This is a genomic window from Bacillus sp. FJAT-22090 (assembly GCF_007676755.1).
Lineage (GTDB): Bacteria > Bacillota > Bacilli > Bacillales_A > Planococcaceae > Psychrobacillus.
The window spans coordinates 57,672-173,014 of the sequence record NZ_VEBK01000001.1; the positions used below are offsets into that span (position 1 = coordinate 57,672).

Annotated in this window: 113 protein-coding genes, 1 pseudogene and 1 other annotated feature (2 of these 115 cut by a window edge); of the genes and pseudogenes, 10 read left to right on the top strand and 104 right to left on the bottom strand. The window is 37.0% G+C overall.

The features are described 5' to 3' along the window. From fliH to FS486_RS00485, 40 genes are all read right to left on the bottom strand, one after another. On the bottom strand, positions 1-328 hold the beginning of the coding sequence (fliH, locus tag FS486_RS00290; RefSeq protein WP_186321276.1) for a flagellar assembly protein FliH. It extends 452 nt beyond the left edge of the window; the window shows 328 of its 780 coding nt (coding positions 1-328); its start codon is at positions 326-328; its stop codon lies beyond the left edge, outside the window. Then, a complete protein-coding gene (gene fliG, locus FS486_RS00295; RefSeq protein WP_144509259.1) occupies positions 312-1,325 on the bottom strand; it encodes a flagellar motor switch protein FliG in 1,014 nt (337 codons plus the stop codon). The genes fliH and fliG overlap by 17 nt, the downstream gene beginning before the upstream one ends. A gap of 128 nt (positions 1,326-1,453) precedes the next feature. Continuing rightward, positions 1,454-3,043, bottom strand: a complete 1,590-nt coding sequence (gene fliF / locus FS486_RS00300) for a flagellar basal-body MS-ring/collar protein FliF (protein ID WP_144509260.1) — start codon at positions 3,041-3,043, stop codon at positions 1,454-1,456. A 57-nt stretch (positions 3,044-3,100) separates the two neighbouring features. Continuing rightward, entirely contained in the window at positions 3,101-3,406 is a 306-nt protein-coding gene (fliE, locus tag FS486_RS00305; protein ID WP_144509261.1) for a flagellar hook-basal body complex protein FliE, read from the bottom strand. Between the two features lie 23 nt (positions 3,407-3,429). Further along, a complete protein-coding gene (flgC, locus tag FS486_RS00310) occupies positions 3,430-3,891 on the bottom strand; it encodes a flagellar basal body rod protein FlgC (RefSeq protein WP_144509262.1) in 462 nt (153 codons plus the stop codon). A gap of 2 nt (positions 3,892-3,893) precedes the next feature. Continuing rightward, positions 3,894-4,286 carry a flagellar basal body rod protein FlgB gene (gene flgB / locus FS486_RS00315; RefSeq protein WP_144509263.1) on the bottom strand — a complete coding sequence of 131 codons (393 nt, stop codon included), beginning with the start codon at positions 4,284-4,286 and terminating at the stop codon, positions 3,894-3,896. Positions 4,287-4,902: 616 nt separating this feature from the next. Further along, positions 4,903-5,682: a GTP-sensing pleiotropic transcriptional regulator CodY gene (gene codY, locus FS486_RS00320; RefSeq protein WP_144509264.1), complete on the bottom strand. Its 780-nt coding sequence runs from the start codon at positions 5,680-5,682 to the stop codon at positions 4,903-4,905. 83 nt (positions 5,683-5,765) lie between these two features. Then, on the bottom strand, positions 5,766-7,163 hold the full coding sequence (gene hslU, locus FS486_RS00325) for an ATP-dependent protease ATPase subunit HslU (RefSeq protein WP_144509265.1): 1,398 nt from the start codon (positions 7,161-7,163) through the stop codon (positions 5,766-5,768). Then, complete coding sequence (hslV, locus tag FS486_RS00330) at positions 7,160-7,708, bottom strand: ATP-dependent protease subunit HslV (protein ID WP_144509266.1); 549 nt, start codon at positions 7,706-7,708, stop codon at positions 7,160-7,162. The genes hslU and hslV overlap by 4 nt, the downstream gene beginning before the upstream one ends. A 50-nt stretch (positions 7,709-7,758) precedes the next feature. After that, the gene (gene xerC, locus FS486_RS00335; RefSeq protein ID WP_144509267.1) at positions 7,759-8,652 is read right to left on the bottom strand and encodes a tyrosine recombinase XerC; all 894 of its coding nucleotides are present in this window, start codon (positions 8,650-8,652) and stop codon (positions 7,759-7,761) included. A 72-nt stretch (positions 8,653-8,724) separates the two neighbouring features. Continuing rightward, complete coding sequence (trmFO, locus tag FS486_RS00340) at positions 8,725-10,035, bottom strand: FADH(2)-oxidizing methylenetetrahydrofolate--tRNA-(uracil(54)-C(5))-methyltransferase TrmFO (RefSeq protein ID WP_144509268.1); 1,311 nt, start codon at positions 10,033-10,035, stop codon at positions 8,725-8,727. Positions 10,036-10,053: 18 nt separating this feature from the next. Continuing rightward, the gene (gene topA / locus FS486_RS00345; RefSeq protein ID WP_144509269.1) at positions 10,054-12,129 is read right to left on the bottom strand and encodes a type I DNA topoisomerase; all 2,076 of its coding nucleotides are present in this window, start codon (positions 12,127-12,129) and stop codon (positions 10,054-10,056) included. A 120-nt stretch (positions 12,130-12,249) separates the two neighbouring features. Next, on the bottom strand, positions 12,250-13,131 hold the full coding sequence (dprA, locus tag FS486_RS00350; RefSeq protein ID WP_144509270.1) for a DNA-processing protein DprA: 882 nt from the start codon (positions 13,129-13,131) through the stop codon (positions 12,250-12,252). Between the two features lie 57 nt (positions 13,132-13,188). After that, complete coding sequence (gene sucD / locus FS486_RS00355; protein WP_142641439.1) at positions 13,189-14,091, bottom strand: succinate--CoA ligase subunit alpha; 903 nt, start codon at positions 14,089-14,091, stop codon at positions 13,189-13,191. 18 nt (positions 14,092-14,109) lie between these two features. Then, entirely contained in the window at positions 14,110-15,270 is a 1,161-nt protein-coding gene (gene sucC, locus FS486_RS00360) for an ADP-forming succinate--CoA ligase subunit beta (RefSeq protein WP_144509271.1), read from the bottom strand. A gap of 138 nt (positions 15,271-15,408) precedes the next feature. Further along, positions 15,409-15,696: an EscU/YscU/HrcU family type III secretion system export apparatus switch protein gene (locus FS486_RS00365; RefSeq protein ID WP_144509272.1), complete on the bottom strand. Its 288-nt coding sequence runs from the start codon at positions 15,694-15,696 to the stop codon at positions 15,409-15,411. Continuing rightward, positions 15,693-17,537 carry a hypothetical protein gene (locus FS486_RS00370; protein ID WP_144509273.1) on the bottom strand — a complete coding sequence of 615 codons (1,845 nt, stop codon included), beginning with the start codon at positions 17,535-17,537 and terminating at the stop codon, positions 15,693-15,695. The genes FS486_RS00365 and FS486_RS00370 overlap by 4 nt, the downstream gene beginning before the upstream one ends. 9 nt (positions 17,538-17,546) lie before the next feature. Next, the gene (locus FS486_RS00375; RefSeq protein ID WP_144509274.1) at positions 17,547-18,314 is read right to left on the bottom strand and encodes a ribonuclease HII; all 768 of its coding nucleotides are present in this window, start codon (positions 18,312-18,314) and stop codon (positions 17,547-17,549) included. A gap of 792 nt (positions 18,315-19,106) precedes the next feature. Further along, positions 19,107-19,958, bottom strand: coding sequence for a ribosome biogenesis GTPase YlqF (ylqF, locus tag FS486_RS00380; RefSeq protein ID WP_144509275.1), 852 nt, complete (start codon positions 19,956-19,958; stop codon positions 19,107-19,109). 15 nt (positions 19,959-19,973) lie between these two features. Beyond that, positions 19,974-20,537, bottom strand: coding sequence for a signal peptidase I (lepB, locus tag FS486_RS00385; RefSeq protein ID WP_144509276.1), 564 nt, complete (start codon positions 20,535-20,537; stop codon positions 19,974-19,976). Between the two features lie 188 nt (positions 20,538-20,725). Then, positions 20,726-21,070 (bottom strand): 50S ribosomal protein L19, encoded by a 345-nt coding sequence (gene rplS, locus FS486_RS00390; RefSeq protein ID WP_144509679.1) that lies wholly within the window; start codon positions 21,068-21,070, stop codon positions 20,726-20,728. A gap of 131 nt (positions 21,071-21,201) precedes the next feature. After that, on the bottom strand, positions 21,202-21,930 hold the full coding sequence (gene trmD, locus FS486_RS00395; RefSeq protein ID WP_144509680.1) for a tRNA (guanosine(37)-N1)-methyltransferase TrmD: 729 nt from the start codon (positions 21,928-21,930) through the stop codon (positions 21,202-21,204). Then, positions 21,930-22,445: a ribosome maturation factor RimM gene (gene rimM, locus FS486_RS00400; RefSeq protein ID WP_144509277.1), complete on the bottom strand. Its 516-nt coding sequence runs from the start codon at positions 22,443-22,445 to the stop codon at positions 21,930-21,932. Before rimM ends, trmD begins: the two co-directional genes overlap by 1 nt. A gap of 44 nt (positions 22,446-22,489) precedes the next feature. After that, the gene (locus tag FS486_RS00405; protein ID WP_144509278.1) at positions 22,490-22,723 is read right to left on the bottom strand and encodes a KH domain-containing protein; all 234 of its coding nucleotides are present in this window, start codon (positions 22,721-22,723) and stop codon (positions 22,490-22,492) included. Between the two features lie 14 nt (positions 22,724-22,737). Next, complete coding sequence (gene rpsP / locus FS486_RS00410) at positions 22,738-23,010, bottom strand: 30S ribosomal protein S16 (RefSeq protein ID WP_093263327.1); 273 nt, start codon at positions 23,008-23,010, stop codon at positions 22,738-22,740. 103 nt (positions 23,011-23,113) lie between these two features. After that, on the bottom strand, positions 23,114-24,469 hold the full coding sequence (gene ffh, locus FS486_RS00415; RefSeq protein ID WP_144509279.1) for a signal recognition particle protein: 1,356 nt from the start codon (positions 24,467-24,469) through the stop codon (positions 23,114-23,116). A 12-nt stretch (positions 24,470-24,481) separates the two neighbouring features. Beyond that, positions 24,482-24,811, bottom strand: coding sequence for a putative DNA-binding protein (locus FS486_RS00420; protein WP_144509280.1), 330 nt, complete (start codon positions 24,809-24,811; stop codon positions 24,482-24,484). Positions 24,812-24,882: 71 nt separating this feature from the next. Then, on the bottom strand, positions 24,883-25,905 hold the full coding sequence (gene ftsY, locus FS486_RS00425; RefSeq protein ID WP_144509281.1) for a signal recognition particle-docking protein FtsY: 1,023 nt from the start codon (positions 25,903-25,905) through the stop codon (positions 24,883-24,885). Between the two features lie 13 nt (positions 25,906-25,918). Beyond that, positions 25,919-29,473, bottom strand: a complete 3,555-nt coding sequence (gene smc / locus FS486_RS00430) for a chromosome segregation protein SMC (RefSeq protein ID WP_144509282.1) — start codon at positions 29,471-29,473, stop codon at positions 25,919-25,921. A 3-nt stretch (positions 29,474-29,476) separates the two neighbouring features. After that, complete coding sequence (gene rnc / locus FS486_RS00435) at positions 29,477-30,235, bottom strand: ribonuclease III (protein WP_144509283.1); 759 nt, start codon at positions 30,233-30,235, stop codon at positions 29,477-29,479. A gap of 181 nt (positions 30,236-30,416) precedes the next feature. Then, positions 30,417-30,653: an acyl carrier protein gene (acpP, locus tag FS486_RS00440; protein ID WP_144509284.1), complete on the bottom strand. Its 237-nt coding sequence runs from the start codon at positions 30,651-30,653 to the stop codon at positions 30,417-30,419. Positions 30,654-30,840: 187 nt separating this feature from the next. Continuing rightward, positions 30,841-31,587, bottom strand: a complete 747-nt coding sequence (gene fabG, locus FS486_RS00445; protein WP_144509285.1) for a 3-oxoacyl-[acyl-carrier-protein] reductase — start codon at positions 31,585-31,587, stop codon at positions 30,841-30,843. Beyond that, positions 31,580-32,530, bottom strand: coding sequence for an ACP S-malonyltransferase (gene fabD, locus FS486_RS00450; protein ID WP_144509286.1), 951 nt, complete (start codon positions 32,528-32,530; stop codon positions 31,580-31,582). The genes fabG and fabD overlap by 8 nt, the downstream gene beginning before the upstream one ends. Further along, positions 32,523-33,518, bottom strand: a complete 996-nt coding sequence (plsX, locus tag FS486_RS00455) for a phosphate acyltransferase PlsX (protein WP_144509287.1) — start codon at positions 33,516-33,518, stop codon at positions 32,523-32,525. The genes fabD and plsX overlap by 8 nt, the downstream gene beginning before the upstream one ends. A 16-nt stretch (positions 33,519-33,534) precedes the next feature. Then, a complete protein-coding gene (gene fapR / locus FS486_RS00460; protein ID WP_144509288.1) occupies positions 33,535-34,101 on the bottom strand; it encodes a transcription factor FapR in 567 nt (188 codons plus the stop codon). Positions 34,102-34,224: 123 nt separating this feature from the next. Next, the gene (gene recG, locus FS486_RS00465) at positions 34,225-36,273 is read right to left on the bottom strand and encodes an ATP-dependent DNA helicase RecG (protein WP_144509289.1); all 2,049 of its coding nucleotides are present in this window, start codon (positions 36,271-36,273) and stop codon (positions 34,225-34,227) included. Continuing rightward, complete coding sequence (sdaAA, locus tag FS486_RS00470; RefSeq protein WP_144509290.1) at positions 36,263-37,162, bottom strand: L-serine ammonia-lyase, iron-sulfur-dependent, subunit alpha; 900 nt, start codon at positions 37,160-37,162, stop codon at positions 36,263-36,265. Before sdaAA ends, recG begins: the two co-directional genes overlap by 11 nt. A gap of 12 nt (positions 37,163-37,174) precedes the next feature. Beyond that, a complete protein-coding gene (gene sdaAB, locus FS486_RS00475; RefSeq protein ID WP_144509291.1) occupies positions 37,175-37,837 on the bottom strand; it encodes an L-serine ammonia-lyase, iron-sulfur-dependent subunit beta in 663 nt (220 codons plus the stop codon). Positions 37,838-37,968: 131 nt separating this feature from the next. Beyond that, the gene (locus tag FS486_RS00480) at positions 37,969-39,624 is read right to left on the bottom strand and encodes a DAK2 domain-containing protein (protein WP_144509681.1); all 1,656 of its coding nucleotides are present in this window, start codon (positions 39,622-39,624) and stop codon (positions 37,969-37,971) included. Positions 39,625-39,640: 16 nt separating this feature from the next. Beyond that, positions 39,641-40,003, bottom strand: a complete 363-nt coding sequence (locus FS486_RS00485) for an Asp23/Gls24 family envelope stress response protein (RefSeq protein ID WP_144509292.1) — start codon at positions 40,001-40,003, stop codon at positions 39,641-39,643. Between the two features lie 1,054 nt (positions 40,004-41,057). On the opposite strand from FS486_RS00485, the gene rpmB reads away from it, so the two are divergent. Then, positions 41,058-41,246: a 50S ribosomal protein L28 gene (gene rpmB, locus FS486_RS00490; RefSeq protein WP_093263405.1), complete on the top strand. Its 189-nt coding sequence runs from the start codon at positions 41,058-41,060 to the stop codon at positions 41,244-41,246. Positions 41,247-41,493: 247 nt separating this feature from the next. Here rpmB and FS486_RS00500 read toward each other — a convergent pair whose 3' ends face one another. From FS486_RS00500 to gmk, 12 genes are all read right to left on the bottom strand, one after another. Next, positions 41,494-42,150 carry a thiamine diphosphokinase gene (locus FS486_RS00500; RefSeq protein WP_144509293.1) on the bottom strand — a complete coding sequence of 219 codons (657 nt, stop codon included), beginning with the start codon at positions 42,148-42,150 and terminating at the stop codon, positions 41,494-41,496. Beyond that, entirely contained in the window at positions 42,147-42,815 is a 669-nt protein-coding gene (rpe, locus tag FS486_RS00505) for a ribulose-phosphate 3-epimerase (protein WP_144509294.1), read from the bottom strand. The genes FS486_RS00500 and rpe overlap by 4 nt, the downstream gene beginning before the upstream one ends. 2 nt (positions 42,816-42,817) lie before the next feature. Then, positions 42,818-43,699: a ribosome small subunit-dependent GTPase A gene (gene rsgA / locus FS486_RS00510; protein WP_144509295.1), complete on the bottom strand. Its 882-nt coding sequence runs from the start codon at positions 43,697-43,699 to the stop codon at positions 42,818-42,820. Between the two features lie 105 nt (positions 43,700-43,804). After that, entirely contained in the window at positions 43,805-45,793 is a 1,989-nt protein-coding gene (gene pknB, locus FS486_RS00515; RefSeq protein WP_144509296.1) for a Stk1 family PASTA domain-containing Ser/Thr kinase, read from the bottom strand. 2 nt (positions 45,794-45,795) lie between these two features. Then, positions 45,796-46,533, bottom strand: a complete 738-nt coding sequence (locus FS486_RS00520; protein WP_144509297.1) for a Stp1/IreP family PP2C-type Ser/Thr phosphatase — start codon at positions 46,531-46,533, stop codon at positions 45,796-45,798. Positions 46,534-46,590: 57 nt separating this feature from the next. After that, positions 46,591-47,940 (bottom strand): 16S rRNA (cytosine(967)-C(5))-methyltransferase RsmB, encoded by a 1,350-nt coding sequence (gene rsmB, locus FS486_RS00525; protein ID WP_144509298.1) that lies wholly within the window; start codon positions 47,938-47,940, stop codon positions 46,591-46,593. After that, positions 47,937-48,878, bottom strand: a complete 942-nt coding sequence (gene fmt, locus FS486_RS00530) for a methionyl-tRNA formyltransferase (RefSeq protein WP_144509299.1) — start codon at positions 48,876-48,878, stop codon at positions 47,937-47,939. The genes rsmB and fmt overlap by 4 nt, the downstream gene beginning before the upstream one ends. Next, positions 48,875-49,366: a peptide deformylase gene (gene def, locus FS486_RS00535; protein WP_144509300.1), complete on the bottom strand. Its 492-nt coding sequence runs from the start codon at positions 49,364-49,366 to the stop codon at positions 48,875-48,877. Before def ends, fmt begins: the two co-directional genes overlap by 4 nt. A 115-nt stretch (positions 49,367-49,481) precedes the next feature. Further along, the gene (gene priA / locus FS486_RS00540) at positions 49,482-51,893 is read right to left on the bottom strand and encodes a primosomal protein N' (RefSeq protein WP_144509301.1); all 2,412 of its coding nucleotides are present in this window, start codon (positions 51,891-51,893) and stop codon (positions 49,482-49,484) included. Then, positions 51,890-53,098, bottom strand: coding sequence for a bifunctional phosphopantothenoylcysteine decarboxylase/phosphopantothenate--cysteine ligase CoaBC (coaBC, locus tag FS486_RS00545; RefSeq protein ID WP_144509302.1), 1,209 nt, complete (start codon positions 53,096-53,098; stop codon positions 51,890-51,892). The genes priA and coaBC overlap by 4 nt, the downstream gene beginning before the upstream one ends. A gap of 107 nt (positions 53,099-53,205) precedes the next feature. Then, the gene (rpoZ, locus tag FS486_RS00550) at positions 53,206-53,430 is read right to left on the bottom strand and encodes a DNA-directed RNA polymerase subunit omega (RefSeq protein WP_144509303.1); all 225 of its coding nucleotides are present in this window, start codon (positions 53,428-53,430) and stop codon (positions 53,206-53,208) included. Beyond that, positions 53,431-54,051 (bottom strand): guanylate kinase, encoded by a 621-nt coding sequence (gene gmk / locus FS486_RS00555; RefSeq protein WP_144509304.1) that lies wholly within the window; start codon positions 54,049-54,051, stop codon positions 53,431-53,433. A gap of 144 nt (positions 54,052-54,195) precedes the next feature. On the opposite strand from gmk, the gene FS486_RS00560 reads away from it, so the two are divergent. Beyond that, complete coding sequence (locus FS486_RS00560) at positions 54,196-55,881, top strand: Rqc2 family fibronectin-binding protein (RefSeq protein ID WP_144509305.1); 1,686 nt, start codon at positions 54,196-54,198, stop codon at positions 55,879-55,881. Between the two features lie 670 nt (positions 55,882-56,551). On the opposite strand, the gene aspA is transcribed toward FS486_RS00560, so the two are convergent. The 4 genes from aspA to FS486_RS00580 all read right to left on the bottom strand — a co-directional run bounded on the left by aspA (position 56,552) and on the right by FS486_RS00580 (position 60,374). Continuing rightward, positions 56,552-57,976 carry an aspartate ammonia-lyase gene (gene aspA, locus FS486_RS00565; RefSeq protein WP_144509306.1) on the bottom strand — a complete coding sequence of 475 codons (1,425 nt, stop codon included), beginning with the start codon at positions 57,974-57,976 and terminating at the stop codon, positions 56,552-56,554. A gap of 160 nt (positions 57,977-58,136) precedes the next feature. Further along, positions 58,137-58,865 (bottom strand): amino acid ABC transporter ATP-binding protein, encoded by a 729-nt coding sequence (locus FS486_RS00570; RefSeq protein WP_186321303.1) that lies wholly within the window; start codon positions 58,863-58,865, stop codon positions 58,137-58,139. A 27-nt stretch (positions 58,866-58,892) separates the two neighbouring features. Then, positions 58,893-59,558, bottom strand: coding sequence for an amino acid ABC transporter permease (locus tag FS486_RS00575; RefSeq protein WP_144509308.1), 666 nt, complete (start codon positions 59,556-59,558; stop codon positions 58,893-58,895). A 33-nt stretch (positions 59,559-59,591) separates the two neighbouring features. Further along, positions 59,592-60,374, bottom strand: coding sequence for a transporter substrate-binding domain-containing protein (locus tag FS486_RS00580; RefSeq protein WP_144509309.1), 783 nt, complete (start codon positions 60,372-60,374; stop codon positions 59,592-59,594). Positions 60,375-60,667: 293 nt separating this feature from the next. Between FS486_RS00580 and FS486_RS00585 the strand changes: the two genes are divergently transcribed. Both FS486_RS00585 and FS486_RS00590 read left to right on the top strand, forming a co-directional pair. After that, a complete protein-coding gene (locus FS486_RS00585; protein ID WP_186321277.1) occupies positions 60,668-61,630 on the top strand; it encodes an aromatic acid exporter family protein in 963 nt (320 codons plus the stop codon). Positions 61,631-62,156: 526 nt separating this feature from the next. Beyond that, positions 62,157-63,071, top strand: a complete 915-nt coding sequence (locus tag FS486_RS00590; RefSeq protein WP_144509311.1) for an iron-hydroxamate ABC transporter substrate-binding protein — start codon at positions 62,157-62,159, stop codon at positions 63,069-63,071. A 123-nt stretch (positions 63,072-63,194) separates the two neighbouring features. On the opposite strand, the gene FS486_RS19900 is transcribed toward FS486_RS00590, so the two are convergent. The 5 genes from FS486_RS19900 to FS486_RS00610 all read right to left on the bottom strand — a co-directional run bounded on the left by FS486_RS19900 (position 63,195) and on the right by FS486_RS00610 (position 66,956). Further along, positions 63,195-63,365, bottom strand: coding sequence for a hypothetical protein (locus tag FS486_RS19900; protein WP_186321278.1), 171 nt, complete (start codon positions 63,363-63,365; stop codon positions 63,195-63,197). A gap of 292 nt (positions 63,366-63,657) precedes the next feature. Further along, positions 63,658-64,068 (bottom strand): hypothetical protein, encoded by a 411-nt coding sequence (locus FS486_RS00595; protein WP_144509312.1) that lies wholly within the window; start codon positions 64,066-64,068, stop codon positions 63,658-63,660. Between the two features lie 399 nt (positions 64,069-64,467). Continuing rightward, positions 64,468-65,304, bottom strand: a complete 837-nt coding sequence (locus FS486_RS00600; protein ID WP_144509313.1) for a YitT family protein — start codon at positions 65,302-65,304, stop codon at positions 64,468-64,470. 102 nt (positions 65,305-65,406) lie between these two features. Then, positions 65,407-66,318, bottom strand: a complete 912-nt coding sequence (locus FS486_RS00605; protein WP_144509314.1) for a LysR family transcriptional regulator — start codon at positions 66,316-66,318, stop codon at positions 65,407-65,409. Between the two features lie 212 nt (positions 66,319-66,530). Continuing rightward, positions 66,531-66,956, bottom strand: coding sequence for a nucleoside 2-deoxyribosyltransferase (locus FS486_RS00610; protein ID WP_144509315.1), 426 nt, complete (start codon positions 66,954-66,956; stop codon positions 66,531-66,533). Positions 66,957-67,098: 142 nt separating this feature from the next. Here FS486_RS00610 and FS486_RS00615 point away from each other — a divergent pair, with 142 nt between their 5' ends. The 3 genes from FS486_RS00615 to FS486_RS00625 all read left to right on the top strand — a co-directional run bounded on the left by FS486_RS00615 (position 67,099) and on the right by FS486_RS00625 (position 69,270). After that, entirely contained in the window at positions 67,099-67,764 is a 666-nt protein-coding gene (locus FS486_RS00615; protein ID WP_144509316.1) for a VTT domain-containing protein, read from the top strand. 164 nt (positions 67,765-67,928) lie between these two features. Beyond that, positions 67,929-68,201: an alpha/beta-type small acid-soluble spore protein gene (locus FS486_RS00620; protein ID WP_144509317.1), complete on the top strand. Its 273-nt coding sequence runs from the start codon at positions 67,929-67,931 to the stop codon at positions 68,199-68,201. A 190-nt stretch (positions 68,202-68,391) separates the two neighbouring features. Then, the gene (locus FS486_RS00625) at positions 68,392-69,270 is read left to right on the top strand and encodes a YgaP family membrane protein (protein ID WP_260857983.1); all 879 of its coding nucleotides are present in this window, start codon (positions 68,392-68,394) and stop codon (positions 69,268-69,270) included. A 60-nt stretch (positions 69,271-69,330) separates the two neighbouring features. On the opposite strand, the gene FS486_RS00630 is transcribed toward FS486_RS00625, so the two are convergent. The 4 genes from FS486_RS00630 to FS486_RS00645 are packed head-to-tail and all read right to left on the bottom strand — an operon-like array spanning position 69,331 to position 72,070. After that, complete coding sequence (locus tag FS486_RS00630) at positions 69,331-70,077, bottom strand: CPBP family intramembrane glutamic endopeptidase (RefSeq protein ID WP_144509318.1); 747 nt, start codon at positions 70,075-70,077, stop codon at positions 69,331-69,333. Between the two features lie 55 nt (positions 70,078-70,132). Continuing rightward, positions 70,133-70,831 carry a hypothetical protein gene (locus FS486_RS00635; protein WP_144509319.1) on the bottom strand — a complete coding sequence of 233 codons (699 nt, stop codon included), beginning with the start codon at positions 70,829-70,831 and terminating at the stop codon, positions 70,133-70,135. Continuing rightward, on the bottom strand, positions 70,828-71,703 hold the full coding sequence (locus FS486_RS00640; protein WP_144509320.1) for an ABC transporter ATP-binding protein: 876 nt from the start codon (positions 71,701-71,703) through the stop codon (positions 70,828-70,830). The genes FS486_RS00635 and FS486_RS00640 overlap by 4 nt, the downstream gene beginning before the upstream one ends. Next, a complete protein-coding gene (locus tag FS486_RS00645; protein WP_144509321.1) occupies positions 71,693-72,070 on the bottom strand; it encodes a GntR family transcriptional regulator in 378 nt (125 codons plus the stop codon). The genes FS486_RS00640 and FS486_RS00645 overlap by 11 nt, the downstream gene beginning before the upstream one ends. A 185-nt stretch (positions 72,071-72,255) precedes the next feature. Here FS486_RS00645 and FS486_RS00650 point away from each other — a divergent pair, with 185 nt between their 5' ends. Continuing rightward, positions 72,256-73,104 (top strand): PD-(D/E)XK nuclease family transposase, encoded by an 849-nt coding sequence (locus FS486_RS00650; RefSeq protein ID WP_144509322.1) that lies wholly within the window; start codon positions 72,256-72,258, stop codon positions 73,102-73,104. 68 nt (positions 73,105-73,172) lie between these two features. On the opposite strand, the gene psiE is transcribed toward FS486_RS00650, so the two are convergent. Continuing rightward, positions 73,173-73,625 carry a phosphate-starvation-inducible protein PsiE gene (gene psiE / locus FS486_RS00655; RefSeq protein WP_144509323.1) on the bottom strand — a complete coding sequence of 151 codons (453 nt, stop codon included), beginning with the start codon at positions 73,623-73,625 and terminating at the stop codon, positions 73,173-73,175. A 193-nt stretch (positions 73,626-73,818) separates the two neighbouring features. Then, entirely contained in the window at positions 73,819-74,733 is a 915-nt protein-coding gene (hprK, locus tag FS486_RS00660; RefSeq protein WP_144509324.1) for an HPr(Ser) kinase/phosphatase, read from the bottom strand. A 248-nt stretch (positions 74,734-74,981) separates the two neighbouring features. Between hprK and FS486_RS00665 the strand changes: the two genes are divergently transcribed. Beyond that, entirely contained in the window at positions 74,982-75,653 is a 672-nt protein-coding gene (locus tag FS486_RS00665) for a DUF421 domain-containing protein (protein ID WP_144509325.1), read from the top strand. Between the two features lie 84 nt (positions 75,654-75,737). On the opposite strand, the gene FS486_RS00670 is transcribed toward FS486_RS00665, so the two are convergent. Then, positions 75,738-76,625 (bottom strand): LysR family transcriptional regulator, encoded by an 888-nt coding sequence (locus FS486_RS00670; RefSeq protein ID WP_144509326.1) that lies wholly within the window; start codon positions 76,623-76,625, stop codon positions 75,738-75,740. A 116-nt stretch (positions 76,626-76,741) separates the two neighbouring features. On the opposite strand from FS486_RS00670, the gene FS486_RS00675 reads away from it, so the two are divergent. Beyond that, positions 76,742-77,932, top strand: coding sequence for a coenzyme F420-0:L-glutamate ligase (locus FS486_RS00675; RefSeq protein ID WP_144509327.1), 1,191 nt, complete (start codon positions 76,742-76,744; stop codon positions 77,930-77,932). A gap of 18 nt (positions 77,933-77,950) precedes the next feature. Here the strand turns inward: FS486_RS00675 and FS486_RS00680 are convergent, their stop codons facing one another. From FS486_RS00680 to FS486_RS00855, 36 genes and pseudogenes are all read right to left on the bottom strand, one after another. Beyond that, entirely contained in the window at positions 77,951-79,039 is a 1,089-nt protein-coding gene (locus FS486_RS00680; protein ID WP_144509328.1) for a sensor histidine kinase, read from the bottom strand. After that, positions 79,036-79,713: a response regulator transcription factor gene (locus FS486_RS00685; protein WP_144509329.1), complete on the bottom strand. Its 678-nt coding sequence runs from the start codon at positions 79,711-79,713 to the stop codon at positions 79,036-79,038. The genes FS486_RS00680 and FS486_RS00685 overlap by 4 nt, the downstream gene beginning before the upstream one ends. 20 nt (positions 79,714-79,733) lie before the next feature. Next, a complete protein-coding gene (locus tag FS486_RS00690) occupies positions 79,734-81,482 on the bottom strand; it encodes an ABC transporter ATP-binding protein (RefSeq protein WP_144509330.1) in 1,749 nt (582 codons plus the stop codon). 129 nt (positions 81,483-81,611) lie between these two features. Then, positions 81,612-81,920, bottom strand: a complete 309-nt coding sequence (locus tag FS486_RS00695; RefSeq protein WP_144509331.1) for a hypothetical protein — start codon at positions 81,918-81,920, stop codon at positions 81,612-81,614. 302 nt (positions 81,921-82,222) lie between these two features. Next, positions 82,223-82,855, bottom strand: a complete 633-nt coding sequence (gene pyrE / locus FS486_RS00700; RefSeq protein WP_144509332.1) for an orotate phosphoribosyltransferase — start codon at positions 82,853-82,855, stop codon at positions 82,223-82,225. Further along, positions 82,852-83,562 carry an orotidine-5'-phosphate decarboxylase gene (pyrF, locus tag FS486_RS00705; RefSeq protein WP_144509333.1) on the bottom strand — a complete coding sequence of 237 codons (711 nt, stop codon included), beginning with the start codon at positions 83,560-83,562 and terminating at the stop codon, positions 82,852-82,854. Before pyrF ends, pyrE begins: the two co-directional genes overlap by 4 nt. Beyond that, complete coding sequence (locus FS486_RS00710) at positions 83,559-84,473, bottom strand: dihydroorotate dehydrogenase (protein ID WP_144509334.1); 915 nt, start codon at positions 84,471-84,473, stop codon at positions 83,559-83,561. Before FS486_RS00710 ends, pyrF begins: the two co-directional genes overlap by 4 nt. After that, on the bottom strand, positions 84,470-85,246 hold the full coding sequence (locus tag FS486_RS00715) for a dihydroorotate dehydrogenase electron transfer subunit (RefSeq protein ID WP_144509335.1): 777 nt from the start codon (positions 85,244-85,246) through the stop codon (positions 84,470-84,472). Before FS486_RS00715 ends, FS486_RS00710 begins: the two co-directional genes overlap by 4 nt. After that, positions 85,243-88,440, bottom strand: coding sequence for a carbamoyl-phosphate synthase large subunit (gene carB, locus FS486_RS00720; RefSeq protein WP_144509336.1), 3,198 nt, complete (start codon positions 88,438-88,440; stop codon positions 85,243-85,245). Before carB ends, FS486_RS00715 begins: the two co-directional genes overlap by 4 nt. Beyond that, positions 88,433-89,533 carry a carbamoyl phosphate synthase small subunit gene (locus FS486_RS00725; RefSeq protein ID WP_144509337.1) on the bottom strand — a complete coding sequence of 367 codons (1,101 nt, stop codon included), beginning with the start codon at positions 89,531-89,533 and terminating at the stop codon, positions 88,433-88,435. The genes carB and FS486_RS00725 overlap by 8 nt, the downstream gene beginning before the upstream one ends. Continuing rightward, positions 89,530-90,810, bottom strand: coding sequence for a dihydroorotase (locus FS486_RS00730; RefSeq protein WP_144509338.1), 1,281 nt, complete (start codon positions 90,808-90,810; stop codon positions 89,530-89,532). Before FS486_RS00730 ends, FS486_RS00725 begins: the two co-directional genes overlap by 4 nt. Position 90,811: 1 nt before the next feature. After that, on the bottom strand, positions 90,812-91,690 hold the full coding sequence (locus tag FS486_RS00735) for an aspartate carbamoyltransferase catalytic subunit (RefSeq protein ID WP_144509339.1): 879 nt from the start codon (positions 91,688-91,690) through the stop codon (positions 90,812-90,814). A gap of 156 nt (positions 91,691-91,846) precedes the next feature. Beyond that, positions 91,847-93,121, bottom strand: coding sequence for a uracil-xanthine permease family protein (locus tag FS486_RS00740; RefSeq protein ID WP_144509340.1), 1,275 nt, complete (start codon positions 93,119-93,121; stop codon positions 91,847-91,849). 28 nt (positions 93,122-93,149) lie between these two features. Next, positions 93,150-93,689: a bifunctional pyr operon transcriptional regulator/uracil phosphoribosyltransferase PyrR gene (gene pyrR / locus FS486_RS00745; protein WP_144509341.1), complete on the bottom strand. Its 540-nt coding sequence runs from the start codon at positions 93,687-93,689 to the stop codon at positions 93,150-93,152. A 202-nt stretch (positions 93,690-93,891) separates the two neighbouring features. After that, on the bottom strand, positions 93,892-94,821 hold the full coding sequence (locus FS486_RS00750) for an RluA family pseudouridine synthase (RefSeq protein WP_144509342.1): 930 nt from the start codon (positions 94,819-94,821) through the stop codon (positions 93,892-93,894). Further along, the gene (gene lspA / locus FS486_RS00755) at positions 94,821-95,297 is read right to left on the bottom strand and encodes a signal peptidase II (protein ID WP_144509343.1); all 477 of its coding nucleotides are present in this window, start codon (positions 95,295-95,297) and stop codon (positions 94,821-94,823) included. Before lspA ends, FS486_RS00750 begins: the two co-directional genes overlap by 1 nt. 1,145 nt (positions 95,298-96,442) lie before the next feature. Then, positions 96,443-99,205 carry an isoleucine--tRNA ligase gene (gene ileS / locus FS486_RS00760; RefSeq protein ID WP_144509344.1) on the bottom strand — a complete coding sequence of 921 codons (2,763 nt, stop codon included), beginning with the start codon at positions 99,203-99,205 and terminating at the stop codon, positions 96,443-96,445. A gap of 43 nt (positions 99,206-99,248) precedes the next feature. Continuing rightward, positions 99,249-99,472, bottom strand: a binding site (T-box leader). A gap of 52 nt (positions 99,473-99,524) precedes the next feature. Next, positions 99,525-100,034, bottom strand: a complete 510-nt coding sequence (locus FS486_RS00765) for a DivIVA domain-containing protein (protein WP_144509345.1) — start codon at positions 100,032-100,034, stop codon at positions 99,525-99,527. Positions 100,035-100,129: 95 nt separating this feature from the next. Beyond that, positions 100,130-100,918 (bottom strand): YlmH family RNA-binding protein, encoded by a 789-nt coding sequence (locus FS486_RS00770; protein ID WP_144509346.1) that lies wholly within the window; start codon positions 100,916-100,918, stop codon positions 100,130-100,132. 47 nt (positions 100,919-100,965) lie between these two features. Further along, on the bottom strand, positions 100,966-101,226 hold the full coding sequence (locus tag FS486_RS00775; RefSeq protein WP_144509347.1) for a YggT family protein: 261 nt from the start codon (positions 101,224-101,226) through the stop codon (positions 100,966-100,968). 16 nt (positions 101,227-101,242) lie between these two features. After that, a complete protein-coding gene (locus tag FS486_RS00780) occupies positions 101,243-101,725 on the bottom strand; it encodes a cell division protein SepF (protein WP_144509348.1) in 483 nt (160 codons plus the stop codon). Then, the gene (locus tag FS486_RS00785) at positions 101,722-102,414 is read right to left on the bottom strand and encodes a YggS family pyridoxal phosphate-dependent enzyme (RefSeq protein WP_144509349.1); all 693 of its coding nucleotides are present in this window, start codon (positions 102,412-102,414) and stop codon (positions 101,722-101,724) included. Before FS486_RS00785 ends, FS486_RS00780 begins: the two co-directional genes overlap by 4 nt. 76 nt (positions 102,415-102,490) lie before the next feature. Then, positions 102,491-102,730 (bottom strand): PRC-barrel domain-containing protein, encoded by a 240-nt coding sequence (locus tag FS486_RS00790; protein ID WP_186321279.1) that lies wholly within the window; start codon positions 102,728-102,730, stop codon positions 102,491-102,493. A 96-nt stretch (positions 102,731-102,826) separates the two neighbouring features. Continuing rightward, positions 102,827-103,612 carry an RNA polymerase sporulation sigma factor SigG gene (sigG, locus tag FS486_RS00795; RefSeq protein WP_144509351.1) on the bottom strand — a complete coding sequence of 262 codons (786 nt, stop codon included), beginning with the start codon at positions 103,610-103,612 and terminating at the stop codon, positions 102,827-102,829. Between the two features lie 91 nt (positions 103,613-103,703). Continuing rightward, positions 103,704-104,411, bottom strand: a complete 708-nt coding sequence (gene sigE, locus FS486_RS00800) for an RNA polymerase sporulation sigma factor SigE (RefSeq protein ID WP_144509352.1) — start codon at positions 104,409-104,411, stop codon at positions 103,704-103,706. Further along, on the bottom strand, positions 104,411-105,253 hold the full coding sequence (locus FS486_RS00805) for a sigma-E processing peptidase SpoIIGA (protein WP_144509353.1): 843 nt from the start codon (positions 105,251-105,253) through the stop codon (positions 104,411-104,413). Before FS486_RS00805 ends, sigE begins: the two co-directional genes overlap by 1 nt. A 978-nt stretch (positions 105,254-106,231) precedes the next feature. After that, on the bottom strand, positions 106,232-107,389 hold the full coding sequence (gene ftsZ, locus FS486_RS00810; RefSeq protein ID WP_144509354.1) for a cell division protein FtsZ: 1,158 nt from the start codon (positions 107,387-107,389) through the stop codon (positions 106,232-106,234). Positions 107,390-107,430: 41 nt separating this feature from the next. Next, complete coding sequence (ftsA, locus tag FS486_RS00815) at positions 107,431-108,723, bottom strand: cell division protein FtsA (protein ID WP_144509355.1); 1,293 nt, start codon at positions 108,721-108,723, stop codon at positions 107,431-107,433. Positions 108,724-108,834: 111 nt separating this feature from the next. Then, entirely contained in the window at positions 108,835-109,185 is a 351-nt protein-coding gene (locus FS486_RS00820; RefSeq protein WP_144509356.1) for a small basic family protein, read from the bottom strand. Between the two features lie 3 nt (positions 109,186-109,188). Beyond that, positions 109,189-109,908 carry a DUF881 domain-containing protein gene (locus FS486_RS00825; RefSeq protein WP_144509357.1) on the bottom strand — a complete coding sequence of 240 codons (720 nt, stop codon included), beginning with the start codon at positions 109,906-109,908 and terminating at the stop codon, positions 109,189-109,191. 22 nt (positions 109,909-109,930) lie between these two features. Next, the gene (locus FS486_RS00830; protein WP_260857984.1) at positions 109,931-110,656 is read right to left on the bottom strand and encodes a DUF881 domain-containing protein; all 726 of its coding nucleotides are present in this window, start codon (positions 110,654-110,656) and stop codon (positions 109,931-109,933) included. Next, positions 110,631-111,431, bottom strand: a complete 801-nt coding sequence (locus tag FS486_RS00835; RefSeq protein WP_144509359.1) for a cell division protein FtsQ/DivIB — start codon at positions 111,429-111,431, stop codon at positions 110,631-110,633. Before FS486_RS00835 ends, FS486_RS00830 begins: the two co-directional genes overlap by 26 nt. A gap of 1 nt (position 111,432) precedes the next feature. After that, positions 111,433-112,488: pseudogene (locus tag FS486_RS00840) on the bottom strand (FtsW/RodA/SpoVE family cell cycle protein); the annotation flags it as partial. A gap of 82 nt (positions 112,489-112,570) precedes the next feature. Further along, positions 112,571-113,923 (bottom strand): UDP-N-acetylmuramoyl-L-alanine--D-glutamate ligase, encoded by a 1,353-nt coding sequence (gene murD, locus FS486_RS00845; protein WP_144509361.1) that lies wholly within the window; start codon positions 113,921-113,923, stop codon positions 112,571-112,573. Between the two features lies 1 nt (position 113,924). After that, entirely contained in the window at positions 113,925-114,896 is a 972-nt protein-coding gene (gene mraY / locus FS486_RS00850; protein ID WP_144509362.1) for a phospho-N-acetylmuramoyl-pentapeptide-transferase, read from the bottom strand. A 67-nt stretch (positions 114,897-114,963) separates the two neighbouring features. Next, positions 114,964-115,343, bottom strand: the end of a protein-coding gene (locus FS486_RS00855; RefSeq protein ID WP_260857985.1) for a penicillin-binding transpeptidase domain-containing protein. Its footprint extends 1,486 nt past the window's final position; the window shows 380 of its 1,866 coding nt (coding positions 1,487-1,866); the start codon falls outside the window, past its right edge; the stop codon is at positions 114,964-114,966.

A 115,343-nucleotide genomic window follows, 5' to 3' on the forward strand; every position in this document is an offset into this window, starting at 1 on the left:
GACGTCCTTCCTCCAGACCTTGCGTAAACCCCTCATCGTAAGCTTGCTTTTGGAATTCCAGCTTTTGTTCGTCCCAAACTTTTCGTTCATGCTCAATATATTGAGTGGTTTCTTCTATTTCATTTGATAAAGTAGCTTTTTTCTGAGAAATCTCTTGTTCTACTTCTTGGAGCATCTTTTCTCTTTCTTTTAAAATTATTTCCAAAGAAAGAGGTTGTTCCGTGTCCAATTCTTCTTGAACATACAGATTTTTTATTTGAATAGGTTTTATCTTTTCACTGTTTTCACTTACTTGAACGCTTCGGAAAATCTTAGACAATAATGTCATCTCCTCCACCACGTGCAATAATTATTTCACCAGCATCTTCTAGCCTTCTAATGACGGTAACAATACGAGATTGTGCTTCTTCCACGTCTCGCAATCTAACAGGACCCATAAATTCCATCTCTTCTTTAAATGTGTCTGCCATACGAGTAGACATATTCCGGAAAATAACGTCTTTTACTTCTTCGCTGGATACTTTCATCGAAAGTAGCAGGTCCTCATTTTCACAATCACGAATAACGCGTTGAATCGAACGATTATCCAATGTAACAATATCTTCAAACACAAACATTCTTTTCTTAATTTCTTCTGCAAGTTCAGGGTCTTGGATTTCTAAAGCATCCAAAATAGTTTTTTCTGTTGTACGGTCAACACCATTTAAAACTTCCACCACTGCATCAACTCCACCGGTTTCTGTGTAATCTTGCGTGACGGTCGAAGAAAGCTTTCTTTCTAATACTGATTCGATTTCACTTATAACTTCAGGTGAAGTAGAATCCATTGTTGCTATACGCTTGGCGATGTCCGCTTGCACTTCCTGAGGCAAAGAAGAAAGAATTATTCCCGCCTGCTGTGCTTCTAGATAAGATAGAATAAGCGCAATTGTTTGTGGGTGTTCATTTTGTATAAAGTTAAATAATTGTGTCGGCTCTGCACGTCTAGCAAAATCAAAAGGTCTTACTTGCAGGGAAGACGTTAAGCGATTAATAATGGACTGGGCATGTTCTGTACCAAGTGCTTTTTCAAGAATGGTTTTGGCATAACCAATACCACCTTGTGAAATATAATCTTGTGCAAGTGCGATATTATGGAACTCTTCAATAATATCTTCTTTAATTTCGGGCTCGACTTTTTTCACACTAGAAATTTCTAATGTCAAACGCTCGATTTCTTCTTCATTTAGATGTTTATAAATGGAAGCTGACACTTCAGGCCCAAGTGAAATCAATAAGAGTGCAGCTTTTTGTCTCCCACTAAGTTCTTTTTCTTTCTTATTCATGGCCGTCCCCCTTATCCATTATGACTTAGCAATAATTGCATCCAGATTGTTAGCCCGGCATACTGTTTAAAGCCTGTTAAAATCTGTGATATTCGGCGAAGACTTTAACTTTATTTCCTTGAATAAAGTTAATCCTCTGCTATCCAAGTACGTAACAATTTAGCAAAGTCATCTGGTTTATCTTTAGCCATTTTTTCTAGTTGTTTTCGTCTTAAAGTAGCTTCTGTTTCTTTTTCATCATTGATATCGTCAATTTTTAACTCTTCTCTTTGTTCTTCGAGAATAACTAATTCTTCCTCGTCTTTTCTTCTAGATCGAATAATAAAGATTATTAGAAGAATAATTGCAGCTAATAAAATTCCTCCAACTACATATGCCCACCAAGGAATTACAGATGTTTTTTCTGCAGTAGCCACAGCTTTGCCGTTAAATGGTTGAACAGACACAACAATTTTTTCTTGTAATTGTTGTTCCGACAACTCGCCTACTTCCTCTTTATCAATAGAAGTTCGAATAATAGTCGCAAGAATTTGTTCTATGTCGCCTTGTACCCCATTTGGCATAGAAGATATATCTTCAGCATCAGGTGGCTCAACCATTACTTGAATACCGATATCTCTAATTTTATATGGACTTTCAACAATTTCTTTACGAATACGATTCACTTCGCTGTTTATCATATCTTCTGTTCTTTCATAGTCACCGTTTGCATTAGAACCTTCGACATAGTTTGTAAAATTATCTGTTGCATCCTCTGCTTGTGGTGTTCCACCTGCAACTGGATTATTTCCAGTAAACGTCTCTGAAATTCGTTGTGCACTAATTTCAATACCTGCCATATTTTCTTCATCCACAGGCTCAACTAAATTTTCTTCTCTATTTTCTTGTTTGAAATCAATATCTGTTGTTACAGAAACAACTACTTTATCTTGCCCCATTAAGGTACTTAACATTGTTTGTACTTGTCTTTGCAAATCTCGTTCAATAGTTTTCTTAATGGCCATTTGATCTGTAGCGCTTGCTCCACCTGTACCTGAGTTTGCCGATTTCAAATCAAAGTACTCGAAAAATTGATTAGTGATAACAATATTTTCTTTTGCTAAATTAGGAACTGATTTAGAAACCAAATTGTATAAGGACAAGATTTGAGATTCAGTAAATTGATATCCTGGTTTCGTATTTAGCACAATTGAAGCACTTGCAGATTCGTTACTTTGAGATAAAAAGACACCTTCTTCTGGTAATGTAATCATTACTTTCGCATCTTTTACTCCTTCTACACTTTTAATCAAGTTTGCTAATTCAGTTTGCATAGAAGCTAGCTTCAATACATTAAACTCGTTATCCGTCATACCAAAACCAGCATTTTGAGAGAAGAAACTATAATCAATCATTCCTGACTCTGGAAACCCTTCTGCTGCTAGTTGAACTAATAATGAGTCCACTTGTTCTTTGGGAACTAAAATGGATGTACCACCCGCAGCAATCTCATTTGGAACTCCTTGAGCATCCAGTGTTTCTTTTATACGTCCTATTTCTGAAGGTGCGGCATCTGAGTATAGTGGAACAAATTCTGTTTTGGTTAAAAAGTAAGTAAGTACAACTGCAAATAATATAACAGCTGCCACACTTCCTATTAGTGTTCCTTTTTGCGTTTTCGTTCTACTTTTCCAAAATGCAGTTATGTCATTTGTAATTTTTTTTATACGCTCATTCATTAGTATCCTCCGGCTATGGTGAATATTTTAAATCGATATTTAGCGATAACCGAGAGTTTAGACTGGCATACGCATGATTTCTTGATACGCTTCGACTACTTTGTTTCTGATTTCCAATGTTGCATTCAGTGTAATACTTGCTTTTTGTGAAGCTATCATCACATCATGCAATTCTATATCTTCACCACGAATTAATTTCTCTGTAGCAACATCGGATGCTTGTTGATTTGCATTTACAGATTCAATTGCGCTTTTCAAAAAATCGCCAAATTTTCCTTGTGCTTCTGCGGAACTCAATTTTGAAGTGGTAGATGCAGGATTTATTTGGGAAGGATTAAATAGTGAAATAGATTCAATCGCCATATTTAGTCAGCCCTTCTTTCTTCTTATTTTCCGATTTCAAGTGCTTTCGAAAGCATTGCTTTATTCGCATTGAAAACCGTGACATTCGCTTCATAAGAACGGGTCGCTGATATTAAGTCAACCATTTCTTTTAGGGGATCTACATTGGGCATTTCTACATACCCTTCTTCATTTGCATCAATATGCGTTGGGTCATATACCATTTTAAATGGTGTTTCTGTATCTTCGTTTATTTTTGATACTTTTACACCATGTCCTAAGCTGTCTTTTTTCGCAGTTCCCATTGCGACATTTAAGAAATTTGAAAACTTCCCTTCTAATGGCTGTAATGTAACTGTCTTTCTTCTATATGCTTGCCACTCTCCGTCGACAAGTTTAGAGCGAGTAGTGTCAACATTCGCCATATTAGAGGAGATTACGTCCATACGAAGACGTTGTGCTGTCAATGCGGACGCGGTTGTGTTCATCCCGTGAAAAATCGACATAATTAGCCTCCTCCTTTAATAACAGTTTGTAATGTATTTAACTTTCCACTTACCCGGTCGACTAAAGCATTATAATATAGCTGGTTCGTCGCAAGATTCGCTTGTTCTTTATCCATATCGACACCATTTCCATTACTGCTGTACCGAAAATTTGAATAGTCGAATACTCCTGAGTTGCTAGTACTCATTTTAAAATCAATATGTTTTTCTTCCGTTCTATAAGCAGAGACAGTACTTTTCTTTGCAGCTGATAGAAATTCGTTAAAACTAACACTTCTTGCTTTATAATTCGGAGTGTCAACATTTGCTATATTTTGCGCAATTGTCTTTTGTTTCGCCGCCGAAAAATCCAAACCTTTTTCCAAATTTGATATTGTTCCGCCAAAAATACTCAACTTTTTCACCTCATTCTACCTTTTTCGCCATTTCTTTTAATAATTATCTATGAAAATCATAATAATCTCATTGTAATGAAAATGTAACAAAGTGTCTATTCTATTTTTTATGAATTAATAGGTCCTTTATACTTTTATTCGCTAATAATCGACTTATTTTATGTCGAATCTACTCAATTGTTAATTTTTACATACATGACCAATATAAATCAACTGAAATCTATTACATTTCACAAAAAATTAATATTTCATATATTCAAACAAATGTTAATGAGATTTCCTATTTTTAATAGAGAAATAATACCCCATCAGTTGATTATCCATCTTTTGATATTAAGGAGAAAGAAGTGGCATGTTAGTTTATGTTTGAGTTCGTTTATAGGTAATTATGCGCGGGCAAATGAGCCACACCAACGACGCTTAAGCAGTAGAGATAACTCATCCAGCTCACCTGGCAGAAAACGTCCTCTAGTATCGAAAATCATAGCGGTCGCTTGGACAGCCGTGAAATAATATATTAGTAAGCAACTTTTGCTTTATCCCTTATTATTTAATTCATAGCATTCAAAAAGCCTCTTCCACACACAAGTGGAAGAGGCTAAATTAATTTAGTTTCTTATTTCATTTTTAGTTGCGCCAACTCAGCAAGGAATTTATCGTTTAGAACTTTAATATAAGTTCCTTTCATCCCTAATGATCTAGATTCAATTACACCAGCACTTTCAAGTTTACGTAATGCATTAACGATAACAGAACGAGTAATACCTACACGGTCAGCAATCTTAGAAGCAACAAGTAGTCCTTCGTTGCCATCTAGTTCTTCAAAAATATGTTCAATCGCTTCTAATTCGCTGTATGATAAAGAATTGATCGCCATTTGTACAACTGCTTTGCTACGTGCTTCTTCTTCAATTTCTTCTGATTTTTCACGTAGAATTTCCATCCCAACTACAGTAGCGCCATATTCCCCTAAGAGTAAATCATCATCATGGAATTCTTGTTGTAAGCGTCCTAGGATTAAAGTACCTAAACGTTCACCGCCACCAATAATTGGTACAATGGTTGTTAAACCATCTTTAAATAATTCACGATTTTCCTCAGGAAAAACAGAATGTTGACTAAACACATCTAAATTCGATGATGTTTCGTTTACATAGAATAAGTTTCTTGTATATTCTTCTGGGAATTGGCGCTCTTCCATCATTTTAATCATACGATCATTTTCAATTTGTTGATGAACTTCAAAACCAAGTAATTTACCTTTTCTACTAACGATAAACGCATTACATTCAATTACATTGCTTAATGTTGCTGCCATTTCTTTAAAGTTAACTGGTTTACCAGCAGATGCTTGTAGCATCGAGTTAATCTTTCTTGTTTTGTCTAATAAATTCATTTTAGTATCCTCCAATTAATGTTCATATTTATTTTAATATTCTAAAGGTTTTCAATTGTTTTTGGAACAGCCAATATTCTATTTTACAGTATAAATTGCGATAAATCTTTGTTTTTCACAATATTGTCAAGTTTTTGATCGATATATGCCGGAGTAATTTGAATATGGGCGGGAGAAATGTCGGAAGCTTCATAGGAAAGCTCCTCTAAAATCTTCTCCAAAATAGTATGAAGTCTTCTTGCTCCGATATTATCGGTTTCTTGATTTACTTCATAAGCGATTTCCCCGATTCTTTCAATCGCATCATCTGTAAATGTAATAGTTACCCCTTCAGTTTGTAGTAGTGCTACGTATTGTTTAACTAACGAATGTTGGGGTTCTTTCAAAATTTTCACGAAATCTTCTTTTGTTAACTTCTCCAGCTCTACACGAATCGGAAAACGACCTTGCAATTCTGGGATAAGATCTGATGGCTTTGACATATGAAAAGCTCCCGCCGCAATAAATAAAATATAATCTGTTTTAACTGCACCATATTTAGTAGTAACGGTAGAACCTTCTACAATCGGTAAGATATCTCGTTGAACACCTTCTCTTGAAACATCGGCAGAAGAATTACTTCCATTCTTACTTGCAATTTTATCCATCTCATCGATAAATATAATACCGGCTTGTTCAGTTTTTTCTATTGCGATTTGTGCTATTTCATCATTATCTATTAACTTACCCGCTTCTTCATGCACTAAAACTTTACGTGCATCTTTGACTTTCATTTTTCTTCTTTTCTTTTTCTTTGGCATTAAACTAGAAAATGCATCTTGCATATTCATTCCCATGCTTTCCATGCCACCGCCCTGCAAGGCGTCAAATAAAGATGGTGTTGCTTCTGTTACCTCAACTGTTACTATTTCATCTTCGAGTTTGCCATCTCTTAAATCTTCGGCAATTTGCGAGCGTTTTAAACGTACGTCTGTATCTTCGGTATCAGAAGTTTCATCATCGGTTTTTCCTCCACCAAATAGAGCTTCAAATGGATTTTGATTGGAGTTCTTTTTCTTTAAAGAAGGAACTAATAATTTAACGATTGCATCATTTGCTAAACGAATGGCTTGATCTTTTACTTCTTCCATTTTCTCTTCTTTTACGATGCGAATTGCAGCTTCAACTAAATCCCTAACCATCGACTCCACGTCTCTTCCGACGTATCCGACTTCTGTAAATTTAGTAGCTTCAACTTTGATGAAAGGTGCTTTTGTAAGTTTTGCAATCCTTCTAGCAATTTCTGTTTTCCCAACACCTGTTGGCCCAATCATTAAAATATTTTTTGGAATTACTTCATTTTTCATATCTTCTTCTAGTAATTGTCTTCTATAACGATTTCGAAGTGCAATCGCAACTGCTTTTTTTGCAGTTTCCTGTCCTACTATATAGTTATTTAGATGTTCTGTAATTTGTTTCGGGGTTAAGTTTGCTTCTCTCATTCACCTAAAACCTCCACAATAATTTGATGATTCGTAAAAACACAAATATCAGCAGCAGTAGTTAAAGACGCAACAGCAATTTCTTTTGCAGTCAGTTTGTCTCCAGCGTACTGTTTTAATGCTCTACCGGCAGCAAGTGCGTAATTACCACCTGAACCTATCGCAAGTATTCCGTCGTCTGGTTCAATTACTTCACCGGTCCCCGATACTAACAATAAGTTTTTACTATCCATTACTAAAAGCATTGCTTCTAGTTGCCTCAGCATTTTATCCCCTCTCCATTGCTTCGCAAGTTCAACAGAAGCACGTTGAAGGTTTCCATTAAACTCTAATAGTTTGCCTTCGAACATCTCAAACAACGTGAATGCATCGGCTACAGACCCTGCAAATCCAGCTACAACCTGACCATTAAATAATCTTCTTACTTTCTTGGCTGTATGTTTCATCACTACTTGATTTCCTAGAGTAACTTGCCCATCACCTGCCATAGCATGGGAACCATTATGACTAACTGCAAAAATCGTTGTTGCATGAATATTAGACATTTTACCTTTACCTCCAATATATCAAATTCGATGTCGTATCCTATTGCGCACTAAGCCCTAGGATGCGCATTCATATACGTTTTTCGTAAATGCTCTTTCGTTACATGGGTATATACTTGAGTAGAAGATAGATGAGCATGGCCTAATAACTCTTGAACACTTCTTAAGTCTGCTCCATTGTTTAATAAATGAGTGGCAAATGTATGTCGCAGCATATGTGGATAAATTGTCGAATGCATCGATGCTTTTTTCATCATTCCATTTAAAATATACCTTACTCCATCGGTCGTCAAATGTTCGCCCCTACTATTTACAAATAAATAGGGATGGGATGTTTTTTTCATCAGTTTCGGTCTACTATTTAACATATAGTCTTCTACTGCAGCAAGAGCATAATCACCGACTGGCACATATCTCTCTTTCCTACCTTTTCCCATAACACGAACGACCCCATAGTTGCTATCTATATGACGTAATTCAATAGAAGTAAGTTCGCTAACGCGAATTCCTGTTGCATACAATAGTTCAAGTATTGCCATATTACGAAGAGATAAAGGATCAGTTCCTTTATTCCCTTCAAACAATTTTTCCATCTCTTCCTCGTAAAAGAAATGAGGTAGTTTTTCTTCTTTTTTCGGATGATATAACGATTGAAAAGCATCATCCCGTATATTATATTCTTTATGTAAAAATTTATAAAAGGACCGTATAGAGGATATCTTCCTAGAGATAGAAGTTCTCGCTAATTGTTCGTCGTATAAATTTGTCACATACAATCTTGCATGGATATACTCTACATCACCTAAACTATTTACTCCTTCTGCTTCTAGAAAATTGATAAACTGTTTTATATCTTTTTCATATTCTTGGACGGTTAAATTCGAGTAATTTTTTTCTAATTGAATATACGCTATAAAAGAATGCAATTTATCTAATTCAATCATGCAAAACAACTCCGATACATTTCCATAGTAAAAGCCTCTAAAAGTATACATCTTTTTAGAGGCCTAAAGCAATTATATCGCAGTATTTTTCATAAAATTTTGAATCGTCGTCAAAGCTCTATTCGCTAACTGTTCTGTTCTTGCTTTTTTATCTCTAACTTTGGGTTGTAATTCTGGAAATAATCCAAAATTGATATTCATAGGTTGAAAGTTTTTCGGGTCTGCCTCTGTAATATATCGCGCCATGCTGCCTAATGCAGTTTCGCTCGGAAATACTACCAGCTCCTCGCCTTTTGCTAATTTAGCTGCATTAATACCTGCTAAAAGTCCACTTCCAGCTGATTCTACATAACCTTCTACCCCTGTCATTTGGCCAGCAAAGAAAATTTGTTGATTCGCTTTTAATTGATAAGTCGGTTGTAAAACATATGGCGAATTGATGAACGTATTTCGATGCATAACACCATATCTAACAATTTCGACATTCTCAAGACCTGGGATTAATTTTAACACTTCTTTTTGAGGACCCCATTTTAAATGCGTTTGGAAGCCTACGATATTATATAACGTTCCAGCAGCATCATCTTGTCTAAGCTGTACTACCGCATATGGACGTTTCCCTGTTTTAGGATCTTCTAGTCCAACTGGCTTCATTGGGCCAAATAATAATGTTTTTCGGCCACGTTCTGCCATTACCTCTACTGGCATACAGCCTTCAAAGTATATTTCTTTCTCGAATTCTTTTAAAGGTACTACTTCCGCGGCTACCAATGCATCGTAAAAACGGTTAAATTCGTCTTCTGTCATTGGACAGTTAAGATAAGCAGCCTCACCTTTATCATAACGTGATTTTAAGTATACTTTGTCCATATCAATGCTATCTTTTTCTACAATTGGTGCAGCAGCATCATAAAAATATAAGTATTCTTGTCCAGTTACTTCCTTCACTTTTTCTGCAAGTGCCGGAGAAGTTAAAGGTCCTGTAGCAATGACTGTAATACCTTCAGGGATTTCTGTTACTTCCCCATTGACAACTTCAATTAATGGATGATTGCGAATCGCATCTGTTACTCTTCCAGCAAAATCATGTCTGTCTACTGCAAGTGCCCCACCAGCTGGAACACTGCTATTGTCAGCACTCTGAATAATAAGAGAGTCGAGCATGCGCATTTCTTCTTTAATAACACCTACAGCATTCGTTAAATTATTTGCTCTTAGGGAGTTGGAGCAAACCAGCTCCGCAAATTTATCTGTATGATGTGCAGGCGTTTGCTTTACGGGACGCATCTCAAAAAGTCTTACTTTTACGCCTCGCTTCGCAATTTGCCATGCAGCTTCGCTTCCAGCAAGCCCTCCACCAATAACGTTTACAATTTCAGTCATGTTGTATCCTTCTTTCTATTAACTTTGTGGATCTTCTTTGTAATCACAAGAAACACATTGTATTTGTATACCTTTTTTCAATTTCTTCTCTACTAGCATAGCATTACATTTAGGGCATGGTCGATTGATCGGCTTGTCCCACGAAACAAATTCACATGTTGGATATTGGTCACAGCCATAAAATAAACGTTTTGTTTTACTTTTACGTTCAACAATTTGACCCTCACCACAAGAAGGACATGGCACACCAATTTCCTTTACAATTGCCTTTGTATTTCTACAATCTGGAAAATTACTGCATGCCATAAATTTACCGTAACGTCCTAATTTATATACCATTGGAGAACCGCATTGTTCACAATCTTCTCCAGTCGGCTCATCTTTAATTACGATTTTTTCCATTTCAGCATCCGCATAACTGACACGTTTCTCAAAATCTTGATAGAAGCCATCTATTACTTCCACCCATTTTACCTGTCCCTCTTCTACACTATCTAAATCCTTTTCCATTTGTGCAGTAAACTCTATATCTAATATTTCAGGGAAGAACTCTAAAACAAGTTGATGAACAATTGTTCCAAGCTCCGTAGGTACAAATCGTTTAGTTTCTAATGCGACATATCCTCTTTTTTGGATTGTATCTAAAGTTGGCGCATACGTGGATGGTCTACCTATTCCCAGCTCTTCCAGTGTCTTTACTAGTCTTGCCTCTGAATATCTTGGAGGCGGCTGTGTAAAGTGCTGCTTCGGATCAATGGATAAGGCATTTACTTTGTCTCCTACTTCTAAAACAGGCAATAATTTGTCTTTGTCCTCAGTCTGGTCGTCTGAGCCTTCCACATATACTTTCATAAAGCCAGGAAATTTTACTTGGGAGCCATTTGCACGGAAAACAGCTTCACCATTTTTCAAGTCCACCGCGACAGTATCTAATATTGCAGGAGCCATTTGACTAGCTATAAATCGTTCCCAAATTAGCTTGTATAAGCGAAATAAGTCACGAGATAAAATTGCCTTCAATTCATTCGGTGTTCTTAAAACGCTTGTAGGACGTACAGCTTCATGCGCATCTTGTGCTTTCTTTGATTGTTTCTCTGCTTTTTTTGTTGTGATAAATTCTGAACCGTATTCTTGTTTGATAAATTCCTGAGCATCTGCTTTTGCAGTATCAGAAATTCGAGTAGAATCTGTTCGCATATACGTTATTAATCCGACTGTACCTTCTTTTTTGCCAAGGTCAATTCCTTCGTATAATTGCTGAGCGAGCATCATTGTTTTTCTAGCTCTGAAGTTTAACTTGCGTGCAGCTTCCTGTTGAAGCGAAGAAGTAGTAAAAGAAGGTGCAGGATTTCTTTTCCGTTCTTTCTTTACTACATTAGTTACTTCGAATTTCTTGCCTTTCATTACTTTTAATACCGCTTTTACTTCACCCTCATTAGATAATTTTACTTTATCTTTTTCTGTGCCGAAATAAATAGCTTCAAATGCTTTTTTATCTTTTTCAAATTGTCCTTCGATGGACCAATACTCTTCCGGAACAAAATTATTAATTTCGTTTTCACGATCGATAATTAATCGAAGTGCTACAGATTGGACACGACCTGCCGAAAGTCCTTTTTTTACTTTCTTCCATAGTATAGGACTTATATTGTAACCGACAAGACGATCTAAAATTCTTCTTGCTTGCTGTGCATCGACTAAATCCATATTTATCGGTCTAGGATGCTTAAAAGAGTCCAAAATCGCGTCTTTTGTAATTTCATTGAATACTACTCGGCAATCAGATTCAATATCAACATTCAATGAGTTTGCCAAATGCCATGCAATGGCTTCTCCCTCTCTGTCGGGGTCAGCTGCGAGATAAACTTTCTTTGCTTTTTTCGCTGCATTTTTTAATTCTTGCAATACGGGACCTTTTCCTCGTATAGTAATATATTTTGGTTCGTAGTTATTTTCCACATCGACACCCATTTGACTTCTAGGTAAATCGCGTACATGACCAACCGATGCTTTTACTTTATATTTTTTACCAAGGTATCGCTCAATCGTTTTCGCTTTTGCTGGTGATTCTACTATCACTAAATAATCCGACATAAATGTGCCTCCTTATAGAAGGTAACTCGCTTTTTCTTTAAAACAAATACCTGTTGCAAAATGTATAACAGTTTTTAAATAATTGCAAGGCTTTTCATTTTTAAATTATTTATTTGTAGTTTATTTTACTAATTCCTCTAGTATTTGATGACCACTCCAAACGGGCTTCGCGCCTTCTAATATAAGGAGATGAGGACCTACTGATAGGGGCGAATCAATAGAACCAGGAATTGCGAATATTTCTTTTCCATTTTCAAGCGCATGCTCCATTGTCGAAACTGTACCACTTTTTTCTTCTGCTTCTGTAATAACTACTCCATTAGATAACCCACTAATAATTCGATTTCGCATGGGGAAGTTCCACTTTTTAGGTGTCATATATGGGGGATACTCTGTTATTAAAAGATGATTTTTCGCTATTTCTTCCGCTAGATCGACATTTTGTTTTGGATATAGATGAAAAAAGCCAGAACCTAATACAGCAATTGTTTTTCCTCCATATTTCATCGTTATTTCATGTGCTAACGTATCTGCCCCTTTTGCTAAACCACTAACGATGACGATGCCTTGCTCAATTAGTGGAGGTAGGATTTTCGAGATACATCTTTTGGAGTAGTCAGTTGCTTTTCTGGACCCGATAATTGCAATTTTTTTATCATTTTGAAGTAAATTTATATCACCTTTTGTATAGAGCACTGCCGGTGGATCATACAAGTTCAATAGATTAGACGGATAATTAGGATTAGTATAAAGAATAGGGGTAATTGTATGCTTTTCATATATACATAGAAGTGGGATTTCTAAATATTTTTTATACATTTGCTGTAAATTTATAGCACGTTCTAGCGAAATTCGACATAACTTTGCAAGTGTAGAAGGTGAAATCTTTTCGAGTTGGGATAATTGGGGGTCATACTCAAGTAGAGATTTCAATTTGTTCAGAGGAACAGGGAATACATAGTGTAAAGCTAAAAACCGGTGGATGAATTGCTTTTCTTTCATTACTTCCCTCCTATAAAAAAAATACGGCAACACCAAATGATGTGCCGTACCTTTATATTAATGTGTTTTACAAGCGTCGTAAAGCCCTGCTTCTTTAATTGCTTCAATTAAAGTTTCACCAATCACAGATGGAGTGGCAGCAACTTTCATTCCTGCATCCTTCATTGCTTGGATTTTTCCTTCGGCAGTACCTTGACCACCAGAGATAATTGCTCCAGCATGGCCCATACGTTTACCTTCAGGTGCAGTTTGTCCACCAATAAATCCTACCACTGGCTTTTTCATATTAGCTTTAATCCATGCTGCTGCTTCTTCCTCAGCAGTACCACCGATTTCACCAATCATTACAACTGCATATGTTTCTTCATCTTCATTGAATGCAGTTAATGCATCGATAAAGTTAGTACCATTTACAGGGTCTCCACCAATACCAACAGCTGTCGTTTGACCGATACCAGCTTGTGTTAACTGATGTACTGCCTCATAAGTAAGTGTACCAGAGCGAGATACAACACCAACGTGACCTTTTGTATGAATGTATCCTGGCATAATACCAATTTTACATTCATCTGCCGTGATAACACCTGGGCAGTTTGGTCCTACTAAGCGAGTTTTCTTGCCTTCCATGTAACGTTTTACGTTAACCATGTCGAGTACTGGGATATGCTCTGTAATACAGATTGTCATATCTAGTTCAGCATCAACTGCTTCCATAATCGCATCAGCAGCAAATGGAGCTGGTACATAGATTACTGAAACGTTAGCACCAGTAGCTTTTACAGCATCTTCTACTGTATTGAAAACTGGAACGCCTTCTACTTCAGTACCACCTTTACCAGGAGTTACCCCAGCAACGATTTTAGTACCGTATTCAAGCATTTGTTTTGTATGGAAAAGAGCAGTTGAGCCCGTAATTCCTTGAACGATTACTTTCGTATCTTTATTAATATATACGCCCACTTTATGTCCCTGCCTTTCTTATCCTACAAGATTAACGATTTTTTGAGCACCGTCTGCCATTGAGTCAGCAGCGATAATATTTAAGCCGGATTCATTTAATAATTTTTCACCTAAATCTACATTGGTACCTTCTAAACGAACTACTAATGGTACTTCTAGACCAACTTCCTTCGCAGCGATAATAACACCTTCTGCGATAACGTCACACTTCATGATACCGCCAAAGATATTAACGAAAATACCTTTTACGTTTTGATCAGAAAGAATGATTTTGAAAGCTTCTGTTACTTTTTCAGCAGTAGCACCGCCCCCAACGTCCAGGAAGTTTGCGGGTGAGCCGCCATAATAGCTAATTGTGTCCATTGTAGCCATTGCTAGTCCTGCTCCATTAACCATACAACCGATATTTCCATCTAATGAAATATAGCTTAGGTCATATTTAGAAGCTTCGATTTCTTTTGCATCTTCTTCGTCAAAATCGCGCATTTCAAGAATGTCAGCGTGACGATATAAAGCATTTGCATCAAAGTTAAATTTTGCATCAAGCGCTAATACATTATCATCCGCAGTAACTACTAACGGGTTAATCTCAACGATTGAAGCATCTTTTTCTTTGTATACTTGATATAAACCAAGCATAAACTTCGCTGCTTTATTGACAAGTTTTGCAGGAATATTCATATTGAAAGCCATGCGACGAGCTTGGAAGCCTGTTAGGCCAACAACCGGATCGATTTCTTCATAGAAAAGTTTCTCAGGAGTATTTGCTGCCACTTCCTCGATGTCCATACCGCCCTCTTCAGAGCCCATTAATGTAACGCGAGAAGTTGCGCGGTCTAATACTAAACCAACATAATACTCTTTTTTAATGTCGCTACCTTCTTCGATCAGTAAACGCTTAATTTCTTTACCTTCAGGACCTGTTTGGTGTGTTACTAGCACTTTACCTAAAAGTTCCTTCGCGTATTCACGTACCTCATCTAAATTTTTCGCGATTTTTACTCCACCAGCTTTACCACGACCACCTGCGTGAATTTGTGCTTTAACAACAATAACGCTTGAGCCTAACTCTTTTGCTGCTTTAACAGCCTCTTCAGGTGAAAAAGCAACAATTCCGTTTGAAACTGCTACGCCATATTGTCTGAGGAGTTGTTTCCCTTGATATTCATGGATATTCATCTTGCATCCTCCATTCAAACTTGTGTCAAGTAATTTACTACCTTATTCATTGTATAAAAACCGTCATAAATTGTCCACAAAAGTCTAGTAATAATATTAATAAACGAAAATTCGGATTTTAAGTCGAATGAATTAGAGTTATAGATTACTTTTCTCTTTTTTTTGATCAATCTTATAGATAAAAGCAAAAACTTCTGCCACTGCTTGATATAATTCTTCTGGTATAGACTGATTAATATCCAACTGTCCTAGAAGTTCTACTAAACTTGCATCTTCTTGAATAGGCACTTCATGTTCTTTTGCCTTAGCTAAAATGTTTTCGGCAATTTTACCTTTTCCTTTTGCTACCACTGTTGGAGCGTCAATAATACCCGGTTTATACGTTAATGCAATTGCTTCTTTTCGGACTTTTTTTTCATCCTTCATATTCTAATATCTACTCCTTGCGCTTCCTTCACAGATACTTTTGACTTTTTGGGAGAAGAAAGTTTTTGTTCTTCAAATGTTTTCACGAATACACCAGATAGCTTATATCCAACAGCTAAAAGGCCCTCTTTTAAAGACGCTTTAAACACATCCGCAAGCGGCTGAAGATTTTTGTCATTATTGTACAAGGAAATTGTTACAACCCTATTTTGCACCTGCATATCTACGACTGTTTCTTTTAAAGAATGTAATTGTAAATAAAACATGATTCTTGCAAAATCAGAGTCTATCTTCCCATTTTCTTTCATTCTGCCATTCCACTCTAAAGTGGCATCCATTTTCTTTCCTAAAAATTCTAATGGCACTTGCATAAGAAGCTGATGCTGTGGTCCATTTTCTCCGGATAAAATTTGTAACCCGTTCATTCGACTTACTAGCATTTCTGCACTATCTCTCACAGTTGCAGAAATAGTAGGATGATGTATTAATTCGACTAATTGAGGTTTTAATTGTTGAGCAAGTTGTCTTATTTCTTCGCTATTGCTGCCAAGTTTTGCTTCATACCCAAACCCAAGAGATTTTAACACTTCCTTCATCGCATGTTCGAATGCTTTGCCGTCTAACTGATTTAATACAGCCTGCTCTGCTTGTATAACGAGCTGATGATTTGGACTATTTTTAGTAATACTGTTTACTTGTTGCAATACCTCTTCAATACTCTTCAACGTTTGTCCTTTTCCTAACAATGACATTAAATGTTCTTTGGAGGATAAACCATTTGTATCTGTTAAAAAAATTGCCTGTTGACTTTGTTCTGCAAACACTTTGACAAGTGTATTATTTATTTTCTGTAGCTGCTCACTCTCATTAAGTGAGGCTAATACTTGTTCCTTTGCGTTAGGTGTTAATAGTGGCTGGGTATTTATCCAGTTTCGTAACTGCTCCACAATTGCTCCTTTTTCTGTCGGAGATGCCTGAATCAATTGCGCCATCACTTCTCCCGCTGAATTAGGTAAAGAAGCCTGGTTAGTGTTAGTAACGGGTGTTGGATTTCCTAAGGTAGCTCTTTCTGGTAAAACAGATAACTCCTTCAATGTTTGCAAATTAGATAACTTTGTAGAAATAGTAGTTTGTTGATCGTGAAGTATTTCTATCTGTTGCCCAATAACTGATCCTGCTACGGGTAAACTAAAAGGCTCCGCAACCTTTTGCAAGCTTTGTAGTACATTATCTTTTACAATTGGAGAAATAGCCGTATCCTGTTGCAATGCCTGTTTTAAACTTTCCATAGATGACTGTAGCCCAGTTATGGATTTCCCGCTTAATACGGAGTCAAAAAACTGTTGAGTTAACGGTAGCTTTAACTCCGTCATTTTTTGAATCGCTTCTAATGCAGCTTTTATCGATACACCTGAAGGAAGTTGTTTTAACAGCTGCTCTGCTTGTAAAAGCAACTCTTTTGAAATCGGTATTTGTTCCTTTAAAAAAAACTGCACAATTGCCTGCATTTCACTTGTTTTTGTGAGGTTCATCGCTTGTAATAACTGCACAGCTTGCTGCGCAATTGTATTACCTCCGGTTAATGGACCTGTAACTACTTTCAATTGAAGTTCTGGAGTAGAAGTTGTTACTTGAAAAAAGTGTGCATCTCCTGCTTTCAAAGGAGTTTCAAGTTTCGCGATGACTTTTTGATTGCCAATTTGAACTTCTGCCGTTTGATTTGGATATAATTTTTTTATCACACCGTGTATTACTTGTCCTTCTTTCATCGACACTTGTGAATTTGTTGATATTAGTTGAGGAGAGTTCGATTGAATGGACGAAAAAGATGTGGAAGTCATTTATTCACCTCATTTTTTTAGAATCGATTTAATCGGTTCAAATGTTGTTCGATGATGCTTAGTCGGTCCATACTTCATAATCATTTCTACATGCTGTTTAGTTCCGTAGCCGGCATGTTTGTTAAACATATAGTTTGGATATTCCTCGTGTAATTGATCCATGTAATGATCTCTTGCCGTTTTAGCAAGTATGGATGCTGCAGCTATTGCTAAGCTTTGTGCATCTCCTTTAATAATGGAATGTGTTTTCGTATCTATTGGTAACTTCATAGCGTCTACTAGCACGACAGTAGGTTGTTTATGTAAATTCAAAACAGATTCTGTCATGGACTGCTTTGTTGCTTCATAGATATTGAGTTCATCAATTTTTTCAACGGATTGAAAATGAATAAAATAACTGATAGCATGCTCTTTTATCTTCCTTGCTAATTCAATTCTTTTTGTTTTGGAGAGCTGTTTAGAGTCATTCAATCCAATTAGCCCTTCTGCGTTATTATCTAAAATCACAGCAGCTGTCACAACTGGCCCCGCTAGTGGGCCCCGCCCTGCTTCATCAACTCCAGCCACTAAGTCATTGTCGTTTTCACAAAAACTTCGATCAAACAATATTTTCTCTGTATGCGTTTGTTTTTCCAATTGCAAAATATGTTGCTTTCTCTTCCAACTATTGAGTAACTTAAGCGCACCAATCCTCGTATCGTTTTCTAACTCTATAAGCCAAGGTTCCGATCCGTTTGCGATTAATAGTTTCTCTTTTATTTCTTTTAAACTTAACATGTTCTTTTCCAACTTTCTTGAACTTATTATATGTATCGACCACTTTTTCGTTAAATGAACAAGCGAAATAAGGACATTCTTTAGGGAAAGTGCGTTTGACTAGCGACCGCTATGATTTTCTTAGCAGTCGGACGCTTTCCGCCGGGTGAGCGATGAGCCATTCCCGCCGCTTGCGCGTTCGTTGGAATGTCTCATTTGCCCACAGCGGAACAAAGGCTAAGATCGCCACATCGTGTGGCAACGCCTTCGTGACCAACATCTTGTTGGCCTCGGCAGGAGTCGCCACCAGCAGAGAAAATCAAAGAAAATTACTTCCACTCCGAGCATAAATAGTCTATATACGAGACATAAAATCTTTACTTGGAGAATTGGTTGCTCTATTTGTCGATTTGGTTGCTCTGCATAGAAATTTGGTTGCTGTCAAGCCCGAACTGGTTGCTTTGCCTGTTGAATTGGTTGCTTTCACGAGCTAATTGGTCTCGCTTAGCCATTTTCTAACTTTTAATGGACAATAAATACAGATAAACGCGCATATGTTGACGGATTGGAGCTGAAGGACGTCGACTCCAGTGGGATCAAATTAGTAAGATGAGACTTCACAGGCGACCGCTAAAGCGGACGGTGAAGGCTAACCACTCACCCCACGGAAAGCGTCCGTCCTGCAGCAGAAATCCTAGCGAAAACTCCCTTACGAAGCATTATCCCTAGAATGACTTCTATCATAAATTTAATTTTGTTCGCAAGCATGACAAAACCCTCTTTACCTAATGGCAAAAAGGGTATATTTCCAAATCAATATTCTTCTACAAAATCAAATGTCAATTTTCCAAGATGTAGATTTCGAATGTCACGAACAATGAGCTCTGCAACTTGATCGTAATCAATTTCCCCGCCACTTCCATAACATCTTCTTAACTTTCCAATATGATCAAAAGTTTCTACCAAATCTTCTTTGACCTCGGTAAGCTGATATCGTTCTTCCATACGTTTTGGATAATGTTCTTGTAAAAAACGAAGGCCATATACAGCTAAATCTTCCATATTGATAACGGCGTCTTTAATGGCACCCGTTACCGCTAGTTTATATCCAACCTGCTGATCTTCGAATTTTGGCCAAAGAATACCTGGTGTATCGAGCAATTCAATCTCTTTTTCCACTTTGATCCATTGCTGTCTTTTTGTCACCCCTGGTGTATTACCAGTTTTGGCAAGGTTTTTTCTTGCAAATCGATTAATAAGAGTCGATTTTCCAACGTTTGGAATCCCTACGATCATTGCTCGAATCGCTCGAGGTTTTATTCCTCTATCTTTCATCCGGTCCCATTTAGGCTTTAAAAGCTCTTTAGCAGCTTTGAAAACTGTTTGAAGACCTTTTCCCTCTAAAGAGTTTATTGCGACCGTGGGATGCCCTTTTGCTTCAAAATAAGCTATCCACTTTTTTGTTTGAACATCGTCGGCCATGTCCATCTTGTTGAGTATGAGTAACCTCGTTTTTTGATGAACAACTTCATCAATCATTGGATTTCTAGAAGACAACGGTAAACGTGCATCTATCAGCTCAAAAATGATGTCCACCATTTTCAAGTTCTCTGTTACTTCTCTTCTTGCTTTGGCCATATGACCAGGAAACCATTGAATCGTCATTACGTACCACCTTCTTTACTTCACAAAACCTATATCATCCATTGGCCAGAAAACGAAGCTCGTATTGCCGATTACTTCGTCAATCTTAACAAGGCCAATATGTCGGCTATCTTTACTATATCTTCGATTATCTCCCATTACGAATATGTATCCTTCCGGGATTTTACTTACTTGTGCAGCAGTCTCCTCTAAAGTGAAATCATCTGTAAGCGTTCCTTCGCTAATTTCGCTTTTATACTGCTCTAAATATGGTTCTGGTAGTTCTTTTCCATTGATAAATAATTGATCATTTTTAAACTCTACACTATCTCCAGGCAATCCTATAACCCGTTTAATATAGTTCTTTTGTTCTGGCGCATGAAATACTACAATATCGTAACGATCAGGTTTGCCAACCATGTATCCAATTTTGTTGACAACCATACGATCCCCATTTTTTAAAGTAGGCATCATGGATTCTCCGTCTACTACGATTGGTGTAAATAAAAAGAATCGAATTATTGCTGCTAGTCCAAAAGCAATTAAAAGTGCTTTCGACCACTCCCATAATTCATTCTTTTCCTTTTTTACTTGTTCCATCAATTTGCCTCCTTTATTCGCTAACTATATTGTACAAGGAAAATCATCTTCAAGCAAAAAGTATGACAATATTTCTACTATAAATATTTCAGAACCGTCGAAAGCGTTTCGTCGACATTCTGAAAAGAAAAAATGTTGTAGCAAAAGTGGCATCACCTTCACTACAACATTTACTTTTACTATTACAATTAGCGACGCTCTTTAATACGAGCTGCTTTACCGCGTAGGTCGCGTAAGTAGTACAATTTAGCACGACGAACTTTACCACGACGAACAACTTCTAAGTTTGCAATTTTTGGTGTGTGTACAGGGAATGTACGCTCAACACCAACGCCAGAAGAAATTTTACGAACTGTGAAAGTTTCGCTAATTCCGCCTCCACGACGCTTAATTACAACACCTTCGTACATTTGGATACGTTCACGAGTTCCCTCAACAACCTTAACGTGTACACGAACTGTGTCACCAGGACGGAAAGTAGGAAGATCTGTACGTAATTGTTCTTTAGTGATTTCTGAAATAATGTTTTGCATCATTTTCTCTCCTTCTCTAGAATGCTCTTACACACATTGTCTGTTGCAGCGGAACACCCAAAATCAGTACTTTACATAAAAGTACATTTTAAAATATAACACAACCAATCTCTTGGTGCAATAATTTTATGTTAATCTTTTAACATACGAAGGGCTTTTCTATCCGCTTCAGTCAATTCTGCTGTTTCTAATAACTCGGGTCGTCTTTCAAGCGTCCTCTTTAGGGACTGCTCACGTCTCCATCGATCAATAGCAGCATGATTACCTGACAATAAAACATCCGGTACTTTGTAGCCTCGATATTCAACTGGACGAGTATAATGTGGGTGCTCTAAAAAGCCCGTTGAAAAGGAATCTTGTTCATGTGATTCTGCTTTACCTAGAACATTTGGTAAAAGTCTAACAACGCTGTCCACAACAGTCATCGCTGCTAGTTCTCCACCCGTAAGAACAAAATCACCGATGGAAATCTCATCCGTCACTAGATGTTCACGGATCCGTTCATCATAGCCTTCGTAATGGCCACAAATGAAGATGAGTTCCTCCTCTTTTGCAAGCTCTTCCGCTTTTCGTTGCGTAAATCGTTCGCCTTGAGGGCAAAGAAGAATAATACGTCTTTTTTGCTCGGGATTCGTCAAGAGGGATTCTACTGCATTAAAAATCGGCTCAGGCTTTAAGACCATTCCAGCCCCCCCGCCATATGGATAGTCATCCACTTGGTGATGTTTATTTCCTGCAAAATCCCGAAAATTGACTACATTAATCTCTACTTCATCTTTTTCTTGCGCTTTTTTCAAAATAGACGAATTGAAAACGCCTGTAAACATTTCTGGAAAAAGCGAAAGAATATGAATGTTCATCATGATAATAAACCATCCAATGCATCGATAATGATTTTTTTATTTTCGATATCGACTGTTTTAACAACATCCTCAATATACGGGATATAATGTGTTTTCCCTTTCACAGGTTGAACAGCCCAAACGTCATTTGCACCTGTTTGGATTATTTCCGTAACTGTTCCGATTGCCTCACCTTCCAATGATTCAACAGAGCAACCAATAATCTCATGATAATAGAATTCATTGTCTTCTAGATCAGTAAGATATTTTTCAGAAACTTTTAATACTGCATCTCGGAACACTTCTACATCTTTTAATAAGGTATATCCTTCGAACGTTAATAAATCAAAGTTTTTATGCTTCCGATGACTAGCCACTGTTACTGTGATTGGTTTAGAACCATCGGCTTTAAAAAGCCCAAGTTCGCTCCCAACCTCATAACGTTCATCCGCAAAGTCAGTTGTTGAGATTACGCGAACCTCTCCCCAAATTCCATGAGTATTGACAATTTTTCCAACGTTAAACCATTCCATTTATATTACCTCCTATCAAAAAAGGAAGAACAAAGTGTTCTCCCTTAATCTTGAATATCGACATATGTTTTTTTCTTTTGGTGACTGCCTGCTGCTGAGTAAACAATAGTACGAATGGCTTTCGCTACTCGCCCTTGTTTGCCAATTACTTTTCCCATATCTTCAGGATGAACGGAAAGTTTATAAACTATACGGTTTACGTTTTCCTCTATTTCAACTTGAACTTTATCAGGATAATCAACTAATGGTTTTACGATTGCTTCGATCAGCTGCTTCACATTGTCCCCTCCGATTATTTGCCGAGTTTTGCGTTATGGAATTTTTCCATAATTCCTTGTTCTGAGAACAAGTTACGTACTGTATCAGATGGTTTTGCACCGTCTTGAAGCCATTTTAACGCTAATTCTTCGTTAATTTTAACTTCTGCTGGTTTCGTAAGTGGGTTGTAAGTACCTACTGTTTCGATTTGACGACCATCACGTGGAGCGCGAGAGTCTGCTACTACAATACGATAGAAAGGAGATTTTTTTGCTCCCATACGTTTTAAACGAATTTTAACTGCCATTTTTATTGCACCTCCGAATAGTTTCACACAAGATAGTATATTATCAAGCTTTTATTTGTTTGTAAAGTGTTTTTTCTTAACACCTTATTTTTTTCTAGGAAATTTACTTGAAAAGAGAGTCTAAACCAGGCATTTTCATCTTTTTCTTTCCTTTTTGTTGCATGTTCGTCATTTGTTTCATCATTTTTTTCATGTCTTCAAATTGCTTTAAGAGCCTGTTAACATCTTGAATCGTTGTTCCAGATCCCTTAGCAATTCGTTTTTTTCTTGGACCATTTATGACTTCGGGAGTGGTTTTTTCTTGCGTAGTCATGGAATAAATAATCGCTTCTACACGATCCATTTGTTTTTCATCGACTTTGGCATTTTCAAGTCCTTTGATCTTGCCTGCTCCAGGTAGCATTTTGAGAATTTCATCTAATGGTCCCATTTTTTTCACTTGACTGATTTGATCTAAAAAGTCATCAAATGTAAAGGATTGGGTGCGGAATTTCTCTTCTAATTCCTTCGCTTTTTCTTCATCTACATTCGCTTGAGCCTTCTCAATAAGAGACATCATATCTCCCATTCCTAAAATACGAGAAGCCATTCGCTCTGGATGGAACGCTTCTAGAGCATCCATTTTTTCACCCATACCGACAAATTTAATAGGCTTTTGCGTTACGGAACGAATGGATAAAGCTGCTCCACCACGAGTATCCCCATCAAGTTTCGTTAATACAACACCTGTAATTCCAATCGTTTCATTAAAATTATTCGCAACATTGACAGCATCTTGCCCCGTCATCGCATCTACGACCAAGAATACTTCATCTGGTTCTTTAATTGCGCGAATATCTTTTAACTCTTGCATAAGCGTTTCGTCAATATGCAAACGACCCGCGGTATCCACGATTACAACATCATGATGTTCTTCTTTTGCATGCTCAATCGCCTGTTTAACAATTTCAACTGGAGAAATATCTGTTCCTAAAGCAAATACAGGTAATGATAACTGTTTTCCAAGCGTTTCTAGCTGTTTTACCGCTGCCGGTCGATAAATATCGGCTGCAACCAATAAAGGCTTCTTGTTGTATTTTTTTCTAAGTACATTTGCTAGCTTCCCAGTCGTTGTTGTTTTACCCGCACCTTGAAGTCCAACCATCATAATGATAGTTGGCGGTCTTGTAGAAAACGCAATTTGACTTTGTTCTCCACCCATTAACTCTGTCAGTTCGTCTTTAACGATTTTTATGACTTGCTGTCCGGGTGTCAAACTTTTCATTACATCTTGACCAACTGCCCGTTCTGAAACATTCTTAACGAATTCTTTCACAACTTTCAAGTTAACATCGGCTTCAATGAGTGCACGACGAACATCTTTCATCATTTCTTTTACATCAGCTTCAGAAATTTTCCCTTTGCCTTTGATTTTCTGAAGCGTCCCTTGGAGTCGCTCAGCTAATCCTTCAAATGCCATGCATGCCGCCTCCTAATCCCATTCTTTTAATTGATTAATGAGTTGAATCAGTGTTGCTTCAGATGATTGATCCTTTGCTACTAGCAGTAGCTGTTCAACCGTTTCTTGCCGTTTTTCAAATTTCGTAAACAGATTGAGCTTTTCTTCATACTCTTCTAACATAGCTTCTGTTCTTCGAATATTATCATAAACCGCTTGTCTCGAAATATCATATTCTTCTGCTATTTCTCCAAGTGATAAATCATCTAAATAATAAAGCTGCATATAGCTTCTTTGTTTATCTGTTAATAAAGCCTGGTAAAAATCGAAGAGAAAATTCATACGAGTTGTTTTTTCAATCATTCCCATCTCTCCTTACCAATTCCATTGTCACTCTCTAGTTTATTCATAGAGAATATAACTGTCAAGTATTTTTACTTGTCTTCTTCTTGTTCACTTTCAAGTTCAAGACCTTCAGCGAAAAGCCCGTATACATATTTTTCAGCATCAAATGGTTGTAAATCATCCATTTGTTCACCCAACCCGACGAATTTAACAGGAATATGCAACTTATTGCGAATTGCTAACACAATACCACCTTTTGCGGTTCCGTCAAGCTTGGTTAGTACGATACCGGTAACATTTGTTGCTTCTTTAAAAGTCTGTGCTTGCACAAGCGCATTTTGACCAGTTGTAGCATCTAGAGCAAGCAATACTTCATGAGGAGCGTTCGTTATTTCCCGAGAAATAACGCGATGTATTTTCTCTAATTCGTTCATTAAATTGACTTTGTTTTGTAGTCGACCAGCAGTATCACATATTAAAACATCTGCATTTCTCGTTTTAGCCGCACGAATGGCATCGTACATAACGGCAGCAGGATCTGATCCTTCCGCTTGCTTAATGACTTCTACACCTACTCTGTCGCCCCACACTTGAAGTTGATCAATGGCACCTGCACGGAATGTATCTCCTGCAGCCAACATTACTTTTTTCCCTTCACCTTTCAGACGATGAGCAAGCTTTCCTATAGTCGTTGTTTTCCCAACTCCATTTACCCCAACAAATAAAATAACGGATAACCCTTCATTCTCCAATTTAAGCTCTGTTACATTTTCATCGCCAGCTTCATAAATTTCCACCAGTTTTTCCGAAATAACAGATTGAATACCTGCCGTATCTTTAATATTTTTACGTTGCACTTCAAAGCGTAAAGAGTCCATTAGCTCTACAACTGTTTCAAAACCCACATCTGCTTGTAGTAAAATTTCTTCTAATTCATCGAAAAAGTCTTCGTCGACTTTGCGGTATTTGGCAACAAGATCATTTACTTTGGATGTAAACTGATTTCTTGTTTTAGCTAATCCTTCTTTAAACTTATTGGTGATTGTAACTGTTTCTTCGACCTCTTCTGTCGTTCCTAGCATTTTTTCTTTTAACTTTTTAAAAAAACTCATCCATCTAACCCCTTTACGTTACTAGTTGTTCTTCTAGTTTAACAGAAACTAATTTTGAAATTCCGGACTCTTGCATTGTTATCCCGTACAAAACATCCGCGCCTTCCATTGTTCCCTTCCGGTGCGTAATGACGATAAACTGTGTATCATGACTAAACTTTTTCAAATAATCACTATAACGCGTGACATTTGCTTCATCTAAAGCAGCTTCTACTTCATCTAAAATACAAAATGGTACTGGTCTTGTATGGAGTATAGCAAACAATAAGGCAATTGCCGTAAGTGCACGCTCACCACCTGATAATAACGATAGGTTCTGTAACTTTTTACCAGGAGGTTGTGCTACTATATCAATTCCTGTTTCCAATAAAGATGTAGGATCAGTCAAGATCAAATCAGCCTGGCCACCACCGAATAACTCCCGAAAAACTATTCTAAAATGTCTTCGAATTTCATAGAAAGTAGTTTCAAAACGAATCGTCATTTCTTCATCCATCTCTTTTATAACTTCATGCAATGTTTCCTGAGCGGATAATAAATCTTCCCTTTGTTCGGTCAAAAAAGAATGACGTTCACTCACTTGCTCGAATTCTTGAATAGACCCTAAGTTAATTGGGCCTAGTTCTTCAATTGAAAGTTTTAGTAGTTTCACTTTTTTGCGAGCAAGGTCCTCCTCCATATCAAATGAAAAATCACGCTCTGCGTCTTCTAAAGTCATTTCATACGTTTCTTCTAAATGATTTTGGAGTGTATTCATCTCAACTTCAAGCTTGCTTAACTTAATCTCGTGATTCCGCTCTTCAGTAGTTTGAAGGTTTGCTTCGTTTTGTACTGCCTTTAATGAATTTTCAACCTCGCTTATACTTTGAGCAAGTTCCAATCTACTTCTTTTTCCGACTTGTATTTGCTCGAGTAAATGTTCTTTTTTATTTTTCAGCTGATTGATCAGATTAATTAGCTCTTCCGCTGAAGTGCCTCCTTGCTCATCATTTTCATACCATGCAATTTCCTTTTGTAAAGTTGCAACTTTTTGGGTACTCGTTTGAATGGAGGTTTCAAGCAATGTTTTTTCTTTTTCATGTTGGGATACTTGTTCGTTCACTACTGCAATATGCGACAGTAGCTCCCCGAGCTCATTCTGGAACTTGTCTTTTTCTTCTATAGATTGTTGTTTTAACACTTGTAGTTGGTCAATAGTTTGCTGAATAGAGGTCAATGACTCCCTAATTTCAGCACTTCTAGTAGCAGTTTGCTCTTTTTTACGGACAAGATTGTTGTGTAATTGCCCTTTTTCTGTTTTCTCTTCATCGTATTCAAGTAATTGATTGGTAAGCCTTGAAATAATTGCGGCACATTCTCTAGTTTCAGAAAGAAGCTTATGCTCCTCCACTCGGAATGTTTCTCCCGCAAGACGTGTTTCTTCTAGTTCTTTTTTCAATAACTGAACTTCTTGTTTTTTAGATGCAACGGATTTTTCAGCTTGAAAAACAGACTTTTCTAATTCAACCAACTTGTCATTTAACTGTTCCAATTCTGCTTTACGTGTAAACAAAGAAGATTGCTGTTTAACAGAACCTCCTGTTAACGAACCTCCTGCATTGACAACATCCCCATCTAGCGTGACAAAACGATATTTATATTGCAAACGAGATGCCATTTCATTTGCACCTTTTAAATCTTTTGCAATAATAATGCTTCCTAATAAGTTTTCAACAATAATTTGATACCCATCACTATAGTTTACAAGTTTATCCGCAGTATTCACAAAAGATGGGTGTTGCTTAATACTTGCCAATGTATGTTCATTTAATTTACGTGATTTCATAACTTGGAGTGGTAAAAATGTTGCTCTACCAACTCTTTTCTTTTTCAACCACTCAATCGCCATTCGGGCATCTTGACTGGAATCTGTAATAATATGTTGGGATTGTTGTCCAATAGCCGTATCAATTGCATTCATATAGGCATGGGGTATTTGGATTAGCTCGGCTACTGCCCCATGAATTCCTTTTAACTCTTTTTTATCTCTTGCTTTTAATATTTCTTTTACACCTTGAAAAAAACCAGAAAACTCAGATTCCAGTTCTTCCAAAGAGTCTTTTCTTGCTTGCATTTGATGCTTCATTTGATAAGCTTTTTGAAGCATTGTTTGTTGCTCTTCATACGAAGCTTCCAATCGTTCTGATGCTTCACGCTTCGTTTTAAAATCTTGTAGTTTTTGTTCCAATTCTTTTTGACAAATAGCCAATAACTGATCTAATTCTTTTTTACGTGCAGTGAGCTTTTCTAGTTCTTCTTTTATTTCTTGATAGTCTGCTACCATTTTTTCGGAAGAAACAAGTTCAAAATGTAGTTGCTGCTCCATATGCTTCATTTCATTTTTCATCGTTGCTTCTTCGTTTAACAAATCTATATATGTGCTTTTTAAATCTTCTATTTCTTCCTCTACTTCTGATGCCGATTTGCTTAAAACAAGGTCAATTTGAAGTTTTTTCGCCCGAAGTTCTTTTAAAAGAACTTGTTTTTGTGATTTAGTTACATTATTTTCTTTTACCTGTTGCTCAAATACAGCAAGTTTTTCTTGCTCTTCTTCAAGTGTTTGTCTTAGTTGAGAAATCTGTTGGGTAGCATTTTGTTTTTTTTCCGCAAGTAAAAGCTTTCTTCCTTCTAGTCGTTCTAGTTCAGAACTTGCCTCTACTAGATCACTTTGTTCAGAATCTAACTTTTCATCGACTGCTGACATCACTTTTCTATCTTTTTGGATAGAATTTTCCATATTATTAATTTTTACAAAGAGCGCTTTTTTCTTTTCTTCGATTGCTTGTAATTTACTATGTAATTCTGCGTTTTCTTGAACGAATAATCGTAAATCATGTGCAATTACAGCAATTTCAATACCTTTAAGCTCTTCAGACATTCTTAGATAGTCGGATGCAAGCGAAGATTGAATTTGTAAAGGCTCCATCCGTCCATCTAACTCATGTAAAATATCTAATACGCGATTCAAATTATCATCTGTTTCGATTAGTTTGAATTCTGCTTTCTTTTTACGCTGTTTGTATTTTAGTACTCCAGCGGATTCTTCAAAGATAGTTCTTCTATCTTCGGGGCGACTATTTAAAATTTCATCGACCCTACCTTGGGAAATAATAGAAAAAGCTTCTTTTCCCAAACCAGAATCCATAAACAGGTCCGTGATGTCCTTCAATCTACAAGTTTGCTTGTTTAACAAATATTCGCTATCTCCTGAACGAAAAACCCTTCTTGTTACGCTAACCTCTGCAAAATCTAATGGCACCTGGTTGTCCGTGTTGTCTAATATTAACGTAACTTCGGCAAAGTTTAAGGCTTTTCGTGAATCACTTCCTGCGAAAATTACATCTTCCATTTTTGCCCCGCGAAGTGATTTAGCTGACTGTTCTCCTAACACCCATCTAATTGCATCCGTTACATTACTTTTCCCACTACCATTTGGTCCTACAACCGCTGTAACACCAGGTACAAAATCTATTCCGATTCGGTCTGCAAATGACTTGAAACCAATTATTTCTAATCTTTTAAGGAACAATTATTATTCCCCCTGTTCTTGATCCTTTATTGCAAGTATCGCCAGTCTAGCTGCTTGCTGCTCTGCTTCTTTTTTGGAACGTCCTTTTCCAATTCCTAATTCTTTCGTATTCAATACAACGCGAGAAACAAAGGTACGGTTATGGGCTGGCCCCTTTTCCTCTACGATTTCATAGCTTAAAGAGCCATTATTATGTTGTTGAATCACTTCTTGTAACTGACTTTTATAATCCATCACATGCGAAAAAGCACCGAGTTCTATTTTCGGAAAAACAATTTTTTCTAAAAAGGAAACGACAACTTCAAGACCTTGGTCTAAATACAGTGCACCAACAAACGCTTCAAAGACGTCCGCAAGTAATGCAGGTCTCTCCCGTCCGCCAGTTAGTTCTTCCCCTTTTCCAAGCAATACATATTTACCAAAGTTTAACTCATTAGCAAATAAAACAAGGGAAGGCTCACAAACAATTGCCGCTCGGAGTTTTGTTAACTCTCCTTCACTCATCATGGTATATTGCTGGAACAAATATTGGGAAACTGATAGTTCTAGTACGGCGTCACCAAGAAACTCTAGTCGTTCATTATCTGCAAAAAATTTCCGTCGATGCTCATTCACATAGGATGAATGGGTAAAAGCTTGATACAATAATGCTGGATTATTAAATTGAATTTGAAAATGCTGTTGAAAATGCTCAAATTGCTCTTTCACACTTTCGGAGAAAACTGTTTTTTTCGTATGACCATTTTTACGATTTACTTTCATGAATAATCTGCCTTTCTTACTTGTCTAGCTTCAGACACCATTTGTAGGGTGCCTTCTGCTTTCATGCATTATCATCTATGCTTTTTAGTTTACCTGTTTCTATAGCTTTGTGCAAAAAGAAATAGAGACGTTCGATCCCTATTCATAAGAATAGGGAGAACGTCTCTTTAGCTAAAAGAGATTAGCCTTGTTTGCTTTCAATATAGTTAACTGCACTACCTACAGTTGAAATGTTTTCAGCATCTTCATCTGAAATTTCCATATCGAACTCATCTTCAAGTTCCATTACCAATTCAACTACATCTAGAGAGTCAGCACCTAGATCATCACGGAAAGATGCTTCTAGTTTTACTTCGCTTTCATCTACACCTAGACGATCCACGATTACTTTAGTTACACGTTCTAAAACTGTTGACACATTAGTCACCTCCCCTCAATGATTATACAAAATTCTCCCTGCTAATGAAAGGGCAGATTATTTTCAGAAAATTTCTCTTTAGGCTGATCGAAAACGCTTATCGCTCAAGATGCTCCAGCACTCCGTAATGAGACGTACTTTGCACAGTAGCAATGAAGAGTGCTACTGTTTCTCATCAGTCAGACGATTACATGAACATTCCGCCATTAACATGGAGCGTGTGCCCAGTAATATAATTTGCATCATCAGAAGCTAAAAAAGCGACCGCTTTGGCAATATCTTCTGTATTCCCAAATTTGGCAAGTGGGATTTGACTTAACATTTGTGTTTTTACTTCTTCTGGAAGAGCATCCGTCATATCAGTCGTGATAAATCCAGGTGCAACCGAGTTGACAGTAATATTGCGGCTAGCCAGTTCTTGCGCCGTTGATTTTGTTAGCCCAATTACTCCCGCCTTCGCTGCCACATAATTCGCTTGTCCTGGATTTCCTGATACACCGACAATAGATGTGATATTAATAATACGCCCTGCCCGTTGTTTCATCATTTGTCTTGTAACTGCCTTTGTACAGAGGAAAACACCTTTTAAGTTCGTATCTAACACATCGTCCCATTCTTGTTCTTTCATACGCATTAGTAGATTATCACGTGTAATTCCCGCATTATTCACTAAAATATCGATAGACCCAAAACTTTCTAATGTCGTACCAACTAAATTCTGCACATCCTCCGCTTGATCGACATTTGCTTGAATTGCAAACGCTTCGCCGCCAAGCGCTTTAATCTCTTCTACTACTGCATCTGCTTTTTCTTTGCTACCACTGTAGTTTACAGCAACTTTTGCCCCTTCTTTTGCAAGATAAAGCGCGATGTCTTTCCCAATACCGCGGGATGCCCCTGTAACTATGGCTGATTTACCGTCTAATTTACCCATTATTAACCTCTCCCAATAAGTCAATTACTTGTTGCAATGACTCTTCATCATATACGCAATAAGTAGTAACAGAACGATCAATTTTCTTGACCAAACCGCTTAGTACTTTTCCAGGACCGCATTCAATAAATACAGTTACACCGAGCTCAATCATTTGCTGCACCGATTCTTCCCATCGAACAGGTGAATACAATTGTTCTACTAGTAAATTTTTAATAGTTGCGGCTTCCGTTACGGAAGATGCAGTAACATTTGAAATTACTGGTATGACAGCTTCTTTTAAGTCAATCGAAGAAATTGCAGCATCCAATTGTTCGGCAGCGGGTCTCATTAATTCAGAATGGAATGGTCCACTCACTACTAATGGTATCGCTCTTTTCGCTCCCGCTTCTTTTGCTTTAACTGATGCTTCTTCCACACCTGCAGCAGTTCCAGAAATAACGATTTGGCCTGGACAGTTTAAGTTAGCTACTTGCACCGTATTACCATTTTCAGAAACCTTCTTCGTCACTTCGTTTAATGCTTCTTTATCTAGCCCTAAAATAGCTGCCATTGCCCCTTCTCCAGCAGGCACTGCTTCATTCATAAATAGACCTCTTTTATGAACTAATAAAACAGCATCTTCAAAGCTTAATACATTAGAAGCTACGAGTGCGGAATACTCCCCTAAACTGTGACCAGCTGTGTAATCTGGGGAAATTCCCGCTTCTACTAGCTTCCTCGCAACCATCGTACTTGTTGTAAGTAGCGCTGGTTGCGCATTATACGTTTTAGTTAGCTCTTCGGCAGGACCTTCCAACATAATAGAAGATAAAGAAAACCCTAATACTTCATCCGCCTGCTCGTAATACTTTTTACTTTCTTTGTCACTTTCAATAAGCTGCTCGCCCATCCCAACAGATTGTGAGCCTTGTCCCGGAAAAATAAATGCAATTTTAGTCATTGGATGATTCCTTTCTTAACGTACTTTGAATAATTCCACAAACATCATACTCAACCATCGTTCTTGCTTGGCGAATGGCATGGAAAATAGCATGTGCATTAGAAGAACCATGCGCTTTAATAACAGGTGCTTTCAACCCAAATAGTCCTGCACCACCATATTCCGAATAATCCAACTTTGTTTTCAATCCTCGAAGCTGATCTTTTACTAATAATGCGGAGATTTTTGTTTTTGTTGAAGTATTAAAAGCCTCTTTTAATAATGTAAAGATACCCGATGCTGTACCTTCAATCGTTTTCAGTACCATATTACCTGTAAAACCATCTGTTACAACGACATCCGCAGCACCTGTCAGTAAATCTCTAGACTCTACATTTCCGATAAAATTGATGGGAGCCTCCTTCAATAAAGTAAAGGCAGCTTTTGTAAGTTCATTTCCTTTAATATCTTCCGTTCCGATATTTAAAAGCCCAACCCGCGGATTTTGAATACCTCTTACTTTTTCAGCATAAACGCTTCCCATAACAGCAAACTGCTGTAAATGCTCTGGTTTTGCATCTGAATTGGCGCCTAAATCGAGCATAACAAATCCTTTTCCATCGAGAGTCGGCAAAGTTGGAGCAAGGGCAGGACGATCTACTTGATCAATGCGTCCAACAACAAATAGACCAGCAGCCATTAAAGCACCTGTATTTCCAGCAGAAACACAAGCGTCTGCTTCTCCACTTTTTACAGCTTCCGCCATTTTAACTAATGAAGAATTTTTCTTTCTCCGAATTGCTCGTACAGGTTCATCCGTTCCTTCAATCACTTCGTCTGTATGTATCACTTTTAATCGCTCATGTGTTGTAATTAACGGGGTCAGCTTTTGTTCATCTCCATAGAGCTGAATTTCAATATCCTCAAAAGCCTGTAACGCTTCGTATACACCTTTAACTATTTCGTGTGGGGCATTATCTCCACCCATTGCATCAATGGAAATTTTCATCTTTCATCACCTTTATTTAAGACTTTGTTACTCTATACATACTAAATTGTCCAGTAAATACCGTATCATTTCCGACCTTACTAGTCACTTCAATTAACGTACTATTTTTTTCCGTATCACTAGCTATTACGACAGCTTTCGCTATCACTCTATCACCAGCTTTAACAGGCTTCACGAAAGTAATGGTGGACTTTCTAGTTAATGCTAACTCATCATTTATGACTGCCACAGCCAATGAATTCGCTTGCGCAAATAAGTGATGTCCCCTTGCAATGCTATTTCTTGCAAACACATGGTCTTGTGTTATATCCAATATAGAAATTGCTTGTTTGTCCAAATCTATATCAATAATTTCACCAATTACCTCATTTAGCGGAAGTGATTTCACTTCTTCTCCAAAATTATGAGCTGCTACTGATTTTATTCGTTCTCGCAGTTCTGGTATAGATAGCTCCATCCGATCCAGACGAATTGTTTGCACGCTAACTTTAAAAGTAGATGCTAAATTTTCATCCGTGATAAAGGGATTTTTCTCCAATGTTTCTAGAAGCAGCTGCTGTCTTTCTTTTTTTGTATATTTCATCCAATCACCACCATTTTAGCACTTGGTACTAATATCAGTATATAAATAATAAAAAAAGAATGCAAGAATAGATTCGTCATCATCCCTGCATTCTAAATTCAAATTATTTTTTCACGAACAAAATCAATCTATACGTTCCCCATCTAATGCCTTTGAATCGATTAAAATTTTCCGAAGACCTGTCATCTCTTCAGACTGCCAAAACTCTTGTGAACCTAAAAGCCTCTCTGCATCTGCCTTAGCCGTATTTAAAGCACGGTAATCATGCACAAGGTCAGCCATCTTGAATTCCGGTAAACCACTTTGTTTACGACCAAAGAAATCCCCTGGTCCTCGAAGCTCTAAATCTTTTTCTGCAAGAACAAATCCATCGTTCGTTTCGGTCATCGACATCATTCGCTCTTTACCTTCTTCGGACTTCGGATCAGCAAGTAAAATACAGTAAGACTGATGTTCTCCCCGTCCTACTCGGCCTCTTAGCTGATGAAGCTGAGCAAGCCCAAAACGTTCTGCATCGAAAATAATCATAAATGTTGCGTTCGGAACATTTACCCCAACTTCAACAACTGTTGTGGAAACGAGTACCTTCACTTCTCCATCCGAAAAACTTCTCATCACTTCTTCTTTTTCATCTGGATGCAGTCTACCGTGCATTAGTCCAACCTTATAATCATCGCCTAAATCCGAAGCCATCATATTATATACATCTACAGCATTTTGAACGTCTAGTTTCTCTGATTCTTCTATTAGTGGGCAAATAATATAAGCTTGTCTCCCATTTGCCAGTTCCTTTTTTAAGCGACCGATTAATTTATCCAGCTGATCATGTTTCATCCAGTGGGTTTCAATTTTCTTTCGTCCAGCTGGCATTTCATCAATAATGGATACATCCATCTCACCAAAAGCAGTGATTGCCAATGTTCTCGGGATAGGAGTTGCCGTCATAAACAACACATCCGGATTTTCACCTTTTTCCTTCAATACTCTCCGTTGTTCGACCCCAAAACGATGCTGCTCATCCGTAATTACTAATCCGAGTTGTTTAAATGTCACATCGGGCTGTATCAATGCATGAGTGCCAATCAATAAATCAATATTTCCCGCTTCAAGATTTTCTAACACGTTTCTACGCATCTTTGCCTTCGTCGATCCTGTAAGTAAAGCAATCTTTATGCCAATTGGTGCAAGCCATTCATCTAAAGAGCTTGCATGTTGCTCCGCTAATATCTCAGTAGGTGCCATAAGTGCCCCTTGATATCCAGCTGTGATTGCCGCATATAAACAAATAGCAGCAACGATTGTTTTCCCTGAACCAACGTCTCCTTGCAACAGTCGATTCATCCGATGCGGTTCTTTTAAATCACGACAGATTTCATTGACAACTCTTTTTTGAGCATTCGTTAGTTCATAAGGCAATGTTTCAATTAGCTTTTTCAACTTATCATTATCAAACGATATGCTATTTCCAACATTTTGTTCTTTGCGTGCTTTTTTAATTGCTTGCATTTTCAACTGAAAAATAAGTAATTCCTCGTACACAAAACGCCTTCTAGCATTTTTTGAATGGTCCACATTTTGGGGAAAATGAATTCCTTCTAAAGCTTCTGATATATCCGGCAGTCGATATGGACCCTTTATCGATTCTGGTAAAGGATCTACCAAATGGCCATTTACTTCATCGAGTGCCTGGCGCATAAATTTTCGAAAAACCTTCTGACTAGTAGAACCTTTAAGTGAATAAACTGGTTCAAAATCTTGTTGGTCAGTTTTTGGTCCTACGGAAAAAGTTGAAACATTAATCACTTGTCTACCTCTGTCCCATTTACCGGTTACCGTAACGATGGATCCAGGGATAATTTTCGTCTTCAAATAAGCCTGATTGAAAAATACAGCCTTTATAAGATGCTGTCCCGCTAATAAACGAACTTGCATTCTAGATTTAGCTTTTCCTAAAAAAAGAAGGGAAGGCTCACTTTCCACCCTTCCTTCTACTGTTACTCGTTCGTTATGTGGAGTTTCTGCCAAGTTTTTCAACCGAAAATCTTCATGTCTATAAGGAAATGTCATCACTAAATCTTCTAATGTTTCAATTCCTAGCTCATGCAATGCGTTAGCAGTTCCACTCCCCACTCCTTTTAAGGAAGTTACTAACTCATCTTTTTTAGTTTCCACTACTTACAACTGCTCCACCAAATATTTTAGCCTCGAGCCATTTTCCAGTAGGAGTTGCAGCAAGTCCACCTTGTGCCGTTTCTTTTAAGGCTGTAGGCATCGTCTGTCCGATTTTATACATGGCATCAATTACTTCATCACATGGAATACGACTTGTGACACCAGCAAGTGCCATATCAGCAGCTACTAACGAGTTCGATGCACCCATGGCATTTCGTTTCACACATGGAACTTCTACTAACCCTGCAACTGGATCACAAACTAAACCAAGCATATTTTTAAGTGTAATTGCAAATGCTGTAGAACTTTGCTCTGGAGTTCCACCAGCCATTTCCACAATAGCAGCAGCTGCCATACCTGCAGCTGAACCTACTTCTGCTTGACAACCACCGGCAGCTCCAGAAATAGAAGCATTATTTGCCACAACAAAACCGAACGCACCCGCATTAAATAAATAACGAATCATCTGTTCTCTTGTTGGATTTAATTTATTTTTCACTGCAAACAACGTACCAGGAACGACCCCTGCCGAACCAGCTGTTGGAGTTGCACAAATAGTTCCCATTGCAGCGTTTACTTCATTTGTAGCCACCGCTTTGCTTACCGCATCTAGCATTAACTCACCAGATAAAGTATTTCCTTTTTTTAGATAATCTTGCAAAAGGACAGCATCTCCACCAGTTAGCCCAGAAGTGGAACGAACACCTTTTAATCCTTTTTCCACCGCTTCTTCCATGACTGTCAAATTGCGATCCATCTGCGTCATAATTTCTTCTCTAGTACGTCCTGTTATTAAAATTTCTTGCTCTATCATTATTTCAGAAATCAGTTTCTGTTCTCTATTCGCTCTATCTACTAACTCTCGAACATTATGAAATAACACATCCATATGATATCCCCCTTAGTCTGCTATTCTTGTTACTTGCGTAATATTCGGTAGTTTCCCTATTTCAACAAGTATATGCTCTTCCACATTTTGGTCTACTTCGATAATCATCAATGCCATATTTCCTTTTTCTTTTCGAGACACTTCCATATGTCCAATGTTTATATCGTATTTCGCTAAACAATTGGCAACATTCGCTATACATCCAGATCGGTCTTCGTGCACAACTAATATTGCTGCCAAATTACCTGAAAGACGGAGAGGAAATCCATTTAACTCTGTAATTTCCGTTTTTCCTCCGCCAATCGAAATACCGACCATCGACATTTCGTGCTGGTCATCCCCAATGACAATACGGGCTGTATTTGGATGTTCTGTATTTGCGGTTTCAGGTATAAATTCAAATGTGAGGCCTGCTTTTTTAGCATCTTCAAACGCTGTTTTAATCCGCTCATCAAATGTGTCATAATCGAGCAATCCACCAATTATCGCCACATCCGTACCATGCCCTTTATATGTTTCTGCAAAAGATCCATATAAATATATTTTTGCCCATGTTGGTTGTTTACCAAATAAATCTCTTGCGACTCTTCCTATACGCGCCGCTCCCGCCGTATGTGAAGAGGATGGTCCAATCATAACGGGTCCAATTATGTCAAAAACGGATTTGAATTTCAATTCATAGACCTCCAATTAACTATATATTTACTCTCTATTTTACACCTAAAATACGAAATTAACAAAGGTATTGAAAGGAAGCTGCTTTATGATAAAAAAACCACGGGATTAAATGTTCCCGTGGTTTCGTTTTATTCTACAGATAAAATATATGGGTAAAGTGGTTGTTTACCGTTGTACACTTCCACTTCAACTTCCTCAAATTGTTCTTCAATAAATGCAGCGAAGTTATTTGCCTCATCTTCTGAGACACCTTCTCCATAAATGATAGTAACAATTTCTGCATCTTCGTCGATTAATGCTTTAGCCAAACTTGTCGCAGACACTTCTCGTGAAGGATTAGAAAGAATAATTTTCCCTTCTGCAAGAGCCATGAAATCATCTTTTTTAATTTCTACACCATCAATCGATGTATCACGTACTGCGAAAGTAACTTGGCCAGTTTTGACATGCTCAAACGCGCTTGTCATATTTTTTTGATTATTTTCGACTGTTGCTTGTGCGTTAAATGCCAGAATTGCAGCCATACCTTGTGGGATCGTTTTCGTCGGCACTACCGCCGCTTCTATCCCTAAAACTTCAGCAGCTTGTTCAGCAGCCATAATAATATTTTTATTGTTCGGTAGTATAAGTACTCGTTCAGCCCCTACAGCTTCAATTGCTTTCACAATATCTTCCGTGGACGGGTTCATCGTTTGGCCACCTTCGATTACAGCGGATGCCCCTAAACTTTTTAATAGTTCCGATACTCCTGCTCCCATTGCAACTGTTACAACTGCATAAGGATGAACCTCCACTTTTTTTGTAGGTCCATCTTTCACGTATCCTTCTCCAACGATTTCAGTATGTTGTTCCCGCATATTTTCGATTTTAATTTTAATTAAATCTCCATATTGCTGGCCATATGTCAAAACATCTCCAGGAGTTTCGGAATGAATATGGATTTTCGCTACTTCTTCATCCGAAATGACTAGTAAAGAATCCCCAAAAGCACTTAAATCATTACGAAATTGCGTCTCGTCAAACGCTTTTTTACCTTCTTCTAAACGAACCATGAACTCTGTGCAGAAACCGAACTCAATATCAGCAGTATCCATAAATCCTTGAACAGATTTATGATGCTCTGCGCTTACTAAATCGTCCATGGAAGAAACTACTGTTTTTTCTGGGAGCGCTTCCCCTTTTAAGCTAGCTAAAAAGCCTTCATATACGAACACAAGACCTTGCCCACCACTATCTACTACGCCAACTTCTTTTAAAACTGGCAGTAAATCAGGCGTTCTGTTTAATGATTGCTTCGCTTCTTCTACAACAGCCGACATTAGCTCGCGAATATCATCTACAGTTTCGCTCACTTCTACCGCTTTTTTAGCGGAATCTTTTGCTACCGTTAAAATGGTACCTTCTACTGGTTTCATTACTGCTTTATAAGCAGTTTCCACCCCATAATTTAATGCTTGTGCAAATTGTTTTGCATCTAGCGTATTGTACTGTTCTACCGATTTCCCAAAACCTCTAAACAATTGGGACAAAATAACACCTGAATTTCCTCTTGCGCCCATAAGCAACCCTTTAGATAAGGCTTGAGCAGTTTTACCTATATGCTCTACTGTATGGGAAGCGGTTTCTTTTGCACCAGAAGTCATCGATAAGTTCATATTTGTTCCCGTGTCTCCGTCTGGAACAGGAAACACATTTAATGCGTCAACATAATCTGCATTTTGGGAAAGATGATGTGCCCCCATCTTGACCATATCTGCGAATTGATTACCATTGATTAATTTCATCATTTTCTCTCCTTATTCACACGTTTGCCACGCGAACTCCTTGTACATAAACATTTACGGATTTCACTGACATTCCAAGAGATTTGTTAAGTGTGTATTTCACTTTCGATTGTATTTGATAAGCTATTTCCGAAATTTTCGTTCCGTAACTTACGATAATATACATATCAATATGTAAATCCTCTTTCTCTTGTCTAACAACTACACCTTTTGTGAAGTTTTCTTTTCTTAAGATATCTGTTAATCCATCTCTAATTTGGTGCTTCGATGCCATACCAACAATACCATAGCACTCAATCGCAGCCCCGCCGGCAATTTGAGCAACTGCATCTTGTGATATATCAATTTGTCCGAATTCATTTTTCAATTCAATTGACATGTTGAAACCTCCCAAGTCCTTTTTGACTACCGTTAATTGTACTACACCCTTTGAAATTATAAAAGAAACGTTTCTTCTCGTCTACAATTTCACTGTTTAGGGATAATGCGTCTTAACAGGTAACCGCTATGATTTTCTCAGCTTGCGGACGCTTTCCGCCGGGTGAGCGATGAGCCCACTCCCGCCGCTTAGACGTCGTTTGACTGTCTCATTTGCCCACTCATTCGGCAGGAGTCGCCTCCAGCAGAGAAAATCAATGGAAAACGGCTTGCTTCCTCAACACTGATTATCAAAAAATGCAGTTAAGGAATGTCTGTTATCAGAAAACCGATAATGGTAACCAAATAGCAGTTGATAGCAACTAATTCTTCACATAGCAAGTTTATCGGAAGAAAGCCGATTATTATCCCTTGACATAATAGGGACTATGTGTCGCAAATTGGTTGCCATACAAGCGTAAAAGTTTCATCCGTTCAAAATGTGGCGAATCTGGTCTAGAAAGTTGCGAGTAACGTCTGATATGTTGCGCAAATTTTAATGGACGATCTAATCCATGTAAATTCAGTGGAGACCTCAAGTAAGGTGCATGGCAATCAGTGTCTGCTAGCCACTGCGTGGAGAATTGGTTGCGCTCGTTGCCAATTTGGTTGCTTTCAAGCGCAAACTGGTTGCATTGCCTATTGAATTGGTTGCTTTCAAGTGACAATTGGTCTCGTTAAGCCATTTCCTAACTTTTAATGGCTAATAAATACAGATAATAGCGTCGATTTGGAGGGATTGGAGCGAAAAGGACGGCGACTCCAGTGGGATCAAGTAAGTAAGAGTAGACTTCACATTGACCGCCAAAGCGAGCGGTGAAGGCTCATCACTCACTCCACGGAAAGCGTCCGTCTTGCAGCGGAAATCCTAGCAGCACTCCCTTAACCTTTTTAGTGTGTAAAGGTTTTTTTCTTGATAAGGCTTGCACATAGTAAAAGTCTGTGGTAAATTATTAAAGTATGTGAAATATCGAACTGAAAAATCTTTCAGCTTCTTTTTTAAAGGAGGAAATATAATGCCAAAAGTATGTGCAATCACTGGGCGTAAAGCTCGTTCTGGTAATGCTCGTTCTCACGCTATGAACGCTAACAAACGTACGTGGGGGGCAAACCTTCAAAAGGTCCGTATTCTTGTAGACGGTAAACCTAAACGTGTATGGGTTTCTGCTAGAGCTTTAAAATCAGGAAAAATTGAGCGCGTTTAATCGTACTCATAATTAATACCAAATCGACAATTGTCGATTTGGTATTTTTTTATTATTACATACAATTTGAGATTTTACGACTGTTAACTAGACAAAGCACAAAAAAATGACCCCAAAAAGTATGGAGTCATCGAGTTCCTTCATTTCTTCACTTCTTCTTTTTTAAACAGGCGGATACAAACTTTCATCAAACTGCTAACGGATTTAGGCAATCTAAATGTGTAGACCTTCACACAATTCCTCCCTTTTAGTCGCTGCTTCTTATCATTAAACATATGCCAGCTCTAAAAGAGATAGTACTAGTTCGTCCTTTAAGTTCATTACTTGTAAACTTTGCGTTGCCAACGGAAATGTCCTCGTCAATGACATTGTATAAAAATCCTTTTAAAGAAATCTTCTCTACCTTTTCACCGAAAGAAAAAAAAGAAATATACTTATAATGTGCATCTTGCTTGATATTATGGATTCCAGGCAACAGAAATTGGATAATGTTTTGATTGTTTTGAATCGAAAAGAGAGTTTCCGGATTGTTAAGTTGGAAAAGACATAGATCATGTAAAACAGCTTCGTAGTGGTCTAATCGACCTCCCGTTACTCCCGTGAGTATAATTTCATCTGGCTTATAGGCTAATGCTTTTTCAATCGCTATATATGTATCCGTCTCATCTTTTTCCACTTCAAGTATGGTAATTGTACTTACTCGTTCTTTAACCAATCTAAATTCATTTTCAGAAAGCGAGTCGAAGTCACCTATTATTTCATTAGGTATGATTCCTTTTGATAATAAGTGAAGAGCGCCTCTATCTGCACCTATAAAAACATTCTCTTCTTCGAAAAAAGGAAGCTGTTTGAAATCAACAACTTCCTCTACCGGGCCACCTGAACAAACGATTACTCGTGTCATTTTGCTAATACACTTAACCCAGCTTCTTTAATGGCCTGTAAAGCTTTTCCCTTATCCGGTGCATTATAAATAGCGGATCCCGCAACTAAAATGGTAGCTCCTGCCTCGACACATGGTTTAATCGTTTCTTCGTTAATTCCACCATCGATTTCAATTTCTATCGATAAATTTCTATCTTTGATAATATTGGAAAGTTGTTTAACTTTAGGTACGACAGAATGTATAAACTTTTGTCCGCCAAAACCTGGATTAACAGTCATAAAAAGTACCATATCAATATCCTCTAACACATGCTGAATCGTCTCTATTGGTGTATGTGGGTTTAATACAACCCCTGGTTTTACACCAAAAGATCTAATTAATTGAATTGTTCTATGGAGATGGGGACAAGCTTCCACATGAACCGTAATATAGTCGGCACCAGCTTTTGCGAATGCCTCGATATATTGATCTGCATTTTCGATCATTAGATGCACATCTAACGGTAAGTTTGTAAGCGGACGTAATGCTTCTACAACAATAGGTCCCATTGTAATATTTGGAACGAAATGGCCGTCCATTACATCTATATGAATCAATTCCGCCCCCGCTTTTTCAACTTCTAGCACTTCTTCTCCTAATTTTGCAAAATTAGCTGCTAATATAGATGGAGCAATTTTCACCATAATTAGTACCTCGGCTTTCTTTCTAATATTTCGTCGAAAAACTGCAAATAATGTTTATATCGATATTCTTTTATTTCACCAGTTTCTACTGCATCTTTTACTGCACATTTCGGTTCTTTTACATGCATGCATTCTCTAAACTTGCATGCATCTTGTTTTTCTACAAATTCCGGAAAACATCTGGAAAGTTCTTCTTTTTCCATCAAGTCAAACTCAAATGAGCTAAAACCTGGAGTGTCTGCAAGTAATCCCCCACAAACCTCAATAAGCTCGACATGCCTAGTCGTATGTTTTCCCCGCCCTAAAGCATTGGAGATAACCCCGGTTTTTAAATCCAAAGAAGGTAAAATTGTATTTAAAAGTGTCGATTTACCGACACCTGATTGTCCTGCCAATACAGTCGTTTTACCTTTTAGAAGTGGTGCAATTTTTTCATCAAACGATGGATCGTCTTTGAATGTCTTCAAAACCTGATAGCCGATTTGTTCGTAATCTTTGATATACGCTTCCATCGTTTCTTCCATTTGTCCGTCCATTAAATCACTTTTTGTTAAACAAATGATTGGCTCCACATTGAAAGACTCAAGTACTACTAAAAATCGGTCCAATAAGATGGTATTAAAGTCTGGTTCTTTGATGGAAAATACTAAAATCGCTTGATCTATATTTGCTATTGGAGGGCGGACTAATGTATTTTTACGTTCATGAATAACCGTGATCGTACCGTCGTTATTACCCTCTACTGTATAATCTACAAAATCTCCTACTAAAGGGGATTCCCCTCTATTTCTAAATACCCCTCTACCACGACATTGAATGACTTGACCCTCATCATATACATAATAAAAGCCGCTTAATGCTTTTCTAATTTGACCTTGTGGCATCCGAAACCTCCCTAACATCTTTTTCATACTAACAAACTTAATTGTACTACGTATGTTAGTCATTTCTCGATATTTAGCAGAGGCTTTCATCCCTGCTAAATGAACTTAAATATCGTCGTACGCAATCGTTTCATCTGCAATAACAGTTGAATTGACCATAATCCGATATACTGCTTTTTCGCCTTCACTGATCTCTAGCTTTAGTTGTCTAGAGGTTGCTTCAGTTAAAACAAACTCTTCAGCCGGCTCCGCAAGACTTCGTGTCTTATCTTGAATATAAATACGAACAATTTGTTCTTGAACTACTATATCATCATTTTCGTCATCCTCTGAGCCCTCACCATTAGTAGTTGGTTGCTCATATGGAATCGTAACCGTCTTCACAAAAAATTTGGAAGGTTTTTCTTTTGGTCCATCTGATACTACAACTTCAATTGTACTTCCAGGTGCTACTTTTGCATTTGGTTTTGGATCTTGTCTAATAACATTTCCTTTTTGTACTTTATCAGAGTTTTCTTTTCCAATAACTTTAATCTTGAAGCCAGAAGACTTCTCTGTATCCTTCAATGCTTTTTCGTTAAAGTTAGTTAAATCATTCACCGTTCGCAGATCGAGGCCTTTGCTTACTACAAATTCTAGATCCGTTTCTCCTGGAATAATTTCCGTACCACCAATTGGCGTTTGCTCTAATATAGTTCCTGCTGGTTTAGAGTCAAATCTTTCTTCTATTACTTCAACGTCACGTAATCCTTGATTTTGCAGTAATGTTCGCACTTGATCAATATCTTGACCAGTATAATCACCTATTGCGGAAGTTTCTCTGCCTGATGAGACAAATAGATGTATTTCGGTTTCTTTATCCCGCATTTTTCCTGCCTCAGGTGTTGTCCGAATAACATGATCTTCTTCGACTTCTTCCGAAAACTCGGGTGTTTGATCACCAATTGTAAATCCTTCCGCTTCGAGTTGTTCAATGGCTTCCTGGAGTTCTAGGTTAGACACATCCGGTACTTCAATTTTTTCCGGTTTAAATAATCCCGGGAATACGATGATAAACAGAAGAGCGAGCAGAACGATAGCAGCTATTATGGCACCTATGATCTTTCTTTTTTTTCGTTTATTTTTCGGTTTTTCTACTTCAACCGTTCCAGATTCAACAGGAATCTTTTTCGTGTCGGAAACTTCTTCAAAGGAAACAGGTTCTTTAATAACCGGTAAAATTTTTGTTGCATCTTCGTCCACAGCAACTGTAAACTTCGCTTCCCCTGTTCTTTCTGGAGATAGGGCAGTTGCTAAATCTGCTTCCATTTCCTCAGCAGAACGATATCTATTCTTCTGATCTTTTGCTGTAGCTTTAAGCACAACATTTTCCAAACTCTGTGGAATAGCGGGATTAATAGCCCGAATGGAAGGAGTTTCTGATTGTAAATGCTTTAATGCAATAGATACGGCAGATTCTCCAGAAAAAGGAAGTTGACCAGTTAATAACTCGAATAAAACAATACCTAAAGCATATATATCAGATTGCTTAGTAGCCGTTCCTCCCCGAGCTTGTTCAGGAGATAAATAATGAACTGTCCCTAAAACAGAGTTTGTTTGTGTATAGGAAGTTGCACTGAGCGCCATCGCTATCCCAAAGTCTGTAATTTTGATATTTTCCTCTTCGTCCAACAATATATTTTGAGGTTTGACATCCCGATGAATAATATGGTTATTATGTGCATTTGCAATAGCAGACGTAAGTTGCTTCATAATAGTTACTGATTTATTTGGTGAAACCGGAGCATTTCGTTGTATGTATTGTTTTAATGTCTCTCCTTTAACATACTCCATGACAATATAGTGAATATCCCCATCTTCTCCGACATCATATATATTCACTATATTTGGGTGTGTAAGGCTAGTTGCAGAAAGTGCTTCCCGTTGAAAACGACGATGTAATTCTTCTTCGTTAGAAAAATCATAGCGTAAAATTTTAATCGCTACATCACGGTCTAAAATCATGTCATGTGCCAAATACACATTGGACATACCGCCTCCGCCAATCATTTCAAGCAACTTGTATCTGCCGCTAATTCGTTTGCCTATTAACATTCTTACACCTCCTCTTCATGGTTTGATAGCAAGATCAATGAGATATTATCTTCTCCACCCGATTGGATTGCTTCCTCCACTAATTCCTTTCCTTTTTCTTGTAACGTCTTGTCCGAATATAGAAGAGCTTGTATAAATGATTTGCTTAATTTATTGCTTAAACCATCTGTACAAAAAAGAAAATAAGAGTTCGGGACAAATTCTACATCATAAAAATCAGGCTGTATCGTTTGTTCTGTACCAATTGCTTTCATCAGTAAGTTTTTATTGGGATGAGTTTTAGCCTGTTCTTCACTAATCTCGCCAGAATCAATTAAAATATTTACATAGGAATGATCTCGTGTTATTTGTTTCACATTTTCTTTTGTAATTTGATATACTCGACTGTCTCCTACATGTGCAATGATGCACTTGTTTTTGTGAAATAAACCGGCGATTAATGTCGTTCCCATTCCTTCACATCCAGTATTGACGGCTGAATGTCTAGCAATCGACTGATTAATGGATTGAAATGTGTACGTCAACCAGTCCTTTGCTTTAATAACAGTGGGATTATACGTTGTAAAATATTTTTTTAACTCAGTGATTGCGAGTTCACTTGCAACGTCACCAGCATTGTGTCCACCCATGCCATCTGCAACAACAGCCAGTATTCGATTATCATCTCGTTCGAAAACATCTACCCGATCCTCATTTACTGTCCTTCTTAAGCCTACATCAGTTTCAACAACGAACTTCATTTATTCTTTCACCTCTTTTAGAATGAAAAGAAAACACAATTTTCCCATAACAGAATCTTACTTCTTCTTGAAAACTGCAACAAAGAATCCATCACTTCTTAAATCTTGTGGGAAAAGTTGGAGCATTCCTTCCTCTTCCTGTTCTTTTATATTTGTAATAACGTCCGGGAACTGTTGAAGTTCCATATCCGGATGTGCCTCTAAAAACAACTTGGCCGTACCTTCGTTTTCATCACGGTCTACGGTACAAGTACTATACACTAAAATTCCGTCTCTCTTTAAAAGCTTATAAGCCTCATCCAGTAAATTCAGTTGGATTGGCTTGAGTGATGCGAAATCTTTTTCGTTTTTGGTGTATTTAATGTCTGGCTTACGTTTCATCACACCAAGACCGCTGCATGGAGCATCTACTAAAATACGGTCAAATGACGCTGCAGGGTATGCCTCAGAAGATTTACGACCATCCATCTGAACTGTTTCGATAAAACCAAAGCCGAGTCTTTCCGCATTTTCTTGTACTAATTTTAATTTATGCTGATGAATATCCATTGCAACTAATTTGCCCGTGTTCCGCATTTTCTCCGCGATATGGGTGGTTTTTCCTCCAGGGGCTGAACACATATCTAATACAGTCATACCAGGTTCCACTTGAAGCGCATATGCAGGTATCATCGAGCTTTCGTCTTGAATCGTGATAAAGCCCTTCTGAAAAGCGGTCGTTTTAGCAGCTTGTCCATTAAACAAATAAATACATTCTGGTATAACTTCGCTTTGCGCAACGACATATCCTTCTTGTGTCAACAAGTGTAGCACTTGTTCCACTGTACGTTTAAATAAATTCACACGAAGCGTCGTAACTGGTTGTTCATTATTCTCTTTAAGCATTTTCGCTGTTGTTTCATAACCATATTCATTTACAAATCGTTTCACCATCCAAAGTGGATGACTTGTTTCGATAGAAAGTCGCTCAAGATCATCTTTTATTTCATCCGTTGAGCGAACTCCTTCTCTTAATATAGAACGGAGAATACCATTGACTGTGCCAGCTATCCCTTTATGTCCTCTTCTTTTAGCGATATTCACTGCCTCATTTACCGCTGCATGATCTGGGATACGAGATAAGTAATGTATCTGATATAAAGAAAGGCGCAACAATTGCTTTACCCAATCATCCAACTTCCCTTTGATGAAAGGTTGTAAATAATAGTCCAAGGTCATTTTATATTGCAATGTTCCATACGTTAACTCTGTTAAAAGTGCACGATCCTTATCATCAATTTTATATTTCTCAATCGTTTGATGTAATAATAAGTTGCTATAAGCTTGGTGCTTTTCGACGGCCATTAATATTGTCAGTGCCGCATCTCGAACATTACCTGTCCAAATCTTCTCTGGTTTTTTTGTCATTCAAATGTATCTCCTATTCGCAATTTCGAACCAACGCCTCGCAAATAATCTTCTGCGGACATTTTCTTTTTTCCAGCTGGCTGTAATTCATTAATTCGAATTGCTTCTTCCATGCCTGTTTGGACTACAAAATAATCTGATTCGATTTTCACAACTGTTCCCGGTCGTTCTTTTGTATTAATTTGGATTGTATCTGCTTTCCAAATTTTCACTGGTTGATCTTCTAGCATCGTATATGAAACTGGCCATGGATGTAACCCGCGAATTTGATTGTGTATTGCTAAAGCTGGCTTATCCCAATTTATTCTTTCTTGCTCTCGCGAAATATTTTTTGCATATGTCACAAGTGTATCATCTTGTTTTATACGATTATTCGTCTTTGAAACAATGGATGGCAATGTTTCTTTCAGCAATATAGTACCCACTTTACTTAATTTATCAAACAGCAATCCTGTATCATCCGTATGATCGATGGAAGTTTCGCTTTGTGCAATTATATCCCCTGCATCCAGCTTTTCTTCCATATACATTATCGTTACACCCGTTTTTTCTTGCCCATCGATAATTGCTTGATGAATCGGTGCTCCTCCGCGATAAGCAGGTAGCAGCGATGCGTGAACATTAATACAACCTAATTCCGGTATTTCTAATAATTCTTTTGGTAAAAGCTGTCCAAATGCAGCTGTCACGATGAGATCTGGTTTCAATGAAATAATTTGTTGCAATTCCTCTGAGCCTTTTAGTTTTGTTGGCTGTATAACCGTAAGGCCTAATTTTACCGCTTCTTCTTTTACAGGTGGAGCAGTTAATACTTTTTTTCTTCCTACTGGTCGATCTGGTTGTGTTACTACAGCAGATACATGATAGCCTTCTTCAACAAGCATTCGTAATATGGGAGCGGAGAATGCAGGTGTACCCATGAAAACAATATTTGTCATGCTTCTTCCTCCTCTTCACTCTCTAACTCTTCCAATTCTACGTAACGAACAATTTTAGAGGTAAATAAAACTCCATGTAAGTGATCGATTTCGTGCAAAATAGCTCTTGCTTCATAGTCTTCAGCTTCCAGTTCATATAATGCACCGTCTCTATCTTGCGCTTCTACTTTGACATAAAATGGTCGTTCCACTTCACCATAAAGATCCGGAAAGCTTAAACAGCCTTCTACTTCTATTTCAGCTCCGCCTATTTCTACAACCTCTGGGTTGATCATTTCGATTACTTCTTGTCCTTCTCCGAGGTCCACGATTGCTACTTGAATCGTCTCTCCCACTTGTGGGGCTGCAATACCAATGCCATCAGAAGCAATCATCGTATCGTACATATCATCAAGAAGTGTCGCTAATTTTGCATCAAAAGTTTCTACTTCTCTACATTTTGTCGTTAATATTTCATTCGGGTGTTTAATAATCGGTCTAATTGCCATGTCATTTCCTCATTTCAAACTTTGTAACATCCGTCAGGGGAGATTTAACTTTGTTCAGCAAATATATTTCTGCAACTAGCATTGTACTAGGACAGCTTTTTTGACTGTAATAAAACTAAATAATCGTGGATGGATCTAAATCAATTGTAAGAATGATGCCCTTTTTCATCCACTCTGTACGGTATATTTTTATCAATTGCTGTAACTTTTCAATTAATAATGGTTCTTTTTTGTATTTTATCAAACATTGGTAACGATATCTATTTTGTATTTTGCTGATAGCACTCGCAGAAGGACCAACAACCATCGTTTGATCGGATAAATTCGCCCGTAACCAATCTGTTGCCAGTTTTGCGTACTCTGATGCAAGCATTACATTTTCATGCGTTACTTGAACTAAGGTTAGATAATAAAAAGGAGGATATCCATACTGTTTCCGAACGAGCATTTCTGTTTGATAAAAAGGCTCATACAATTGTGCTTTAGATAGCTCTATCGCGTAATGCTCTGGAGTATATGTCTGGATAAATACCTTTCCTTTTTTATCATGTCTACCTGCTCTCCCGCTCACTTGGGTCATCAATTGAAACGTTTTTTCAGAAGCCCTAAAATCAGCGAGATGCAATGTCGTATCAGCATTTAACACGCCGACTAGTGTAATATTCGGAAAATCTAATCCTTTCGCGATCATTTGCGTTCCTAGAAGAATATCTGCCTCTCCGTCACCAAATTGTTTCAAAATACGCTCATGAGAACCCTTCGTTCTTGTTGTATCCACATCCATTCGCAGTACTCTTGCGTAAGGAAATAGCTTGGCGATTTCTTCTTCCACTTTTTGAGTACCTGTTCCAAAAAAGCGTATATGCTCACTCGAACATTCGGGACATTCTCTTGGAACTGGTTCCTCATGTCCACAATAATGACATTTTAATTGTTCACCAGCGCGATGATATGTAAGCGAAATATCACATTGATCACACTCTACAACTGTTCCACAGTCACGACATAAGACAAAAGAAGAAAACCCTCGTTTATTTAAAAATAATACTATTTGTTCTTTTTTATCTAATTTTTCACTTACAGCATCAGCTAACTCTACACTGAACATCGATCGGTTGCCATTTTTCAACTCTGCTCTCATATCTACAATATTTACCTCTGGAAGTGCTTGCTCTTTTGCACGCATTTTCAAAGTCAATAAAGAATAAACTCCTTTGGATGCTCGTGCATATGATTCTAGCGAAGGGGTAGCACTGCCTAATATGACAGGACATTGATGAAAATCACTACGCCAAATCGCTACATCCCTTGCGTGGTATCGAGGGTTGTCCTCTTGTTTATAAGTAGACTCATGTTCTTCATCTAAAATGATAACCCCTAAATCTTTAAACGGAGCAAATATTGCCGATCTCGCACCGACGACAACCTTCACTTCTCCACGCCATATTTTACGCCATTCATCGTATTTTTCACCGACAGACAGTCCACTATGCATGACAGCTACTTCATCACCAAAACGCAGTTTAAAGCGGCGTGTCATTTGAGGTGTCAATGAAATTTCAGGAACGAGCATAATTGCTTGTTTTCCTTTTAAAATAGATTTTTCAATAGCGTTCAAATAAATTTCTGTTTTTCCGCTACCAGTAATACCATGTAGTAAGAATGTTGTATTTTCTGTATAGTCTTGAGCATGATTTACGTTTGTTAATGCACTCGTTTGTTCTTGCGTAAGTTCAAATCGATTATCCGTATCCTGATAGTCTAATGAAGTAATTTCTCGGTACACTTCTTCTTGTTCTTTTACTAAAATACTTTTTTCAACTAAAGCTTTTACTGTACTATTTGTTGCATTTGCCCTCTCCATCAATTGTTGCATCGTGAAAGAGGTTGGTTCTTGCTGTAATAGCCATTCGATCAATTCTTTTTGCTTCACTGCTTGCTTTGTTAGATTTTTTAACTGATCAACGATAAATACTTTATCGTCTGTCACTTTGTATTTCACAATCACTTTTGCCTTTGCATGCTGTTTAATAACCGTTTCAAGTTCTAAACTACCTTGCGTTAAATACTTTTTCATTTGTCGCAAGTAGCCAGCCTTTTCTATTACTTCATAAGAAATTACCTCTTTTTTACCGAACAAAGCTAGAAAAGCTTCATCTAGTAAGGAGGGATTGATTAGCTTAATGTTTTTTTTATAAGAAGCACGCAAAGCTGCTGGAAGCATTACTTGTAGGGCATCAATTTCATAACATAACGTTTTTTTAGTAAGCCACTTCGATAATTGCAAAAGCTCTTCTGTAACGACAGGTTCGAGATCAATAATTGAGTGAACTTCTTTTAATTTGGATATATCAAGATCTGTTTGTTCCTTTATATCCGTTATAAAGCCTTGCACCTTTCGATTACCAAAAGGAACATGCACTCGGCTTCCACGTTCAACAAGAGACTCTAGTTCTTCGGGTACAATATAGTCAAATGGTCGATCAATTGGATAAGCTGAAACATCAACGATTACTTCTACTATCATTTCGACTCAGCTGTTTCTAATCTCATAATTGTCTCAAATAACTGAAGTGCAAGCTCCTTTTTAGGTAAATGGGGAAAATGCATTTCAACATTATTTCTACCAACCAATGTTACAGAATTTGTTTCTGTACCAAAACCTGAGCCTGTTTCTGTCACATCATTTGCAACAATATAATCTGCGTTTTTCTTTTCCAATTTCCCTTTAGCATAATGAACGACATCGTTTGTTTCAGCAGCGAACCCTATTAAAAGTTGGTTCACTTTTCGTTCGCCAAGTGATGCAAGAATATCGGTTGTACGTTCCAAAACGATCGTAGCTTCTCCAGGTTGCTTTTTCATCTTTTGACCATGCACTTCTTTTGGCTTATAATCCGCTACAGCAGCCGTTTTAACAACAATAGAAGCCGTGTCAAACTGATCTAAAACTGCCTCGTACATTTCTTGGGCACTTTCTACTTGAATGAGCGCTACATTTGCAGGAGCATCTATGCATACTGGACCAGAGATTAAAATCGTTTCAGCACCTAAATCTGCAGCAGCTGCTGCCATCGCATAACCCATTTTACCGCTAGAAAAGTTCGTCAAAAAACGTACGGGATCAATTCTTTCTCTTGTAGGACCAGCAGTTACAACGACTTTTTTACCTTTTAAAGGTAAATCCTTTGGTGAAAAATGTTCTTCCACTAGATTTACAATTTTTTCAGGTTCCTCTAACCGACCTTTTCCAACATAACCACATGCTAAAAAACCTTCAGAAGGCTCGATAAATGCATATCCGTCTTTTGAAAGCTGCTCAATATTACGTATCACTGCTGCATTTTCGTACATATGTACATTCATAGCTGGTGCAATCCAAACGTCTGCAGTTGTTGCTAGTAAAGTAGTCGTCACCATATCATCCGCAATTCCATTCGCAAGCTTACCAATCACATTGGCAGTTGTCGGCGCAACGATAACTAAATCTGCCCAGTCTGCCAAATTTATATGGGCAATCACGCTAGAATCTTTTTCATCAAATGTGTCAAAATACACATCATTTCTAGACATCGCTTGAAAGCTTAATGGTTGTACAAATTCCATCGCTGATTTCGTCATAATAACTTTAACATCCGCACCAGCTTGGGTTAGCTTACTCACTAAGGCCACGGCTTTATAAACGGCAATCCCTCCAGTTACACAAACGACAATTTTTTTAGAAGTTAACATAAGAATTTCTCCCCTCTAAATAACAACCTCCCAAAGAAGAATTCATTCTTTGGGAGGTTGCTTCTTGATCAATGACGCATTTCGCATAATTGCGTACAAGTTAAAAATTATACTTCGTCTTCGTAAACTACTTGTTCGTTAGATGATTCAATACCCAGTTCACCGGCAGCAACTTCTTCTAACGCTCTCCCAACTTGTTTAGCAGACACATACGCAGTTAAACGTTCGCCGCCTTCTTCTTGTAACTGTCGAGCTCTTTTAGAAGCTACGCTTACTAATGAGTATTTGGAATCGATTTTATTTTTTAATGAATCTACTGATGGATATAACATTTAATATTCCCCTTCCAACATTGCTAAATATCTTTTTTCTACACGTTCACGTCGACAATGCTCCGCAGCAACGATGGCATTTATTTTAGCACAAGCTTTTGCTACTTCATCATTTTCCACTACATAATCATATAAATGCATCATTTCTAGCTCTTGCCTAGCAGCTTGAATTCTAGAATTAATGACATCTTCCGTTTCCGTCCCTCTACCTACTAGTCTTGCCTCTAACTCGGATAGGCTAGGTGGTGCAAGGAATATGAAAAGTGCCTCTGGTGCTTTTTCACGCACTAGTGCAGCACCTTGTACTTCTATTTCTAAAAACACATCACGTCCAGAATCCAATGTCTCATTTACATAATCAATAGGAGTACCATAGTAATTACCAACATAAGCGGCATATTCTAATAATTTCCCTTGTTCGATTAACAGTTCGAATTCTTCTTTCTGTTTAAAGAAGTAATCCACTCCGTCTACTTCACCTTCTCGTGGAAGTCTCGTAGTCATAGAGATTGAATACTCATAATTAGTACCGGGTTCTGAAAACAGTTCTTTTCTCACTGTCCCTTTACCAACTCCAGATGGACCTGATAAAACGATTAATATACCTTTTTCTCTTCGCATAACGTCTCCTTCAATATATGCATACTCCGTTTCCATGTTACATTACATACTTAACTGATTATAACACAACATTGGTATAAAATGATAAGATAAGTACAGCGATTAATCTAGATAGAAAATATTTATTTGAAAGAGGATTATATTATGGCTTTTGATGGTTTATTTACAATATCGATGACAAATGAATTACAACAATTAGTAACTGGAAGAATTTCAAAAATACATCAACCAAATGCACAAGAGATACTAATGCAAATTAGAGCACAAGGAGCAAACTATAAATTATTGTTTTCTGTGCATCCTTCTTATTCTCGTGTGCAAATTACAAATGAAACAATTGATAATCCTGCAACTCCCCCACTTTTTTGCATGGTTTTACGTAAACATTTAGAAGGCGGAATCATCACATCTGTTCGCCAACATGAAACAGATCGAATCATTATCTTCCAAATTCAAAGTAAAAATGAAATTGGAGATGATATTACACGGGAGATTCATGTAGAAGTCATGGGTCGCCATAGTAACTTACTGTTAGTTGATCCGACTCGAAATTTAATACTGGAAAGCATTAAGCATTTATCGCCTTCTTTGAATAGTTATCGAACTATTTTACCCGGCCACCCTTATATCGCACCTCCAGCACAAAATAAGCTTCACCCCTTAGAGTATTCAGAGGAATTAGTACAGGTGATTCAATCGGTAAATGACTCGAAGGAAATAGTTGAGCAAATTTCCGGGTTCTCTCCATTACATGCAAAAGAATTACTTCATCGCTTCCAAAATAACACGAATCGTGTCGAAATTTATAAGGAATATATGAAAGAATTCGAGCAAGGTGGAGTCGCCATACAAATTGTCGAATCTGGTGGAAAAACGTATTATTCACCAAATGAGTTAACTCATATAGAAGGCGACAAATTTAGTGAAAAAACGCTAGGAAATTTACTGGACAGAGTGTATTTCGCAAAAGCTGAACGGGACCGGGTTAAACAACAAGCAGGTGACTTGGAAAGATGGCTTCAAAATGAATTAAATAAATTGAAGCTGAAGATGAAAAAACTCCAAAAAGACTTTGAACAAGCCGAAAAACTAGATACATTTCAATTGTACGGAGAGCTATTAATGGCAAATGCGTATGCAATTGAAAAAGGGTTAAAAGAAGTAGAGCTAATCAACTACTATGATGAAGAAGAAAGAACAGTTACTATCCCTTTGGATAATCGAAAAACTGCCACTCAAAATGCACAAAGTTATTATAATCGCTACACAAAAGCAAAAACTGCATTATTAAAAATCGAACAGCAATTTGAAATAACAAAAGATGATATTGCATACTTCGAATTACTATTACAACAAGTAATGCAAGCCTCTCCAACCGACATCGAAGAAATTCGAGAAGAACTGATGGAACAAGGATTATTAAAAGCAAAAGCTTCTAAAAAGAAGAAGAAACCAACAAAACCAACACCTGAAAAATTCATTGCTTCCGATGGCACGGAAATTTCCGTCGGCAAAAACAATAAGCAAAATGATTTTGTGACATTCAAGTTAGCCAAGAAATCGGACACATGGCTTCATACTAAGGATATCCCAGGATCCCATGTTGTTATACATTCGGACAATCCATCTAAAGTCGCTTTACTAGAAGCAGCAAATCTTGCAGCTTATTTTAGCAAAGCTAGGGAGTCCGCTTCTGTACCAGTAGATTATACGGTAATTAAGCAAGTGAAAAAGCCGAGCGGTGCGAAACCAGGATTTGTGATTTACTTTGAGCAGACCACGCTATTTGTCACACCGGATGAAGAAAAGATTAGACAGATGAAGAAGTAATAAAGATACAAGCGCCATTTAAAATCAAAACCTGTATCTATCGTTTTCGAAGTCTTTTGGGAAGACTGATGCTATATGATAACCGTTTTTTAGAGCTGTTGATCATGACTGACGTCATGGTCAACAGCTCTTTTCTCGGTAATCCCATGGCATTTATCTATCCACCACCCTTCTACAACTTTAAGTGCTGGTTTAGTTCTGCTTTTTGGAAGAAGAGAAGCGACTGAAGATACAATTTCGGTAGCACCTCTCATTCTCTATTAGAAATCGCTTTGCTATAATTCCATTAAATACAACTGGTACTACCAGGCAACACATATATGAATGATTGTAGTGAAAGGCGACGACTCCTACGGAGGCCAACAGGATGTTGGTCACGAAGGTGTTGCCGCACGAGGTGGCTCCCTTAGCCTTCGTTCCTTAATAAACACTCTGTAGGTCATCAAATTTTAGATTTTTTAGCTGATGGTTCATCGCTCACCCCGTGGAAAGCGTTCGCCTGGAACAAAAATCAATCGAATAATAGAATCTTTTTTTTACCGCAGAAACACTATATTTATGAAACGAAAAAAAATTATATACTTATTTATTAATAAAAAGGTTATCAGAGTAGCTGTCTAGGCTGCTTTGATAACCTTTTTAGGTATAACTCTTTTTTCAAACTTTACAATTAACTCTTTACAAGCGTTCTACCGCCAGCAATACCAGGATGTGTCATTTCAAATGGATCTAATATTATATCTAATTGTTCTGCCGTTAAAACGCCAGATTGTATACAAAGTTCACGTACTGAAGCTCCGGTAGCAATAGCTTCCTTTGCAATTTGAGCTGCAAGTTCGTATCCGATATGTGGATTTACCGCAGTGATAATTCCTACACTTTTTTCAACATATTCTCTTAGACGTTCTTTATTCGCTGTAATGCCTACTAAACAATTTTCAGTGAAAACTGTAAATACATTATTCATGATCGAAATGGATTGGATTAAATTATAAAATAGAACCGGTTCCATAACATTTAGTTCAAATTGGCCAGCTTCAGAAGCTGCTGAAATGGTTAAATCATTTCCCATGACTTGGAAAGCTACTTGGTTCACGACTTCAGCCATTACAGGATTTACTTTTCCAGGCATGATCGATGATCCAGGTTGACGAGCAGGTAATTTGATTTCAAACAAACCATCACGTGGTCCAGAAGCCATTAAGCGAAAATCATTTGCGATTTTTGACATATTAATCATACAAACCTTTAAATTTGCAGATACTTCCGTATAACAATCTGTATTTTGAGTTGCGTCCACTAAATGATCGGCACATTTTAATGGTAAGCCACTTAATTCACTAAGATTTCGAACGACTAATTCAATATATAAAGGATCCGCATTCAATCCTGTACCAACGGCAGTTGCACCCATATTGATATCATATAAGTGTTGTCTAGACAATGAAATACGATCAATATCACGTGAAATGACACGACTATATGATTCAAATTCTTGACTTAGTAAGATTGGCACGGCATCTTGAAGATGAGTACGACCCATTTTAATAATACCTTCAAATTCTTTTGCTTTTGAAACAAATGCTTTTTGCATTGTTTTAGTAGCTTCGAGTAATTGATCCATTAAGCACAACACCGCGATATGTGTAGCTGTTGGGAATGCATCATTCGTTGATTGGGACATATTAATATGGCTATTTGGGCTAATGAATGTATAATTCCCTTTTTCTTCTCCCATTAGCTCAAGCGCGCGATTTGCAATGACTTCGTTTGCATTCATATTAATTGACGTTCCTGCTCCACCTTGAATAGGATCAACAATAAATTGGTCATTCCATTTTCCAGCAATCACTTCATCACATGCTTGAATAATCGATTGCCCAATTTCTTTTTCCAACATGCCAACTTCCATATTTGCTAATGCTGCAGCTTTTTTCACAATTCCTAAAGATTTTATCAGTTCCGGGTGAATTCGATATCCCGTAATCGGAAAGTTTTCGACAGCTCTTATGGTTTGAACTCCATAATAAGCATTTTTCGGAATTTCTTTTTCCCCTAAAAAATCTTTTTCTATACGAAACTCTGTGGTAACCATTATCATAATCTCCATTTCTAAGTAAACATTTATTTTAGTAGATTATTCATCTGTCTATAGATTAACACAATTTAAAAATAATCCTAGATTAATTATGAAAGAAGCCGGGCAATCAAAAATACAAGGTCCTGCCTAAGCATCTAGACAGGACCTTGTATATTTATTTCAGAATTGTCGTTTTTAAAAATTCCTGAGTTCGCTCCTCTTTCGGATGGCTGAAGAATTGCTCAGGGTTACCTCGCTCTACAATTTTCCCATCATGCATATACACAATCCAATCTGCAACTTCTTTAGCAAATTCCATTTCATGGGTGACAATAACCATTGTCATTCCTTCTTCAGCCAATTCTTTCATGGTTGTTAAAACCTCTCCCACAAGCTCGGGATCAAGTGCAGATGTTGGCTCATCAAAAAGCATAATTTCTGGTTCCATCGCAAGTGCTCTAGCAATTGCTACCCGTTGCTTTTGCCCGCCTGATAGTTTACTAGGATAGACATCTAACTTATCTTCCAATCCTACTTTATTCAGTAATTGTTTTGCTTTTGAGATAGCCTCCCCTTTGTCAACACCCTTGACCATGATAGGTGCTTCGATAATATTCTCCAAAACAGTTTTGTGTGGGAATAAGTTGAAATGTTGAAACACCATTCCTACCTTTTCCCTAATCTTATTGAGATTATCGCTAGCTGGGTCGACTTCTTTTCCTTTAATTATAATATTGCCGTTATCCTTTTTTTCTAAAAAGTTCAAACAGCGAAGGAGAGTACTTTTCCCTGAGCCGCTCGCTCCTATTAAACAAACGACATCGCTCTCGTAAACTGTCATATCAATATTTTTTAATACATGTAAGTCTCCAAAAGATTTATTCAATTGATTAACTTTGATCATTTCCATTGTCTCCAATGACCTCATCTCCTATCTATCACTTACTGCTAATTTCTGTTCAAATCGGTTTACTACGAATGTCAACAGCGCCACTAGTAATAAATAGTAGACTGCTACAATAAGTAAATAGGTCATTTCGTCAAAATTATTGGACCCTAGTGTTGTGGCCACATTAAACAGTTCATTCATGGAGATAAATGCGGCTAACGAAGAATCTTTTAAACCAATGATAAATTGGTTTCCTAAAGGTGGCAGCGCTCGACGGAATGCCTGCGGTAGAATAATCCTCCTTAATGTCAGCACGTTTGTCATCCCCAAAGAACGTCCCGCCTCCTTCTGTCCTTTATCGACTGCCTGTATCGCTCCACGAAGGATTTCCGAAATATATGCTCCATTATGTAACGCCAATGCCAAGGAAGCCGCCCAGAAATCAGGAAGGAGGAAAAGTCCACTAATTCCAAAGTAAAGGATAAATATTTGAACAATTAGAGGTGTTCCACGGACTAAATAGACATATGCATCTGAAATAAATGCTAATATTTTTATTTTAGAGATTTTTAATAAGGCAAAGAAAAGTCCAATAATTATTCCAATTAAGATAGAAACAACAGTCAGCTCAATTGTTAGAACCATCGCTTTTAGGAATATACCTTTTGTTTCTATAAGTGTGTGAAAAAAATGTAAAAAACTTGGCAATGTACCTACTTCCTTTCTTTCCATGCTATTGGCTTATTCCGGTTTTTTAGTAATGTCCTCATCAAAATATTTGATGCTGATCCGTGTTAATGTCCCATCTTCACGGAGTTTTTCCAGCGCTTCGTTTACACGCTTCAATAGTTTTGGGTTATCTTGGGGCAGCACGATTGCTTGTTCACTGCGATTAATTAACTGCTGCCCTTTAATCTTAAACCCTTCCTTTGCAGCATTTTTCCCAGTAATAAAATCTGTGATTACCGCATCATGGCGTCCGCTACTTAACGCTTGTAAAGCTGTAATATCGCTGTCATATGTTTTTATTTTGTCCGTATAATCAGCGGCCGTATCCGCATAAGTCGAGCCTTTTGCTACTGCTACTTCTTTTCCTGCCAAATCGTCGACAGTCTTAATTTGACTATCCGGTCTGGTGAAAATTTGCGGTCCAGAATAGTAGTAGGGGGTAGTGAAAGAAACATGTTCACTCCGCTCTGGATTAATCGTGTGGCTAGCAACAGCTGCATCGGCACGACCTGTCTTTACGCCTTCTACAATTCCTTTAAATTTAATTCGCTTCTGAACTGGCTTAAGACCCATTTCTTTTGCAATAGCTTCGCCAACCTCAATATCAAAGCCTGACATGGTTAAATCATCATTCATATAACTAAATGGTTTAAACTCACCAGAAGCAGCAAAAACAAATTGATCTTTATGTATTAGTTTAGATCCATCGGCAAGCTTCTCCTTCTCGGCACAAGCGGATAAAAAGCAAACCACTATCAAACTGAAAATCAATATTATCTTTTTATTTATCCACATGTTAGCTATCAATCCCTTTCACTGTTATTTATTTCTACAATACCCCTAACTAACTAGCTTACTTATAAATGGTAAATACCCTATTAACTTTCCAATTAAACAAAAGAGTGTCAGGCACTTTTACTGGCGCCTGACACTCTTTGTATTACATATACCATATGCAAAAAACACGGAGACCGTCTTAGCAAATTGAGCCAAGAACCCTGTCCCGTGGCTTTCACGTTCCCATGAATTTCTGTTAGAATTAATACTACTAGTAATTATAAAAAATAAATAACAATAGGATGATGCATATGGTTGGAATGGGATATCGGACAATTAAAACAGCAATAGGGGCAGGATTAGCAATTTGGATTGCTACTTTATTCGACCTGGAGTTTGCATCATTTGCAGCCATAATCGTTATAATGTGCATTGAGAAGACGAAGATAAAGACATTACATTCCATACGGAAAAAGTTTTTCGCATCTCTATTATCTTTAATTCTTGGTTCCATATGTTTTGAAATATTGGGATACAATCCTATTGTTTTAACTCTATTTATCTTATTGTTTGTCCCAAGCCTTATTAAGTTTCGTATTCAGGAGGGTTTTGTTACAAGCATAGTAGTTATTTTGCATATTTATTCAGTCAAGGAAGCCAACCTAGAAAACTTATTGAATGAACTTTATATAATATTCATCGGTATAGGAATCGCCCTACTTGTAAATAGCATTATGCCAAGCCTTAAGAAAGAAATTGAAAAATATAAAACGGAAATTGAAAATAAATTCAGCATTATTCTTTACCAATTCTCTATATTTTTAAAAGATAGTGAGCAAAAATGGGACAGAAAAGAGTTAGTCGAAGTAGAAAAAATTCTAAATCAGGCTAAAAATATTACTATACAAGATGTAGAAAATCATCTTGTAAGAAAAGAAAATAAAGACTATTATTATCTCGAAATGCGAGAGGATCAACTGGAAATTCTAAAACAGATGGTAGATATCCTAAACATTGTTTCTTCATCAGAGTTAGACGTCAAACAAAAAGGAATGCTTGCTAATATCTTTCTGTACATCAGTAAGCATGTGGATTCAGGAGATACAACCATGGCATTAAAATTATTAGATGAATACGAAGAGTCCATACGTGAAACAGAATTACCGAAGTCACGGGAAGAATTTGAAATTCGAGCAAATCTTTATTATTTAAATTTCGAGATTAAGAACTACCTTATTATTAAAAAAAATATATATAAAAGAACTACATTATAGTTCTAGAAGCTAGTCATTCTCTTAACAATAGTCACGGGGACAGTTTTTCGGTTGAACAACATACAAAACTGTCTCAGCGGCTCTCCCCGAAAACAAACCATTTTGACATATGTAATAGAAGATATGTATTCTTTAAGATTTGTCAGCAACATTATTTGTTATACAAAAGATGATTTTTTACTAACCTCAACCTCCATATCTACAACCCCTGCATTACTACTATCTCGTTTTTGCTATTGTTGCATGCACTCCTTCTGCAAGGCTTTGTAAAATGAAATAGGCTTTTCTTTGTATTCATATTAATCGCTCCCTATTCCTCCTATCTAAATTTAGATATTCGTCATTGTTACTGAACTTTCTTTTATCACAACTTATAAAACAAATACTATTTTTCCCGACTGAATACAATTTAATAAATTTATTGACAATCTTTATTATTGCAATTACTATTTGGTCATAGTTAATTGAAAATGATTATCATTATTATCATTTAACTCACACTATATTTGGATAAGGAGAAAACACTTTGAAAAAGCTATACATATCAGCACTATTCTTGTTTGTATTCATCTTAGGTGCTTGTGGAAATGATGAATCTGTTAAAAAAGATACGGAAACAAAAAACGAGAAAGAAACATTTACTTATCAATCAGAAACTGGACCGATTGAGATACCTAAAGAACCCCAAAGAGTAATTGCACTTACTAATGGCCCTAATGCGTTAGCTTTAAATGCTCACATTGTCGGTATTGATGAATGGACGAATACGAATCCACTTTTTGAGGAAAAGCTTGAAGGAGTAGAAGTCGTATCAGAAGATAACTTGGAGAAAATTATTGAATTGGAACCAGACCTTATCATAGCTGGATCTTATATGAAGAATATCGATAAACTAAATGAAATTGCTCCTACCGTTGTTTACACATGGGGAAAACTAGATTATTTAACACAGCAAGTTGAAATTGGTAAGCTGTTAAACAAAGAAAAAGAAGCGAATGAATGGGTCCAAGATTTTCAAGAGCGTGCAAAATCTGCTGGAGAAGCAATTCGCGCAAAAATAGGTGAAGAGACAACTGTTTCTGTAATTGAAAGTGGAGATAAAGAGTTTTATGTATTTGGGAATAATTACGCGCGAGGAACGGAAATATTATATCAAGCAATGGAATTGAAGATGCCTGAAAAAGTTAAGGAACTGGCACTTGAATCAGGTATTTATACTTTTTCAGCGGAAATGCTTCCTGATTTTGCGGGTGATTATGTAATCTTAAGTAAAAATCCAGAGACGGATAATTCATTTATGGAAACAGGCGTATGGAAAAACATACCTGCAGTTAAAAATGATCAAGTCTTTGAAATAAATACTAAAGCATCTACTTACAGTGATCCAATAACATTAGAGTATTTACTAGATTTTTTTGAAAAATCATTTCTAAATAAATAACATGTTTTTAGCTGAATCCCGATTGGATTTGCATACCCGCAAAACATTGTAGAGGATCGATTAGATATACACAAAAAAGAGGTGAGTCATTATTGATACACTCACCCCTTTTCATGTGCTGTTCTAATCCTTTTTTTTCGGCTTGTTTTTATTAATTTCTTTTGTTACCTTGTTTTTAGATATCTCAATAAATTCTTCAGCAAATTCCTCGTCTGGATTATTTGTGGGATTTTTATACAGTTCGAAACTATCATGTGTTCTAATATTGGTTGTCTTATTGTTATTTTTACTCATGGATATTCACCTCCTAGAGTCTAATTTGCTCTATGTTAAGGATTTTATTCTTACCCGAGTTAGTAAACAGTATGCATGAGGACTTTTAGATGGTTTTCAAATCTGGGAACAAAAGCTAAATCATTTTTAAACCTTGAATGGCATAAAGCCACTCAAGGTCGAATTTTGTGCTTTTAGCTTTTCTGCGAACTGTTGAAGGTTCTCGGAGGAGATTAAAAGAATTCACCTCAACCGATAAACCTATAATTTTTTTTAAAACTATGTTCAACAAATCACAATAAATAAAATACATCTAATCAGCCCTATATACTCCCCTAATTTTTTTGACAATTTCACCTGGTCTTTTAAATTTAACTGCTTTTTTCATACCTTCTAATTTCATCAGCTTTCGAATAATCATAAAACCTTTGTTAAATAGTGCCGTATTTTCAACAATATCAATGATGACTGCTTCTAAAAAAGCAATACTACATACAATAATTAGTATAATAAAAACTATCATATCGTAAATGCTGTCAAAGGAATTTGGTTTATAAGAAATAAAATTGAGTTTGATATAAAAAAAGAGCATACCAACACCAAACGAAAACACCGGAATATATTTCATTAGGCTTTTAGATACCTTTTTTCCTAAGTAGTAGGTAACACATGCTATAAAAAGCATTAATGCGAAACAAATAAGTATGGCAATTTTAAAACTCATTCTAACACCTCTTTCATAGAATACTTTTCTTTTATTAGTTACCACAAAATAACCATTACAGTACTATATTCGTTAAATAATAGAAATAACACATTATCATACGTGATTATAAATAAGTAAGAGATACATATGACGTTAGACTAACTGGTTTTAATATTATGCTTCTATATGAAGCTTTCCCAATATTTAAAGAGTTCAAACGGAATCAGATGCTTTATTTAAGTCGTTCTCTTAATAAAAAAAATAACCCATTTGAGTTTAAGCTCAACCGGGTTATTCTATATAGTTCCACGCATCCACTATTTCAATTAGTATATGGATTGACTTTGTCCACTAAATATCTTACCTAATTTATTTTTCATTAACGCGGATAGAATAAATACTTAAAATTCTTTCATTCTAACTAACACTGAAACTACTACCTAATACATCGCGGACTTCATGGACGACAACAAACGCCTGTTCATCTACGCTACTAACTGTTTGTTTTAATTGAACTAGTTCTTGTTGGTTGATAACAATGTAGAGGACTTCTTTTTGGTCCTGGCTATAGCCCCCACGACCTTCTAGTATCGTTACTCCACGCGACATATTTGCCACGATAAATTGGCGGATTGCCTCCGAATGTTCCGAAATAATCGTCACTGCTGTCCGATTATTCAATCCCTCAATTACATAATCGATTACTTTGGAACCTAAAAATACGGCGACTAAGGTGTACATTGCTTTTTCTTGTCCAATGATGAACACGGAACCAGCAATTACGACAATATCAATGATTAGAACACCTTTCCCTAGACTCCATCCTAAATACTGATTGGCTAAACGTGCTAAAATAGCGGAGCCTCCAGAAGTTCCCCCTGCCCTAAACATCAAGCCTAAACCAAGCCCAACAAATACCCCTGAGAACAGTGCAGCAAGCAAGGTGTCACCATTCAATTGATGACCTACGTCTTCCGTTATGTAAAGAAAAAAAGAGGAGAAGATAATTCCAAGTACTGTGTAAATCATTGTCTTTCTATCAAAAAACTTATAGCCTATCACTAATAGAATAGCGTTGATTATTAAATTTACAACACCAGGTGACCATTCAAATAAATAATAGGTAATAACGGTGACGCCTATTACGCCCCCTTCGGATAAACGGTATGGAATTGCAAAATAGTTAATACCAATTGCAAATAATAGAGATCCTATAATAATTAATAATATTTCTTTGATACGTTGTGGTGCCATGTTATGTTATTCCCCCTACCAATAGACAAGCAAAAATTCAGCTTTCTCCCGTTTAACTAAACATCAGCGGCGGCTGAAGACCACCTACTGTTTGCATTTACTTTATGTAGTTAACTGCCGGTCTTCCGACTCCCATCCCTTTGCATGTTTCTCGATTATTTCAATTAATTTATTCATTGCTGGCGTTAGCCATTTATCCTTGTGATACGCAAGTTGAGTAGTAACAAATTCCTCGTTATGTACCCAAGGCAACGCAATTAAGCTGCCGCGCTCTAGTTCTTCTCTAACCGTCATCAATGGTAAATAAGAAAGACCTAAGCCGCACTTCACTGATTGTTTAATAGCTTCGATATTCCAAAAAGCGATGCGTGAACAGCCCACGCCTTCTTCCTTAATCCATCTTTCTAATAAATCACGATAGCTACCAGCTTCCGTTAGAAGCAATACTTCGCCTTCTAAATCTTTTGGAGTTATAACTGTTTTCTCACATAGGCGGTGACCTGCCGGTGCGATCATTACTAACGTCTCCTTCACTAAATCACTGGTAACAATATCCGATCCTAATTTTTCTGGATTTGTAAATAAAGCCAGGTCAAATTTCCCGGATTTCAATTCATTGTTTAGCTCTTGGCTTTCGGATGGTTGTAAAATAAGCTGGACATTTGGATACATCCTTTTAAATTCAAACAAAATGGTCGGCAACCTATATACCATTAAAGATTCATTTGCTCCAATTAATACGGTCCCCGATGGTTCATTATTTAATCGTGATGAATCGACAGCTTCTTGATACAGTTGCAAGATTTCCTTTGCATAAGAAGCTAAATGTATGCCGGCATCCGTTAAAACAACTGTTTTTCCTAGTCGATCGAAAAGTCGGTTACCTACTGCCTCTTCTAAAGCTTTTACATGATTCGTAACTGTTGACTGTGTATAACCCAACTGCTCTCCTGCACGTGTAAAACCACCACAATCAGCCACAACCAAAAAAGTCTTTAAATTGCGAAGTTCCATAACTAATTCCCCCATACGATAATATTCCTCATATTGTATAGGAATCTGATTCAAAAGACGATATTTTTAACCGCCAAGAGATATTATAGTATCTATTTCAATATTAATGAAATGAATTATTCTAATTAAAATCATTCAAAATATTAGGGTTTCCGTAATTTAAAATAATAGGACACTTTGGATGTAAAAAAAGTCCGAAGTGCCCTATTGTTTTAGAGCATATCACCTGAATAAAACGAACTTACTAGTTGATCAAAATTATACTCTTCAAGTTCTTCCAATGTGATATTCGCGTGTGCACCTTCATGTACCATTAAATTACTGTTATCACCAACATGGACTAAAATAACTGGTTTGTCAGTAGCGTAAGCATAGCCAAGTTCCCAAGCCGTTCCACTATCTGAATAACTACCATGATAAATCCCTACAACAATTTCTGACCACTTAATATGTTTAATATCATTCATAAATGTTTCGATTGACCATTGTCGGGAACCAACTTGAACTTGTTCGTCGATTGGATTTCTCAATGGTGAAAATACCTGAAGTTTCTTTTCTCCTAAAATTTTCTCCACTTTTTCCAAATATCCAACCTCTGTCTCATTAAAAAAAGGGCTAGCTAAATAAACTCTCTTCATTTTTAATTTCTCCTTCTTCGATTTCAAAACTTCTTATTTCCTTTTAAAATCTGAATTAATTTTTTTTTTCTTTTTTACTATAACTTTGATAAACTTTCAAGCATACAATTGGAAGCACTAGTTTTAAAAAGGAGGCATATTCTTGCATAACATTTTTCATATGATACAGTCAATCGATACCGAACTGAATCATTATATCGCGCTTTTTGGAAAACAAATATATGGCATTTTATTTCTTATAATTTTTGCGAAAACGGCTTTTGTAGTTCTAACCTTTTTACCAGGTGATGCAACCCTGTTTGCAAGTGGTACGATTGCAGCTATCGGACATTTGGATTTCCCTTTTTTATTAATACTATTCTTTATTGCGACAGTTGCTGGTGATGCTCAGAACTATTTTATTGGTTATATCCTTAGCCTTTCTTCTAAAAAAACAAATAAATTTTCCCCTCTAAATCATATCTCTAATAAATCGATTGAAAAGACTAACAAGTTTCTGATGAACTATGGTAAATACGCGATTATGTTTTCGCGTTTCGTGCCCTTGCTTAGTACAACTTTGCCATTCATTAGTGGGTTTACAACTTATTCTTTCAAACGTTTTATTACACATAATATTGTCGGTGCCCTTATTTGGACTATTATATGGGTTGGTGCAGGCTTTTTACTTGGTAACATTGCATGGGTAGAAGCTCATCTTTTCATATCGTTGCTAGGAATTACAATCGTTAGCTTTGTTCCCCCTATAATCATGTTCTTAATTGAGTATTCGAAAAGAAAATTTTCAACTTCCTATTTAAACAATTAATTAAAAACCCCGAATAGTCATCTTTTATAAGTGTTGACCATTTGGGGTTAAATTATTTAAGAGCGTTTATTTAAATATGTGAAAGATAATTATTGATGCGCTTGAAAGAGTAATGTTTCATTTTACGGAAAGACTAAATATTAAATTAAAGGAGTGAAGAAAAAATGGCCAATAAAAACAAAATATTAGTACCTTCTGCACGTGAGGAATTGGATAAGTTAAAGGTTCGTGTTATGAAGGAACAAGGTTATGACGTAAAAAGTAATAATCCTAATGATGTAAAATACGAAATTGCAGAAGAATTAAATATTCCTTTAAACAAAGAATATAATGGCAAACTCACATCTGAGCAAGCAGGAAAGATTGGAGGCCCAATTGGCGGTAGTATGGTAAAAGAAATGATTAGAATGGCTCAAGAACAAATGATGAAAAAATAAAAGCTGTTGATACTCGTTTATCAGTGGAAATTATACCCACGCCTTCCCATGATTTAGACGCATAAAGAAAGAAGGATTGGGGATTCTAATGCTGAAATGGATGAAGATGATTTCCTTTTCTTCTTCTCCATTTGTAGTAATTTTTATCGTAAGAAAAAATTTGGAATCCAAAGATAGGAGGTCTACACGGATGGCACATAACCAACAAAACCTTAGTCCTGGCACTGCATTTGTTCGCTTCATGTTAGGTTCCGTAATGACCGCTTATGGTACCGTACGACTTTTACGCGAACCAAAAAGCAGAAGTGGAAAGATGCTCGTCTTATTCGGTGCGATGAAAACAGCGGAAGGTGCAACAAAGTTTTGTCCAACTAAAGCGATGGGTACTATTATGGAGAGCATGATGAATGAAAACTCAACTCAAGGTACCCAATCCAATACAGGTTCTGCAATGAATAGCAGTGCTCAATCTGGACAAAATGCTTCTAATAGTGCGGGGCAAATGAATGCCAGTATTATGCAAATGGTTGGAAGTATTGCACAAAAATTAACAAGCGGAAATTCGTCTTCAAGTGCTTCGTCAAGTTCGCAAAGTTCAGGAGGCACACAAACTAGCAGCACTGGATCAAATGCTATGGGAACAGCCGCTCAAACAATTGGCAATATCGCTCAAACAGTCGCACCACAGGTTAGCCAAATCGTCAAAGAGGTAGCAGGCATGGGTAGTTCGCAAAATGCCAGCGGTACAAACAGCGCCCAAAAACAAGCATCAGGGTCAAGTGGAGCAACAAACAAGAACCCAGGGTCAAATGCAGCTAGTAAAAATGCGGAGAGCGGAACAACAAATGCGAAAAAAGATGCTTCTGCAAATAGCGCAAATACAAAATCAGCATCAGGCAGTAGCAATAACAAACAAGCTTCTTCAGCGAAGGATAACAAAGCATCTAAATCAGATACAAAACAGCTTGTAGATGGCTCTGCTAATGATTCAAAGCTAGATCCATCGGTAATTGATGCTATTTCTAAATCAGGGCAAAAAACTACATCTATTCCAAACATTCTCCAATAACCTAAAAACATACCCCCGCGAATTGTGGAGGTATGTTTTTACTTTACCGGAAAACTTCCTTTAATGATCATTAACCAACGTTTTTAAATTATTTGATTGCTTACTTTGAAAAGACAATGAATAATATATTGCTGTAATACATAATATCCCCATCACAATACAATCAATAAGAGCGTTAGACCCACCATCACCTAAAAATTGTATGAGATTATGAATACTATGGAAAATTATTAAGGGATATATATTTCCGGTTTTTAGAAAAAGTTGAGCTAATACAATTCCAATTAATAATGCGTAAATCAATTGTAGTCCAGTTTGCCAAATTCCTTGACCCGATAGGAGATTTAAAATATGAGAGAATGAAAATAAGGCACTTGAGATTAAAATTGCTGAAAAATTGCCCAAAGGTAATAATAGTTTAACCATTATTCCTCTATAAATACTTTCTTCTACAAATCCTACTAAAATTACAAATCCAATGTAAGAAGTAACGATTTCTAATGGCTTTGGACTAAAACCTTGTAAACATAATACCGCGAGAATAATTACAAGCGGTATATAGTATAACCAATTCTTCAAAGGCAGATTTCTTGTAAAGCCAAAGTAAACCCATTTTCTCTTCCAAGTAAAATAAATTATTAAAACAATTGCAGTAGGTACAAATGAAATTACAACAGGAGAATTGTAGCTCAATTCCTTAATAGTCGCTATCGCTCCTGCGATGAACAGTAACAGAAATAAACATGCTTCAATCAGTAAAATGCATTTTATAGGATGTTTTTGTGCATAACTCAATTCTTTTTCCATTATTCATTTTCCTCCAAATATTATATTTCATCCCAATAAAACAAGTTCTATAATATTATTTAGTAGGAATGATAAACGCTCGTCGCATTACCATCCAACTAAATAGAAATAAAAGCAAACTGAATAGCAACAAATAGAAAAAATAAAGTATACCCTCCACACCAAAGAAGTTTTGTATAAAGGTAACAATAAACCTAGAAGTGCTAGGAATAAATGTCACAACAACTATAGGCATAATAAAGAAACTACTAATTACTAGGCCACAACGAAATAATATAGTAGAAACAAACAACGCGATACTTGTAATTGCCAAGCAAATACTAAAATCAATATAGGTTCTACTTATAAAAGTATCGGTAATATCAGTAAACTGTCCAAAACTTGAAAAATGAATGCTAGTTAGAGCCAACCACTTAACTATTCGGACAAACAGCTCTAAAAAGATGTTATTTACTACCGACATAAGAAATGAAAAAAGAACGAAGAAAATCGAAGTGACTAAAAAATATATTTTTCTAGTCGCCCCCCACTGAATGAGATTGGGAAATGAAGAACGGAGCGATTGATATCCAATAATAGCTACAAATATATAAATTGGAATACTATTCAAATAAAAAATGTTCGCATCCTCAAAAGAAAAACCTATAATGATCCCCAATATAATCGTAGCGATGTAAATACTCCAAAAGATAAAGAATGGTTTACGAATATCTATAACTAGAAATTTAAGTATTCCGACATATATACCATTCATTGCACAACCTCCTTGACTGTGTTTTTAGTCAATTGAATTAACAAATCTTGAATGGATAAGGCAGTAACCGTTAGTCCTAGCTTTTGTACATCTTTAGAAGATAAATTTGGGTCATAAAGCATCACGGTTTGAATATTGTTAAAACAGTTTTTTCCTAATATATTTTTCCCTTTACTAAAATCAGCAATTAAATCCACCGGTCCTTCCACTGCATATCCCGCTTTCCTAAGCGTCTCTGCCTCCTCATGAATAAGCAACCCCCCATCTTTTAAAATTATTATCTCTTCAAATAGGTTACTTATTTCATCTATTAAGTGAGTCGATAGAATAATAGTTCGAGGATATTCGCTATACTCTTCAATTAACAGATCGTAAAATTGCTGTCTAGCTACTGCATCCATGCCAATATAAGGTTCATCAAAAATGGTAATGGATGATCTACTTGCCAAACCGACAATTACGCCTAATGAAGAAATCATCCCTTTTGATAACGCTTTAACATACATCGATTTATCCAGATTAAATGATTTTACTAACACCTCGGCTAAAGAACTATTCCAATTCGGATAAAATAATGCACTTAACTGCAATACTTCTCGAATTTTGAAATTAGGTTTGAAATTCCCTGCCTCTTTAATGAAACAAATTGATTTTACAGTTTCATAATTATCAAAAGCAGGCTTTCCATTTAACTGGACCATACCGGATGTGGGTAATAATTGACCTGCTAGTTGATGCATCAAAGTCGTTTTTCCTGCTCCATTTCTTCCAAGTAAACCGATAATTTTATTGGATTGGATTGTAAAGCTTATATCATTTATCGCTTTTTTCCCATCATAAAGTTGACTAATATGACTTACTTCAATTTTCATGATTCCTATCTCCCTTTTTAATAAAAGAAATGATTTCGTCCGTCGTTAAATGTAACTTTTTCGCTTCCTTGAGTAATGGTGTGATAAAATCATCCAAAAACTTCTCTCGATGTTTTAGAACAAGCTTTTCTTTGGCACCTTCTGCCACAAACATTCCTACTCCACGTTTTTTAAATAAAATATTTTCATCGACTAATTGATTTATTCCTTTTGCAGCAGTGGCAGGATTTATTTGAAAATGGGAAGCAAATTGATTCGTAGATGGAACTTGCTCCCCTTCTTTCATCGTGCCATTTAGTATCCCGTCCGTAATGTATTCAGCAATTTGGATAAAAATTGGTTTTGCTTCATCTAGTTTTAGTTTCATTACTTCTCCCTTCCCCAGTTAATTACTCATGTAACTAACTATATAACCTAGAACATGATACGTCAACTATTAAACGAAAAATTCAGAAAATAATAATACTTTTTTCGTTTTATAATATTAGTTGTCAATATATTTGAATAAACAGAATATATGTTCTACAATAAAAGAAAGGATAGGGGTGACTTATGTTGAAAGTTAAAGAATCCAACCATGCATACACGAAGAATTTACTAGACCTTAAAAATAGTTACGTTTTTAAAAAAGTATTTCGAAAAGAAACAAACCGTGATCTTTTGCTAGATTTTCTCAACTCATTCCTAAGACAAAATATAGTAGAAATTATTCAAGTGAAGGATTCGAAGCACTTAGGACATGAATTTTTTGAGGAATTTTCTATCGATGTAAAAACGGACAAAGAAGAGCTTTTCAATATTGAGCTTCATCTTGTGCAATCGGATGAATATCAAGAACAAATAATGATTAAGTGGATGAAAGAATATGTAAGGGAAGTACAGCTCGGTTATACAGGGAACATTCCAAGAATAGTTATGTATTTATTTGATTTTAATAAGGTTTTATCTACCCGACATAAAGTTCAAAAAGCACTAACACTCGATGGAAATTTCTATTCTAATCATTATGAAATACATGCCATTCATATGGTTAATTATATTGAGGAAGAAAACGAATCTAACAAACGGAAATGGCTCGATTTTCTAATCGGAGACTACCAAGTAAAACAAGCACTCGCTACTGATAAACCTTTCTTCGAGAAAGCTTTAAAAAGTCTTATCCAGCTAAATTTAGATGAAGTTTTCGTTTCAGAAGCCAATGAATTCTTAACTTCATTGAAAGAAGTATATTATTATAGATATCGTAATATGGACATAAATAAATGGAATATAGAATTAGATCGAATTCACTATCTAGTCACTGCCTCCAGTCCAATGTCATATCAAGAGATTGCAACTCATTTTGAGCTTCCATTGATTGAAGTCATTGCAAAATCGAAGATGTATAGTTTCTTTTATTAATTTCTTAGTTATATATTTGAAAGTTTCGAAACGATGTTATCTTCCTTTCAGCGATCATCTTATATGGTTCAATTACTTTTTTCTTTTAAAAACCAATGACGTTTAGGTCTTTCCAGCGGAGTAATATTCATAATGAAATAACCAATGATTAATATAAGAATGACGATTGAATATATCAAAGTATCTATCGGGTGATCATGTTCTACTATAATTAGTCGAATCATCGCGGTAATTCCAACATACAAAAAGTACCTCAGTGGAAAATGATAATTTTCTTTGAAATACTTAACAATCATCGTAATAAATTCAAAATATAAAAAGAAGATGAGTATATTGGCTAGAAATAGCTTGTAATCACTACTTTCGACTGTCATCAAAATCTTTAAAAATACGGTTAATTCTTTCATCAGGAGAAATGATAGTATTAACCCTAATAGTATTAAACAAGAGTTTAAAAATAGTTGTAACACTTTAGGTATCATATTTAACACTATTGAGAGCTCTACTTTTTTCTTATTCATACAGCTCCTCCATTCTATTGCTTCCACGTTTATTATACAATAACGCTTGTAAATTCCATGTTAAATTCCTATTAGTGAGATCTTAACACTTCATACGAATAAACACGTTACATTGAAAATGCCAAGTACCTCATAATTCTAGAGAACTTGGCATTATTTTATATTTGAATTGTAAAGCACAAGTCTTTCATAACTAATCGAAATCTTGCTCAAGACGTTTCACAAATTCCTCGGCGGCACTATATCCTTGTTGTTTTAAATACCAGTTATTTGCCGCTGCTTCTATTAGCCCCGCAACATCTCGGCCCGGCTGTAATTGAATTTGGATGTGCGGTATTTGGACGCCCATGTATTCGGTAAATTTCGTCTCCAGCTCCAACTCATTATTCAAGGCATTATGCTCCCATTTCGTCAATTCAATATCAAGAGCAATTCTTGTTTCATCTTGAAATGCAGCCCTTCCGTATAGGCGTACGACATTTAGCAATCCTATACTACGCAAAGCAAGAAATTCCTTGTTTTTCTCATTATGTGATCCCAGTAGCGTTTGTGGACTTAATTTCTTTAATACGACAATATCATCCGCTACCAATCGATGCCCTCGTCCGATTAAAGTGTGGGCTGTTTCACTTTTTCCGACACCGGACTTGCCTCGCAACAAAATTCCAATCCCTGATACATTGACACACACACCATGAATTGCAATCTCCTCGGCCATTGCCTTTACAACAAATGCATCCAATTTTGCACTTACCTCACTCGTTGAGTCATGTGTACGCAATACTGGGATTTTCTTTTCCACGCAATATTGAATAAGACCAAGTGGCTCTTCTTGATTTGATGTAATTATTATACAAGGGGGGTCGTATTGAACGATGTTTCCAATCCGTAGCTTGCACTCTTCCTCAGAAAGAGTATGTAAATAATTTATCTCATTCTTTCCTAATATTTGAACATGCTCCGTTGCAATGAAATCGAATTTGTCCATGAATTCTAATCCCGGTCGACGTACTTTTGATTTTTTTAAAGTTCGACCTAATTGATTATGTCCCGTCAACACATCAAATGAAAATCGATGGACAATATTTTCTACCGTAATTGTTTTCATACTTCTACCACTCGCCTTCTAAATTACACCTTGAAACTTTAAAATACTTTCATTTATTTACCATTAAATTATTAGTAATAATACCTTAATAACTCACTCATCACAAGTATCTATTCAAAAGACACAAAACATTTACAAAGACAAAAGAGATTCCCTAATAAATGGATGAAAAATACATGCTAACTAATGCTTATATACACCTATAAAGGGGTATATTCTTGTATCACATCAAATCGGGGGGATCTCAATTGTATCTAGATACTTTACTAAAACTTAGTGTGGGACTTGTCGCTTTGTTGACAATCATACGGCTTCTCGGTAAAAAAGAGCTCGCCCAACTAACACCATATGATTTTATATATACTCTTATTCTCGGTAGTATTCTAGAAGAAAGTTTGTTTGATCAGAAGATAAAAATTACTCATTTCTTGTTTGCCATTTCAGTTTGGGGAATCTTAATCTTTTTAATAGAACAAGCGACCAAGCAATGGAATCCTATCCGAGTACTTCTAAAAGGAGAACCAGTCAAACTGATCAGTGATGGGAAACTAGATATGCAAAAGTTTAATAAACACCATTTAGAAATGGAACAGCTACGTTCAGCTCTTCGTAAGCAAGGAATATTTTCACTTCGAGAAGTGCGAGACTTGTTTTTAGAGCCAGGCGGAGATATAACGATCAATAAATATGTACTGTATGAGCCAGTCACAAATAAAGATATTACTACAAAGCCACAAGATCAAGAACCTACCATTCTGTTAATAGATGAGGGAGATATAAAAGAAGATATACTAGCCTACATAAAAAAAGATTATTCATGGTTAATGACGAATCTTATGGAAAATGGTTATAATGATCCGAAAAGCATTGCTTATTGTGAATGGTCAGAAACGGAGGGCTTTTTTATTAGAAGTTATTAATAAGAAATGCAAAAACTCCTCCCGCGTTCCCATCTAGAGAAAAATGTTATATAAGGAAGCAAATACAACGTTTTTCTCATACATTCATAACTTTGCTTCTATGAGTTCCACAAATTTTTTAGAAGCTGGTGACAGAGAAACACTTTTCAAAAAACATACGCCTATATTTCTCTTTGGTATATTTTCCGTTAAAGGTACCTCATATAAGAGCCTCTTATTAAGGTACTCTTGCGAAAACTCTTTTGTTACACACGCTATTCCCAAATTGATGCGAGCAAATTCCAACAATAAGTCATGGGAACCTAATTCAAACTCAGGAGATATCTTAACTCCTTTAGATTCCAAATAATCGCCGACAAACTTTCTAGAATTTGAATTGGGTTCCAATAATATCAATGGTAGCCTCACTACTTCCTCAAAACTCAATGGCTTAGTTAGTAAATGCTTATATTTTGCTCCGCAAACAAATATATCATGTATTTCAGAACATGGTATTTGCTCTAATGTCGAATCATCAAGTGGAAAATTACATAAAGCAATATCAATTTCACCAGATTTCACCATCGAGCAGAGCTCAAATGTTGTACCATTTTCAATTTTAAATTTAATGCTTGGATATTGAATATGAAATGCCTCCAAATAAGGAAGTAAATAATACCTTGAAATGGTATCCCCTACCCCTATTTTTAACTCTCCTGTTGTTAAATTTTTAAATTCTAAAATTTTTTCTTCTCCTACATCGATTAAATTGATAGCAGAATTTACGTACTCAAATAGAAGGCTTCCTTCGTTTGTTAAAGATACTCCCCTTGGTGTTCTATTAAATAGTCGTATATCTAATTCTCTTTCCAATTGCATGATGGACTGACTAATTGCAGGCTGTGTCATGTATAAATCCTTTGCAGCCTGCGAAAAGCTTTTACAGATCGCCACTTTACAAAATACCTTATATAAATCTAATTTACTTACCATATAAGCACTCCTTATAACAGCTATTCGATATATTCATTTTACTTATACCATTAATTCCGTGTATAGTACAAGTAGGAACAAGAATAATACTTTATAGCTTGTAAGGAGCGATTATTTTGGAAAGAGTAGTTGGAACAGTTGTGAGAGGCCTTCGTTGCCCAATCATCAATCAAGGAGATAATATCGAAGAAATCGTTGTAGATAGCGTGTTAAAAGCTTCAGAAGTGGAAGGTTTTAACTTTCAGGACAAAGATATCGTAACGCTAACAGAGTCTATCGTTGCGCGTGCTCAAGGGAACTATGCATCGATCGATCATATTGCAAAAGATGTGCAGTCAAAATTTGGAGATGAAACAGTAGGTGTAATCTTCCCTATTTTAAGTCGCAATCGTTTTGCAAACATCCTTCGCGGAATAGCAAAAGGAGCGAAGAAGGTTGTATTAATGCTTAGCTATCCATCAGATGAGGTCGGCAATCACTTGGTTGATATAGATTTACTTGACGAAAAAGGAGTAAATCCTTGGACAGATGTTCTAACTGAAAAACAATTCCGCGATTATTTTGGCTATATTAAACATACGTTTACTGGAGTCGATTATATTGAGTATTATAAATCTTTAATTGAGGAATTCGGTGTAGAATGTGAAGTAATTTTCTCCAATAATCCAAAAACCATCTTAGATTATACTAAAAATGTTCTTACATGTGATATCCATACAAGATATAGAACGAAAAGAATATTAAAAGCAAATGGCGGCGAGAAGATTCACGGCTTAGATGACATCTTATCTTCTAGTGTAAATGGTAGTGGATACAATGAATCTTACGGTCTACTTGGTTCCAATAAATCTACAGAGGATAGCGTGAAACTTTTCCCTCGAGAATGCCAACCAATCGTCGATAAAATCCAGCATATGCTTAAACAAAAAACAGGCAAAGATGTGGAAGTAATGATTTATGGAGACGGAGCATTCAAAGATCCTGTCGGTAAGATCTGGGAACTTGCAGATCCAGTTGTATCTCCAGCATACACAGCGGGTCTCGAAGGTACTCCTAATGAAGTAAAATTAAAATATTTAGCGGATAATAATTTTGCTGATTTAAGAGGAGAAGAGCTCAAACAAGCAATTTCTCAATACATTAACAATAAAAATGAAGATCTTGTTGGAGCAATGGAAGCGCAAGGAACTACACCTAGAAGATTGACTGACCTGATTGGTTCTCTATCCGATTTAACTTCCGGTAGTGGTGACAAAGGTACACCAATAATATTTATCCAAGGTTATTTTGATAACTATACAAAATAATATATAAAAAAAGCAATGCTAATTTTTACTAGCATTGCTTTTTTTAGCTATCTCTCCTTGGCTAATAGGCATTCTAGCTATAAAGGTAGTCCCTTCTCCAATCTTACTTTGAACGGAGATACTCCCACTGTGCATTTCTATAATTTTTTGCACAATGGAAAGTCCTAAGCCACTTCCTCCATTCGTTGCAGTTCTCGATTGATCCGATTTAAAGAAACGCTCAAAAATATGCTTTTGATCTTCCTCTCGGATTCCTATACCAGTATCTGCAATTGAAATAACTACCTTGTCATATTGCTTTGCCAGATGAATACGAATCGTTCCTTCAATGGGTGTGAACTTTATACTATTATTAAGTAAATTGATCCATACTTGATTCATCAAATCTTCATCCGCATCCACTATAACTCTTTCCATTTGAATATCCATCTCAATATTTTTTCCTACCCAGCTAGGCTCACAGGCTAGCACAACATTTCGCAATTGTTTATCAAGACGATATTGTTTCGGTTCAAATGGATGATGTTGAGATTCTAATGAAGTCAGTTTTAGCAAATTATCGCTTATTTTAGACAATCGGTCGCTTTCCATCTCAATAATTGTTAAATAGTGTAGACGTTTTTCATCTGTCAGATCAATGTTCTTCAATGCTTTTGCAAATCCATTAATCGAAGTCAAAGGAGATTGAATCTCATGCGAAACATTGGATATAAATTCTTGCCGCATTTTCTCCATCTCTCCTAATTCTACTGCCATATTGTTTATACCACTAATGAGCTGTCCAAATTGATCATCCTCGCGAGTTTTAAAGTCCAGTTGTACGCTAAAGTCTCCCATTGCTATTCGTCTTATCGCATCAACAATCGATTCCCAATAATTTCTCTGTCTTTTTGATCCTATAAAAAAAATCACTGTTGCTGTACATCCAAAAAGCAAAAACACAACTAACACTGTATAGAGTTGTTGCCAAAAACCTGTTGGATACACATCTAACCAGTTATAAATAATAGAGGTGATATGAAAAGAAAGAAACGCAAAAAGTGTATTAACTACTAAGAAAAGAATGAACACCATTGCTTGTTTTCTAATAATTTTTCTTTTCTTCATATATCTAACTCCAGTCGATAGCCCAGTCCACGGATAGTTCGTATAGTAAAGGCACTTTTTTCTTCTGGAAATCGTTCACGAAGCCTTTTAATATGGACATCTACTGTACGCTCATCCCCTTCATAATCAAATCCCCAAATATCTTCAATCAATTGTTCGCGAGAAAATGTTTTTCCCGGATGACTCGCCAAAGTGAATAATAACTCGAATTCTTTTAGACGTAGTGTAAGGTTTTCTCCTATATAAACAAGCTCATACGTATTGCGGTCCATCCAGACATTCCCAACTTCTACTGTTTGAGACAACGAAATACGATACCTCTTTAAAATAGATTTAACGCGAACAATTAGTTCCTCAGGTTCAAATGGTTTGACAATATAATCATCCGTACCAAGATTAAACCCTTTTACCTTTTGGGCGGTTTCTCCTTTAGCGGTGAGCATAAGAATCGGTAGATTTTCATTATAACTTCGTATTTCTTTACACAACTCCCACCCATCCATATTAGGCATCATCACATCCATAATGACCATATCTACTTTTTCATCCGCGAGCTTGGATAGTGCGTCTACACCATCCACCGCTTCTAGTATCTCTAAACCTTCGTTTTGCAAAAATACTTTTACTAACTCTCTAATATGTTCCTCGTCGTCTACTACTAATAGTTTAGTCATAGCAAAAAGTCCCTTTCCACTTATTCTTCAATACGTAATTGTTGTTTTGCAAACTCTCTATACATGTCATGAGTTTGAAATAACGTATCATGTGTCCCTTTTCCCGTAATATGCCCTTTTTCCATAAATAATATATTATCTGCATCGACAATCGTAGAAAGACGATGGGCTATTACAAGCGTTGTTCTACCTTTCATTAAATTATCAAGTGCTTTTTGTACATAGATTTCTGATTTACTATCCAGGCTAGAAGTTGCTTCATCCAACATTAAAATCTGTGGATCACGTAGTAATGCTCTTGCAATTGCAATGCGCTGTCTTTGGCCACCAGAAAGTTTAATCCCTCTTTCTCCCACTTCCGTATCCAACTTATCCGGAAGTGCTTGAATAAACTGATCAGCATAAGCCATTTCCACTACTTTTTCAAGCTCTGCTTCATCTACTTCCCTTTCGATACCATAACAGATATTTTCTCGTATTGTTCCGGACAGTAGTGCACTTTCTTGCGCAACATATCCAATTTTACCTCTCCAAGAATGTAAAGAAAATGTATCAATTGGGGTATCTCCAAGCTTTATAGTTCCAGCAGTTGGTTGATAGTATCGTTCTAGCAGCGAAAACGTTGTTGTTTTCCCACCACCGCTCGGACCAACAATAGCTGTTACTTTACCTGGTTCAATCGTAAAATTAATATCGGATAAAATTCTCTCTTCTCCATAAGCAAAGTCAACATGTTGCACATGAATAGGCTCATTCACTTTTTGCAACTCTTTACCGGCATGCACATCTTCTTCTGCATGTTCAAGGACCAAACTAATACGCTCCGTTGCCCCCATTGCTTTTTGCAATTGTGTAAAGAACATCGTCAACTGTGTCATCGGTATAATAATTTGTATTAAATATAAGATAAAAGCCACCATATCCCCCGCGGTTAAATCTCCAGAAGATACTCGAACGCCTCCATATCCGATAATAGCTACAAGTACAACCATCAACACAAAAGAAACTAATGGTGTGATAAGCGCATATATTTTTGCTTCTTTCAAACCAAATTGGAATAAGTTCATAATTCCTTTTTTACCACGACCATACTCTAGATCCTCTGCATTGGAGGCTTTCACTAAGCGTGTTTCCGGTAATACTTGATTTAACACAGCAGTAAACTTTGCTGTTTCATCTTGCATTCCCTTGGAAATAACAAACATTTTTTTGCCTAATAACATTAATATCAACATTGCAACTGGGACTGCTATAAGCATAACTAAAGTCATTTTCCAATCCAAAAACAGGAGAATTGTTACGGAGCCGATAATCGCGATGATTCCAGTCAAACAGTTCGCTAAATGTTCCGTAATGAGTTCCTTCACAACTGCTGTATCATTCGTTACCCGACTAAGAGTCTCCCCTGTGTCATTATTATCATAATAAGGAATTGGCAGATGCAATAACTTTCTCCATAAACGATCACGGAGACTCGCCACTACATGATGACCAACCCTGTTCAATAAATAGATGGATAATCCACTAGCGATCGCTTGCGCAATAAAAGCAACTACTAATAATATAATTTGCCAATAGTTTAGGGAATCTATTGAGAAACCGTCCACTAATTCTTTCGTAAATAATGGAACGATAAATCCTACTCCAGTAGTCGCAAAGCTCATACATAATGCAATGATTAATAATAGCTTAGGTGGTTCCGTTTCTTTTATTAACTGAAAAAACTGTCGCCAGTTTTTAAGCTTAAAATCTTTTTTTTCTTCTTTCATTGTTTCAGTTCCTCCTAACATTCTTCCTTACAAAACTTACTTTAACATCTCTTTATGAACTGAATATGAAATGGTTCACAATCTAAAAAGACGTTCACCGAACGAACAGTGAACGTCTTTTTTGAACAATTATGCAAAATCGGTTTGACTAGTTTCTGGTTTTGCAGCATCAATCATTAGAAAAATTGCAGAAATTATATGCATAATCATTCCGACAAATGGTATCCATGCAATACAAGATGTAACAATCCCTAATACACTACCAGTAATAGTTCCACCTTCGTTTTTAGTTAGAACAAGTGTTGTAATATGTAATATCAACATTACAAGCAAAGGTATCCATAAAAAACTAATAACAATAGTTGCTCCCAAAATCGGTATACCTAGCAGAGCTTCTAAACCACCAGTGACCCATTTTAATACTTTGGATGCCGGCATTCCTCAACAACCCCTTAAAATATTTTAAGAAAACTGGATATAATTTCTATTGAATATACCACATATTTCCCAATATGTCTCTAAGTTTTCGAAATTTTATGTAGACTACTTATTTATTTACTATAAATGGTCCTTTGATGGAACTTAATGGCTATGCGAGACCAATTGACTGACTAGAGCAATCAATCGTTCATTGAAATCAACTAATTCAGTCTCAAAGACAACCAAAACATAAAGGAGCGCAACCAATAAAAAAACGCCCATGAGTAAATGATACTTTTCCTCATTGAACGTTTTACCTTTTACATCAACAAACCTTCTTTTAAATCACTATGCCATTTCGTTAGCATCGGTAAATCCTTTTCTGTAATCGTACCCGCTTCACAAGCAGCATTTGTTAGCGCATCATAATTTGTTAAACTTACAAACGAGATACCCAATTCTTTAAATGCTTGCTCTGCTTTTGGAAGTCCGTATGTAAAAATACTTACGACACCAAGTACTTCGAAGCCTTCTTTTCGCAGTGCTTCTACAGCTACTAGACTGCTGCCACCTGTAGAGATTAAATCTTCAATTACCACTACTTTTTGTCCTGTGACAATTTTACCCTCGATTTGATTGCCGCGTCCATGCTCTTTTGCTTTGGAACGAACATACATCATTGGTAGTTCTAGTTCATCACTAACCCATGCAGCATGCGGAATTCCCGCTGTTGCAGTTCCTGCTACCGCTTCTGTTCCAGGAAAGTTTTTTTGAATTGCTTGTGCTAATCCTTTTGCAATTTCTTTACGAATTTCAGGAGAAGACATCGTAATACGATTATCACAGTAAATTGGTGACTTGATACCGGAAGCCCAAGTGAAAGGATCATTTGGTTTTAGTTCTACTGCCCCTACTTGAAGCAATGCTTTTGCGATTGTATATTCTAGTGTCATGCGTGTTCCTCCCACATTTTCAATATATTTTCATAAGCGTGTACAGCGTTTTCCGCTTTTGTAATTGCGCGTCCTACAACAATATGAGATGAACCTAGAATTCTAGCATTTGAAGGAGTTGCAACACGAATTTGGTCATGTGCTTCCTCTTCTGCCAAGCGAATTCCTGGAGTTACCCTCAAAAATTCCTCGCCACACGTTTCTATGATTTTTTTCGCTTCTAGTACCGAGCACACAACGCCGTCTAATCCAGCGCTTTTAGCTAAATTTGCATAGTGAAGAACAGATTCATCCATCGACGTTTGAATGAGCTGTTCTTGTTGCATTTGTTTTTCAGAAGTGGATGTAAGTTGAGTTACAGCTATAATAGAAGGCCTTTTATTACCACTAGTTGTTCCTGCCTCTAACCCTTCTCTGGCTGCAATCATCATAGATTCTCCACCAGTAGCATGTACATTGACCAAATCTGCACCGAGACGAGCCAATCCTTTCATTGCTTGTCCAACTGTGTTAGGAATATCATGCAATTTTAAATCTAGAAATACATCATGTCCCATTTCTTTCAATTTATAAACGATGGAAGGACCTTCTTGTAAATAAAGCTCCATGCCTACTTTCACAAAAAGAGATTGTTTGAAAGGCTTTAAAAAATTGTATGCTTGTGATGCCGTTGCAAAATCTAATGCGATAATCGGGCTATTTTTCATAATCGATGACTCCTTCCAACTAATTCTGAAACGGTTTCAAGTCCAAGTTCATCTAATTTTTCTGGTAACTGATCAATTAAATTGGGGCAAACAAAAGGATCGACGAAATTTGCTGTACCAACTGCAACAGCACTTGCACCAGCAGATAAAAAGTCGATGACATCATCAATCGTTGCAATCCCCCCCATTCCTATGAGGGGAATTGATAATTGTTTGGCAACATCATATACCATACGAAGGGCAACCGGTTTAATAGCTGGGCCAGATAATCCCCCTGTTACATTTGCTATAACCGGTCTTCCTGTTTTCGTATCTAAACGCATCCCTAGTAACGTATTAATCATTGTAATGCCGTCCGCTCCACCTGCTTCTACCGCTTTTGCTATTTCAATTACATTTGTTACATTAGGAGAAAGTTTTACATATACAGGGACCGAAGAAACTTCTTTTACCGACCGCGTTAACTCTTCTGCAACTATAGGGTCGGTTCCAAAAGTAATGCCTCCTTGTTTCACATTCGGACATGAGATATTTAGCTCCAATGCATGTACATTAGAAGCTTTGGAAATACTTTTCGCTACCGCCACATAATCTTCCGTCAATGTTCCCGCAACGTTTGCTATAATCGGCACATCGTATTGCTCCAACCAAGGAAGCTCATTTTCCATTACTTTTGTTAAACCAGGGTTTTGTAATCCTATTGCATTCAGCATACCAGCAGGTGTTTCCGCCACTCGTGGTGTTGGATTTCCAAGTCTCGTCTCTAAAGTTGTCGCTTTGATCATAATCGCACCAAGCTTTGACAAATCATATAACTGTGCATACTCTTTACCAAATCCGAAGCAACCGGAAGCCGGCATTATTGGATTTTTCAATGATAGACCTGGTAATTCAACTGCTAATCGATTCATACTCGAACCACTCCTGACTGGAACACTGGACCATCTGAACATACTTTCACATAGTCAGCTTCAGTTTTCTCTGTTGTTTCACAAACACACGCAAAACATGCTCCAATTCCACAGCCCATGCGTTGTTCAAAAGATAAATACCCTTCTTTGTCAGGATACATTTTCTCAAGGGCAGACAACATTGGTGTGGGACCACAACTATAGTACACGGCAAAGTCATTCTCTAATGTTTCTAATACATTCGTGACAAATCCTTTATGACCATGTGATCCGTCTACCGTTACGATATGGGTTTCACCTAGTTCTTGGAATTGTCGTTCATAAAACACTACATCTTTAGATTGGAAACCTAGGACATGAATTGGTTTTACTCCTTGTTCAACAAGTCGTTTTGATAACTCATAAAGAGGAGGTACTCCAATCCCTCCTCCGACAAGTAGCGCTGTTTGACCTGCTTCTACCTTATCAATTGGAAAACCGTTTCCAAGAGGTCCAAGTACATCTACTTGGTCTCCTGGTTTCTTTTCAGAAAGAAGCATCGTTCCTCTTCCTTCTGCACGGTAAATCATCGTAAACTCTAATGTTTCTTTATCAATGGAAGAAATACTTATTGGTCTTCTAAGCAAAGGTTCCATTTGATCAGACACTCGTAAGTGGACAAATTGACCTGGTTGTTTCATGTCGAGCACTTGCTGCCCTATTAATGTAAGTTCAAAAATGTTCGTCGCAATTTGTTGTTGCTTTACGACTTGCATTTGTCCTTGTCTAATCATACACGGACCTCCTGATGTTTCATTGTATCTGTTGAAAAAGTCATCGACTCAATAACACGCAGCATTGCTTCTGCAGTATCTAACGAAGTTAAACATGGTATACCGTTCTCGACAGATTCCCGACGTATACGGAAGCCGTCCCGTTCTGGCTGCATACCTTTTGTTAAAGTGTTGATAACAAATTGTGCATCCCCTTTTTGAATCACATCTAAAATGGTCGTACCTTTCGACCCAATTTTGTCCACGATAACGACTGGAATACCTGCTTTTTGAATCGCTTCTGCAGTTCCTTGTGTAGCAATGATTTGGAAGCCAATATTGTAAAATCGTTTGGCAATTTCTGTTCCTTCTTCTTTATCCTTATCTGAAATCGTCATTAAGACAGAACCGTGATCCTTAATTTCCATTCCAGCTGCTACTAAGCCCTTATAAAGTGCTTTTTCTAGAGTGATATCTTTCCCCATGACTTCTCCGGTAGATTTCATCTCTGGTCCAAGTGTAATATCCACTCTGCGAAGCTTCGCAAAGCTGAATACTGGTACCTTCACATATACTCCAGGGCTGTTTGGTGTTAGACCTGGTTTATATCCTTGGTCGATGATAGATTGACCTAAAATTGCTTTTGTCGCAATATTCGCCATTGGAATAGAAGTGATTTTACTTAAAAATGGCACTGTACGACTTGATCTTGGATTTACTTCAATGACGTAAACTTCATCTTTTGATATGACATATTGAATATTCATTAATCCAACAATCTTTAAACCCTTTGCTAGTCTTGTCGTATAGTCAACCAATGTATCAATATGCTGCTGAGAAAGTTTTTGTGGCGGATATACTGCAATCGAATCCCCAGAGTGAACCCCTGCGCGTTCGATATGTTCCATAATTCCAGGTATTAACACATTTTTTCCATCACAAATTGCATCCACTTCAATTTCTGTACCAGTTAAATAGCGGTCGATCAACACAGGCTTTTCCGGACTTGCATCTACAGCATGTTCCATATAATGTTTAATCTCGGATTCGTTGTAGACGATTTGCATCGCACGTCCTCCTAACACATAGGAAGGTCTAACGAGCACTGGGTAACCGATTTCGTTTGCGATTGCTACTGCCTCATCAACCGAGACAGCCGTTTTCCCAAGTGGCTGAGGAATACCGATTTCATGTAAAGCCGCTTCAAACTCGTTACGATTTTCCGCGCGATCGATATCTTCTAGTGTAGTTCCTAAAATTTTGACTCCTCTTTCTTCTAAAGCTGCAGCTAGATTGATCGCAGTTTGCCCACCAAATTGGACGACTACTCCTTTTGGTTGTTCCAAGTCTACAATATGCATGACATCTTCTACTGTTAGAGGTTCAAAATATAGTTTATCTGAAATAGAGAAGTCAGTAGAAACTGTTTCCGGATTGTTGTTTATAATAATTGCTTCGTATCCTGCTTCTTTAATCGCCCATACAGAATGGACAGTTGCATAATCGAATTCTACCCCTTGCCCGATGCGGATCGGTCCTGAGCCAAGAACGATTACACTTTCTTTGTCTGTTCGAATTGATTCATTTTCTTCTTCGTATGTTCCGTAGAAGTAAGGAGTTTCGGATTCAAACTCTCCTGCACAAGTATCAACCATTTTGTAAACTGGTATGATGCCATGCTCTTTCTTGAAATTGTATACTTCCATTTCTTTTACATTCCAATATTTTGCGATAGTCTTATCTGAAAAGCCCATACGTTTTGCTTTATATAATACTTCTGCATCAAATGGATTTGCTTGAATTATTTCTTCGTATTTCACTATGTTTTGTAGTTTGTTTAAGAAAAATAAATCAATCTGGCTCCATTCGTGAATTTTTTCTACTGTTACTCCTCGGCGAAGTGCTTCACCGATAAAGAATAGTCGCTCATCACCTGCACGGCGAATTCTTTTTTCCACCCATTCATCTGTAATGGATTCAGCATTTTTCATCTCTATGTGGAAGTGTCCTGTTTCAAGAGAACGGACCGATTTCAAAATAGCTTCTTCAAACGTGCGTCCGAGGGACATTACTTCTCCAGTAGCTTTCATTTGAGTACCAAGATTTCGTTTGGCAGATTCAAATTTATCGAATGCCCATCTTGGAATTTTCGCAACGATATAATCGAGTGCAGGCTCAAAGCAAGCATATGTTTTTTCTGTAACAGGGTTCATCATTTCATCTAATGTTAGGCCAACCGCGATTTTTGCGGCAAGCTTTGCAATTGGATAGCCTGTTGCTTTTGACGCTAGTGCAGAGGAACGACTTACTCGTGGATTCACTTCGATAATATAGTAGTTAAAGCTATGTGGATCAAGTGCTAGCTGTACATTACAGCCGCCTTCAATTTTTAAGGCCCGAATAATTTTTAATGACACATTACGAAGCAGTTGATTTTCACGGTCTGAAAGTGTTTGAGTAGGAGCTACAACAATCGAATCTCCTGTATGTATTCCCACTGCATCGACGTTTTCCATATTACAAACGACGATTGCGTTATCCGCTGAATCACGCATTACTTCATATTCAATTTCCTTAAAACCTGCTATTGATTTTTCTAGTAGACACTGCGTTACGGGGCTATATTTTAAACCACTTGTCACGATTTCTTGTAAATCCGCGTCGTTATGGCAAATACCACCACCTGTTCCACCTAGTGTGAATGCAGGACGTACGATTACGGGATATCCAATACGTTTGACGAATGCTTTTGCTTCGTCCATATTATGGATAATATCACTTTCAGGTACTGGCTCACCAAGTTCATTCATCAATGTACGAAACAAATCACGGTCTTCAGCTTGATGAATTGCTTCTAATTTTGTACCAAGAATTTCAATTCCCAATTCATTTAAAATTCCAGATTCATCTAGTGCAATTGCCATATTCAATCCTGTTTGTCCGCCAAGCGTTGGTAAGATTGCATCTGGTCTCTCTTTGCGAATAATTTTACTGACAAACGGTAACGTGATGGGCTCGATATATACTTTATCTGCTATTTCTGTATCTGTCATAATCGTTGCAGGATTTGAGTTTACGAGAATTATTCGGTACCCTTCCTCTCTCAATGAAATACAAGCTTGTGTTCCAGCGTAGTCAAATTCTGCCGCTTGTCCGATAACAATAGGACCAGACCCAATTACTAAAATAGTTTCTATATCTTTACGCTTAGGCATGTGAACTCTCCTTTTTGTTTACGTCATTCATTGTTTCCATAAACTGATCGAACAGATGTGTAGAGTCTTCCGGACCACATGATCCTTCTGGATGAAACTGTACCGAAAACACTGGGAACTTTTTATGTCTTACCCCTTCTACCGTACCGTCATTTAGCGCAATATGGGTAATTTCCAAATCGGTATTAGCGATTGAATCTGCGTCAATTGCATAGCCATGGTTCTGGGAAGTAAGCTCTGTTCTTCCAGTAGTTAAGTCCTTAACTGGATGATTGCCACCACGATGGCCAAATTTCAATTTGAATGATGTTGCACCACTTGCTAAAGAAATAAGTTGATGTCCAAGACATACTCCGAAAATCGGTACTTGACCAATAATTTCTTTCACCATTTCAATTACTTCCGGAATATCTGTTGGATCTCCAGGTCCGTTTGATAGCATCACCCCATCTGGAGACATTCCTAGAATCTCTTTTGCGGAAGTATTATACGGCACAACAATGATATCGCAATCTCTTTTATTTAATTCTCGTAAAATACCGTGTTTCATACCAAAGTCCACTAACACAACTCTTTTTCCACGCCCAGGACTTGGATAAGGACGAGTAATTGAAACTTGTTCTACTACATTTTTTGGTATATTCGTAGCTATTAGTTTTTCGATTTCTTGTTCAATATTCACTTCTTTGCCCGCTTTTGTAAGCTTCCCTTTTAAAGAGCCATGTTTTCGGATAATACGAGTTAATTTACGTGTGTCGATTCCTTCGATACCAGGAACATTTTTTGCTGCTAAAAATTCACTAAATGTTTTCTGTTTTCTAAAGTTCGACGGTTGTAATGCAAGCTCTCTTATTATTACTCCTGAAAGTGCGATATCGATCGATTCAAAATCATCTGGATTTACACCGTAATTTCCAACCATTGGATACGTAAATGTTAAAAGTTGACCACAGTTCGATGGATCGGATATAGATTCCTGATAGCCAGTCATCGCAGTAGTGAATATCACCTCACCGATTGTTTCTTCCTCACTACCAAAAGCATTTCCTTTAAATACTGTACCGTCTTCTAATAACAAATATCGCGTGTTCATACATTCTCCTCCTTCCAGACAATTTCTCCATTGTATATAGTAACTTGTGGCCAACCAGTGCAAACCCACCCATTAAATGGTGTGTTTTTGCTTTTGGATAAAAACTTTTCCTTATCAATCGCTTGTTCTTTTTCTAAGTCAATCAAAACGAAGTCCGCCGGAGAACCAACTTCAAGCTTTCCGAATTCAAATCCGAAAACGTCTGATGGCTTAACTGTTAAATAATCGAGCAATTGTTTCAATGTCCATTTCCCTTTTTTTACAAAATGAGTGTAAAGCAATGGGAATGCTGTTTCTAAGCCCACAATTCCAAATGGCGCTTTCTCAAATCCATTCGCCTTTTCTTCATCTGTATGGGGTGCATGATCTGTTGCAATAAAGTCTAATGTACCATCTAACAGACCTTCTCGAAGAGCTAACATATCTTCTTTTGCGCGAAGTGGGGGATTCATTTTCCACATTGGATCATTTGAAGGAATATCATCTTCGCAAAGTAGTAAATGGTGAGGACTTACCTCTGCTGTTACATGAATTCCTGCTTTCTTTGCATCTCTAATAACACGTACAGACTCTTTTGTGCTCACGTGGCAGACATGGTAGTGGGCTCCTGCAGCTTCTGCGAGTAAAATATCTCGTGCAATATGTATTGATTCGGAAACAGAAGGGATACCTTTTAATCCTAATTCTTCGTTTCTTTTTCCTTTATGCATAACACCACCGTAGATAAGTGTATTATCTTCACAATGTGCAACGACTGGGATGTTATATTCGGCAGCTTCCTCCATTGCTTCAAGCATTGTGCTTGCTGCTTGAACACCAACTCCATCATCTGTTAAGGCGAAAGCTCCAAGGTTCTTTAATGCCTCTATATTTGTTCTTTCTTTTCCAGCTTGACGGATTGTTATGGAGGCATATGGCAGTACTCTTACAAGTGCCTTTTTTTCTATTAAATCAAGAACATGAGAGAAGTTTTCTACCGTGTCTGGTACTGGTCTAGTATTTGGCATCGCACAAATAGTCGTATATCCACCTTTAGCAGCCGACTGAGTTCCAGTTTCAATCGTTTCTTTATGTTCGCCTCCCGGTTCACGTAAATGGACATGAACATCGATAAATCCTGGTGATAAAAGCATTCCTTTACCATCTATTACTTCCGCATTTTCAACCGTTACATTCTTTCCAATTTGCGAAATCTTACCTTCTTTTATGATAATAGAAGTTTTTTCGAATTCTCCTTCATTGGTAACTATTTGAACGTTTTGAATAATTTTTGTCATGTTATTCTCTCCCTTTCAAAATCATTTCAATAACCGCCATTCGAATGAAAACTCCATTCTCCGTTTGCTTTAAAATTCTAGACCGTTCACATTCTACTAGTTCATCGGCTATTTCCACATCTCGATTGAATGGGGCCGGATGCATAATGATTGCACTGTCCTTCATTCTTCGTTCTCTGTCTAACGTTAAACCGAATTTCTGGTGGTATTCTTCTGCCGAGAATGAACCGTTTCCATTATGTCGTTCATGTTGTACTCGAAGCATCATAATAGCATCGCTAGCTTCTATTACTTCATCAAAATCATGTATTGCCTCGAATTCACCTTGCCACTCTGGAGGACAAACAAATTGTACCTTTGCTCCTAGTCTTGTAAGCGCATGTGCGTTCGATCTTGCAACCCTGCTATGCTCAATATCTCCAACGATAGTTATGACTTTGTCTTGGAAAGTGCCGAACTCTTGCCAAATGGTTAAAAGGTCGAGAAGACTTTGTGTCGGATGGTTTCCTGTTCCGTCGCCCCCGTTTATAATTGCTACCTTTGTTTTACCTACTAAGTCTTCAAAGAAATTATTTTGTTCATGTCTAATCACTAAAGCATCTATGCCAATTGCTTCTAAAACCTTTACCGTATCGTAAAGTGTTTCTCCTTTTAATGTACTAGAAAAACCTGCATCAAAAGGAAGTACTTCCAATTGCATTTTGCGCTCCGCCATTTCAAAACTCATTTTTGTTCGAGTACTCGGCTCAAAAAATAAGTTTGCCATTGTATAATTCTTATTCAATGTAGAAGTAGCACCTTCTCGAAAAGCATGTGCCTGTTCTAATAAAGCCATTATTTCTTCAACTGATAGTTCTTTCATGGAGACTAAGTTTTTCATCCTATTTTCCTTCTTTCATTTAAAAAAACCTTCTTGGAAAGTCTCAAGAAGGTTCGTTTAAGCATAGATAAGTATAGGAAACTCTTTTTAGAGTTCCATTTTATCTATCCGAACCTTTTGCTGACTCTCTGTTCAACTTCTTAAAAGGTTTTTTATTTAGTTTTTTATACTATCTGTTTGTGCTTCTTTTCTACCTGGCAATACGAGATTTAAAATAACCCCGATGATCGCCGCTAAAGCCATTCCCTCAATAGTTAGTGATTCTGAAACTATGAACTTCGCACCACCGATTCCGATAACTAAGATAACCGAAGCAATTACTAAGTTACGATTATTGCCAAAGTCAATATTGTTTTCGACTAGCATACGTAGACCACTTGATGCAATGATACCGAACAATAGGATAGATACTCCCCCGAGAACGGCTGTTGGAATTGTAGCAATGACTGCCATTACTTTTCCTAAAAATGAAATCGCGATTGCAACTACTGCAGCTCCTAAAATTACATACACACTATACACGCGAGTAATCGCCAATACCCCAATATTTTCACCATAGGTTGTTTTTGGTGGTCCCCCGATCAAAGAACTCACAAATGTACCAAAACCATCACCTAGCAAAGAACGATGTAGACCAGGTTCTTTAATATAATCACGATTTACAACTTTCCCAAGCACTAATTGGTGTCCAATATGTTCTGAAATCGTTACGATAACGATCGGTACCATGATTAGCAGTAATTTAGATGTGATTACAAAATCATAATCGACACCAGGTATTAAAAATGGTGGTACTGCAAACCATTTAGCCTCATGTATTGCAGAGTAATCGATAATTCCAATTCCCGCTGAATATATATAACCAACGATTAAGCCGATTAAAATAGGCATCGTACTTAAAATGTTTTTAAAATAAATCGTGCAGAAAATCGCTGTAAATAACGTTACCAATGCTGCTGAAAAATGAGCGAAGTTATAAACACCATCTACATTCATCGCCATATCGACTGCTACACCAGCGATCCCTAGTCCAATAACCATAATAACCGGCCCTACAACGATTGGCGGGAGTAGCTTCATTATCCACTTATACCCACTTTTCCATATAATCAGTGAGACAATCCCGTATGTTATCCCAACAAACATACCACCAATCATGGCACTTCCAACCCCGCCTACTTTAGTAGCTAAGATGATAGGAGCAATGAAAGCGAATGAGGAGCCTAAATAAGCTGGTACTTGAAACTTAGTAATTATTAAAAAGAAAATTGTTGCAATTCCACTTGTAAGCAGGGCAATCGCAGGGCTTAAGCCAACTAACTGCGGCACTAAAATCGTAGAACCGAACATGGCGAACATATGCTGGAAGCTCAATGTGATAAGCTGTCCTCCAGATGGCTTTTCATTTACATCTAATATTGGCTTTGACATGTCTGTTTTCCTACCTTTTTGTAAAGTTTTATTCAAAAATTGTTACTGCATCTAATCCGTCTGTTTCTACCACTTTTACAACAATTCGTTCACTGCTTGATGTAGGAATGTTCTTGCCGACATAATCCGCTCGAATCGGTAGCTCGCGATGTCCTCGATCTATAAGCACTGCAAGTTGAATTTGCGCAGGCCTTCCAATGTCCATGACCGCATCCATTGCAGCGCGCACTGTTCTGCCTGTGTATAATACGTCATCCACTAATATTACTTTTCTATCTGTCACATCATGTGTAATATCGACCTGCTTTACTAGTGGCTCGTTCGTCTCATTTTTTAATGATAAGTCATCTCTGTATAAGGTGATATCTAATTCTCCTGTTTTTATTTCTTTCCCTTCGATTCGCTCAATCTTTTTAGCGAGTCGTTCGGCTATAAATGCACCTCTTGTTTTAATGCCAACTAAAATACACTCTTCAATGCCTTTGTTTCGTTCGATTATTTCATGGGCAATTCGTGTAAGTGCCCGATTAATTGACTGTTCATCTAATATATTCGCTTTTTCTGCCACCGTTTATTTTCCTCCTTTTACAATATAAAAAACCTCTTGAGCTAGAGAAGCCCAAGAGGTTGTATGCGCGCAATAAAATAAGGTGAATTCTCACTGTAAAAATCCGAGGATTTAAAGTGAGTCACGTTCACATATACCTTCTCAGCCTCTCTGGACTGTTATTAAAGGTGAAGCTATTCATTTTTCTTTTTTTTAGTATAATCTAATTGTCTTCTTTTATCAAGGACTGTTTTCTTAAATCTTGTAATAAGTTTTCAAAATCCTCAGGTAGAGGAGAAGAGAACTCCAAGTATTCGCTTGTCTTAGGCTGTATAAACCCTAGTACCCCAGCGTGTAACACTTGACCGTTAAAATCAATTGTTTTCTTCGGTCCGTATTTCGGATCACCTGCTAATGGATGTCCAATATACTTCATATGCACACGTATTTGATGCGTTCTACCCGTTTCAAGTTGACACTCAACTAATGTAAACTTATTAAACCTTTCCAATACACGGAAATGCGTTACAGCATGCTTCCCATTGTCTACGACAGCCATGCTTTGACGTTCCTTTTTATCTCGGCCAATAGGAGCATCTATTGTTCCTTTATCATGCGGAATATGTCCGTGTACAAGGGCAGTATATTTACGTGTTACCGTTTTTTTAACTAATTGGTCTACCAATGATACATGTGCAACATCATTTTTAGCGACCATTAACAGTCCAGTAGTATCTTTATCGATACGATGGACAATTCCAGGGCGAAGCACACCATTTATACCAGATAAGTCTTTAACCTGATACATTAATCCATTTACAAGCGTACCACTGACATGTCCTGGTGCAGGGTGTACGACCATTCCACGTGGTTTGTATACTACTACTACATCGTCGTCTTCATAGACGATATCTAGATGTAAATTTTCTGCAACAATATCTAAAGGAATTGCTTCAGGAGGTGATATAACAATAACATCGCCTTCTTTTACTTTGTAATTCGATTTTGCGGGTTCATTATTCACTAATACATGTCCATCTTTTATAAAGTTTTGGATCTGTGTACGTGACCAATCCGTGTCAAAAGAGGCAATTGCTTTATCTATTCTCTCTTTCGCATGCCCTGTTTCCATAATAAATGTTAGTTCTTCCATTACTTCACCTTTTTCTTTCCAGCTCGTTCTTCTTTTAAAATAAATAAAATCATTATCACAACACCTATAGTTAACGCTGCATCTGCAATATTAAAGATAGGAAAATCATAGTTAATAATTGGTATTAATACATCTACAAAATCTACCACTTCATTTCTCCAAAGGCGATCAATAAAATTCCCAATTGCCCCGCCTAGTAACATCATCAAACCAACTTGAAACATCGGTTTGCCTTTAGCTTCTTTATGAAAATAATAAATAATCCCAATAATTACAATAATCGTGATAATCGTAAACAAACTCATTTGACCTTGAAGCATTCCCCATGCAGCCCCTCGATTTCTATGCGAGAGTAAGGCAAAATAAGGATCCCAAAATATAATTCGTTCTCCTAACTCCATATTTTGAACGATTAGCCATTTTGTCCATTGATCAAGGGCAATTACAAATGCCGCTAGTCCATAAAATTTCCACACATCAAATTCCCCCGATTTAAAAGAATCTACAATAGTTTACCATACAATCATACTATCCGTAAAAGAGTGGATGAATAAAAATGTAAACTTCTAGATAGTTCACATACTTACATATCAAAATAGCCTGTAACAATGAGTGACTGCTATGAATTTCTCTGCTTGCGAACGCTTTCCACGGGGTGAGCGATGAGCCTTCACCGCCCGCTTAGGCGTTCGATGTGAAGACTCATTTGACTCACTTGATCCCGTTGGAGTCGCCGTCCTTCAGCTTCAATCCATCCAAATAGTCGCTTTTATCTGTATTTATTAGCCATTAAAAGTTAGGAAATGGCTTAGCGAGACCAATTGTCACTTGAAAGCAACCAATTCAATTGGCAACGCAACCAGTTAGAGCTTGAAAGCAATCAAATTGGCAACGAGCGCAACCAATTCTCCACGTAAAGGCTAGCGGACACTGATTGCCACGCACTTTACTTGAAGTCTCCGCTTAGTTTACATGGATTAGATCGTCCATTAAATTTGCGCAACATATCAGTCGTTACTCGCACCTTTATAGACCGGATGCGCAACATTTCCCTACTTACTCGCAACATTTTGAACAGATGAAACTATTATGCTTGGATAGCAACAAATTTGCGATACATAGTCCCTACCATGTCGGATGATAATAATCTGCTTTCTCCCAATAAACTTGCTGTGTTAAGAGCTAGTTGCTTTCCACTGCGATTTGGTTACCTTTAGCGATTTTATGATAACAGACATTACTTAACTGCATATTTTTGAAAATCAGTGTTGAGGAAGCAAGCCGTTTTCCATTGATTTTCGTAGTAGGCGGCGACTCCTGCCGAGGCCAACAAGATGTTGGTCACGAAGGCGTTGCCACACGATGTGGCGATCTTAGCCTTTGTTCCGCTGTGGGCAAATGAGCCATTCCAACGAACGCGCAAGCGGAAGGGAATGGCTCATCGCTCACCCGGCGGAAAGCGTCCGACTGCTGCGAAAATCATAGCGGTCACTCCCTTAAGACGCATTATCGCTATAATGACTTTATTCTATTTTTAAGACAAAGCTGCCTACATATATCGCTTAACAAAACATAAAGAAACGTGGCCCTGCAAAGAAGGGCCACGTTCAATTATTCCATATTACATGTAATTTTCTTCTACAACATCCGCACAGCGAACACATAATGAAGAGTGTTTTGCATTTGCTCCTACTGTTTCGGAAATTGTCCAACAACGTTCACATTTTTCCCCATCTGCTTTTTCAACTAACACTGAGGCATGTTCCAAGACTAGGCTATTTTCAGCAGCTTCAGAAGGTGCACCACCTAATACAAATTGAGAAACGATAAACAATTGGGCAAAATCGATTGACTCCGTTTCAAATAGGGATTGATAGTCATCCTTCACATATAAAGTTACTTTTGCTTCAAGAGATTTACCAATTGTTTTAGCATTACGTGCTTCTTCTAACGCTTTTAACACATCATCACGTAACTCCATGATTTTTGACCATTTTGGTGCTAACGTTTCATATTCCGGATAAGCTACAGGCTCTGGCATATCTGTTAATTGAATGCTTTCCTCTGTCTCATGTTCCAAATACGCCCAAAGCTCATCAGCTGTATGCGGCAAGATTGGCGTCATTAATTTTAATAGTGAAAGAAGTGTATCATACATAACTGTTTGCATCGCACGACGGTCTTTATGGTCAGCTCCATAAATATATACAACGTCTTTTGCGATATCTAAATAGAACGAGCTTAATTCCCCTGAAACGAAGTTGTTCACAGCATGATATACACTTGCGAAATCGTATCGTTCATAAGCAGCTCTTACTGTTTTAATAACTTCCTGAAGTTTCATATACATATATTGATCTACTTCACGAAGATTTTTAAATTCTACACGATTATTCACTGGGTGGAAATCACTAATATTTCCGTGTAAGAAACGGAAAGTATTGCGAATTTTACGATATACTTCTGTCACTTGTTTAAAGATTGCATCGGAAACACGTACATCCGCTGTATAGTCAACAGAAGCTACCCATAGGCGAACAATATCTGCTCCAAGTTGGTTCATCACTTTAGAAGGAACAATAACATTCCCTAGAGACTTACTCATTTTACGGCCTTCTCCATCAAGCGTGAATCCGTGGCTTAACAGTCCTTTATAAGGTGCATGACCGAACATAGCTGTACTAGTGATCAAAGAAGAGTTGAACCACCCGCGATATTGATCTGATCCTTCTAAATACAAATCTGCAGGGAATACTAGATCATCTCGTTCTACTAAAACACCTTGATGGGTAGATCCTGAGTCAAACCAAACGTCCATAATATCTGTCTCTTTAGAGAAGATACCATTTGGGCTTCTTGGATGAGTAAATCCTTCCGGTAATAATTCTTTCGCTTCTTTTTCAAACCAAATATTCGATCCATGCTCACGGAATAATTGGGATACATGTGAGATTGTTTCTTCCGTCAAGATTGGTTCACCGTCTTCTGCATAAAACACAGGAATTGGTACACCCCATACACGTTGACGTGAAATACACCAATCGCCACGATCACGAAGCATATTATAAAGTCTTGTTTCACCCCAAGCAGGTGTGAATTTTGTATCTCTTACCGCTTGTAATAATTGGTCTCTAAAAGCTTCAATTGATGCAAACCATTGAGGGGTAGCACGATAAATAACAGGTTTCTTTGTACGCCAATCATGTGGATAAGAATGCGTAAAGAAAGTAAGTTTTTCTAGGGCACCTGCAGCATCTAATGCTTCTGTAATGGCTTTGTTCGCTGTATCGTAAAATAATCCTTCAAATCCAGGAGCTTCCGCAGTCATCACACCTCTATCATCTACAGGACAAAGAACATCTAAACCATATGCTTTACCAACATAAAAGTCATCTTCACCGTGCCCAGGAGCAGTATGAACACAACCTGTACCAGACTCTGTCGTAACATGTTCCCCTAAAATGATTAAAGAATCTCGGTCATATAGTGGATGCTTTGCAACTAGGCGATCCATCTCTTTTCCTTCTAATGTTCGTTGCACTGAATATTCTTCCCAACCTAATTCTGTCGCTACAGATTCCACAAGATCTTTTGCAACGACAAAATTAGAGTCGTTCACATTTACTACTGCATATTCCACTCTAGGATGCAAAGAAATTGCCAAGTTTGCAGGAATTGTCCAAGGAGTTGTCGTCCAAATGATAAATTTCGTACCTTCTTCTAGTACGCCTTTTCCTTCTGTTACCGCAAAACTCACATAGATAGATGGAGATTTTTTGTCTTGATATTCAATTTCTGCTTCTGCTAATGCGGATTCACTTGAAGGCGACCAATATACCGGCTTTAAACCTTTATAAATATATCCTTTTTTAGCCATAGCACCGAATACTTCGATTTGACGAGATTCGAAATTAGGAGTCAATGTTACATAAGGATTATCCCAATCCCCGCGAACACCAAGTCGTTTAAATTGATTGCGTTGATTGTTGATCTGTTCATACGCATATTCCTCACAAAGCTTTCTGAATTCTGCTAGCGTTAATTCTTTACGTTTTACACCTTTGTTTGTAAGCGCTTGTTCAATTGGAAGACCATGTGTATCCCAACCTGGAACGTAAGGTGCATGGAAGCCAGTCATCGATTTATGACGAACAATCATATCTTTTAACACTTTGTTTAATGCATGTCCCATATGTAGATCACCATTAGCATATGGAGGACCATCATGTAATACGAAGAAAGGACGTCCTTCTGTTCTTTCTTGTACTTTTTTATAGATATCCTGTTCTGCCCATTTTGCTTGAATATCTAATTCTTTCACTGGTAAATTTCCGCGCATTGGGAAATCTGTTTTTGGCATTAATAACGTGTCTTTGTATTCCATTATAAATTCCTCCTAAAATAAAATAAAAAAACTCCTCATCCCAAAAAGGGACGAGAAGTTTATGCTCGCGGTACCACCCTACTTGCGATTTTCAAAAAAATCGCCGCTTAGTATGCCGTAACGGGGCAAAAGCCGAGGACACTTACCGATTTTTTTCGGTGTCCTTGCTCCAAAGTGATAATCTAAAAAGATTCATTGCTCGGGCTCTCACCATCCCCAAGTCGCTTGTTCTAAATCTAATTTAGACGTCTTTATCAACGCATAATTATATGATATGAAATTATTATAGGAAATGTAAGTCAATCAGTCAAGAATTGTATTATTCCTCTGTAGCAGAAATTCTATCAATACCTGCCGTATCCACATCATACTCCATTAAATGGTTCCAATCATCTGTATTGATTAAGTCTAATTGCGCTTCTACTAACATTTTAAAGCGATTGCGGAAAACTTTAGATTGTTTTTTCAAATCTTCAATTTCTAAAGCAATTCTTCTTGCTTTCGATAAGGCCTCATTGACAATACGGTCAGCATTTTTTTCTGCTTCTTTTACGATTAGTTTCGCTTCTTTTTGTGAATTTCTACGTACTTCCTCTGCTGCTTCTTGCGCCACAACGATAGACTTATGTAGAGTCTCTTCAATCGATGTAAAATGCCCAACTTTCTCGCTTGAAGACTTTAATTTTGTTTCAAGATCCTTTTTTTCTTTAATTAAGATTTCGAGATCTTTCATAATTTGATCAAGGAATTCATTTACTTCATCTTCGTTGTAACCTCTAAATCCTTTACTGAATTCCTTGTTATGTATATCAAGTGGTGTTAATGGCATCTATTCCATCTCCTTTAACTAACTATCATTCTTCCCTCTATTATACATTTACACTAGAGTGAAAACATCAAAATTCGAACATTTTTACAGATTATTTAATTTTTTTGCTCAAAGCGTCCGATTTGAAGTCTAATTTTATCTTTTTTTGTTCTTCCTTCTATCATTAATAACTTAATACGTCCAAACCCACGGATAGAAAGTAAGTCCAATTCCTGTAATTCCATAGACGTTTGGTCCTTTTCAGCCCAATTAACTTTCACTTTCCCACTAGAAATAAGGGAAGCAGACTTTTGACGGGAAATATTAAATACAGCTGAAATAACAGTATCTAATCGTAACGAACTTACAGTCAATGTATCTGTTATCCATTCCTCTGACTGCTCAAAATAATTAGCTGGTTCATCTACTATTTCTATATGTACTTTTACTTTACCTATAGAAGTATAATTTGCTTGTACATAATCGATTACTTCCGAAGCAACAACAAATTGGATAGCTCCGTTCATAACACGAATATCTCCAAACTTACTACGATCAATTCCTAGGGACATCATTGAACCTAGTACATCTTTATGCTTAAGCGTAATAAACTTAGTCGGATACTTAACTTCACAAACAGATAGTGCAAAGTCTTCAACAGTAGGAACAAAATAAGCAGGATACAAAAGAACTCTCTTTCGTTCCGACTGATCTAATGCACCTTCTGCTCCCGATTCAATTCCGTCATATTGTCTTCGAATGGAATCAACGATAAATTGCTGTCTTGGATCTAAAAAATCTGTTAGCTTAGGAGCATATCTATCCTCCACCTCGCGCATCATACTAACAACTTGTTCTATAAATGGCTGCTCTTCTTTCCTAAAATGCTGTAATACATGTTCCATTTAAAATTGTCCCCTTAAATATAGTAAAAACCCCACGGAAGTGAGGTTTAAAAAAAGAACGCTAATGATATTATACCTCTAAGTGCAATGTTTAAGACAAAGATTGCGACAATTGGAGAAATATCAATCATACCTATAGGCGGAATGATTTTACGAAATGGTTCTAAATATGGTTCACAAATACTTCCTAGAAACCTTCCAAAACTCGATTGCTGTATACTTGGTACCCATGACATTAAAATATAAACGATTAATGCATACGTATAGTATTCAACTAATTTACTTAACAATACTAAAACTAAGGTCATGTAGTTTACTCCTCTATTAATCTAAATCGTTATAATAATAATCTGAAATGGCTCCAGCTACTTCTACGGAGTCTGGTGCACAAAGGAAAATGTCCGTACCAATTCGCTGAATGTCTCCACCTAAAGCGTACACTGTTCCACTCAAAAAGTCGATGATTCTTATTCCTTGGTCTTTATCAATACGTTGTAAGTTAACAATTACCGCCTTTTTGCTTTTCAAGTGTTCAGAAATATCTTGTGCTTCTGCATATACACGCGGTTCAATTAGCATTACTTTTGAAGATTTTTGTACGTTTTGAATACTTACTAAATTCGGTACAGACATTTCTTTAGGTGCAGTATTAAATTTACGTTCTTTAACAGAAGTCTTAACGGGCTGTTGTCTCATAGGAGTTTCTACCGACCGTTGTTGTTGTTGAGGTTTTGGTTGCTGTACTGCTGAAGTCTCTTCTTCTTCGTCCAAGTAGAAGAAATTTTTCATCCAGTCTTTCATGCTCATTTCACTTCCTCCCTCTCTTTTCCGACTAATGCTGTTCCTATTCTAACAAACGTAGCTCCTTCTTCTATTGCAATTTCAAAGTCTCCAGACATCCCCATTGACAACTCTGTGCAAGGGGCATATGACAAATGCTTGTCTGCTATTTTTTCTTGTAACACTTTTAACTTACGAAAAACATTGCGAACAATGGTATCATCTTCTGTATTTGGAGCCATTGTCATTAATCCAATGACACGTATACGAGAGTAATTTTCTAATTCATATATAAAAGACTCAGCGTCCTCAATAGAAAGACCATGTTTCGATTCTTCCTCTGAAACATTCACTTGTACAAAGCAATCTTTCGTTGAGGTTGCTCTTTTTTCAATTTCCTCGGCCAGGCTTATCCGGTCTAAAGAATGTACATAATCAACTTCATTAATAACAGATTTTACTTTTCTCGTTTGTAAAGTACCTATGTAATGCCATTTGACATTGTCTGAAATGGCATCTAATTTTTTCTTCAATCCATCCGGTCTATTTTCCCCTAAATGGCGAATGCCAGTATTTATTACTTCATTCGTTCTATCAACCGAAACTTCTTTCGTCACAGCAATAATAGTAACATCTTCCACTTTCCTATTGGAACGAAGACAAGATTCTTGAATACGCTGTTTTATTTGTTTTAAATTTTGCTGTACATTTGTCATGTAAAAACCAACTTTTCATCAATTGTTTTTGTTTATTGTATCAATGAAATACTGTTTTATCAATGATGAAACGTGCCTATTCTATGTTTTTCGAAACAATTATTACATCTTTTCCAATTATAGCTATATTTTGTACAGAAATTTTTTTCGTTTCCCTTTTTTTCCCGAAAAATGTCGGGTAAGCCCCATTTGTTTCTACTATAAAAGAAATGATATGCCCACTTTCTTTGTCAATTTCCGCATCCACTATAAAACCTAATAATTGCCCACTATTGGCTTCAATTACTTCTTTTTGCTGTGCATCTGAAAACTTCATAGTCATCCTCCTCTTTACTCATTATATGAACGAAAATGAAAAAAACGCTTCCTCTTTTCAGAAAAAGCGTTTAAAGCGTGCCGACGATCGATAAAATTATACTTTTGGATTCAATTGACTCTGAATAGTAGATAATGCACTTTTTTCCAATCTAGAGATTTGTGCTTGTGATAATCCTAAATCCATCGCAATCTCTGTTTGTGTAGCTCCGTAGTAAATTCTTTTTGTTAATATTTTCTTCTGTCGAGAATCTAGATTTTGGAAACTTTCTTTTACTGTAAAATACGTAACCCATTGTTCTTCAGATACATCATTATCACATAATTGGTCCATCATATAGATAGCATCTCCTCCATCACTAAAAATAGGTTCTTGGAGAGAAACCGGATCCTGAATTGCATCTAAAGCAAGTAATATATCTTCAACTGATATGTCTAATACTTTCGATAAATCATCCAGCGTGGGCTCTTGGAGATGTTCATTAATATATTGTTCTTTTGCTTTCATCGCTTTATATGCAATATCTCTTAACGATCTAGAAACTCGCACAGAGTGATGATCGCGTAAATGTCTTTTTATCTCACCGATAATCATAGGGACAGCATACGTGGAAAAACGAACGTTATGCTTCAAATCAAAATTCTCGATGGACTTTATAAGCCCGATACAACCGACCTGAAATAGGTCATCCGCTTGTTCACCACGATATGCAAATCGTTGAACAAGACTTAAAACTAGCCTTAAATTACACATTACTAGCTCATCTTTGACTGACTCTTCTCCTGCTTGTAACCTGATAAATAATGCTTTCATTTGTTCATGGGAAAGTAAAGGAAGCTTAGATGTATCAATGCCGCATAATTCAACTTTTGTTCTCGTCATAGATCTTCCTCCGGACTTTTTAGTTAGTTCTTAATCAGTTTGTCCGGGAGTGAGAAGATTATTCGAGGTGAACCTCATCCAATTTCACCCATTAAGCAATAGGCTCATTTAACAGCTCTTTTAAGTCTAAAATTATTTTCTTTTCTAAGCGAGATATATAGGACTGTGAAATACCTAGATGGTCCGCCACTTCTTTTTGAGTCATTTCTTCTTTTCCATTCAATCCGAAACGACATTGCATAATATACTTTTCACGATTTCCAAGTAAATTAATTGCTTCAAAAACATGTTGCCGTTCCAATTTTTTTTCAACATCTTCAATAATTAAATCTTCGCTAGTCCCTAATATATCCGAAAGAAGAAGTTCATTACCATCGGAATCTGAATTTAATGGCTCGTCGAAAGAAACTTCTGATTTCATTCGATTTGTTTTTCGTAAATGCATTAATATTTCATTTTCAATACATCTAGAAGCGTATGTTGCTAGTTTAATTCCTTTATCTAAATTAAATGTTTCCACAGCTTTGATAAGACCAATTGATCCAATACTGATTAGATCCTCTATATTCGTATTCGTTTGATCGAACCTTCTTGCGATATAAACGACGAGTCTTAGGTTTCGTTCGATCAGAACATCTCTTGCATACTCATCGCCATCCATAAATGCTAATAACATTTCACGTTCTTCTTCTCTCGAAAGTGGTTTGGGGAGAGATTCATTTCCACCAATATAATGGACTCCGCTTCTTCTAAAAGATAAAAGCCAGTAATATATTCGACGTAATAACTTCAACAGCATTATCTAACACTCCTTTTCTTTAAATGGAAGTAAGAGGAGCTATGTAATATTCCATCAGCTCCGTGGGGAAACTTATCTTTTACTCTCGTCATAACAATATATCCTTTCGGTAAAGGTAGATCGTTTACAATCCATTGATCATACTTTATACCAATAACCCAAGCCTTCTCTTTTTGAATTGTTGAAATTGGTATTAATCGTAATTTAGTGGCATATTCTTTGGAGAGTTTGTCCAATCCTTTGTCTTTTTCGAATTCCCAATTGCTTATAGCTTGAAACAGTGTATTGGGTAGTACATCTTGTAACACTTCCGCAGCTACAAAATGTACTGGATCATTCGAAAGTGGCTCTTTACATACATTGCCCGAGTCAATAAAGAGGGTTAACTCTTTTGATTCACCAAATAAGGTAATATTTGATGAAAATAATAATTCTCTTTCTGAATGTGCAATATTCAGATGTAATACTTTTTTTGTTAAGAAATATAACCCTCCTGTGACGATTAATGCGAAATTGATAATCATAAATAAATTACTACTGTTATTGTACATTGGCGCTATTGCTGTTAATAATCCCCCTGCAAAAACGCTGGCAAGTAAAGTCAATATAATAGCTTTTCCAATTTGTGTACGTTTTTTCCAAAATGCAACGCCGATCATAATAAAAAAAGAAAAAAATACCGTACTTACATGTTGAGAGAAAATGACTGTAATCACTCCAGCAATAAAAGCTGAAAGGAACAAATATCTTTTTTGGTTTTCAATCCATCCAATTTTGTTCGCAAACGCTAACACGGTATAGTTGAAAAAAGTATTAGTTGCAATCATGACTTCCGCGTACATGATTCTCCCTCCTTTTTTCTAAATGGTAGCATGTAATTTCCAAGAAATTTGTCAAAAGAACGCTCGAAAAGCGGCTTTTTTAACGACAAAAAAAACATCAAAAAAACTACCCTTAATAAGGATAGTTAACGAAATAGAGATAATGCGTCTTAATACGCTGACTAGTGACCGCTATGATTTTCTCTGCTTTCGGACGCTTTCCGCCGGGTGAGCGATGAGCCACCCCCGCCGCTTAAACGTCGTTGGGTTGTCCCATTTGCCCACAGCGGAACAAAGGCTAAGATCGCCACATCGTGTGGCAACGCCTTCGTGACCAACATCTTGTTGGCTCGACAGGAGTCGCCGCATGTGGAGAAAATCAAAGAATATGCTTTCTTTTCAGTATCGGCTCGCTGATAAAGTCATCCCTTTTTTTCGTATAGAAACATCCAATTCCCTTTGCCTCCTCACATAGCTAGCGGATCTTCGGCTAATACTTTTCCCGTATGAGTCTCAAGCTGCCGCCCTAAATCCAACTATTACAGAGTGGTTTTCCCATTAACGTATCCAATAAATGGCTTAGCGCAACAGAATTGTTATGGAGAGCAACTAATTCGATGCCGAGAGCAACTAGATTACCCCGGAAAGCAACCAATTCATCCTCGAGAGCAACCAAATTTATAAAATGGAATTAATTCACAGTAAACGTTGAGTAATTGGCTATTTTAGTTAGCAATTTTGATGGATTGGAGCGAAAGAGCGGCGACTCAAGCTGGATTAAGTGAGACAGATGAGACTTCATAGGCGGCCGCGTAAGCAGACGGTGAAGGCTCATTGCTCACCCCGCTAAAAGCGTCCACCCTGCAGCGGAAATCCTAGCGGACACTAACTAAAACGTATTATCCTCCAATAAGTGCCTTTCAACATATTGCAAAATAAAAAAGCTATCTCCCATTCGATATGAGTCGAATTTGGAGATAGCTTCATCTTTAGTATACATTATCTACGTTGACGATTTCTTAGGAACGTTGGGATATCTAGTGCATCTTCTTGTGAATGATTAGGCACTTGTCGTTCTCTTTCATGTTGCACAGGTTGTTGTATTTCTTCTTTACGCTGTTCACGGATTGGAGCGTTCGGAGTAGCTTGTTGTGTTCTGCTTCCTCCAAATCCAGTATTTCTAGGCTGCTTTTGCATAATAAGCTCTTCGTTAAATCCGGTTGCTATTACAGTAACGACAATTTCATCCTTCAAATTATCATTGATAACTGAACCGAAAATCATATTCACTTCTTCATCAGAAGCAGAGGCAACAATATCAGCAGCTTCTTGGACTTCAAATAGACTTAGATTTGATCCACCTGTAATATTCATTAGCACTCCTGTAGCCCCGTCAATCGATGTTTCAAGAAGTGGGCTGGAAATTGCTTTTTTCGCTGCTTCAGCTGCACGATTCTCTCCCGAAGATATTCCAATCCCCATAAGAGCTGCACCTTTGTCAGACATAATTGTTTTTACATCGGCAAAGTCAAGATTGATAAGTCCTGGTACAGCGATTAAATCCGAAATACCTTGAACCCCTTGTCTTAAAACATTATCTGCTTCTCTAAATGCTTCTAGCATTGGCGTGTTTTTATCTACAATTTCTAGCAAGCGATCGTTTGGTATAACGATTAATGTATCAACTGCTTCCTTCATCATACCAATACCGCCGACTGCCTGTGTTGAACGCTTACGACCTTCAAAAGTGAAAGGACGAGTTACCACCCCAACTGTTAGTGCTCCTAAATCACGAGCAATTTGAGCAATTACAGGAGCTGCACCAGTCCCAGTACCTCCACCCATTCCAGCTGTGACAAAAACCATGTCCGCTCCTTTTAAAGCTTCTTCAATAAGTTCTTTACTTTCTTCTGCAGCTTTTTTACCAACTTCTGGGTTTGCACCTGCTCCTAACCCACGAGTTAATTTGCCACCAATTTGTAGTTTTACTTCAGCTTGAGACATTTTTAGGGCTTGTGCATCCGTATTTACGGCAATAAAATCTACACCTTGAACTCCATGTTCAATCATTCGATTTACTGCATTGTTACCGCCGCCACCTACTCCAATAACTTTAATAACGGCTAGTTGATCCTCATTTGTTTCAAATTCTAACATGCTATTGCCTCCTATATTCTTTCAACTATGATAAAGGTTTGTTATTCAAAAAACTTGTCGAAAAACTTCTTGGCTTTTGACATTGCACTTACTTTGTTTTCATTTGTCGAATTTTGAGCAGTCTGTTTTTGTTTTTTAGGAACTATGTCTGCTTCACTACTAGCCATTTGCGATAAAGCTTGGCTACTACCAATTTTACCATAGAAAAGATCTTCTTTATAGGCATATCTTATAAGGCCAACAGCAGTTGTATATTGTGGCTCCCGAACACCAATATAATCCGGTGTGTACAATCTTACCCTCGTTTGTAAAATATGTCTCGCTAACTGTCCTATGCCTTCCAGTTTAGAAACCCCTCCAGTGATCACTACACCACCAGGCAAGTCTTGGAGTCCCATATGATAGAACTCTTCTAATACTAGTTCAAATAATTCCTCTAAACGAACCCCAATTATCTCTGCTATATAACGTTGAGAATATTGTTCTTTCATATCCGCTCCGATTACTGGCACTTCAAAAAGTTCATCGTCAGAAGCATCGTCATAAAAAGCATGTCCATATTTTAGCTTGATCATTTCAGCTTGTTCAGAAGGGGTTTTCAATACAATGGACAAGTCCTTTGTTATATGATCTCCTCCAACAGGGATTACCGATGTCTTGATCAAATGCCCTTCATTGAAAATGGCAATCGTTGTAGAACCCCCACCTATATCAATAAAAGCAGTACCATGGTTTTTCTCATCTTCCGTTAGGGCAAAATGACCACCAGCTAGTGGCTGCAAATATATTTCTCGAATCTGCAGACCGGCTCTTTCTACACACCGCAATACATTATGTAAAATTGTTTTCGATGTGGTCATCATAATCCCGTCCAACTCAAGACGAGTTCCTATCATGCCACGCGGATCTTTTATTTCCTCCAGATGATCCACGATGAACTGCTTCGGTGCAATATTGATCAGTTCTCTTTCTGGAGGAATGGACATTACTTGCGCGGATTCAATGACTCTGGCTAAGTCTCCATCTGTAATCTCTCTATCTTCCCTATTCACAGCTACTACGCCTTTAACGTTTTGTATATTGGCCAAATTTGCTGGAACACCTAAAACGATTTCATCGATAGACATCCCTATCATTCTTTCAGCTTCAGTTACCGCTTTTTTAATAGACTGTACAGTTGCGTCTATATCAACAATGGTGCCCTTTCGGATTCCATTTGATTTTACATTTCCTACACCTATTACATGCAGCGAGTCATCATTCATTTCTCCGATCAAAACTTTAATCGAAGACGACCCGATATCTAATGATACGTACAATTCTGATTGATTCACCCATGGCACCTCCTATTTTATTCTTTAACTATTATTCTATTGTAAAAACCTTATAAAGTCTAAATTTTTCTAATGAAATAGTTAAATATTCAAATTTTTCCTGTTTACTAATCATGATTTTTTTCTTTCCGACCATTTTGTCAATAATATCCGACGTATCACTGCTATATTTTGGAATAACCGGACACCAAATGCAAAAATGGCTGCTAAATATAAATCTACTCCCAGATGTACCCCTAAAAAAGCGAGTGCTGCTGCAAGGCCAATATTGAAGAAAAACCCGGTTACAAAAACCTTATCATCGTATACATGCTGCAGTTGGGCTCTGATTCCTCCAAAAAGCGTATCTAAAGCAGCTAACACAGCAATAGAAAGGTAGCTTTCATATATCTCTGGAATTTGAATATCTGTTAAAAGGCCAAGCGAAATTCCGAGTATTAAACCTAGTAATGGTAGCCACATATGTTACTCTCCTCCCGGAATTTCCTGCAAAAATTGTTTGTTTACTGATTGATCATATCCTGATATAGAAAGATTATTTACTGGATCACCAATTTCTAATCTCAAATTATCTATATAAAAATCGTCGCCAATTGCAGATGCCTCTAACTGATTATACATTTTTTTAGCATCTTCAAACGAAGATGTCCCTATTTTTATCGTAAAAGGAGCATTTCGTATGGCCAAATTATTGACTGTTGTTTTCCCGTTAACATCTCTTATTGCAGAAGAATAGATAATACGTTTGCCATCAATATCCACTACTCTCGCTTTAAATCGATTAATTTCATTGATCAATCGAATTAATAAATCGGGAGAAATACCGTCTATAGATTGTCCTATTGCTATGCTTTCTAGGGATGGTTCCACATTAATTGTAAGTCCTGGTCCATTAAAATCCTCTAATCCAATCTCTTTTTTTAATAGTTCTACTGTATCATTTAACGCAATTTCCGGACTATCATTCATCATATTTTTGTATTTACCAATTGTCAGCTCTAATGTACGTACTTCCGATAATAACTCAGAATGCAGTTCCGCTTCTTTTGCAAGCTCTTGACGAATTGCCCATATATCTCTGGTGTCTCTCATTTCAGGATTTTGAACGGTGTTATATTGTACTGCTAACATAAAACCAACAATCAACAAAATGATTGTAAACCGAATATAGACGGTTTTCTTCATTATTCGGCCCCCTCTGTTTTTGTTAGTTTTTGTCATCACGTAGAGCTGGCATTACTATTTTTCCTTTTTCTTCGACAGTGACAATAATATTGTCACTTGTTAACTGATCTACTACCCCTCCCCCTAAGTTGACAGATGCAAGCAAAACGGATGGGTCGCCAACTGCTTCAATAGTGAACGGGGCGGGGAAAGTCTTACCGTCAACCGTTATTACAGGGCCTGTACATCGGATAAATGAATTCGCCCGAAGTCTTTGTCCATTTATTGAAATCGCTTCTGCACCGGAGATTTTTAACTCATTTATCACTTTAAAAACGTGGCTTTCATGCACGATATAATCATTAGGATTTTCTTGTGAAGGATTATATGCCCCATCTTCTAAAGAAACAGCTATTCCTTTTCCTTGAGACGGAATGTCTCCAATTAATAATCTTAGCTTTTCTGCTTCTTTTACTAATTCTTCTACACTTTCTTCACTATTGATAAATGATTGTTCAAATTCACGAATTTCTAACTGTTTTTCATTTATTTCTTCGGTTAGTTCCTTATTTCTTTCTTTTTGTTCGATTAAATCTTCCCTATATTTTTCTTGTTCTTGGAAGCTTGCACTAGTAGTACTTTTTTTTTCTTCATTTTCAACAGATACACTATAGGAATAAGCAAGTATAAATCCCAAAACTAAGCTTACAATGGAGATAAGTATTCGACCACGAAAAGGAATCTTAAGGAGTTTGTTGTTCTTCTTCAACCTCCATCGCCTCCTCATCTGTTTGTTCACTATATACTTCTACATATGGTTGAAAAAACGAGCCAACTTCCAAGTCTATAATGCCTTTTATATCCGGATCAAGCTGTGACACGATAGAAGGATAAAAGTTCATTTTCTCAGAAAACGATGGAATAATAGCTTTTATCTCATTGCCATCATTCATGTAAACCCGAATAGAGTACGCGTCATTCTCACTGGGAGTATAGGTGATTTGCGATATAGTTAACAGCACTTCTGGGTGTAAATCAGTTAATTCCTTTATTAATCTTAAACGAATTTTTTCATCATCAAAACCGGCAAAAATTGGACCATCCAATGGTAATACTTGTCCATCTGTTTTAATAATCTTTCCATTCTCTAAAATAATATGAAGCGTTTCGCCATCTTCCACGTACCCTATTTGTTTGTATTCTTCTACTTGCATATGTACTTCTGTTAACCAGTTGCGAGTAACTTTTGCAGACTTTACCCACTCATTTTGTTCTATTATTTTTTCAATGTTCTTCTCCCTAAAGCCCCACATCGAATCGCCTAGTTTCAATGTACTCTGCTCGATGTACTTTTCTTCTGGCATAAGCACTGCACCTGTAAGCTCTATTGTCTGTACTTGGCTATAGGAAGATTGAAAATAGAGAACCACGAGTAACGTGGAGACGAAGAGAAAAAGTAGAATGGAAAATTTTTTATTTGTTCTTCGTCTTCTGCGTTCTTTTAAAGTTGGTATGCGATCTTCTATATCAATGATTTTTTCCATTCTACCGCCTCCCTTCGTTTAAAGATACATTTGATAAATTGAATATTATCCCAATAATAATCCACGTCATTACTAAGGATGACCCTCCATAGCTTATAAATGGTAAAGTAACGCCTGTTACAGGGAGCAATCCAGTAACAACCCCCATATTTAAAAATGTTTGTACTGCCAATAAAGAGGTAAATCCAATAATCATAAGCTGGGCTTCCCTCGTCTTCGTCCGAGCAGCCATCATGAAACTTGTCGTAAAAAACGTTAAAAAAGCACATATAACGATTAAACCGCCGATAAAACCCGTCTCTTCAAGAAGAATCGAAAAAATAAAATCATTTTGTGGCTCCGGTAAATATAAAAACTTTTGTCTACTATTACCATACCCAAAACCGAACAAACCAGCTGGCCCTATAGCTAGTAGTGATTGAATCGCTTGAAAACCTGAACCTAACGGATCCTTCCATGGATCTAGGAAAGCCTGGATTCGGACAAGTCTATACGGCGCAGAGACGATTAAAATTACAAAAGCAATTACACCAGTGGATCCAATTGCGGCAAAAAACTTTAAAGGCAGCCCAGCCGCAAACAATAAAAAGAAAACAGCAACAACTAATACAAAAGCAGATCCAAAGTCTGGTTGGAGCATAATCAGACTAATTGGTATTAATAGCAATATCGCACTTCTCACATAAACTTTTCGTTTTGACTTCTTGTCATCAGCCAATGAATTCGCTAACACACCCAACACAGCTATTTTAGCAAGCTCGGCTGGCTGAAAATTCATAAAACCTAGCGGAATCCAACTTTGAGAACCATTTCGTACTACACCTATCCCAGGAATTAACACACCTATTAATAATACGACAGATAGTAAATATAAACCTTGCCAAAATATTGGTAAACGGATTAGACCTTTATTTCGTATAAAAAAGGCTAATGCAATACCTACGATTAAATAACTTGCTTGTTTAAATGCAAATGGCAATTGTCCTTTATAATGTACTTCACTCCAGTATGAACCTGCAGAATGTACAAATAAAATTCCAATAACAGATAAAAAAAGGACAGACGAGACGAATAATAATTTTCTTTTATCTTCCGATTATTTCATCCTTTCCATACTCTTCCGAAATATGTCTGTTGCTTTAAGTCAAAGCTAATACTTTTTCTATAAACTCGTCGCCACGTAGTTCAAAACTTGCGTATTGATCCCAGCTCGCGCAGGCCGGAGATAATAGCACTATATCACCCTCGTTAGAAGCTTTTACACCTTCTTCAATAGCTTCTGTTAAATTACTTACTCGAAGGACAAGAGGAATGGAATGTTGCTCTCCAAACTTTTGAAAACGTTCTGCTGTTTCCCCATAGTGAATTAGAGCTTTCACATTGTGTAAATAAGGGATTAATTCATCAAACGAATGGCCTCTATCAACTCCACCAGCGATTAAAATAATCGGCTCTGAAAAACCTTCCAATGCACTTTTGGTTGCTAGTGCATTTGTTGCTTTAGAGTCATTATAAAACTTTCTATTTTTCCACTCCCGAATAAATTGAGTGCGATGTTTGACTCCATGAAAACTAGAGAGAACTTCCGTTATATTTTCTAAGGAACACCCCATTAATAGAGCTGCTGCAGTCGCCGCTAATACATTTTCTAAATTATGTTTGCCTCTAAGCGCAATTATAGCGCGGTCGTATAATTTTTCACCGTTCCAATAGACAAATTGATTGTCGGCACTTATACCATCTTCCGTCTTCTGACTTACATAAAACGGTACTTTCTTCGCCTTACTCTTTTTCGCATAATCTATCACTATTTGTTGTTCGCCGTTATAAATAAACCAGTCCGATTCATCTTGTCGCTTTGTAATATTAAATTTCGCATCAGTATATTCTTGGAAATCAGCATGATAATCTAAATGAGCCTCATACAAATTCATTAACAACGCAATTTTCGGTTTTAATTGTTCTGTTCCCATTAGCTGGAAAGATGAAAGCTCCATTACAATCGTATTGTCATTTGTAGCTTCTTTGGCAACACTGCTCGCAACGGTTCCTATATTACCCGCGATTAATGGATGTTTTTCTCCTCCGTTAAGCATTTCAAAGATTAATGTCGTGGTTGTCGTTTTCCCATTCGATCCCGTGATGCCAATCATCGGTGCATCACTAATTCGATATGCAAGCTCCACCTCTGTCCAAACTGGTATACCTCTTCTTTTCGCTTCTTTAATAACAGAGTTTGTATATGGAATACCCGGATTTTTTACGATAAGGCTGAATCCTTCATCTAAAAGATCTTCCGGGTGACTTCCGCAAATAACTGTTAGTCCTTTTGAAAGAAGATACTGAGCGTTTTCATTTTGATCGAAGGGCTTTGCATCATTTACTGTTACAAAAGCCCCTAAATCATGTAAAATTTCCGCTGCGGCCGTTCCACTTTTCGCAAGACCTAATACTAAAACTTTTTTATGGTGGACAATTGGCAATTGTTTCACTTTACAAAACCTCCATCAATACAACAAGCATCGCAGCTATAAAGCTAATAGCCCAAAATACAGTAACGATTTTACGCTCATTCCAGCCAGAAAGCTCAAAATGATGATGAATCGGACTCATTTTAAAAATGCGCTTTCCTGTCGTTTTAAAACTAATTACTTGTAAAATAACAGACAATGTTTCTACAACAAAGATAATGCCGACAATAACAAGTAGTAATTCATGTTTGACTAAAATAGATACCATGGCAAGTGCTCCACCTAGTGCGAGAGAACCAGTATCACCCATAAATACTTTTGCAGGGTTTTTATTGAATAAAAGAAACCCTAAAAGAGCGCCAGCCACACTAAATGCAAAAATAGCAATATCAGTTTGTTCATACACCAGTGCAAGAACTGCAAATGTCGCAAACGAAACCGATGCTGTCCCCGCCACTAATCCATCCAATCCATCTGACAGATTCACAGCATTAGAAAATCCAACTAACCAGAAGATTAGAAAAGCCACATAAAATTGACCAAGTGAAAAGTCAATATTCGTGAATGGAATAGCAAGTGTTGTATCAAATGGGCCTAGTTTCAATAAAAAATAAGCGATGATTGATATAATAATTTGACCAATCAACTTCTGAATAGAAGTTAAACCCAGATTTCTTTTGAGTACGACTTTAATAAAATCATCCAAAAAGCCAATAGCACCAAATCCAACTAAAATAATGAGTAGTACGATCGATTGGGTTGTTAGTTTATCAAAGTAAAAAGAAAGACCAATTGTCGATATGATGATGGAGATAATGAATATAAGACCGCCCATTGTCGGCGTCCCAGCTTTTTTTTGATGTGATTCAGGTCCTTCTTCTCTGATGCTTTGACCAAACTTCATTTTTCTTAAATAAGGAATAATGATTGGTGCAAGAATAACAGAAATAAGAAAACTAACAAAAAGTGTTGTAATCGTTGCAGATAATGTCATGAAAAAAATCTCCTTAATTGCCATCAACTATCGCTGATTGTTCCATAGTTATTTATTTTGTAAATAGTTATTTCGTGTAAACATGTACTTTTCCGTCTATAGGAATCAGACTATTTTCTTTCGGTAACTGGGTAAGTATTTCATCCCCATCACCGTGCCAAACTATTGAAAAAGGATACATATAGGACGTTATTTCTTTTTTCTTTGTTCCTACTAAATTTGGAACACGTACTTGTTGAACGTCCCCCCATCTGTAATCTTTTTCAATTTGTGTACCTCCACCAGTAACTTCAAGCGAGTCTTCAATGATTTGCCCAACAATTGGTGCCGCAATAGTTGACCCAAATACCGTAGAATTTTTAGGATTATCAATTGCAACGTATACAATAAGTTCCGGATTATCCGCTGGGGCAAAACCGATAAAAGATACGATATATTCACCATCCA

What these genes read in the sequence shown, in the direction of transcription:
- FS486_RS00570 (WP_186321303.1), bottom strand. Translation starts at nt 58,865, where the DNA reads ATGATCAAAGTTAATCAATTGAATAAATCTTTTGGAGACTTACATGTA.
- FS486_RS00605 (WP_144509314.1), bottom strand. Translation starts at nt 66,318, where the DNA reads ATGGAACTTCGCAATTTAAAGACTTTTTTGGTTGTGGCTGATTGTGGT.
- fliE (WP_144509261.1), bottom strand. Translation starts at nt 3,406, where the DNA reads ATGGCGATTGAATCTATTTCACTATTTAATCCTTCCCAAATAAATCCT.
- fliF (WP_144509260.1), bottom strand. Translation starts at nt 3,043, where the DNA reads ATGAATGAGCGTATAAAAAAAATTACAAATGACATAACTGCATTTTGG.
- FS486_RS00600 (WP_144509313.1), bottom strand. Translation starts at nt 65,304, where the DNA reads ATGGCACCACAACGTATCAAAGAAATATTATTAATTATTATAGGATCT.
- hslV (WP_144509266.1), bottom strand. Translation starts at nt 7,708, where the DNA reads ATGTCTAATATTCATGCAACAACGATTTTTGCAGTTAGTCATAATGGT.
- FS486_RS00735 (WP_144509339.1), bottom strand. Translation starts at nt 91,690, where the DNA reads ATGAAAAACTTAGTCTCCATGAAAGAACTATCAGTTGAAGAAATAATG.
- FS486_RS00785 (WP_144509349.1), bottom strand. Translation starts at nt 102,414, where the DNA reads ATGACAAATGTACAGCAAAATTTAAAACAAATAAAACAGCGTATTCAA.
- FS486_RS00640 (WP_144509320.1), bottom strand. Translation starts at nt 71,703, where the DNA reads ATGAAAATTGAAGTAAGTCATATTAGTCAACTTTATGATGGGAAAAAA.
- dprA (WP_144509270.1), bottom strand. Translation starts at nt 13,131, where the DNA reads ATGAAAGAAAAGCAATTCATCCACCGGTTTTTAGCTTTACACTATGTA.
- FS486_RS00485 (WP_144509292.1), bottom strand. Translation starts at nt 40,003, where the DNA reads ATGTCAATTGAATTGAAAAATGAATTCGGACAAATTGATATATCACAA.
- fmt (WP_144509299.1), bottom strand. Translation starts at nt 48,878, where the DNA reads ATGACAAATATTGTTTTCATGGGTACACCTGCATTCTCCGCTCCCATA.
- FS486_RS00695 (WP_144509331.1), bottom strand. Translation starts at nt 81,920, where the DNA reads ATGCCGGCATCCAAAGTATTAAAATGGGTCACTGGTGGTTTAGAAGCT.
- FS486_RS00500 (WP_144509293.1), bottom strand. Translation starts at nt 42,150, where the DNA reads ATGACACGAGTAATCGTTTGTTCAGGTGGCCCGGTAGAGGAAGTTGTT.
- pyrF (WP_144509333.1), bottom strand. Translation starts at nt 83,562, where the DNA reads ATGAAAAATAGCCCGATTATCGCATTAGATTTTGCAACGGCATCACAA.
- FS486_RS00580 (WP_144509309.1), bottom strand. Translation starts at nt 60,374, where the DNA reads ATGTGGATAAATAAAAAGATAATATTGATTTTCAGTTTGATAGTGGTT.
- FS486_RS00480 (WP_144509681.1), bottom strand. Translation starts at nt 39,624, where the DNA reads ATGAAATTAATCAATGGTAATCAATTCGCAGATATGGTCAAGATGGGG.
- FS486_RS00630 (WP_144509318.1), bottom strand. Translation starts at nt 70,077, where the DNA reads ATGGAAAAAGAATTGAGTTATGCACAAAAACATCCTATAAAATGCATT.
- FS486_RS00370 (WP_144509273.1), bottom strand. Translation starts at nt 17,537, where the DNA reads ATGACTTCCACATCTTTTTCGTCCATTCAATCGAACTCTCCTCAACTA.
- FS486_RS00685 (WP_144509329.1), bottom strand. Translation starts at nt 79,713, where the DNA reads ATGACTAAACTATTAGTAGTAGACGACGAGGAACATATTAGAGAGTTA.
- hslU (WP_144509265.1), bottom strand. Translation starts at nt 7,163, where the DNA reads ATGAGAGAAGCAAACTTAACCCCGAAACAAATTACAGAACATCTAAAT.
- sigE (WP_144509352.1), bottom strand. Translation starts at nt 104,411, where the DNA reads ATGCTGTTGAAGTTATTACGTCGAATATATTACTGGCTTTTATCTTTT.
- rpe (WP_144509294.1), bottom strand. Translation starts at nt 42,815, where the DNA reads ATGGTGAAAATTGCTCCATCTATATTAGCAGCTAATTTTGCAAAATTA.
- FS486_RS00365 (WP_144509272.1), bottom strand. Translation starts at nt 15,696, where the DNA reads ATGAAGGATGAAAAAAAAGTCCGAAAAGAAGCAATTGCATTAACGTAT.
- flgC (WP_144509262.1), bottom strand. Translation starts at nt 3,891, where the DNA reads ATGTCGATTTTTCACGGGATGAACACAACCGCGTCCGCATTGACAGCA.
- gmk (WP_144509304.1), bottom strand. Translation starts at nt 54,051, where the DNA reads ATGCGAAGAGAAAAAGGTATATTAATCGTTTTATCAGGTCCATCTGGA.
- codY (WP_144509264.1), bottom strand. Translation starts at nt 5,682, where the DNA reads ATGAATTTATTAGACAAAACAAGAAAGATTAACTCGATGCTACAAGCA.
- FS486_RS00520 (WP_144509297.1), bottom strand. Translation starts at nt 46,533, where the DNA reads ATGAAGTTCGTTGTTGAAACTGATGTAGGCTTAAGAAGGACAGTAAAT.
- FS486_RS00610 (WP_144509315.1), bottom strand. Translation starts at nt 66,956, where the DNA reads ATGAAGAGAGTTTATTTAGCTAGCCCTTTTTTTAATGAGACAGAGGTT.
- carB (WP_144509336.1), bottom strand. Translation starts at nt 88,440, where the DNA reads ATGCCTAAGCGTAAAGATATAGAAACTATTTTAGTAATTGGGTCTGGT.
- sigG (WP_144509351.1), bottom strand. Translation starts at nt 103,612, where the DNA reads ATGACGAGAACAAAAGTTGAATTATGCGGCATTGATACATCTAAGCTT.
- FS486_RS00595 (WP_144509312.1), bottom strand. Translation starts at nt 64,068, where the DNA reads ATGAGTTTTAAAATTGCCATACTTATTTGTTTCGCATTAATGCTTTTT.
- psiE (WP_144509323.1), bottom strand. Translation starts at nt 73,625, where the DNA reads ATGAATAAGAAAAAAGTAGAGCTCTCAATAGTGTTAAATATGATACCT.
- plsX (WP_144509287.1), bottom strand. Translation starts at nt 33,518, where the DNA reads ATGAAAATTTCCATTGATGCAATGGGTGGAGATAATGCCCCACACGAA.
- fapR (WP_144509288.1), bottom strand. Translation starts at nt 34,101, where the DNA reads ATGAAATATACAAAAAAAGAAAGACAGCAGCTGCTTCTAGAAACATTG.
- rpmB (WP_093263405.1), top strand. Translation starts at nt 41,058, where the DNA reads ATGCCAAAAGTATGTGCAATCACTGGGCGTAAAGCTCGTTCTGGTAAT.
- trmFO (WP_144509268.1), bottom strand. Translation starts at nt 10,035, where the DNA reads ATGACTGAAATTGTAAACGTTATTGGTGGAGGGCTTGCTGGAAGCGAA.
- fabD (WP_144509286.1), bottom strand. Translation starts at nt 32,530, where the DNA reads ATGACTAAAATTGCATTTATTTTTCCGGGACAAGGCTCACAATCTGTT.
- priA (WP_144509301.1), bottom strand. Translation starts at nt 51,893, where the DNA reads ATGATAGTAGAAGTAATCGTTGATGTTTCAGCTTATCCAATTGATCGA.
- rsgA (WP_144509295.1), bottom strand. Translation starts at nt 43,699, where the DNA reads ATGCCACAAGGTCAAATTAGAAAAGCATTAAGCGGCTTTTATTATGTA.
- sdaAA (WP_144509290.1), bottom strand. Translation starts at nt 37,162, where the DNA reads ATGGATGTGTTATTTCATAATGTTCGAGAGTTAGTAGATAGAGCGAAT.
- FS486_RS00650 (WP_144509322.1), top strand. Translation starts at nt 72,256, where the DNA reads ATGTTGAAAGTTAAAGAATCCAACCATGCATACACGAAGAATTTACTA.
- FS486_RS00690 (WP_144509330.1), bottom strand. Translation starts at nt 81,482, where the DNA reads ATGAAAGAAGAAAAAAAAGATTTTAAGCTTAAAAACTGGCGACAGTTT.
- fabG (WP_144509285.1), bottom strand. Translation starts at nt 31,587, where the DNA reads ATGGGTAAATTAGACGGTAAATCAGCCATAGTTACAGGGGCATCCCGC.
- FS486_RS00780 (WP_144509348.1), bottom strand. Translation starts at nt 101,725, where the DNA reads ATGAGCATGAAAGACTGGATGAAAAATTTCTTCTACTTGGACGAAGAA.
- FS486_RS00805 (WP_144509353.1), bottom strand. Translation starts at nt 105,253, where the DNA reads ATGTACGCGGAAGTCATGATTGCAACTAATACTTTTTTCAACTATACC.
- def (WP_144509300.1), bottom strand. Translation starts at nt 49,366, where the DNA reads ATGGCAATTAGACCGATTATTAAACACCCGAATGAAATATTAACGACA.
- ftsZ (WP_144509354.1), bottom strand. Translation starts at nt 107,389, where the DNA reads ATGTTAGAATTTGAAACAAATGAGGATCAACTAGCCGTTATTAAAGTT.
- FS486_RS00790 (WP_186321279.1), bottom strand. Translation starts at nt 102,730, where the DNA reads ATGAAGTTTTCAGATGCACAGCAAAAAGAAGTAATTGAAGCCAATAGT.
- ylqF (WP_144509275.1), bottom strand. Translation starts at nt 19,958, where the DNA reads ATGACGATTCAATGGTTTCCTGGTCATATGGCCAAAGCAAGAAGAGAA.
- FS486_RS00375 (WP_144509274.1), bottom strand. Translation starts at nt 18,314, where the DNA reads ATGTTAAGTTTAAAAGAAATAAAAGAGAAACTATTAATCGCAAACGGA.
- FS486_RS00710 (WP_144509334.1), bottom strand. Translation starts at nt 84,473, where the DNA reads ATGAATCGATTAGCAGTTGAATTACCAGGTCTATCATTGAAAAATCCA.
- FS486_RS00725 (WP_144509337.1), bottom strand. Translation starts at nt 89,533, where the DNA reads ATGAACACGCGATATTTGTTATTAGAAGACGGTACAGTATTTAAAGGA.
- xerC (WP_144509267.1), bottom strand. Translation starts at nt 8,652, where the DNA reads ATGATTGAATTAGATAAATTGCATTCTTTTATAGCGTATATTCAATTA.
- FS486_RS00635 (WP_144509319.1), bottom strand. Translation starts at nt 70,831, where the DNA reads ATGAATGGTATATATGTCGGAATACTTAAATTTCTAGTTATAGATATT.
- lepB (WP_144509276.1), bottom strand. Translation starts at nt 20,537, where the DNA reads ATGGAACAAGTAAAAAAGGAAAAGAATGAATTATGGGAGTGGTCGAAA.
- pyrE (WP_144509332.1), bottom strand. Translation starts at nt 82,855, where the DNA reads ATGACACTAGAATATACAATCGCAAAAGCATTGCTTCAAGTAGGGGCA.
- FS486_RS00730 (WP_144509338.1), bottom strand. Translation starts at nt 90,810, where the DNA reads ATGACAAAAATTATTCAAAACGTTCAAATAGTTACCAATGAAGGAGAA.
- FS486_RS00820 (WP_144509356.1), bottom strand. Translation starts at nt 109,185, where the DNA reads ATGTGGCTACCATTACTAGGTTTAATACTCGGAATTTCGCTTGGCCTT.
- rpsP (WP_093263327.1), bottom strand. Translation starts at nt 23,010, where the DNA reads ATGGCAGTTAAAATTCGTTTAAAACGTATGGGAGCAAAAAAATCTCCT.
- topA (WP_144509269.1), bottom strand. Translation starts at nt 12,129, where the DNA reads ATGTCGGATTATTTAGTGATAGTAGAATCACCAGCAAAAGCGAAAACG.
- ileS (WP_144509344.1), bottom strand. Translation starts at nt 99,205, where the DNA reads ATGGAATACAAAGACACGTTATTAATGCCAAAAACAGATTTCCCAATG.
- rsmB (WP_144509298.1), bottom strand. Translation starts at nt 47,940, where the DNA reads ATGACAAAAAAACCAGAGAAGATTTGGACAGGTAATGTTCGAGATGCG.
- FS486_RS00775 (WP_144509347.1), bottom strand. Translation starts at nt 101,226, where the DNA reads ATGACCTTAGTTTTAGTATTGTTAAGTAAATTAGTTGAATACTATACG.
- FS486_RS00835 (WP_144509359.1), bottom strand. Translation starts at nt 111,431, where the DNA reads ATGGAAAAAATCATTGATATAGAAGATCGCATACCAACTTTAAAAGAA.
- FS486_RS00740 (WP_144509340.1), bottom strand. Translation starts at nt 93,121, where the DNA reads ATGTCAAAGCCAATATTAGATGTAAATGAAAAGCCATCTGGAGGACAG.
- FS486_RS00645 (WP_144509321.1), bottom strand. Translation starts at nt 72,070, where the DNA reads ATGAAACTAAAACTAGATGAAGCAAAACCAATTTTTATCCAAATTGCT.
- FS486_RS00680 (WP_144509328.1), bottom strand. Translation starts at nt 79,039, where the DNA reads ATGAAGAAAAGAAAAATTATTAGAAAACAAGCAATGGTGTTCATTCTT.
- coaBC (WP_144509302.1), bottom strand. Translation starts at nt 53,098, where the DNA reads ATGTTAACTTCTAAAAAAATTGTCGTTTGTGTAACTGGAGGGATTGCC.
- rplS (WP_144509679.1), bottom strand. Translation starts at nt 21,070, where the DNA reads ATGCAAAACATTATTTCAGAAATCACTAAAGAACAATTACGTACAGAT.
- FS486_RS00620 (WP_144509317.1), top strand. Translation starts at nt 67,929, where the DNA reads ATGGCCAATAAAAACAAAATATTAGTACCTTCTGCACGTGAGGAATTG.
- ftsY (WP_144509281.1), bottom strand. Translation starts at nt 25,905, where the DNA reads ATGAGTTTTTTTAAAAAGTTAAAAGAAAAAATGCTAGGAACGACAGAA.
- trmD (WP_144509680.1), bottom strand. Translation starts at nt 21,930, where the DNA reads ATGAACATTCATATTCTTTCGCTTTTTCCAGAAATGTTTACAGGCGTT.
- rimM (WP_144509277.1), bottom strand. Translation starts at nt 22,445, where the DNA reads ATGGAATGGTTTAACGTTGGAAAAATTGTCAATACTCATGGAATTTGG.
- aspA (WP_144509306.1), bottom strand. Translation starts at nt 57,976, where the DNA reads ATGGTTACCACAGAGTTTCGTATAGAAAAAGATTTTTTAGGGGAAAAA.
- FS486_RS00585 (WP_186321277.1), top strand. Translation starts at nt 60,668, where the DNA reads ATGGTTGGAATGGGATATCGGACAATTAAAACAGCAATAGGGGCAGGA.
- FS486_RS00560 (WP_144509305.1), top strand. Translation starts at nt 54,196, where the DNA reads ATGGCTTTTGATGGTTTATTTACAATATCGATGACAAATGAATTACAA.
- rpoZ (WP_144509303.1), bottom strand. Translation starts at nt 53,430, where the DNA reads ATGTTATATCCATCAGTAGATTCATTAAAAAATAAAATCGATTCCAAA.
- rnc (WP_144509283.1), bottom strand. Translation starts at nt 30,235, where the DNA reads ATGAAAGTAAATCGTAAAAATGGTCATACGAAAAAAACAGTTTTCTCC.
- pknB (WP_144509296.1), bottom strand. Translation starts at nt 45,793, where the DNA reads ATGTTAATAGGCAAACGAATTAGCGGCAGATACAAGTTGCTTGAAATG.
- FS486_RS00765 (WP_144509345.1), bottom strand. Translation starts at nt 100,034, where the DNA reads ATGCCATTAACACCACTTGATATACATAACAAGGAATTCAGTAAAGGA.
- FS486_RS00715 (WP_144509335.1), bottom strand. Translation starts at nt 85,246, where the DNA reads ATGATTAGACAAGGACAAATGCAAGTCGTAAAGCAACAACAAATTGCG.
- FS486_RS00770 (WP_144509346.1), bottom strand. Translation starts at nt 100,918, where the DNA reads ATGGAACATGTATTACAGCATTTTAGGAAAGAAGAGCAGCCATTTATA.
- FS486_RS00625 (WP_260857983.1), top strand. Translation starts at nt 68,392, where the DNA reads ATGGCACATAACCAACAAAACCTTAGTCCTGGCACTGCATTTGTTCGC.
- FS486_RS00825 (WP_144509357.1), bottom strand. Translation starts at nt 109,908, where the DNA reads ATGAAGAAAACCGTCTATATTCGGTTTACAATCATTTTGTTGATTGTT.
- ffh (WP_144509279.1), bottom strand. Translation starts at nt 24,469, where the DNA reads ATGGCATTTGAAGGATTAGCTGAGCGACTCCAAGGGACGCTTCAGAAA.
- sucC (WP_144509271.1), bottom strand. Translation starts at nt 15,270, where the DNA reads ATGAATATCCATGAATATCAAGGGAAACAACTCCTCAGACAATATGGC.
- hprK (WP_144509324.1), bottom strand. Translation starts at nt 74,733, where the DNA reads ATGAAAACAATTACGGTAGAAAATATTGTCCATCGATTTTCATTTGAT.
- fliG (WP_144509259.1), bottom strand. Translation starts at nt 1,325, where the DNA reads ATGAATAAGAAAGAAAAAGAACTTAGTGGGAGACAAAAAGCTGCACTC.
- mraY (WP_144509362.1), bottom strand. Translation starts at nt 114,896, where the DNA reads ATGACATTATCTGCAACGATTACAACACTTTTTGTTAGTTTTCTTATT.
- FS486_RS00750 (WP_144509342.1), bottom strand. Translation starts at nt 94,821, where the DNA reads ATGGAAGAACTAACATTTATTATGGAAACAGGGCATGCGAAAGAGAGA.
- FS486_RS00420 (WP_144509280.1), bottom strand. Translation starts at nt 24,811, where the DNA reads ATGATTGAAAAAACAACTCGTATGAATTTTCTCTTCGATTTTTACCAG.
- FS486_RS00670 (WP_144509326.1), bottom strand. Translation starts at nt 76,625, where the DNA reads ATGGTAAGTAAATTAGATTTATATAAGGTATTTTGTAAAGTGGCGATC.
- FS486_RS19900 (WP_186321278.1), bottom strand. Translation starts at nt 63,365, where the DNA reads ATGAGTAAAAATAACAATAAGACAACCAATATTAGAACACATGATAGT.